This is a genomic window from [Clostridium] scindens (assembly GCF_019597925.1).
Classification (GTDB): Bacteria; Bacillota; Clostridia; order Lachnospirales; family Lachnospiraceae; genus Clostridium_AP.
The window spans coordinates 1277672-1393014 of record NZ_CP080442.1; the positions used below are offsets into that span (position 1 = coordinate 1277672).

Here is a 115343-nt window from a genome sequence, read left to right on the forward strand (position 1 = left end):
TATGGAGAATCTGGAAAAAGAGATGGAAAAACTCTTCTCCTATACGCTGGGACAGACGGAGATTACTGTCCAGGATGTAGATGAGATCTGCACCACGCAGATTACCAATAAGATCTTCGATATGGTGGAAGCAGTAGCCACAAAACAGCAGAAGCGGGCGCTTCATTATTATTATGACCTGCTGGCGCTGAAAGAGCCTCCTATGCGGATTCTGTACCTGCTCTCCCGCCAGTTCAAACTGCTGATGGAAGTGAAGGATCTGTCGGGGCGCGGCTATGAGAAGTCGCAGATCGCGAAGACGGCAGGACTTCACCCGTTTGTTGCAGGCAAGTATATAAAGCAGTGCCACAGCTTCTCCAAAGAAGAACTAAGAAGCATTATGGAAGATGCAGCGAATATGGAAGAAATGGTGAAGACCGGGCGGCTGAACGACAGGATGAGCGTGGAACTTTTCATTGTAAAATATAGTTCCCCGTGATATACTGGACGCATGGCAGCGGGCAGGACAGGCAGGTGCCTTCATAAGTATGTCCGCTGGAACTTTGAGAAATATACAGCTAAGGGGAAGGATATAAGTGGCAGGAATAGATCAAAGCAGAATTCGTAATTTTTGTATTATCGCGCATATCGATCATGGAAAATCTACGCTGGCAGACAGAATCATAGAGAAGACGGGCCTTCTTACCAGCAGGGAGATGCAGTCCCAGGTACTGGATAACATGGAATTGGAACGAGAGCGGGGCATTACCATCAAGGCCCAGGCCGTTCGTACCGTTTATCAGGCCAAGGATGGGGAGGAGTATATCTTCAATCTTATTGATACGCCGGGACATGTAGACTTTAACTATGAAGTATCGAGAAGCCTGGCAGCCTGCGACGGCGCCATTCTCGTGGTGGACGCGGCCCAGGGAGTGGAGGCTCAGACCCTTGCCAACGTCTATCTGGCGCTGGACCACGATCTGGATGTGATGCCGGTGATCAACAAGGTAGATCTGCCAAGCGCAGAACCAGAGCGCGTTATCGAAGAGATCGAAGACGTGATCGGCATTGAGGCGGCGGATGCGCCGCAGATATCGGCAAAGACAGGACTGAATATAGACCAGGTGCTGGAGCAGATCGTGGAGAAGATCCCTGCGCCCCAGGGAGACCCAAAAGCGCCTCTTAAGGCGCTGATATTTGATTCCCTGTATGATTCCTACAAGGGCGTCATTGTCTTCTGCAGGATTAAGGAAGGCAGCGTAAAGAAAGGCACGCCGATTCAGATGATGGCAACGGGTGCAAAGGCGGAAGTCGTGGAAGTAGGCTACTTCGGGGCCGGACAGTTCATTCCTTGCGACGAGCTGAATGCCGGAATGGTTGGCTATATTACTGCAAGCCTTAAAAATGTGAAGGATACGCGGGTAGGCGATACCATCACAGATGCATCCCGGCCATGCGACAAGCCTCTGCCGGGCTATAAAAAGGTCAATCCCATGGTGTACTGCGGCATGTATCCGGCGGACGGGGCGAAGTACCCGGATCTTAGGGACGCGCTGGAGAAACTGCAGCTCAATGATGCATCCCTGCAGTTTGAGCCGGAGACATCCATAGCGCTGGGCTTCGGATTCCGCTGCGGCTTCCTGGGGCTTCTGCATCTGGAGATTATCCAGGAGCGTCTGGAGAGAGAGTATAATCTGGATCTGGTAACCACGGCGCCGGGGGTTATCTATAAAGTATACAAGACCAACGGGGAAGTGATCGAACTGACGAATCCGTCCAATCTTCCTGACCCGTCGGAGATCGAATATATGGAAGAGCCAATGGTAAAGGCAGAGATTATGGTGACTTCCGAGTTCATCGGCGCGATCATGGATCTGTGCCAGGAGCGGCGCGGCATCTATGAAGGAATGGAGTATATCGAAGAAACCCGTGCGGTGCTTCGGTATCATCTGCCCTTGAATGAGATTATCTATGACTTCTTTGATGCACTGAAGTCTCGTTCCAGAGGCTATGCCTCTTTTGATTATGAGATGGACGGCTACGTGCAGTCGAATCTGGTGAAGCTGGATATTCTGATCAACAAGGAGGAGGTAGACGCCCTTTCCTTCATTATTCACGCGGATACGGCTTACGAGCGGGGCCGCAAGATGTGCGAGAAACTGAAGGAAGAGATTCCGAGGCAGCTCTTCGAGATCCCGATCCAGGCGGCGATCGGTAGCAAGATTATAGCAAGAGAGACGGTAAAGGCTATGCGAAAGGACGTGCTTGCCAAGTGCTATGGCGGTGACATCAGCCGGAAGCGAAAACTTCTGGAGAAGCAGAAGGAAGGCAAGAAGCGCATGCGGCAGGTAGGCAACGTGGAGATCCCGCAGAAAGCCTTTATGAGCGTATTAAAGTTGGATGATAAATAATGAGGCCATTAGAATTATATATTCATATTCCATTTTGCATCAGTAAATGTAAATATTGTGATTTCCTGTCCGCGCCCTCGAAAGAGGGGGAGCGGCAGGAGTATGTGAAAAGCCTTTGCAAGCGGATCCGTTCTTACAGGACGCTGGCAGAGGCTTATCATGTTGTAAGCATATTTATAGGAGGAGGGACCCCCTCCCTCCTTGTTCCGGCACAGGTATTCTCCATATTTGATGCGGTACGGGAGACGTTCATGGTGGACAAGGATGCAGAGATCACCATTGAGATGAATCCGGGAACGGTATCCCCGGAGAAGCTGATCGCATATCGCCAGGTGGGAATCAGCCGCCTGAGTATCGGACTGCAGTCCGTCCGAAACGAGGAGTTGAAGGTCCTGGGAAGAATCCATACATTTGAGGATTTTCTTCATACCTACGAGATGGCAAGAAGAGAAGGATTTGGAAATATCAATATTGACCTGATGTCCGGGATACCGTTCCAAACCCTGGACGGATGGAAGGAAAGCCTGGAAAAGGTGGCAGGCCTTGGGCCGGAGCATATATCCGCCTACAGCCTGATCATCGAAGAGGGAACGCCTTTCTATGAGCGCTACCGGGATGCAAGGCATGAGGAAGAACTGCCGGATGAGGAGACAGAACGCCAGATGTATCATTTTACCAGGGAGATACTTGGGGCGTATGGCTATCGTAGGTACGAGATATCCAACTACGCAAAAGAAGGCTTTGAATGCAGGCACAATCTTGGCTACTGGAACCGGACCGAATATCTGGGAATCGGAACCGGCGCGGCTTCCCTGATCGGCAGCAGGAGATGGAGCGAAGGAGAAGAGCCGGAGGAATTAAGCTGGGAAAACCAGATGGAAGAGTATATGTTTCTGGGACTTCGCAAGATGGAAGGCGTTACAAAGTCTGGATTCCTGAAAGAATTTGGCTGTACCATGGAGAGCAAGTATAGCCGCGTGCTTAAGCGGATGTATGCCGAAGGCTTAATGGAGGAAGCAGGGGATTATGTAAGGCTTACCGACCAGGGGATTGATATCAGCAATTATGTGATGAGCGAATTCTTATTCTGATCATGAGTGTTATAAGGAGCCGTAAAGGAACATGCAAGATAAGGAGACGGACGAATGTATTTTGAATATGGCGATACAGAGATTGAATACCTGAAAAGAAAGGATAAGAAATTAGGAGAAGCCATTGATCATATCGGACACATCTACCGGGAGGTGGACGCAGATATCTTCCAGTCAGTGGTGCACCATATCATAGGGCAGCAGATATCCAATGCGGCTTTGGCTACCGTGTGGGGGCGATTCAGGAATTTGGTGGGAGAAGTGACGGCGGACACGGTCTTAAAATATCAGGCGGAGGAACTAAAAGGTCTGGGAATGTCGCTTAGAAAGGCCGAGTATATCCAAAATTTTGCCCAAAAAGTCTGCCTGGGAGAACTGGATCTGGAGGAGTTGTATCGGATGGATGACCAGAAGGTGATCAAGACCCTGTCATCCCTGAGGGGGATTGGCGTATGGACGGCCGAGATGCTTCTCATCTTCTGCATGCAGAGGCCTGACGTGCTAAGTTATGGGGACGGCGCGATCCTGAAAGGAATGCAGATCCTGTACCATCACCGGAAGATGGATAAAAACCTGTTTGAGAAGTACCGGAAGAGATATAGCCCATATGGGACGGTGGCCAGCCTGTATCTTTGGGCCATTGCCGGCCAAGCCCTGGAGAAATGATAGTGGGAGCGCCGTTAAAAATAAGATTAAGAATAAGAGCCTTCCTGGTTTGAAGACCAGGAAGGCTCTTGCCGTTAAGGTTACATTTTCAGTACGATTCCAATGACCGCTCCGGCCAGGATCCATAAAATGGGATGCAGTTTTCCCAGTTTCTTTACCTGAAGAAGCAGGAAGGTTCCGAGGCATATGACGACGCTGGTCACGTTGATATGCAAAGAACCATTCACGGTAGATACCAGGGCGATCTTTAACAGTTCCCATACCGCATAGCCGATCAGGGCTGCCACGGTAGGGCGGATGCCATAGAATACGGCCTTTACCGTAGGATTCTCGCTGAAATTCTCAAGAAACCTTGCGATGATCACGATGATAATCAGAGCAGGCGCCGTCAGCGCCAGGGTTGCCACCAGCGCGCCAGGGATGCCGGCTACGCTGTATCCAGCAAAGGTAGCCATGTTGATGCCCACCGGGCCGGGGGTACTCTCGCTGATCGCCACCATGTTGGCCAGATCGCTGGCAGTGTACCAGTCGTATTTGGTGGTCAGGTCCATAAGGAATGGCAGGGTGGCCATGCCGCCTCCGATGGAGAACAGGCCGATCTTAAAGAATTCAAATGCCAGTGTCAGATAAATCATGATTCTTTCCGCCCTCCAATCTTTTTGATGACGACTCCCGCGATACCCGCCAGGATGACGATGACAGCGGTGGGAACGGGGGTAAAGCATGCCAGCAGGAATGCTGCGACAAATAACAGGGCGCCCAGCCTATCCACAATTCCTTTCTTTGCCATGGTGACTACGGTATTGAGCATCAGCGCGCAGACGACGATCCGAATGCCCGCCAGAGCATGAAGGACGACAGGAAGATGGATGAAGTTCTGCAGGATGGATGCCACCAGGCAGATGATGACAATGGAGGGGGAGATAACGCCCAGGGTTCCGGATACGCCGCCCAGGAATCCGGCCTGCTTGTAGCCCACATAGGTGGCGGTATTGACGGCGATAATGCCGGGCGTGCACTGTCCGATCGCGTACATATCCAGCAGTTCCTCGTCGGTGCACCATTTTCGGTCTTCCACGACCTCCCTCTGGAGCATGGGAAGCATGGCGAGCCCTCCTCCGAACGTAAGGCCGCCAATTTTAAAGAAACTGATATAGAGTTCAGCCATTTTTTTTAATTTCATAGTAATACCTCGCTGCTTGACTTTTAAAGTAGATGAGACATGATTAAGGCATAGACTTCCTGATTCTTTTTCGCCCAGTTGTTGGCGATCGTCTCAGCCTCGGCCTGTGTGGGAACAGACAGCGTCAGGTCGATCAGAGGAGTATCCTGCTCAATGACCTGGCAACGGACAGAATATTCCATGTTGGAATTTCGGTAATAGTCTGACTTGACGGCCACTTCGTTTTTTAATTCGTATTGCTTTTCCTTCAGGAAAGTATCGATATCTTCCTGAATAGCAGGAGAAATATCATTTTTGAAGAAATGTATCGTCTGTGCCCCTTCTTCCGTGAGGTGGTAGAACGTACGGCTGTGGGTCGATTCCTCATGAATGAAGCCGGATCCGATCAGTTCCGATATTGCCTGCTGGAGCTTAAAGTAGGTGGTATATCCCTCATCCAGAATAAATTCCGATATCTGGGAATTGGTCAGGGGGAAGTCTACCTTGTTCAGCATGTAGAGTATGATTAGTTTATATAGTGTAAAAGATTTGGCCATTGTTACAACTCCTTTCCTTGCCAGATGTCCTGCTTTTTAAAGTATGCCTGCATCTGGTTCAATACCTGGCGCTTATTCCCTGTCCATAAGGGGGCTATCAGGAGTGGCTTGGGACCGTCTCCGGTCAGCCGGTGTATGACGATATCCGGGCTAAGGGCGCACAGGCATTGGCCTAGGATTCCAAAATATTCTTCCATGGAAGGAAGGTAGAATGGATGCTTTTCATAATAGCCTGCAAGGTCCGTATTCTTTAGTATGTGCAGCAGCTGGAACTTCATGCCCTGGATGTCCTGGCAGTTCAGGTACCGCACCGTGCGCAGCATCTTTTCCATATCTTCGCCGGGAAGGCACAGGATTGTATGGACAATTACGTCAATGTTCAGCAGACGCAGGCGGGATACGGCCTGCTCAAATACCGGAAGATCATATCCTCTGCGGATGAAGCGGGCTGTATCAGGATGGATCGTCTGGAGGCCTAATTCAATCCAGACAGGCTTGATCTGGTTTAGTTCATCCAGAAGCTTAAGCACATCCTCTCCAAGGCAATCCGGCCTTGTGGCAATGGAGAGGATCTTTACCTCGGGATGCCTGATGGCCTCCAAAAAAACATCGCGTAAATAGGCAACTGGCGCATAAGTGTTGGTGTATGCCTGGAAGTAGGCAATATAGGAGGTGCCTGGATGTTTGGCGGCAACCTGCCTTTTCCCCTGCTCGATCTGTTCCGTAATGGATAACTTGCGGTCAGATGCAAAATCGCCAGAACCGCCGGCGCTGCAGAATATGCAGCCCCGGCGTCCCAGCGTGCCGTCACGGTTCGGGCAGGTCATGCCTCCGTCCAGAGAGATCTTATACAGTTTTTCTCCATAAGTATTCTTCAGGTAATGATCCAGAGAGTAGTATCTCTTATCACCCCAGCGTTTGACCATACTAAATCAGTTCCTTTACTGCCTGGCTGACAACATCTGCAACGCGCGGATCAAAGGCTTCCGGCAGAATGTTGTCTTCGTTCAGCTCGTCTTCTGGAATCAGCCCGGCAATCGCCTTTGCGGTAGCCAGCTTCATCTCTTCCGTGATCCTGGTGGCGCGTCCTTCCAAAGCACCCTTAAAGATTCCGGGGAATGCCACTACATTGTTGACCTGGTTGGGGAAGTCGGAGCGACCCGTTCCCACAACTTTTGCACCGGCTTCTTTGGCAAGATCCGGCATGATCTCCGGAACTGGATTGGCCATGGCAAAGAGGATGGAATCCTTATTCATGGAAGCCACCATCTCCTTGGTGACAATGTTGGGGGCAGAAACGCCCACGAAGATGTCAGCGCCTTTCAAGGCATCGCTAAGAGTTCCCTTCCTGCCTTCCAGATTGGTTACCTCCACCATCTTTTCCTGCATCCAGTTCAGATGCGGGGATTCCTTGCTGAGGATTCCATTGATATCGCACATGGTGATATGCCTGAAGCCGTAAGTAAGAAGCAGCCTGGTGATGGCAACTCCTGCGGAACCGGCGCCATTTACCACGACCTTGGCCTCTTCCTTGTTCTTGCCTGTGACCTTCATGGCATTGATGATGCCCGCAAGAACCACGATGGCCGTGCCGTGCTGGTCATCATGAAAGACGGGAATATCCAGCAGTTCTTTTAGACGCTCTTCAATCTCGAAGCAGCGGGGAGCGCTGATGTCTTCCAGATTGATGCCGCCGAACGCGGGGGCGATGTTGACGACCGTGCGGATGATCTCTTCCGTATCCTGGGTATCCAGGCAGATGGGAAACGCATTGACCCCGCCAAATTCTTTAAACAGTACGGCCTTTCCCTCCATGACCGGCATAGCGGCATGGGCGCCGATGTTGCCAAGTCCGAGCACCGCGCTCCCGTCGGAGACGACGGCTACCGTGTTTGACTTTATGGTATAGGTATAAGCAGCCTCTTTATCTTTGGCAATGGCCTTGCAGGGCTCCGCAACGCCAGGAGTGTAGGCAATAGACAGATCCTCGCGGGAATGCACATGGGATTTTGCGGTCGTCTCGATCTTTCCATGCCATTCCTCATGCATTTTCAGTGCTTTTTCATTTGTTGTCATAGGATTACCACCTCTTTTATTTTCTTCTTATTAATAAGTTTTATAAGTCCGTATTTTTTATAATAGCATTCCTTTAGCCTCAAATCAATATAGTTTCAGGAAAGTTTTGAGGAGGGGCAGGTTAAGAAAAGGGGGGGGCGGCGCAAACAGAAAAATCCGGGATTATGTCGCGATTTTTTATGTTTTGTCATAAAAACTCGGATATAACATGGTTTAAAAGAGGCGAATTATAAAGAAATACTTTTAAAATCAAGATTATTGTAGTATAATACTTTCATATTTCAGATGAGTCAAGTCAGACTGGTGTTCCCGATATAGATAATTTTGGTGAATATGAAAGGAATAAATGATGATGAGAGAAAAGTATGAATCACTGCCTTTAGCTACGTTAAAAGATCTTGCCAAAGCAAGAGGGCTCAAAGGCATATCTACGATGAAGAAGGCAGAGCTTATTGAGCGCATGCTGGAAGAAGATGAAAAGGAAAAGCAGGCTTCCAAGGAGACGGTAAAAGAGATGTCTGCCAATACCGGAGATAAGGAGATCCATGATATTGACAGGCTGGACAGCGGAGTGATCGCTCATGGCATCCTGGAAGTGCTTCCGGACGGATATGGATTCATCAGAAGCGCCAACTATCTGCCGGGAGAGAATGACGTCTATGTATCCCCATCCCAGATACGCAAGTTCAACCTTAAGACGGGAGACATCCTGGAAGGCCATACCAGGATTAAGACGCAGCAGGAGAAGTTCAGCGCCCTGCTCTATCTGACCCGGATCAATGAGATGGACCCGATGAGGGCTATGCGCCGAACCAATTTTGAAGATATGACCCCTATCTTCCCGGATGAAAGGCTGCGGCTGGAGTGTGGAAGGACAAGCACCGCCATGCGGATCGTTGACCTTCTGTCGCCGATCGGAAAGGGACAGAGGGGGATGATCGTATCCCCGCCAAAGGCCGGAAAGACGACGCTTCTGAAGCAGGTAGCCCTGTCTGTCCGTCAGAATAATCCGGAGATTCATCTGCTGATTCTTCTGATTGATGAGCGGCCGGAAGAAGTTACGGATATTAAGGAAGCCATTGAGGGTGAGAATGTGGAAGTCATCTATTCTACGTTCGATGAACTTCCGGAACATCATAAAAGAGTGTCAGAGATGGTGATCGAGCGGGCGAAGCGCCTGGTAGAACACAAAAAAGACGTCATGATTCTTTTAGACAGCATTACCAGGCTTGCAAGGGCTTACAACCTGACGGTACCGCCATCAGGAAGAACCTTGTCCGGAGGTCTTGACCCTGCGGCCCTCCATATGCCGAAGCGGTTCTTTGGAGCGGCAAGAAATATGCGCGAGGGCGGAAGCCTTACCATATTGGCAACTGCGCTGGTTGATACCGGCAGCAAGATGGATGACGTCGTGTATGAAGAGTTTAAAGGAACGGGCAATATGGAACTGGTGCTGGACCGTAAATTATCTGAAAAGAGGGTGTTCCCTGCAATCGATATACCCAAGTCAGGAACCAGAAGAGAGGACCTGCTGCTTAGCAGGGAAGAGCAGGAGGCAGTAGAAACTATGCGCCGGGCGCTGAATGGCATGCGCGCGGATGAAGCCGTGGACAATATCCTGAATATGTTTACCCGGACCCGCAATAATGAGGACCTGATACAATTAGTAAAAAAGACAAAATTTATCTAGACAAGGCCGCGCTTTTATGATACAATAACAACGCTGTTTAGATAACGAACATTTATCGCACATCGTGCATGTGACAAAATAAAGAAGAGGTGAAAATCATGAAAGAAGGAATACATCCAGCATATCATCAGGCAACAGTAACTTGTAACTGTGGCAACACATTCGTAACAGGATCTACAAGCGAAGACATCCACGTAGAAATCTGTTCCAAATGCCATCCGTTCTATACAGGACAGCAGAAAGCTGCTCAGGCTCGTGGCCGTGTTGATAAGTTCAATAAAAAATACGGAATGGACAAATAGTTTCACAAGTATCGGGTTGAGGTTGTATAATCTCAACCCTTTTATGTTGCAGAGGAGTTCTATATGAAGTCATCAAATATTGGCGGACAGGCCGTCTTAGAGGGAATCATGATGAAGCACAAAGATGCCTACTCCGTTGCAGTGCGCAAGCCGGACGGGGAGATTATCGTGCAGAAGGATGAGTACCACAGCATTGTTGGAAAGTGGAAGAAGCTGACTACGATTCCGTTTATCAGGGGAATATTTAATTTTATAGATTCTATGGTGCTTGGCATTAAGACCTTGACTTACTCAGCCAGTTTTTATGAGGAAGAAGAGGAGCAGGAAAAACTTACGGAAGCAGAGGCTTTGAAAAAGGAGAAGCAGGAGAAATGGCTGATGGGCGGAACGGTGGCGTTTTCCGTGGTAGCGGCGGTAGCCATCTTTATGGTGCTGCCTTACGTTCTATCCTCGTTTCTTAAGCCGCTCATTCCATCTTATCACATCCGCACAGTGATCGAAGGCTTTGTGAGAATCGGGATATTCATACTGTATGTGCTTCTGATATCGAGGATGGAAGATATCCAGAGGACATTCATGTACCACGGGGCAGAACATAAGTGCATCAACTGTATCGAGCACGGCCTGCCTCTGACGGTGGAGAATGTAAAGATCAGTTCCAGGCAGCATAAGCGCTGCGGGACCAGTTTCTTGTTCTTTGTCCTTGCGATCAGCATCATTCTCCTGCTGCTTGTACAAGTGGAGTCGCCCCTCATGCGGGTGGCAGTCAGGATTGCCCTTCTTCCGGTGATCGCCGGAATCTCCTATGAGATACTCAAACTCGCCGGGAGCAGCGATAACGCGCTGATCAATCTGTTCAGCAAGCCGGGGCTGGCAATTCAGAAACTGACCACCAAAGAGCCGGATGAGGGCATGATCGAAGTGGCCATCCAGGCCGTGGAGGCAGTATTTGATTGGAGAGCATATGAGGAAGAGAACTTTGACGCTTCAGCAGATTTATAGGGAAGGGACTTCCAAGCTTAAAGAGGCTGGCATCCGGGAGGCAGCGCTGGATGCGTGGTATCTGCTGGAATTTGCGACTGGAATTACCAAAGCTTCCTATTATGGCAACCCGGATAAAGAGATAAAGGAAGAAGAGGCGGCCCGGTATCTTGCGTATATAGAGAGCCGGAAGAAACGAATCCCATTGCAGCATATTACGAAGGAGCAGGCGTTCATGGGCTATCCCTTCTATGTGGATGAGCATGTGCTGATCCCAAGGCAGGATACGGAGACGCTGGCTGAAGAAGCGCTCAAGGTATTAAAGCCCGGCATGCAGGTACTGGATCTGTGCACCGGATCCGGGTGTATCCTGATAAGCCTGATGAAGATGTGCGAGGGGCTTTATGGAACCGGAAGCGATATATCCGAAGAAGCGCTGGAAGTAGCCAGGAAGAATGCCTGCAGGCTGGAAGTCAATGCAACATTCATAAGAAGCAGCCTGTTTGAGCATATCAGCGGCAGATACGACCTGATCGTATCCAATCCCCCTTATATCCGCACATCGGTTATTCAGGAACTTCAGGAGGAAGTAAGGCTTCATGATCCATTCATTGCCCTTGACGGCAAGGAAGACGGGCTGTATTTTTACAGGGAGATCATCAAAGCCGGGGGAGGCTATCTCAAGCCGGGAGGCTATCTGATGTTCGAGATCGGGTATGACCAGGGAACGGAAGTGGCAAGCCTTATGGAGAAGCATGGATATAGGAATATAATGGTAAAAAAGGATTTGGCAGGTCTTGACCGTGTGGTTTCAGGCATGTACAATGGAGAATAGCTGTTAGGAAAATGTTAAGGAGGAAATAGTATGTTTGACAAATTAGAGGATTTGCTCATTCGTTTGGAAGAGGTACTTAGCGAACTACAAGAGCCGAATGTGGCTAATGACCAGAACCGGTTCCGCAAGCTTATGAAAGAACAGAATGAACTGACTCCTATTGTTGAGGCATATAAGGAATATAAGGCCTGCAAGCAGGCGATCGAGGACAGCCTTCAGATGCTGGAGGAAGAGTCCGATGAAGAGATGAGAGAGCTTGCCAAGGAAGAACTGAATGACTCAAAAGCGAGGGTTGAGGAATTAGAGCATGAACTTAAGATTCTGCTTCTGCCCAAGGACCCCAATGATGATAAGAATGTCATAGTCGAGATCCGTGCCGGTGCCGGCGGGGATGAGGCGGCCTTGTTCGCGGCCGAGATCTACCGCATGTATCTCCATTATGCAGAGAGCCAGCGATGGAAAGTAGAACTGGTGGAATGCGAAGAGATCGGTATAGGCGGCATGAAGAATGTGACCTTCATGATCAACGGGAAAGGAGCCTATTCTGTGATGAAATACGAATCCGGGGTACATCGGGTGCAGCGGGTGCCCGAGACAGAGTCCGGCGGACGTATTCATACTTCCACGATTACGGTCGCTGTCATGCCGGAAGCGGAGGATGTAGATATCCAGATAGATGAAAAAGATATCCGTATTGACGTCATGCGGGCATCCGGCAACGGCGGACAGTGCGTCAATACGACGGATTCGGCAGTGCGCCTGACCCATTATCCGACAGGAATCGTAATCTACAGCCAGACGGAGAAATCCCAGCTGCAGAATAAGGAAAAGGCATTCGCCCTTCTCCGGGCGAAACTGTATGATATGGAATGCCAGAAGCGCCATGACGCAGAAGCTGAGGCGAGAAAGAGCCAGATTGGTACCGGAGACCGTTCTGAAAAGATCCGCACCTACAATTTCCCGCAGGGACGCGTGACGGATCATCGTATCGGCTTGACGTTATATAAACTGGATAAGATCATGAACGGCGACATCCAGGAGATTATTGATGCCTGCATCGCAGCAGACCAGGCGGCAAAACTGGCAAATATGAATGAGTAAGGCAAGACAGGAAAAGGCGCAGCGTGATGAAGAGTCACGCCCTGCGCCTTTGCTATATGAGGAAAAGACTATGAGAGAAAAACTGAAAAAATTATTTGCATATTATAACCCATATAAACCGCTATTCTACAGCGATATGTTCTTTGCAATCCTGGGGGCGGCCGTTACGCTGATTCTTCCACTGATCGTCAGGTATATCACCAACGAGGTGGTTTATTTTAACGGAGCAGATGCCAGACGGGCAATCCTGGTGCTTGGAATCATTATGATCGCTCTGGTGCTGCTGGAGATTTTCTGCAACTTTTACATCGCTTATTTTGGACACATTATGGGAGCGAAGATGGAAGCAGACATGCGCGGGGATATCTTCGGCCATTACCAGAAACTGACTTTTGCCTTCTATGATAACCAGAAGGTGGGACATCTTTTATCCAGGATCACCAGCGACCTGTTTGATATCAGCGAGCTGCTGCATCACGGTCCGGAGGACTTGGTAATATCTATCATCAAGATTATAGGATCATTCATCATCCTGCTGATGGTAAATGTGAAGCTGGCTTTGGTGGCATTCGCGTTTATCCCGGTGATGGCACTATTTGCCTTCTACTACAACGGGAAGATGAAAAGCGCTTTTAAGAGGAACCGGGAAAAGATTGCAGATATCAACAGCCAGATAGAAGACAGCCTGGCAGGCATCCGGGTAGTAAAGTCTTTTGCCAACGAAAAGGAAGAGATGAAGAAGTTCCAGGCAGGAAATGACAATTTTGTGGCAGCCAAGAAGGTCAGCTACAAATATATGGGCATCTATAATTCCGGATTGGGAGCCATGAGCACGCTGATCACGGTGGTAGTTCTTTTGGCAGGAGTGGGGATGATGCTGGCAGATACGGTAAAACTGACAGACTTGATCACCTTCCTTCTCTACATCAACAACTTTACAGATCCTGTGAAGAAACTGGTATCCTTCACAGAGCAGTTCCAGAATGGATACTCTGGATTTGAGAGATTCCTTGAAATCCTGTCGATCGCGCCGGATATTGCGGACAGACCGGATGCGGTATCCGTAGATCAGGTAAAAGGAGAGATTGAATTCCGGGATGTATCCTTCCGATATGAGGATAATACGGAAAAGGTGCTGAACCATATTGATCTGAAGGTAAACGCAGGAGACTATATGGCCCTGGTGGGGCCTTCCGGAGTGGGCAAGACCACGCTGTGCAGCCTGATTCCGAGATTCTATGAAGTGACTTCCGGCGCGATCCTGATTGACGGGATGGACATAAGGGATATCAAACTGGCTGATCTGCGTAATAATATCGGAATCGTGCAGCAGGACGTGTATCTGTTTGCGGGGACGATTATGGATAATATTCGATACGGCCGGCCGGACGCGACGGATGAAGAAGTAGTCCGGGCAGCCAAGAATGCCAATGCCCATGAATTCATTATGGCTTTCCCGGATGGCTATGATACGGATATCGGGCAGAGAGGCGTCAAACTGTCCGGCGGACAGAAACAGCGGCTGTCGATCGCAAGAGTATTTCTTAAGAACCCGCCCATACTGATCTTCGATGAAGCGACTTCGGCTCTGGATAATGAGAGCGAGCAGGTAGTGCAAAGATCCCTGGAAGGGCTGGCAAAGGACAGGACTACCTTCGTGATCGCCCACAGGCTGACGACGATCCAGAATGCCCAAAAGATACTGGTACTTACAGAGGATGGGATTGCCGAAGAAGGAACCCATGAGGAACTGCTTAAGAAGAAGGGAATCTATGAGTCGCTGTACCACAGGAATTTCGAGGCCTGACATACTTTTGTCATCATATAAAAATATAGTTTAATATAGTTTAACAGCGTAGCGGTTATAGACTGCTACGCTGTTTTTTTGCCATCAAAGGGCATCCTATGTATTCTGCTATTCTTCCTTCCACTCATCCTTGATCAAGTAATCTTTTAATGCCTGTATATCCTTGACGATCAGGTATCCACTTTCTTTTTCTATCAATCCCTCATTCGTAAGCGACAGAAAGATATTCGAGACCGATACGCGGGAAAGGCCTGTCTGATAGGCCATCTCCTGGTGCGTGAATTTGATATTCAGCTTGTAGCTGCCGTCTCTTAGCCGGACGCCATATAGCTGGATCAGGCTCAGCAGCGAGTGGTAGACCCGGTAATTGGAGTCATTAAAACTCATCTGCTCTAATAGACTTGTGATAAGACGAGTCTTCAGTGACAGCGCCTTTAATAAGGTCATGCAAAAATCTGGATTCTGGCATATCTCTTCAGTGAAACGTTTTTTGGAAATCAGATACAGCGTGGTTTTTGTACAGGTTGTTGCCGTACAGTAATTGCCCAGCTGATCCAGACAGGCAAGCTCGCCAAAGCAGGTGCCCTTGTCCGCGATATAGATGCTTCGCCTCCGGCCATTGATGCCATAGAGATCGAGCACGACCCGGCCTTCCTTGACAAGATAGACGTAAGGAGTGACATCGCCCTGCTGATAGATGACGGTGCTTCTTTCATAGGACTTGACGGAGGAATCCTTAAGAATGGGCTCCCAGTCCTTGTCATCAAGACTCAGCCATGGAGACATGTAGGGTGCAATCAAATCAGATAAATTATTTTTAGTCAATATTAGAACGCTCCTTTTAGTAGTAATAATTACAGAAAATGACCCAATATTCCGACGATTAAAGATTGTTAAATAATAAATCATAAAATTACCGTGGTTTGTAAAGTAGTTTACAGAAAAATTATAGCATGATTACTATAATTGTCAATATGAATCAATTGGCGCAATTGACAGAATATTAAACGAGAAAGGAGATGAGAACATGGCAGAGATTGACCGGTATTCTTTTATCTACGGCATGATTGCGGCCTTTGGAGAATGCGTAGCCCAGGAGGTGAAAAAAGTTGCATTCAGCCCTCCATTTCCCCCTTCTGATTTGAAATTATTGGAGGAAGAGGCCGAGAGGATCATGAGAGAGCAGGGCTTGTCTTACTGTCTGGAAAAAAATCCGGATATTCCGGAGGATGAAAGGGTGTACTGGTGGGTTCTGTACAAATTCCCCGAGGTTCGAAACGAATATGAGAGGCTAAGGCAGAAAGGATTGAATCCGGCATGGGAATTTGAAGCGTTTAAAGAATTATTGAGTTATGGAACAGCCTGGGGGCCCGGGCATGAGAAGGTGGTCCCGAAAATCAGAAAGGAGGCCAGCCCGATGGATCCGGTGACAAGAATCTTGTTTAAGGACGGCGGATGGCCTGTGAAAAGGAAAATATAAAGGAGGATATGGTATGAACTCATTTGGCTTTATTGAGACGAAAGGATTTGTAGGCAGCGTGGAGGCGGCGGACGCAATGGTGAAAGCAGCCAATGTAGAGGTAGCCGGAAAAGTAGAGATTGGCGGCGGATACATAACCGTAGCGATCAAAGGCGACGTAGGAGCGGTCAAGGCGGCTGTTGATGCCGGAGCCGAAGCAGCGCAGAGAGTCGGAGAACTGGTGAGCGCCCATGTGATTCCAAGGCCGAACGAAGGCCTGCTGGATCTGTTTCTCGAAAAAGAGGAGGCGTAGGCTGCGGGATTAGACGGCAGCAGGAAAGGAGTTGTAACGATTGAAGAAATTTTATACAGCAGCAGATGTTAACTTTTATGCTTCCAAGGGCGAGAATGTCATCTATATCAATCCAGGGGATGTAGTGACCTCTGTGGCAAGGGAAGAAGCAGAGAAAAAGGGAATCCGGTTCGCGGCGGGAGAAGCGCAGGCACCGGCAAGGGCACAGCAGCCGGCAGCCCCATATGCGGCGCCAGTGCAGGCACAGACGCCCTCATACCAGAAGCCGGCGGCCGTGGCAGTGCCAGCGGCACCGGCACCATCCTATACCTATCCGCAGGTGAAGGCGCTGCCATATAAGGGGCTTCTAAGCGAGGCGGAGGTTGATAGGTGGAGGGAGGACTTCCCGATTCTTAAGACCGTGGCCCATCTTGGCAACTGCTCCCAGAGCGCGCAGTCAAAACAGGTGCTGGCGGGCATCCAGAGATATCTGGATAACTGGGGCAGCGTCGGCATGGACTGGGATTCCTGGATGGAAGAGATCGAGCTTGCGAAGGCTGAATTCGCCAAGCTGATCGGTGCGCAGCCGGATGAGATCGCCATTGCTTCCTCCGTGTCAGACCTTGTAAGCTCCATTGCCAATTCCCTGGATTATACCGGGAAACGTAAGAAAGTGGTTGTGACCGATATGGAGTTCCCGACGGTGGATTACATCTGGCTCGCAAACCAGAGACACGGCGCGAAGGTGGACTTTGTGTCTGTCAATGAGAACCATGAGATCGACATCAGCGAATATGAACGCTACATAGACGAAGATACGCTTCTGACATCCGTAACCCAGGTGTATTACCTGAATGGGTTCAAGCAGGATGTTAAAGCGATCGCAGATATTGCCCACCGCAAAGGATCGCTCGTACTGGTCGACGCATACCAGTGCCTGGGAACAGAGCCGCTGGACGTGAAAGCCATGAACATCGACATTCTCGTATCAGGCTGCCTGAAATATCTGTTCGGAATCCCGGGCGTGGCATTTATGTACGTGAACAAGCAGATCATACAGGAACTGAAGCCTTCTGTGACCGGATGGTTCGGCCAGACGAATCCATTCCTGTTCCAGACCAGATATCTGGACTGGGCCAACAAGACGAGCCGGTTTGATACGGGAACCCCGCCTGTGCTCAACGCATATGCGGTTCGGGCAGGTCTTGAGATCATCAACGAGGTCACGGTGCCAAAGATCAAAGACAGGATCGACATGCTAAGCGCTCATGCCCTAAACGGCGTTATCGCAAGAGGCCTTAAGACCATCAGTCCCTTTGACGTGAGCAAAAAGGGCGGTACGACGGCCATCGTCTGCGGAGACAAAGTGGACTCCCATACGATGGAAAAACTTTTAAGAGACAGAAATGTGATTGGATCAGGCAGAGGCGAAGTGATCAGGATTGCACCGCATTTCTACACTAAGCCGGAAGAGATCGACTACGCGCTGGATTGCATCAAGGATATCCTGGAAGGAAGGTAGGTGCTTGCTATGTACATCTGCAAAGTACAGGGGAAATGTGTTTCCACGATCAAGGATGAGCACCTGAAAGGCTGCAGCCTCATTACAATGCAGCGGATGAACAAGTCCGGCGGTCCATCGGGCGAGATGCTGGTGGCCGTAGATACCATCGGCTGCAGCGTGGGAGAGACCGTGCTTGTGACGAGAGGCTCGGGGGCCCGGGCGGTACTGGGCGCCGACAGTCCGGCTGACATGGTCGTTGTGGGAATCGTAGACACTTATGATTGTAAATGAGAAATAGGAGGATGGAAGATATGAAGTCAAAAGGATTTATTGAGACAAGAGGACTGGTAGCGGCAATCGAGGCGGCAGACGCGATGGTGAAGGCGGCAAACGTGACGCTGTCGGGCAAGAAGATGATCGGCGGCGGACTTGTGACCGTGGTCATCGAAGGCGACGTAGGAGCCGTAAAGGCAGCCGTGGATGCAGGGGCAGCGGCAGCACAGAAGGTAGGAGAACTGGTGAGCGTCCATGTTATCGCAAGGCCGGATGCTGAGATCGACGCGTTCCTTAATTAAGGAAGGTGCCTTATGGAAGAAGCAAAAAAAGAAAATCTAAATCTGAGGACCTTTGTAATTGTTGACAATATGCAGCCCCAGTACGCGGCTGTAACAGGAACCGTATCCAAAGGAGACATCCCGCTTGCGGGGATGAGCGAACTGTACATAGAACTGGCGCCGGGAAGCGGAGTGTATGATCTGCTGAACGCGGCGCTCAAGTCCTCCAACGCCAAGCCTGCCTTCCAGATCGTGGAACGGGAATACGGAGAGATCGAGCTGCATTCTTATTCTCCGGAAGATGTCAAGCAGGCCGGGGAGGCAGTTCTTGAAGCCTGCGGGCTTACAGTGCAGGACCGTATGAAGCCCAAGATCGTGTCCGAGCAGATCATCTCTAATACAGATGCCTATCAGGCACAGCTGATCAACAGGGATTCCAGGCATGGCTCGATCCTCGTTCCTGGGGAGACGCTGTTCATCATGGAAGTAGAGCCGGCGGCCTATATCTCTATCGCAGTAAATGAGGCGGAGAAGAACGCAGACATTAAAGTGGTGACCTTCGACCCGGTGGGACGGTTTGGGAGAATGTATATCTCCGGCTCCCAGAGCGAGGTCAGAAGCGCAAGGGACGCGGCAATCGCGGCAATTACAGGTGTGGAAGGAAGAACATAGCCTATGGGTAACGACATATTTGCAGATTATATCAAAAACCTAAAACAGAATAACGAATCTGCCCGCCCTGCCGTACCTTACGCCGTAGGCCGGGAGAACGTAAGCGCAGGCGGAGGCAGCGAGACGCTGGACGTCCTCAAAGAGATCAGCCAGAAGCTTACCGCCATGCAGACCGTCCGGGAGCCGCAGACAAAAGATCAGGCGGATCTTGCGGTGGCGGGCGGCATGGTCGTGCTGCCGGGTCACGGCGTCTTTAAGGCCGATGTCTATATCAAAGATGGAAAGATCCAGTCCCTGAGCCAGGGAGGAGAAGTCCGTGCGGCAAAGACCATAGACGCTTCGGGAAAATATGTCTGTCCCGGCCTCATTGACCCCCATGTGCATCTGGGGCTGTTTGCCCCGATGGAGACGGATATGGCCTCGGAGACGAAGGCCGCGGTCATGGGAGGCATCACGACCACCGGCGTATTTTTCGGCGGCCCTGCATCCCACTTTTCTACATTTCCGGAGATCGAGGAGCAGGCTGGCAGATATTCTTACACGGATATCATTCCCCACCTTGTGATCGGCAATGAAGAGCAGATGCGGGAGATACCCGATTACGCCCGGTACTTTGGCGTGACATCCTTCAAGGTGTATATGAACGGGATACCCGGCATGATCCCAAGCGTGGACGACGGATTCATCCTGGATGTCATGGAACAGATGAAGCGTACGGGAAAGCAGTGCATCCTATGCTGCCACACGGAGAATACCCATATCGTAGCCAGGGCGCTTCGGGACGCGAAAGAGAAGTACGGGGAAGGCGCGGACGTAAGAGACTGGATGGAAAGTCATCCGGCGATGGCCGAGGAAGAAGCGGCCATGCGGATCGCTTATCTGGCAGAGAAAAGCCGGACTCCAGTGTACCTTGTACATATCGGCACGAAGGAGGGCATCGAAAAACTGCGGCAGATCAAGCCATTTAACAAATATGTACATATCGAGACGACAAGCCCTTATCTGGCGGTGACCAGCGAGCAGTTTGACGGGCCCCTCTATAAGATGGAGCCGCCGCTTCGAAACCAAGAAGACAAGAACGCGCTCTGGGAGGCGCTGGATGACGGAGTCATCGACACGATCGGAACCGATAATGTATGCGAGAGCAAAGAAGAAAAGCAGCCGGAGCGTTCCATCTGGGACGTGGTTCCGGGATATTCCGTAGTGGAGACGCATCTGGCGTCGGTATTGACGGAAGGCGTGGTAAATAGAGGAATCAACATCGAAAAAATAATCAGCCATATGACAAAATGTCCGGCAGAGACATTTGGCGTATATCCCAAGAAGGGGACGCTGCTGCCGGGAAGCAACGCGGACCTGGTACTCATCGACATGAACGTTACACGGGAAGTACATGCCAAAGACCTGCATTCCCGGTCAGACTTTTCCATCTTTGAGGGAAGGCGGCTTACAGGATGGCCGGTGATGACCGTCAAAGGCGGCAGCATCGTGATGGAGAATGGAATGCTGGTGGCAGACGCGCCGTCAGGACATATGGTGAAGCGATAGGAGGTAACTTAACTTGAAAGAGATCAGAATACATGGCAGAGGCGGCATGGGTGCGGTAAAAGCGGCAGAGGCGCTGGTGTACGCGGCGGTGATGGATGGGAAGTATGGCAACTCAATCCCGTTCTTTGGATTTGAGCGCCAGGGAGCGCCGGTCACAGCCTTTGTCAGAATCAGCGAAGAACCCATCCGGCCAAAAAACAGGGTGTACCATCCGGACATTATCATCGTGCTGGATCCTACGATCATGAACGCGGTCAACGTGTTTGAAGGGGTCAAAGAAGGCGGCATCCTTGTGCTCAACACGACCCATGATCCAAAGGATATGGAGATACCAAAAAACATTGCATCCGTCACCGTGGTGGATGCTACAAAGATCGCCCTTGATATGATTGGCAGGCCCATTACCAATACGGTTATGCTGGGCGCGTTCTGCAAGGCGACAGGACTGGTATCCGTGGACGAGGTGGCCAAAAAAGTAGAAGAACTCTGGGGCGCCAAAAACAAAGAGGCGCTGTACAAAGGGTATGAGGCCGCTGTGACGGCCGAAGCGCGATAAAGGAGGTGCTCTGTAAAAATGGAATTTAAAAGTAAATATATTGTGCCTGTAGGAGCGGATGGAATCCATGTTCTGAATACAGGCGACTGGAGGACGCAGCGCCCGGTGCTTGACCAGGAGGCGTGCATCGCATGCGGCACCTGCCTTCTGTACTGCCCGGTAAACTCGATCAGAAAGTCAGACGGAAAATTCACCATCTGTTATGACTACTGCAAGGGATGCGGCATATGCGCGCATGAATGTCCGAAAAATGCGATTACGATGATACCGGAGGAGGGGAAATAAATGCAGAGATTAGATGTATTAAATGGCAATATGGCTGCAGCGCTGGGAGCAGCCCTCGCAAAACCAGATGTCATCGCGGCTTATCCGATTACGCCGCAGACACCGGTAGTAGAGTATCTCACCCAGTTTGCGGCAGACAAAAAGATCGACGCGGCTATGAGCGAGGTAGAGTCCGAACTGTCAGCCATGAGCGTGGTGACAGGCGCCTCCTTAGCAGGATCGAGAACCTTCACGGCCACGGCGTCCCAGGGACTTTCGCTTATGTATGAGCCTTACTTTCGGGCATCCACCCTTCGTCTGCCCATCGTGATGGCCATCGTCAACCGGGAGATGATCTCCCCCCAGAGCGTGTGGGGAGGGCAGCAGGATTCCATGAGCGTTAGAGATGCGGGATGGCTTCAGATCTATGCGGAAGACAATCAGGAGATCCTGGATCTGGTGGTGCAGGCTTTCAAGATCGCGGAAGATAAGCGGGTACTGCTCCCGATCAATATCTGCTACGATGGATTCTACCTGTCTCATATGACCGAGCGTGTGATGGTGCCGGAGCAGGAGAAAGTAGATGCATTTTTAGGAACTTACCACCCGGAACACATTATCCTGGACCCCGAGCGCCCAATGGCGGTGGATCCGCTCACCAACGGCGCCCTTTTGATGGAATACAGATACAAACATCTGAAAGCCCAGCAGGCAGCGCTTGAGGTGATCGAGGAAGTGGACCGGGAGTACGGGGAATTGTTTGGGCGCTCCTATGGAGGCGCCATCGAAGAATACCGGATGGAAGATGCCGAGTACGCCATCATCACCACCGGCTCCATGTCCGGGGCGGCAAAAGATATGGTGGACGCGAAACGTCAGGAGGGGCTGAAGGCAGGATTAGTCCGAATGCGCATGATTCGTCCGTTCCCGAAAGAAAGGATTCAAAAAGCGCTTGCGAACGTAAAAGCCTTTGGAGTCGTAGATAAAAATGTATCATTCGGCTGCGACACCGGAATCGTATATCAGGAAGTAAAAGCAGCCCTGTACGGAGGAAATGCGGTACCGTCAGTGCCGGTCATCGGCGGACTTGGCGGGGAGGATATCTCGCTTCGGATGATGGGAGACGTCATCGACGCAGTCGTCCGCGCGGCAGAAGAACAAACGGACAGCGAGACCATATGGCTCATGGTAGAAGAAGGGTAGGTGAAGAAGAATGAATATAGTAGACAAATTAGCGTCCAAAGAGGATATGGTCTCTCCAGGCATATCGGCCTGTGTGGGATGCAACGTGGAACTGACGCTTCGAACATGCATGAAGGTGCTGGGACCTAACACCATCTATGCGGTGCCTCCCGGGTGTATGGGAGGAGTAGGCGTTGTAGGATGGGATACCCAGTCCGGCTCAAAGATTCCAGTATTCTTCCCGCTGCTTGACAATGTGGCATCCATGCTGGCAGGCATCAAGATGCACTATGAAAAGCAGGGCAGAGATGTGAACGTAGTTGCCTTCGCGGGCGACGGAGCGTCCACGGATGCCGGCATGCAGTGCCTGTCCGGCGCGGCGGAGCGCGGGGACAAATTGATCTATATCTGCTACGACAACGAAGGATATATGAACACAGGGTATCAGAGAAGCAGCGCCACCACGAAGTATTCATGGACTACCACGACGCCCATAAGCAAAGAAGGGCGGGGCGGCAAAAAGCAGCACAAGAAAGACTTCCCGATGGTGATGGCCATGCATGATATCCCATATATGGCAACCTGTTCCCCTGCCTATATCCCGGACATGGTAAGAAAACTCGAAAAAGCCATGGAGGCGTCAAAGAAAGGCCTGGCTTATCTCCACGTATTCAATCCGTGCCTGACCGGATGGGGCATAAAGCCGGATACGAGTATCGAGGTGTCAAGGCTGGCTGTGGAGACGAACTTTTTCCCGCTCTATGAAGTGGAGAACGGCACATTTACGATCAACAAGACATTCAAGGAGCCAAAGGCGGTGAAAGAATACTTGAGCCGGATGAAGAAATTCAAGCATCTGAACGAAGATGAGATAGCGGAAATCCAGGAACTGGTGGATTACAAATGGAACCGGCTTACGAAGCTTGCCGACCTTTAACAAGAAGAAGGAGGGAATACATGGGACACAATTTAGACGCATTATTCAATCCTGAGAACATTGCGGTGATCGGAGCCAGCAATAATCCATTGAAAGCCGGCTATACGGTCATCTACAACCTGAATCAGATTGGATATCCAAAAAAAGTATTTCCCGTGACAATGTCGGCTGACGAGATCCTCGGACGGAAATGTTATAAGAAGCTTTCCCAGATTGAAGATACGGTGGAACTGGTAGTGCTGGGAACTCCGGCCAAGATGATCTATGACATTATGGATGACCTGGAAGCGCGTATGGAAGAGCGGCAGGATGTGAAGGTGATCGTTTGCATCGCCGCAGACTATGGAGAGACAAAGACAGAAGAAGGCATTAAAAGGCAGGAATGCCTCATCCAGACGGCAAAAAGATACGGCATCCGGGTGGTGGGGCCGAACTGCATCGGCATCATCGACAATATTAACCGCGTGGACACCACATTTGTGGAGACGCTTATTCCAAAAGAAATGAGAGGGCAGAAGGGAGGAATCAGTTTTATCTCCCAGAGCGGAGCGATGGCGGCTTCCATCCTGATGATGGGAGCGTCCGGCCCGGCGCCGATCTCCATGAACAAATTCATCTCCATAGGAAATATGGCGGATGTGGACTGTATCGACCTGCTGGAGTACTTTGAGCAGGATGAGGACACGAAGGTGATCGGCATGTATCTGGAAGGATATCCGGATGGACGAAGACTGATGGATACGCTGTCCAGGATTGCCAGGAAGAAGCCAGTCGTCATCCTAAAGGTGGGGCGGAGCAGCATCGGCGCGAAGGCGGCCAATTCCCATACCGGCTCCCTTGCCGGGGCTGATTCCGTCTATGACGCGGCATTCCGGCAATATGGGATTATAAGGGTGTACACGATTGAGGATATGATGGATACGCTTCAGGCATTCGACGCCATGAAGATACCAGAGGGGCCAAACTGTTTTCTTCTTACACAGGCAGGCGGTCCGGGAATCTATTGCACGGATGCGTTCGTGGATGAAAAGAACCTTGCATTTCCCATGGTATCCGATGTGACGAAGGAAAAGTTGAAGGAGGCGCTGCCGCCTATGGCAAATATCTGCTCCCCGGAGGGGTACGCGGACATCACGGCAGCAGCTACGGTAGCGCATCATGTGGAAAGCCTTCGGATCGTCATGGATGACGAGGCGACGGACAGCGTGATCTTCGTCACGGTGGTGCCTACCTTTCTTCCGAGAAGGGAACTGGCCGAGGGGCTGATCCATCTGCTGGTGGAGGAAGGATACCAGAAGAAAAAGCCAGTCTGTATCTGCATCATGGCGGGAAACTATGTGTGGGAATGCCGGCAGATCCTGGAACGCGCCGGAATTCATACGTTTGACACGCCAGCCCACTGCGTGAAGGCAATGAGCCATATGACGGCCTATGGCCAATTCTTAAAGGAGCAGGAGGAAGAGGCAGATGAGTAGATTTTTAAATGAGCTGGAAGCGAAGAACCTTCTTTCTGAATACGGGGTGCCTATGGCAAAAAGCAGGGTGGCCGCATCGAAAGAGGAGGCTGTGGGGATTGCCAGGGAACTGGAATTTCCCATTGTCATGAAGATATTATCCGCGGACATCCAGCACAAGACAGAAGCAGGCTGCGTCTTTCTCGGCGTGGAAAAAGAAGAGGTGGAAGAGAAGTACGCGCAGATCCTGGAGAATGCCAAAGCCTACAAGGCAGATGCAGCCATAGACGGCGTGCTGATTCAGGAGATGGCCGCAGAAGGCCTGGAGGTCATCGTTGGGATGAAGAAGGATCCCCAGTTCGGACCGGTGATCATGACAGGAAGCGGCGGCATCTACGTAGAAGTGTTCAAGGATATTGCGCTCAGGCTGCTTCCAGTGGATAGGAAGGAAGCAGTGAAAATGATAAAGGAGACAAAACTGTACCAGATCATAACAGGCGCCAGAGGAACGGAATACGATATGGACGCCCTGGCAGACTGTCTCCTGAAGGTATCGGAACTCGTGGGAAATCAGCCGTCTATCGAGGAACTTGATATCAATCCTTTGTTTTTGTATGAAAAAGGCAAAGGGGCGAAAGGGGTAGATGCGCTGATCAAGATTACCGAGGAGAAATAAAATTTGAAGAAAGCAGGAATTCTGCCTTATACGGCAGGTATTGTGATGGCAGTTTTTTTCGGCCTGTCCTTTCTGGTGACGCAGCAGGGGCTGGCCGAGATTCCCCCGATGGTCCTGATGAGTTTCCGATTTGTGCTGGCTGCCGCCTTTATGACAATCTTAAGGGCATTTGGAATCATACATATAGACTATAAGAATAAGCCGGTGAGGGGCGTGATCATACTGTCAGTGTTTTATCCCGGGATCTCATTCTTTTTTGAGACCATCAGCCTGAAGTATGTATCATCTTCCCAGGCAGGGATATTGGTCTCGATTATGCCAATATTCGTGACCTTGTTCGGCATCTTGATATTGAAGGAAAAGCCGATGGGCATACAGGTGTTTTTTATCATTGTATCTGTGACTGGCGTGATGGTTACGGTGGTGTTTGCAAAGAGCAGCGGAAATGAGGGGACGTTTTTCGGCATCTTGCTGATGCTCATATCCGTACTGGGAGGCTCAATTAATAATGTGCTCTCGCGGAAATATTCCACCTATTTCTCATCCGTAGAGATCACATATACGATGCTGTGCCTGGGAGCCGTGATATTCACATGCATCTCGCTCATTCAGGGAATATTCGACCGCCAGGTACTGGAAGCGTATCTCATCCCGTTTCGTTCCGGGAAGATGATGTTCGTCGTACTGGAACTTAGCATCGGGACATCGGCTGTGGCGTTTTTCTGTATGAATTATATGCTCTCTAAGCTGAAGGCAGTGAATGCGGCGGTGTTTATCAATCTTGCAACGGTGATATCCATTGCGGCGGGAGTGCTCATCGTGAAGGAACATCTGTATTGGTATCAGGCTGTAGGAGGAATATTGATCGTGCTGAGCGTGTGGGGGACCAATTATTTTGAAAACCGTGTGAAAAATCTAAAGGAAAAGGAGGGTGCATAGAATGGAAGAAAAGAAAGAAGAACGTTTGGAATTTAGAGGAGGTAGTTTTTTCGCTGTACTGCCGCTTATATTGTTCGTAGTTGTCTGTATCATGCTATTTGTAGTCTTTAAGGTATTTGAGATGGAAGGCCTGTGCATGGGCGGAATACTTGTATTAATTATAGGAAGCCTTTTTGCAAAGAACTGGGGCTGCTACTGGAGGGCAGTTGTCAAAGGAATGACATCGGAGATGATGAACACGCTGGCGCTGATCCTGCTGGTAGTAGGCATCTTTGCTAAGATGATGTCACGCGGCGGCGTTGCCCAGGGCTTCGTCTGGCTTGGAGATTCTATGGGGCTTCACGGCGGCATGTTTGTCGTATTTGCGTTTATTGCCACCAGTATTATATCCATGTCAACCGGAACCTCTATAGGAACGCTATTCTCAGGGTTTCCGATTCTTTATCCATCAGGAATCCTGCTGGGCGCGCATCCTTTATATCTCGCAGGCGCGATCCTGTCCGGAGCCATATTCGGAGACAATGTTGCTCCAATATCTGATACGACGATCGCATCTGCGGCTTCCCAGAGTTACAAAAATAAAAAGGGAACGGCCGATATCGGCGGCGTTGTAGCTACCCGTATGAAGTATGTTCTTGTTGCCATGTTCATCGCATGCGTCCTGTATCTCGTGCTCGGCAACGCAGGCGCAGGAGATCCGGCAGGAAAAGAGATTCTGGAAGCATACAAGGATCCGAAAGGGCTCATCATGCTGATTCCGGTCGTGGTACTTCTTGCCGTAGCCATCATCAAAAGAGATATATTCATTGCAGTCACATGGGGAATTATATCCGGTACAGTCATCGGGCTTGTAGCAGGGATCCTTACGCCTGCAGATATCGTTTCTGTGGAAGACGGCGCTTTGGCAGGATTTGCGATCGACGGCATTAAGAACATGCTGGGAACGGTGGGTTATCTGTATGCGGTAGCCGGCATTATAGGGGTACTTAATGAAAGCGGCATGATGCAGAAGATGATCGATGCCCTGCTAAAGAGCAAGTTGAACAAATCGATCATTGGATCAGAATTCATCATTGGCTTTGGAATCATCCTTACTTCCATCTGCCTTGGATCAGCCAATGGGCCGGCAATCATCATGTATGGGCCGATCGCCGACAAGATCGGGCAGGAGAGCGGACTTCATCCTTACCGGCGTTCCAACCTGCTGGATGGCTTCGCAAGCACGCTGTCCGTGATCATACCATTCACCAGTTCCTTTATCTTTATCGTGATCAGCTGCGTGACCGGGCTGATGGAAGAGTATTCCTTTATTAATGCCATCAATCCGATTGCCCTGGCAGGAGCGACCTTCCACTGTATTGCCTTGTTTGCAGTATTTGTATTCGCGGTACTGACAGGATGGGGAAGAGAGTATGAAGGGCCAAACGGCGAGCGCATAAAAGCGAAGAACAGGTAGAGAGGCCTCTTGGTAAAAAAATAAATATCAGGGAAAGAAAATTACAGTGTATGGAGCTGTTGCGCTAAGGCCATTAGCGCAATGGCTTCTTTTATATGGAAATCATCTGTAAAGTGATATTTGAAGAAATTGTGCTGCAAATATGTAATAAATAGAAGAAAAAATAAAAAAAATGTGGTATACTAGAAAACGTGTAATTAAAATTGGAAAGATTCAAAGAAGGTAAAATATGAAGGAAATACAGTTTAAGCGAGCAGAATTAGAGGATAAGGAAGTTATTTCTCATTATTTTAAGCACCATACCAGCAGAAGCTGTGAGAGGACATTTGCCAATGTGTATTTATGGTCCAGGCAGTATCCTGTCAAGTGGGCAATCGTGGAAGATGCGCTGGTATTCAAAAGCGAGGATGAGAAGCATCTGGCATTTGCATACCCGGCCGGAGAGCCGGAGAATGTGAAAAAGGCGCTGGAAGTGCTTATGGAGTACAGTAAGGAGAGGGGCATTCCCTTCCAGATGTATAATGTAACGCCGGATAATTTTGATATGCTGGAAGAATGGTATCCGGGAAGATTCCAGATCGAGTATAATAGGGATCTGGCGGACTATGTGTATGAGGCAGAGAAGCTGGCAACGCTCTCCGGCAAGAAGCTGCACGGAAAGCGGAACCATATTAATAAATTCAAGACGATGTATGAGGGACGCTGGTCTTATGAGAGCGTGACCAAGGAGAATCTGGAGGACTGCTTCCAGATGGCTCTCAAGTGGCGCAATCAGAACGGGTGCGAGGATGATCCGGAGAAAAGAGGCGAAATCTGCGTAACGCTGAACGCGCTTCGTCTGTTTGAAGAATTGGAACTTGCAGGAGGTATTCTTAAGGTAGATGGAGAGATCATAGCGTTCACGCTTGGGGAGCCGGTCTGTTCCGATACGTTCGTGGTCCATATCGAGAAGGCATTTGCCGATATCCAGGGCGCGTATCCTATGATCAACCAGCAGTTTGTAGAGCATGAGTGCCAGGACTATACGTATGTGAACCGGGAAGAAGATACGGGCGCGGAAGGCCTTAGAAAAGCCAAATTATCCTACCGTCCGGTTTTCATGGTCGAAAAAGGAAGAGTAACTGAGCGTGCATAGAGAATAAAGAAAAGGAGAAAAGATTATGATAGCAGAGAAAATGAAGAACATGGTAGCAAATAGTTCCGCAATCCGGGCAATGTTCGAAGAAGGCAATCGCCTTGCGGAAATCTATGGAGCGGAAAATGTATATGACTTCAGCCTGGGCAATCCGAATGTGGCTGCGCCGGAAGCGGTGAAAAATGCCATTATCGAATTGCTGGATGAAGATGATCCGGTCGTGCTTCATGGCTATACGAACAGCAATGCCGGCTATGCAGACGTGAGGGAGACTGTGGCGGAGTCGCTGAACGCGCGCTTTGGCACTAGTTTTGAAGGCAAGAATATCGTGATGACGGTTGGCGCCGCAGGAGGCCTGAATGTCATACTTAAGACCTTGCTGAATCCGGGGGATGAAGTAATCGCATTTGCTCCATATTTTGGAGAATACCGTTCTTATACCAATAACTATGACGGGGTGATCGTAGAGATCTCACCGAATACGACGGATTTTCAGCCGAAGCTGGACGAGTTCGAATTAAAGATCACGCCAAAGACCAAGGCTGTCATCGTGAATACGCCAAACAATCCTACCGGCGTAGTTTATTCCGAAGAGACCATTAAGAAGATGGCTGCTATCATGGAGGCAAAGCAGAAAGAACACGGCACGGATATCTATCTCATCGCAGATGAGCCTTACCGCGAGCTGGTCTATGACGGGGCAGAGGTTCCTTACCTTACGAAGTATTATGACAATACGATCGTAGGCTATTCTTACAGCAAGTCCCTGTCGCTTCCGGGAGAGCGTATCGGATATCTGGTCATTCCGGACGAAGTGGAAGACAGTGAGACGATACTGGCCGCGGCAGGCGTTGCGACCCGCATCCTTGGCTTTGTAAACGCGCCGACCTTGCAGCAGAAGGTGGTGGCGAAGTGCATCAATGAGAAGACGGACATCTCTTACTATGACAGGAACAGGGAGACTCTCTACAATGGCCTGAAGGAATGCGGATTCGAGTGCATCAAGCCACAGGGGGCATTCTATCTGTTCGTAAAGTCTCCGGTTTCGGATGAAAAGGAATTCTGCGCGGCTGCCAAGAAGTATAATATTCTGATCGTGCCGGGAAGTTCCTTTGCGTGTCCTGGATATGTGAGAATTGCGTACTGCGTATCCTACGACACGATCGTAAACGCCCTTCCAAAGTTTAAGGAACTGGCAAAAGAGTATTTCTAGAGGGATGAGTCATGAAGGCATTTGAAAAGAACATACGAAAAGTTGAGCCTTACGTTCCCGGGGAGCAGCCCCAGCGCAAGGTGATTAAGCTGAACACCAACGAAAATCCATATCCCCCGGCACCCGGGGTTGCGAAAGCCTTAAAAGGGATGGAGACGGACCGGCTCCGCCTGTATCCGGATCCGGCAGCGACGCCTCTGGTGGAGGAACTCGCCAGATTCTACCAGGTGCAGCCTGATCAGGTATTTGTAGGAGTGGGATCAGATGACGTGCTGTCCATGTGCTTCCTGACATTTTTTAATTCCGAGAAGCCGCTGCTGTTTCCTGACGTCACCTATTCCTTTTACAAGGTGTGGGCAGAATTATACCGGATTCCGTATGAATGCCAGGAACTGGATGAGGACTTCCGTATAGTGAAAGAGGATTATTACAAGGAGAACGGTGGAGTCATCTTCCCGAATCCCAACGCCCCAACCGCCATCTATGAAGAACTGGATGTGGTGGAGGATATCATCGCCCACAACCAAGATGTCATCGTCATTGTGGATGAGGCATACATCGACTTTGCGGGACGGTCCGCACTGGAATTGATTGATAAGTACGAGAATCTTCTGGTCGTGCAGACATTTTCAAAAGCCCGCTCCATGGCTGGGATGCGGATCGGATATGCCATTGGCAATCCGGTACTGATCCAATATCTCAATGATGCGAAATATTCCTTTAATTCTTACACGATGAACCAGACGTCGCTGGCCTGCGGAGTCGAGGCAGTCAAGGATGTCCGGTATTTTGAGGAAGGAATCCAAAAGATCATTAAGACCAGGGAATGGGCAAAGGAAGAACTGGAGAAACTTGGTTTTAAGTGCCTGGAATCTCAGGCAAACTTCATATTTGCCATGCATCCGGAATATGATGCAAAGGAAATGTTTGAAGCATTAAAAGCGAACGATATCTATGTCCGCTATTGGGGAAGCAAACGGATCGAGCAGTATATGCGGATTACGATAGGAACCAGGGAAGAGATGGAAGCCTTGTTTGCTTTTCTTAGAAAATATATGAACAAATAAAGGAGAATTCTATGACTGAAACTTTAGTGCAAAGCATTATCGATGCCCTTAGCGGAAGTGTTGGAAAGGAAGCGATCGTATTTATCATATCCATGATACCGATCCTGGAACTTCGAGGCGCCCTGCTTGTGGCAGGCCCATTGCTTGGCGTGCCGGTAGCGACGGCAATTCCTCTATGTATTATCGGCAACATTATTCCAGTGCCGTTTATCCTGCTCTTGATCACTCCGATCTTTAAATGGATGAAGGGGACGAAGACCTTCAAGCCGATGGTGGATAAACTGGAGGCAAAGGCCATGAGCAAAAGCGATAAGATAGAGAAATACGAGTTCTGGGGACTGGTGCTGTTTGTTGGAATCCCACTGCCCGGGACAGGAGCCTGGACAGGATCCCTGATCGCAGCCCTCCTTGGCGTAAAGTTTAAGAAGGCATTCCCGGCAGTTATTTTGGGTATCTGCATAGCGACTGTCATTATGTGGTTCATATCCTATGTAATCCTTGGAGGAGTCCAGGTGATCGCATAGAAACTGGAAATATAAAAGAGAAGCGTTGGCTTCTCTTTTGCTATTTGGCGAATAAGCCAGGAACTTAGCAACGCGTCTACGGGCACTTTAAAAATTATTCATAGTGTGGTAAAATGTTTAAAAATGTTTGGATAAGGAGTATTGGGTATGGAAAAATTATATGATGTAACTGCAATGGGCGAGATGTTGATTGACTTTACATTGAATGGACAAAGCGAGCAGGGGAATAATCTGTTTGAGGCTTGTCCGGGAGGCGCGCCATGCAATGTACTGGCGATGCTCAATAAATTAGGACGTAAGACTGCCTTTATCGGAAAGGTGGGAGAGGATCAGTTCGGACGCCTTTTAAAAGGAACGATTGATGAACTGGGAATAGAGACGAAGGGTCTGATTCTGGACAAGGAGATCCATACGACGCTGGCATTTGTACATACTTTCCCGGATGGGGACAGGGAGTTTTCTTTCTACCGCAAGCCAGGGGCAGATATGATGCTGACAGAAGACGAGGTGGATTATGACTTGATCCGCCAGTCCAGGATCTTCCATTTTGGAACCCTTTCTATGACAGACGAGCCTGTCAGATCCGCGACAAAGAAAGCGCTGGAGGTAGCTAAAGAAGCAGGCTGCCTGATCACCTTTGATCCGAACTTGCGCCCTCCGCTCTGGAATTCCCTGGACGAGGCCAAGAAGCAGATGGAGTATGGATTCCAATACTGTGATATGCTGAAGATCTCCGATAATGAGATCCAGTTCGTATCAGGCAAGGAAGATTACGATGAAGGAATCCGCTATCTCCAGGACAAATACAACATTCCCCTGATCTTCCTGACCATGGGAAAGGATGGAAGCCGTGCGTATTACAAGGATATGCGGGTGGAGAGAAAGGGATTCCAGGTAAAGGCTATTGAGACTACAGGCGCCGGGGATACGTTCTGCGGCTGCTCTATCCACGGGCTTCTGACCCATGGGCTGGAAGGGCTCACAGAAGAGAACTTAGGGGATATGCTGACTTACGCGAACGCAGGAGCGGCGCTGATCACCATGAAGAAAGGCGCGATCCGCTCTATGCCGGAGCCGGAAAATATTACGAAATTAATTGAGGAAAAATAAAAATATGAGACTACGCAGAATGCTGGCCATTTGGGCAGCCAAGATTACCGAGAAAATCAGCGTCCATGTATTCCATCGCCAGGGCGTGACATGGGCGGGAAAGATCGCTTTAAAGATATGTCCAACCATACTGAAAGAACTGGCAGGGCAGGTAAAGAAGGATATCTTTATCGTTTGCGGCACCAACGGAAAGACGACCACCAACAATATGCTTTGCGCGGCCTTAGAGGCTGAGGGATACCGTGTCATCTGCAACCACACAGGCTCCAACATGCTGAACGGCGTGGTGGCGGCTTTCGTGCTGGGAGCCGGGAACGGAGGAAGCCTTCATGCGGACTATGCCTGCATCGAGGTGGACGAGGCATCCACAAGAAGGGTTTTTCCCCACTTTAAGCCGGATTATATGGTGCTGACCAATCTATTCAGAGACCAGCTGGACCGGTATGGGGAGATTGATATTACTATGAATATCCTGAAAGGCGTCATGCAGGATGCTCCGGATATGAAGGTGATCGTCAATGGAGACGACGCCCTGTCCGCATATCTGGCGATAGACAGCGGCAATCCTTATGTCACTTATGGCATCAGCGAGAAGGTGGTTGAGGATGAGGATTCCAGAGAGATCCGGGAAGGGCGTTTCTGCAAGCGCTGCGGCGCGCCGCTTCAGTATCGTTTCTACCATTACAGCCAGCTGGGCGATTATGCCTGCACCGGGTGTGATTTCAAGCGTCCGCAGATAGACTTTGACGCTTTGGAAGTAGAAGTTGGCAGCAGGTTGGCGTTTACGGTGGAAGGACAAAGGATCGAGGCGAATTACAAGGGATTCTACAATGTCTATAACATACTGGCAGCCTATGCGGCAGCCAGGACATGCGGCCTTGCGCTGGAACACTTCAATGAGATGCTGTTAAGATTCAATCCAGAGAACGGACGCATGGAGCAGTTCCAGGTAAAAGAAACGAAGATCCTGCTGAATCTTGCCAAGAATCCGGCAGGCTTTAACCAGAACATATCCGCCGTGATGCAGGATGATGCTCCCAAGGATATTATTATCGTAATCAATGATAACGCGCAGGACGGAACCGATATATCCTGGCTGTGGGATGTGGACTTTGACCGGTTTAAGAATGACAGCATAAGTTCTATCACAGTCAGCGGAATCCGGTGCCAGGACATGCGGCTGCGCATGAAATACGTCGACATCCCGACTGTGCTTGAGGCAGACGTAGAAAAGGCTGTCCGCGGGCGCATAGAAGATGGATGCGGCAACCTGTATGTTCTTGTGAACTATACCGCGTTATTTAGCACCCGGAATGTATTAAAGAGATTGGAGGGGGAGAAGTGATGGATATGGCAGACATGAAGATAACGATCGGGCATCTCTATCCTGACCTTCTGAACCTGTATGGGGATAGAGGCAATATCGCCTGCATGATGAAGCGCTGCCAGTGGCGGGGGATAGAGGCAGAGACGATCGAATTCAACACAGGCGACGAGATTGATTTTTCCAGACTGGACATCGTGCTGCTTGGCGGCGGCTCAGACAGGGAGCAGGCGATCGTATGCCAGAATCTCCTGAGGATTCGGGATCAATTTCAGGAGTACGTAGAAGATGACGGCGTGGTTATTGCCGTCTGCGGCGGATACCAGCTGCTGGGAAGATACTATAAGACGGATGACGGCATGATTGAAGGCCTGAATCTGGTGGATATCTATACGGAGCAGGAAGAAGGAAGACTGATTGACAATATCGTGCTCCAGAGCGAGTTAGCGGATATGCCGGTCGTTGGTTTTGAGAATCATGGCGGACGAACCTACATTAATGATAATAAGCCGTTTGGAAAAGTATTATATGGTTCCGGCAATGATGGGAAAAGCGGATATGAAGGAGTGGTATATAAGAATGTGATAGGTACTTACCTGCACGGCCCATTGCTTCCAAAAAATCCCCAGATCTGTGATTACCTGATTCAGAAAGCATTGGAGAGAAAGTATGGGCCGATGACGCTTTTACCATTGGATGACAGCCAGGAGCAGGAGGCTAACGAGTATATATACCGCAGATTTGTGAAAGAATAGATGAGATATTAGGTGGCTTCTTGTTCCCGGTCACGTAATTCTAGAAGATGAATATATTCCAGCAGATCTTTCTGGGAACGGGAAGAAAGCATCTTATACTTATACAGGAGGTTCTGTTCCATGGGAGGCAGATTTTCATTCTGCGCCAAAGCCATGTGGATGACCTCGTCATCTTCCAGGAGATAGTCGATTGTTACGTGGAAGAGGTTGGCAAGGGCTGCCAGTTTCTCATGCGATGGCTGTCGGTTCTTCGTCTCATACCCGGCTATCGTTGAACGCGCGACGTTCAAGCGGCTAGCAACATAGTCTTGCGTCATTTCATTTTCTAGACGTAACATTTTTAACTTTTTGGAAAAAGACATGGCCGGCACCTCCTTAGTTTTTTGTGTTAATTTTATCAATTGTTGCAGTAAAGAACATAAAAAGTGCCGAATATCAACAAAGTGTTACGTTAGGTTGCAAAGTGGAACAATGTTGAGCAAAAGTAAAGAAATAGAAAGGAATAGGCAATAAATGAGGCAGGAAAGGTTCAAAATGGAGAGAGAAGGCTTGGTTGAAGAAGGACAGGAAGTAGAAATCAGCGAGCGGAGTGCCGTTACAGGACAGTATACCTATCTAGTGGAGCCTTCAATTGCCATGTCCGGAATATACCGGACCAGCCAGAGAATCAAATCCCGCAAAGGAAGGATCAGCCGGATTGAGAAGACAGAGAAAGGATTCTACCTGCTGGTAGACATAGATGAGTAATGGGAAGTACCCCGTTGACACCAGGGGGCAAAGAACATATAATTTAAAGTGAAGCAAATAATGTAAGACTCGAAAGGAACTGGATAGATGATAATAGCGAAGAATGATGAAGCGAAAAGAAGTAAGATCTGGAGGATTGTCACACTTGTCTCATCTGTCCTGATTATAGTTATAGCGATTTTTCTTCTGACAAAGCTCTTCACAGCTAATCCGCTGGAAGGAACATGGGTGGACGAAGACAGAAGCCTCAGGCTGTCAATAAAGAGCAATGGAACGATCGACGTGAATGTTCCGGAGGTGGCTGAAGATATCAGCGTGGGCGTGAAGCTGAATTATACGATGGACAAAGAAGAAAAGACCATTACAATTAAGGCGGATGAGTCGGAATTTGAGAAGCTTGCAAAAAAGTCTGACGGCAAGTATACGCAGGAAGACTTGAAGAATGCCCTGGATTCCGTGACTACGACATTTGACTACAGTGTGGATCAGGAGCAATTGACACTGACAGAACGCGAATATGGAGAACAGATGACCTTTATAAAGGAATAGCAATGATATGCCCCTCTATTTGAGACACCGATCAGACAAGGTGACCGATAGAGGGGTTCCTGCTGTTCGCAGGATACTGTATTATAGAAAGGATAAAGCAATGTTTAGAGACAAGACGAAAAAGGTTTGGATAGGAGAAGTGTGTATAGGCGGAGGAAGCCCGGTTGCCATCCAGTCTATGACGAATACCAGCACAGAGGATGTGGAGGCGACGGTGGCCCAGATTCTGGAACTGGAACGGGCAGGATGCCAGATTATTCGCTGTGCGGTTCCGACGATGGAGGCAGCGCAGGCGCTTGCAAAGATCAAGGAGAAGATTCATATCCCACTGGTGGCGGATATTCATTTTGACTATCGCCTGGCAATTGCGGCAATTGAGAATGGCGCAGACAAGATCAGGATCAACCCTGGAAATATCGGGGCCAGAGAACGCGTGCAGGCAGTGGTGGATAAGGCAAAGGAATACCATGTGCCTATCCGCGTCGGCGTAAACAGCGGCTCTCTTGAGAAGCATCTGGTGGAAAAGTATAAAGGGGTGACGGCGGAAGGCCTGGTTGAGAGCGCCATGGACAAAGTGCACATGATAGAAGAGATGGGATATGACAATCTGGTGGTAAGCATCAAGTCTTCCGATGTCATGATGTGCGTCAAAGCCCATGAACTAATTGCAGACAGGTGCCAGTATCCGCTGCATGTAGGAATCACAGAGTCAGGGACCCTGCTGGCAGGCAACATCAAGTCTTCCATAGGCCTGGGGCTGATACTGAACCAGGGAATCGGAGATACCATCCGGGTATCCTTAACCGGAGCTCCGGTTGAGGAGATCAAGTCCGCCAAACTGATACTGAAGACGCTGGGTCTTAGAAAAGGCGGCATCGAAGTAGTATCCTGCCCAACTTGCGGCAGGACTAAGATCGACCTGATTGGACTGGCAAATCAGGTCGAGCAGCTGGTGGCGGATATTCCGCTGGATATCAAAGTAGCGGTAATGGGCTGCGTTGTCAACGGGCCAGGAGAAGCCAAGGAGGCGGATATCGGTATAGCCGGCGGCATAGGAGAGGGCCTGCTGATCAAAAAGGGACAGGTTGTAAAGAAAGTAAAAGAGGACCAATTGTTAGAAACGTTGAGACAGGAGTTGTTGCACTGGAATGAGTAAGCCGTTCTTTGAAGTATTCCCAACATTAAAAGTAAATGAAGATATCCGTATGTTGTTTGAGGGCGTGGAGGTAACGAAAGTTGCCACCAATTCCGACCGGGATTTTATCAAGGTGCATCTCTACAGCCGTCATCTGATCCAGAAAAGGCGTATCTACGAAGTAGAGAAGCTGATGAAGGATCAGCTGTTCGGACGCAGCCGCATCCAGATCGAAGTGAAGGAAAGGTATGAACTGTCAGAGCAGTATACGCCGGAAAACCTGATGAATGAATATTTTGACAGTCTTCTGCTGGAACTGAATGAAAAAAGCGTGGTGGAGCGCAGCATGCTCCAAGGCTCAAGGTATCAGTTTGAAGAGGGGAATATTCTTTGCCTGACGCTTACGGACACCATAGTAGCCCAAGGGAAGAAAGAATCATTGTCCGGCTATCTGGCAGAAGTATTTCAGGAAAGGTTCCAGCGGCCCATTGAAGTACGGGTCGCATACGAGAAGCCCAAGGATAGCAAGTTAAGATATAATGATGTCAAGCTTAAGCAGGAAGTAGACGCCATACTGGAACACGCGGAAGCGGTTCAGGAGGAGAAGGAACTTAAGAAGAAGGCCCAGGAAGAAAAGGAAGGCGTTTCTTCAAAGTCCACGAAGAGCCAGAATGGGAATGGCGCGGGCAAGAAGGAAAAGAAGGCGTTTTTCGGGAATGGCAGAAGAGAAGGATTCTCTTATAAGAAGAATTCCGATGATCCGAACCTGATCTTTGGACGGGACTTTGATGATGAGACGATAGAACTAAAACAGGTAGTTGGCGAGATGGGCGAGATCACCATCCGCGGCAAGGTCATCAGTTTTGATACCCGGGAGATCCGTAACGAGAAGACGATCATCATGTATGCGGTGACAGACTTTACAGATACGATCATGGTCAAGATGTTTGTGCGAAACGAGCAGCTTCCGGATATTCTGGCAGACGTAAAGAAGGGCGCATTCCTTAAGATCAAGGGAGTCACCACCATTGATAAATTTGACGGCGAGCTTACCATTGGGTCGATCACAGGAATTCGAAAGATTAATGATTTTACGGAGTCCAGGAAGGATACGGCTCCGGAAAAGCGGGTAGAGCTTCATTGCCATACGAAGATGAGCGATATGGATGGAGTATCGGAAGTAAAGGATCTTGTAAAACGCGCCCATGACTGGGGACACAAGGCGATTGCCATCACTGACCACGGAGTAGTCCAGGCATTCCCGGACGCCAACCATTACATAGAGACCCTGGATAAAGACGATCCTTTTAAGGTGATCTACGGAGTAGAAGGCTATCTGGTCGATGACCTTACGGATGTGGCCGTGGGCGAAAAGGGGCAGACGCTGGACGATGTCTATGTAGTATTCGATCTGGAGACGACGGGCTTTAGCCCGATTAAGGATAAGATTATAGAGATAGGCGCGGTGAAGGTAGAGAACGGGAAGATAACAGAGCGGTTCAGCACATTCGTAAATCCCAAGATCCCAATCCCGTTTCGCATCACCCAGCTGACCAGCATTACGGATCAGATGGTCATGGATGCGCCGGATATCGAGACGGTGCTCCCGCAATTTCTGGAATTCATTGGGGATGCGGTCCTGGTAGCGCATAATGCGTCTTTCGACGTGGGATTTATCGAACAGAATTGTAGATACCAGGATATTGTGCCGAATTTTACTTCTGTGGATACGGTGGCCATGGCCAGAATCCTTCTTCCTACCTTGTCGAAGTTTAAACTCAATGTAGTAGCCAACGCACTCCATATATCCCTGGAGAACCATCACCGGGCAGTGGACGACGCAGGCGCTACCGCGGAGATCTTCGTGAAGTTCGTGGAGATGCTGAAGGAACGCAATATCAATGATCTGGCGAAGTTAAACCGGTTTGGCAGCAATAATGCGGATGCGATCAAGAAGCTTCCCACATACCATGTGATCATACTGGCTTTGAATGAGGTGGGCCGGGTGAATCTATATACCCTGATATCCAAGTCCCATCTGGATTACTATGCCAGGCGGCCCAGAATCCCCAAAAGCGAGCTGTCCAAATACAGGGAAGGCCTGATGGTAGGCAGCGCCTGCGAGGCGGGGGAACTGTATCAGGCTATTCTGAATGAGAAGTCGGAAGAACGGATCGCGAGGATCGTCAATTTCTACGATTATCTGGAGATACAGCCATTGGGAAACAACCGGTTCATGATTGCCAGCGACCGTATTGAGAATGTACAGAGTGAAGAAGATCTTAAGAAGATCAACAAGAAGATCGTGGATCTGGGAGACCGATTCAACAAGCCGGTTGTTGGCACCTGCGATGTGCATTTTATGGATCCGGAAGATGAAGTCTACCGGCGTATCATCATGGCAGGAAAAGGATTCGGAGATGCGGATGAGCAGGCGCCTCTTTATCTGCGCACCACCGACGAGATGTTAGAAGAGTTTGAATATCTGGGTTCGGCAAAAGCAAAGGAGATCGTGATAGACAATCCCTGCAAGATTGCGGATATGGCAGAAAAGATTACGCCGGTCAGGCCGGACAAGTGCCCGCCTGTCATTCCTGATTCCGATAAGACGCTGAGGGAGATCTGCTACAATAAGGCTCACTCCATGTATGGGGAAGAACTGCCGCCGATTGTAACGGAGCGTCTGGAGAGGGAACTGAATTCCATCATCTCCAACGGCTTCGCGGTGATGTACATTATAGCGCAGAAACTGGTGTGGAAGTCCAATGAGGATGGCTATCTGGTTGGATCCCGTGGCTCCGTAGGCTCTTCCTTCGTGGCGACGATGGCGGGAATTACCGAGGTAAATCCCCTGAGCCCTCATTACTACTGCAAGCATTGCCATTACAGCGACTTCGAGTCTGAAGAAGTGCGGGCATTTGCCGGCGGCTGCGGATGGGATATGCCGGATAAGAACTGCCCGGTCTGCGGGGAGAAGCTGGTTAAGGACGGATTCGATATTCCGTTCGAGACGTTCCTTGGATTCAAGGGGAACAAGGAGCCGGATATTGACCTTAACTTCTCTGGCGACTATCAAAGTAACGCCCACAAGTATACGGAGGTCATCTTCGGCGCTGGCCAGACCTACCGTGCGGGCACGGTAGGAACCTTGGCAGATAAGACGGCGTTCGGCTATGTGAAGAATTACTATGAGGAGCGGGGACAGCGGAAGAGAAACTGCGAGATTGACCGGATTGTCCAGGGGTGTACTGGAATCCGAAGGAGTACCGGACAGCATCCGGGAGGCATCATCGTGCTTCCTCTGGGGGAAGAGATTAATTCATTTACCCCAGTACAGCATCCGGCCAATGATATGACGACAGACATCGTCACCACGCACTTTGACTACCATTCCATTGACCACAACCTGCTGAAGCTTGACATCCTGGGCCATGATGATCCGACCATGATCAAGACGCTGGAAGAGTACATTAGTTCTCCAGCGCTGGAAAATGAATACAATGAGACGGACAACCGATTCGTGGCAACCAAGATTCCCCTGGACGACAAGGGGGTAATGTCCTTGTTTCACGATACGTCAGCCCTGGGAATCAAGCCGGACGATATTGGCGGCTGCCCGGTGGGATGCCTGGGCATCCCGGAATTCGGAACAGACTTTGTCGTACAGATGGTGGTTGACACCCAGCCAAAGACTTTGTCTGACTTGATCCGTATCTCCGGCCTGTCCCATGGAACGGACGTGTGGCTTAACAACGCCCAGGAATTGATCAAGAGCGGAAAGGCTACCATATCAACGGCAATCTGTACCCGTGACGATATCATGACCTACCTGATCAATAAAGGGATGGACAGTGAATTATCCTTTACCATTATGGAAAAAGTAAGAAAAGGCAAAGGGCTTACAGACGACTTCGAGAAATCCATGAAGGAGGCAGGAGTCCCTGACTGGTATATCTGGTCCTGCAAGCAGATCAAATATATGTTCCCGAAAGCCCATGCGGCGGCCTACGTTATGATGGCGTACCGGATCGCTTACTGCAAGATCAATTATCCGCTGGCTTATTATGGGGCGTATTTTGGAATCCGCGCGGATGCATTCTCCTATGAGATCATGTGCCGGGGCAAGGATGTGCTGCAGCATTATATCGATGAATATAACAGCCGGTCCGCGACTCTGAGCAAGAAAGAACAGGACACGATGAAGGATATGAAGATTGTTCAGGAGATGTATGCCAGAGGGTATGAATTTATGCCCATGGACATCTACAAGGCTCAGGCGACCAAGTTCCTGATCATTGACGGGAAACTGATGCCGCCCCTTTCAAGCATTGACGGAATGGGAGAGAAGGCGGCAGAAGCGGTGGCGGAAGCATCCAAGGACGGGCCATATCTGTCAAGGGACGACTTCCGGCAGCGTACCAAAGCCAGCAAGTCGGTCATCGACTATATGGTGGAACTGGGCATACTGTCCGACCTGCCGGAATCCAATCAGCTGTCGCTGTTTGACTTCTAGCGTGCCGGAACTGGAAGTGCCTGTGACGGCATGATGGAAGAAAAAATAAGAAATGAGAGGAAAACCAGATGTGGCTACTATATGCTGTTGGGTCTTCGTTTTTTGCAGGGATTACTGCGATCCTTGTGAAAATCGGAGTGGAAGATACAGACTCCCACCTGCTGACTGCGCTTAGGACGATCGTAGTATTAATATTTTCCTGGATCATGGTATTTGTCGTTGGATCCCAGGGAACCATTTCAGAAGTATCGCCAAAGACGCTGCTATTCTTGTGCGCGTCCGGAATTACCACCGGGGCATCCTGGATCTGCTATTTCCACGCATTGCAGATCGGAGATGTCAATAAGGTGGTGCCCATCGACAAGTCCAGCGTAGTTCTGACGATTCTTCTGGGCGTCCTGTTCCTGGGAGAGCCGATGAGCGTGTCAAAGGGAATCTGCGTTATATTGATCGCCGCAGGGACCTACCTGATGATCGAGAAGAAGCAGGGGACGGAAGAAGGAAAGAAAAAGAGCAAAAGCGCCATTCTATATGCCCTGCTGTCGGCTGTCTTTGCGTCGCTAACAGCGCTGCTTAGCAAAATTGGCATTGTCGGGATCGAATCCAATCTTGGCACGGCCATCCGTACCATTATCGTTCTGATCATGGCGTGGCTGATCGTGCTGGCGGGAGGAAAGCAGAAGCAGATCCGGGATGTGAGCAGGAAAAGCTGGACCTTTATCATCCTATCCGGAATCGCTACCGGCCTGTCGTGGCTGTGCTATTACCGGGCGCTGCAGGATGGGCCGATCAGCGTAGTGCTGCCGATTGACAAGTTAAGCATCCTGATATCCATCGCTTTTGCATATATTATATTTAAGGAACGGCTTACGAGGAGATCAGGCCTGGGACTTGCCATGATCGTAGCCGGGACGCTGGGGATGGTGGTGCTATGAGTGGCAGCAGGCGTTATAAAGGAATCTTGTACATTGTCCTGTCCGCGTTCTGCTTCGCGCTTATGAACCTATTCGTTCGGCTGGCAGGCGATTTGCCTTCGATCCAGAAAAGTTTCTTCCGTAACTTTGTTGCGGCAATCTTCGCATGCGTGATCCTTTTAAAAGATGGCGTGCCGTTTCGGTGCAGGAAGGAGAATCTAAAGTTTATGCTTCTGCGTTCCGTCTTTGGGACGCTTGGAATTCTTTGCAATTTCTATGCAGTGGATCATTTGGTGCTTGCAGATGCGTCCATGCTAAATAAGATGTCTCCTTTTTTTGCAGTGCTATTTAGTTTCCTGATTTTAAATGAGAAGGTGAAGGTTCCCCAGGCATTGATGGTGGCAGGCGCATTTGCAGGAAGCATGTTCGTTGTAAAGCCGACGCTTACGAATATGGATCTTGTCCCATCCATGATCGGGCTTCTCGGCGGAATTGGCGCGGGCGCGGCTTATACGATGGTCAGAAAACTGGGAGAGAATGGGGAAAAAGGCCCATTTATCGTGTTCTTCTTCTCGACATTCTCATGCTTATTCACCTTGCCTTGGCTGATCTTTGACTATCATCCTATGTCCCTGTCCCAGACCGCTATCCTCCTAATGGCTGGCATTGCGGCGGCGGGAGGGCAGTTCGCCATAACCGCGGCCTATTGCCACGCGCCGGCAAGGGAGATATCTGTCTATGATTATTCGCAGATTATCTTCTCGGCTGGATTGGGATTTGTCATATTCGGACAGGTTCCGGATGCCTTTAGCTGGCTTGGCTATGGAATTATATGTACGATGGCAGTACTGATGTTTTTATATAACAGAAGAAACCAATAGCCTCTTTTCTGTATACACTATAAGTGAGAACAGAAATAGAGGCTATTATTATGAGATTAAGATGCTGCAATAAGAATCAGGAATGCATCGACTTTTTTGCACAATATGGAACAAGTTCCAATCCGACAAGTGGAAGCTTTATCCCACTTAACGCCATATTCCGCAGGGGGGACGAGATTCATCTGGAAGAGGAGACGCAGATCGTACTGGCGCCTGGATATCTCTACCTGATTGATTATGTATTCCTCGCAACGCCGGAGGCAGATGGCTTTATGGAGATCATACCATATATCAATGGAACGCCAAGGCTTCTCTATTCCTTCTTCGCGCCAACGGGGGCGGAGAGGAATACGTCCGCTTCCGCAGGATTTACGACGAATGAGGCGGCCACAAGCGAGGCACGGCTATCCTTCCGCCTGGATTATCCAGTTACGACAAGGAATATTGATATATCAGGGACAGTTTCTGTCACGCCGCTGATGAAGATTGGCGATGAGCGAGGCACGTTTTAGGCAAGGACGAAGTGACGGATGATGCAAAAGTCCGCGGGATATAATCAGAGCCGCCAGAATCAGAATGCATCCAAGAATAATCTTCATCGTTACCGTCTCTTTGAAAATAAGCACAGAAAAGAGAAAGCCGAAGACAGACTCCAGTGACAGAATCAATGCTGTGTGGCTGTCTTTGGCATACTTCTGGGCAGCATTCTGCAGGCAGATGGCAAGGGCGGTATTAATAAAGACAAGATATGTTACGCCGTAGAGAGAGCCCCGGTCCGTGCATACGATCTTTGTGCCAGAGAAGATGACGCAGATTATGGATAGAAGCCCGGAAAAGGAGAACTGATAAAAGGTCAGGGCAATCGGATCCAAGGGCTTGGCATATCTGCCGGTTAAGACAATCTGAATAGAAAACACCAGGGCAAATAAAAGCGTGACAGGATCGCCCATCTGAATGCCAAGATCTCCGTTCAGGCTGATAAGCGCGATACCGAGGATAGCGATAAATGCAGCCAGGCCATCCTTTTTCAGTGGCCTGGCTTTTGTGATGGCCCATGCCGCAAGCGGCGTAAAGATGACATAGGTGGCTGCAAGAAATGACTGCTTGGCAGGAGTCGTGTACTGAAGGCCAAACAGCTGGATCAGAAGACCCAGAAATTGGAGGACGCCAAGCAAAAGGCCATATTTTATGATTCCTCTTTCAGCCAGGCGGATCCTCCTGTTAAATATCAGGCCCATGATGATCGCTGCTCCACAGAAGCGGTACATAAGAATTGCAAGAGGGCCAAGCCCCTTTAGCGCGTATTTTCCGGCAACAAATCCGCCTCCCCAGATTGCGGCAACGATAAAAAGCGTCATATCAGCAAGTAAGAGCGTCGTTTTATTTGATAGAGTCTTCATAGAATATTCCTCCTTTGGAAATTGAGTTGAATATATCATAAACAAATGCTAAAATCAATATAACTAATGAATTTAAATATATCTAAATAGTGTTTGCTTTTTCTATGAATATTGATAGGAAAATCGAAGATGACGAAAAAGGAGAACAGCAGATGGAAAAAACTTATCAAATTGGCTCCAGGCTGTCAGGCTACCGGAAGGCGCATGGGCTGACAATAAAGGAATTGGCTGTAAAAACGGGGCTTAGCACTGCGCTTTTAAGCGAACTTGAGCGCGGGATTGGGAACCCCACGCTCTCGGTACTGGAGAATCTGGCTGGTACGATGGGGATATCGGTATCCGCGCTGCTGGAGCAGGAAGTTAAGAATGCGTCCCTGGTAAGAAGAAGGTGCGAGCGGAGCCAGACAGGAGGACCAGACGCAAGATGTCTCTATGATGTTCTGGCAGTCAGTCCGGTAAAGTCCAGGATGGAACTGCTTCTTCTGGAACTTGAGCCGGGGATGTACTCCAATGATCGGCTTAGCGTACATCCTTATTGGGAGGAGATCGCTTATGTAGTCTCCGGTACGGTAGAGATCTTATTCGAAGAAGAGGAGATTGAGCTTAAGGAAGGAGATACCATCCGTATACTTCCCGGGAGAGGCCATCGTTTGATGAATCAGACAGATGAAAGGGCGATGGTACTATTCGCACAGGAAAGCCGGTAGAATTCATTTGCTAATATGAGCGGAAGTACTTGACACTTAACTATCTTGTGATACAATATAGTTAGGAACATTGCAATGCAAGGTAGTGAAAGGCGGGATGACGATGGATAGATCACAGCTAATGAAAGGCATATTGGAAGGCTGTATATTGAAGATCATCAGCCAGTCAGAGACCTACGGCTATGAGATTGTAGACCGGCTGCAGGAGAATGGATTCCGGGAGGTAAAGGAAGGAACGCTGTATCCGCTTCTCTTACGCCTGGAGAAGAAAAAGCTGATTCAGGCAACCTACAAGCCAAGTCCCTTAGGCCCAAGCCGCAAGTACTATTCCCTGACTGAAGAAGGAGAAGAATACGTGGCGGCATTCTACGGAAACTGGAAGGAAATCTGCGAATCGGTAAAGAAGATATTTGAGGAGGGGTTGATATGAAGATCATGGAAAACAAGCTGAAACAGCTGGAGAAGGAGAACGAAGATGATTTCTTCCGTATCCGGTCAGAAGAAAGACGAAAAGAAGTATCCCGGATGATCAAGTATATCTCATCCTCCTCGCTGCCTCTCTACCAGATTCAGATTATCCGAAAGGATCTGCTGGGGATGGCGCAGGAGGCGGAGCGCCAGGAACTGCCGCTAAAGGATATGCTGGGCGTAGAGCCCCGGGAATTCTGCGATGAGATAATCGAGAATGCCGCAACGCCAGCCAGGAAGGAGCGGGCCTTTCAGGTGGTGATAGATGTCCTGCAGCCTTTTGCGATCTATTTCACTTTTATGTGGACTTGCGGCGGGATGCCTTCCAGATTCGGGATTACGCTGACGGATATCATTGCATTCCTGGGATTGTGCGGTATCTGCAGAGGCTTGATGCGCTATATGGGCAATCGGCTGGCGATCAAAGGCAGTCCTATCCTGAATCTGCTGCCCTATCTGTTTTTTGCCTGTATGGTAGCAGCGATCGCCATCGGAGGGCGTTCAGTTTTAGGCTCTGTGGGAGGAATGTATGTGATATCAGGCCCAGGCCTTTTCATGGTCATCCTGGTGGATGTGATTGCCATAGGAGCGACGCTTTTATGGAACCGGTATTGGAATAAATTCCCTAAGTAGACAGCATATTCCACAATTTTGCAATTCTAAATAAAAACACGACACAATGCTGTCGTGTTTTTATGTTATAGTAGTAGCAGATAAGTAACGGGGAGGAAGACGATGAAGATTGACAGACTGATCGGGATATTATCAATATTGCTGCAGCAGGAGCGGGTGACGGCTCCTTATCTTGCAGAGCGGTTCGAGGTCTCCAGGCGTACGATCAACAGAGATATCGAAGACTTGTGCAAGGCCGGGATTCCGCTGGTGACCGCGCAGGGCGCAAATGGCGGCATATCAATCATGGAAGGATACAGGCTGAATCGGACCCTTCTTACTTCTTCGGATATGCAGGCGATCCTTGCCGGGCTTCGCAGCCTGGACAGCGTATCCGGTACCAGCAGGTATCAGCAGCTGATGGATAAGCTGGAGGTGAATCATACGACGCTTGCTTCCAACAGCCATATTCTGATCGACCTGTCCTCCTACTACAAGTCCTCCCTGGCGCCGAAGATCGAATTGATCCAGGATGCCATTGAGGGAAGACATTATATCCAGTTTGACTATTATGCGCCAGGCGGGGAGGGCGGTCGGTTGATCGAGCCTTATCTTTTGGTCTTCCAGTGGGCCTCCTGGTATGTGTGGGGATGGTGCACGAAGCGGGAAGATTACCGGCTGTTTAAGCTAAACCGAATGCTGGAATTAAAGGTCGCAGGAGAACAGTTTGAAAAACGCGACCTTCCCAAGTACGAGCCAAGGGTGGAGGCGGCATATCCTTTTGAAATCTCGGTGACGGCCGTGTTCGAGCCGGAGATGAAGTGGAGGCTGATCGAAGAATATGGCGTGGACAGTTTCAGAATCAGGGAGGATGGGAAACTGCAGTTCCAATTCTATTTTCATGACAAGGAGAATCTGTTTAGCTGGCTGCTTACATTCGGCGATAAGGTGGAATTATTAGAGCCGGAAGGCCTTCGGGAGGAAATCCGGCTGCTGGCAGAAAATATCGGCAAAAAGTATAAGAAGAATTAGAAACATGACACATAGGTGTCGTGTTAGGCGTGATATGCTTGTCATAAATAAAGAAAGCAAGAGGAAAACAGCATGGATTATGATATAGTGGAATTGAAAGAAAAGACGGTAGCAGGGCTTGCAGCCAGAACCAACAATCTGTCTCCTGATATGGGAGCAGTGATTGGAGGGCTTTGGAAACGGTTTTATGGAGAAGGAATCTATGGACAGTTAAAGCACAAGGTCAATGGCAAGGCAATGGGAATCTACTCCGACTATGCCGGGGATGAGACCGGGGATTATACGATTACGGTCGCATGCGAGGTAGAAGATGCAGACGGGCTGCCCGAAGGCGTGACGTCGATGACGATCCCGGGAGGCAGATATGCCCGATTCGTTGTCTATGGAGATATGCAGGCGGCTGTGGCAAGATTCTGGCAGGAACTTTGGGAGATGGATCTTGACCGGGCCTTTACCTATGATTTTGAAGAATACCAGGATGACAGTATGGAGGAGACTTGTATCCATATGTATATCGCGCTGAATTAGAGGAGGTAGCGAAGTATGGCTTCCAGCAAAGAGTTTGTTCATTATGTAGAAGAGCAGTTAACAGATGCAGGAGAGATTACGTGCCGGAAGATGTTCGGGGAATATGGAATCTACTGCAATGGCAAGATTATAGGAGTGATCTGTGACGATCAATTGTTCCTCAAGATTACGGAAGCAGGAAGGCGCATCTGTCCGGATGGAGAGGAAGCGCCCCCATATGAAGGCGCTAAGCCATATCTGCTGATCGATGATATTGATGACCGTGGGTTTATGACGAGGCTGGTGCAGGCAGTCTATGAAGAATTGCCGGAGCCGAAGCCGAAAAAGACCAAGAGAAAAGAGGGACAAGAAAATGGAAAAAATGGATTATAAGAAGGCATATAAGGATCTGTATATGCCCAAGAAGAAGCCTTCCGCCATTCAAGTGCCAAAGATGACGTTTATCATGGTGGATGGCCGAGGGAATCCGAATACATCAAAGGATTATAAGGACGCCATGGAAATTCTCTATGGCCTGTCTTTTACTATTAAGATGAGTAAGATGAGCGGCCGGCAGCCGGAAGGATACTTCGAGTATGTGGTTCCGCCGCTGGAAGGCCTGTGGCGGGCGGATGACTGTGCCTTTGACGGCAGGAATATTACAGATAAGGACAAGTTTAAATGGACTTCTATGATCCGGCAGCCGGAGTTTGTAACGACGGAAGTATTTGAGTGGGCCAAGGCAGAACTTAAGAAGAAAAAGCCGGAGATTGATTTCGCAAGGACCCGGCTTGAGACTTGGGAAGAGGGGCTGTGCTGCCAGATCATGCATGTAGGTCCATATGATAATGAGCCGGCAACGATAGCGGTTTTGGAAGAGTATATCCAGGCATCCGGGTATATTACGGATATTTCAGATCAGAGATGGCACCATGAGATCTATCTGGGAGACCCCAGAAGGACGAAGCCGGAGAATCTCAAGACGGTGATACGCCACCCCGTCAGACAGGAGGCATAGAATGGAATTTATCAGGGTTACAGAGGAAAATCTGGAAAAGGAGCACATCTGCTGTGCGATTTCCAGTAATAAAGACTGCCAGGTAGTTTCAAAAAAGCGGTGGCTGTCAAAACGATTCCAGGAAGGACTGGTATTTTTAAAAGCAAATGTGCGGGGAAAATGCTTTATTGAATATCTGCCGGCGGAATATGCTTTTGCGCCTGTGAAGGCCGATGGGTATATGTATATCAACTGTCTCTGGGTTGCGGGACAGTACAAAGGCCAGGGATATTCCAGCCAGCTTCTTGAGGCATGCATCGATGACAGCCGGAAAAAGGGTTGCAAAGGGCTGGCAATCCTGTCAGCGGACAAGAAGAGGCCCTACCTGGCTGATCCTAAGTACCTGCGTTACAAAGGATTTCAGACGGCGGATACTGCGGGGCCACATTTTGAACTTATGTATCTTCCCTTTGCGGAAGGCGCGGATGTGCCACGATTCAGGGAACAGGTGAAAAATCCACAGATAGACAAAAAGGGATTTGTACTTTACTATACAGAGCAATGCCCATTTACCGCCAAATATGTACCGCTGATTGAGAAAATGGCCGCAGACAAGGCAATTCCTTTTGAGACGATACTCCTTGAGACGGCAGAGCAGGCTCAGGCAGCGCCGGCCGCCGTCACATCCTACTGCCTGTTTTATGACGGGAAATTCCTGACCAATGAGATTCTATCGGAAAAGAAGTTTGAAAAGATTGCCTCAGAAGTATATGATAAAATGGTATGATGAAAGGATGGATAGATCGGAATTGTCCGCTAGGATAGATGGATGAAAGATATAAGGAAGGCCTATAGGAATTTATATGGAGGAATCAACGAATATGAAAATATATATTGCGTTTCTGCGTGGCATCAATATAAGTGGTAAAAATAAGGTTCCAATGGCTGAATTAAAGAAAGCCTTTGAAGAACTTAGGTTTGGAGCGGTTAAGACATATCTGAACAGTGGAAATGTGATTTTTTCAAGCGATGAAGATAATATAGGGAGTCTTACAAGCCGGATTGAAGCAATGATAAAAGAACGGTTTAGTCTGGATATACCGGTTTTCGTCATATCAAAAGAAGATCTTGAAGATATTTTGCAGCATGCACCTGACTGGTGGGGGAACGAGAATAAAGAAATCTATGATAATTTAATTTTTATTATGCCTCCTGCTACATTTGCCGAATTATGGGGGGAGATCGGAGAGCCCAAGGAGGGCCTGGAAAAGATTAAGGATTATAAGGAAACGGTATTCTGGTCTTTCAGCCGGAAGGATTATCAAAAAACAAACTGGTGGCCAAAGACCGCAGGCATGAACATTAGCCAAAAACTGACAATCAGAACGGCAAACACCGTCAGAAAGCTAGTTGGAATGTAATTGCCTTACAGATTCCGGGGGAGCAGGGAATACCTTATGAAACTATGGTCCCTTTCAGCGAGGCGATCCAGTTCTCAATGGCTTTTGCTAAAATAAATTGCTGCTGCAGAACAGCCATGCCGGTTTCCGGAATATCCGGGTTATTCTCCTTTTGACGCAGGTTCTCTTCCAGGTGGCCTTTTAGGATCTTTATGTTTTGCTCAATCTCTGTGATACATGATTGCTGGAGGTTTGTCGGAAGGTTGTCCAGATTCACGATGACAGCATTAAAATCTAAAAACATACTGATTGGCTTTGCGGATATTTCCAGCATGAGCCTTTCAAATTCTTGCTCCCCGGCTTCGGTCAGGGAGTAAACGACCTTCTCTGGCATTTTTCCCTCTTTGACAAGATCTCCTTTAATGAATCCCTTTTCCTCTAATTGGATGGCTTTTTTATAAATGGATGGCGTGCTGATCTTCACCCATTTTGAAATATTGCGGTATTCCACTAATTTTTGGATATCATAGGCGCCCATAGGCGCCTTTTTTAATATGCCTAATACGATTAAATCTATGGTTGCCATAACGTTCCTCCTTATTGGGAAAATGCTATATATTACAGTAGTATAAAATTTGTAATTGTTGTAACGTATATTAACCTATTATATATGCCTTGTCAAGATTGACACTATGTTTTCTTGACAACTACTATAAATTATAGTAGAATAAAGCCGTAGTTAATACTATAAAATATAGTACTATAAAGTACAACAAAAGGAGAATTTCTAATGAGTGGAACAAACAAAAAAATGGAACTATTAGGGAGCGCGCCAATCCCAAATGCTCTTATGGCTCTGGGTATTCCTATTATGATCGGTATGCTGATCAATGCCCTTTACAATCTGGTGGACGCATATTTCGTGGGCGGGCTGGGGGAGACCCAGATGGGAGCGATCTCTATCGTATTTCCGCTGGGCCAGGTCGTTGTAGGTCTGGGACTGATGTTCGGAAACGGCGCAGCATCTTACCTGTCCAGACTATTAGGCCGTGGCGATAAGGGCACTGCGAATAAAGTGGCTAGCACCGCCCTGTATAGCAGCGTTTTTATTGGGGCAGTCATCATTATCCTGGCGGCAATTTTTCTGAAGCCGATTCTTGCCATGCTGGGTGCCACAGATACGATTATGCCTTATGCGCTGGCATATGCGAGGATTTATGTGATATCCTCGATCTTCAATGTATTCAACGTAACCATGAATAACATAGTGACGAGTGAGGGAGCCGCAAAAACAACCATGTGCGCCCTGCTTTTGGGAGCGGTACTGAATATCGGCCTGGATCCGGTTTTCATCTATACGCTTGACATGGGCGTGGCAGGGGCTGCAATTGCTACGGCGATTTCACAGTTTGTTTCTACCCTTGTATATCTGTCCTATATGCTGGGAAAAAAGAGTGCCTTTACTTTTCGGGTAAGGGAGTTTGCCTTGAACGGGCAGATGATGGCAGAGATCTTGAAGATTGGCGTTCCTACGCTGACGTTTCAGCTGCTTGCCAGCCTTTCTATCGCATTGGTCAATCGGGCAGCAATGGATTATGGAGACGCAGTGATTGCCGGTATGGGAGCGGTTACGAGGATTACATCTATGGGAACGCTGGTGGTATTCGGATTTCTCAAAGGATTTCAGCCTATTGCAGGATTCAGCTATGGGGCGAAGAAGTTTGACCGTCTGCGGGAAGCGACCAAAACATCGATCCGGTGGTCAACAATTTTCTGCGTGGCTGTAGGCTCTTTGATGGCTTTGCTGTCCACGCAGATTATTTCACAGTTTACAGATGGAAACGCAGAAATGATTTCCGTCGGTTCAAAATCCTTGATGGCAAATGGCCTTTCCTTCTTCCTATTCGGGTTTTATACGGTGTATTCTTCCCTATTCCTTGCTCTTGGCAAAGGCACGGCAGGATTTATCCTCGGAGCCTGCAGACAGGGGATTTGCTTTGTCCCTGCCATTTTGATCCTTCCGATGGCATGCGGTATCAACGGGATACTCTACGCCCAGCCCGCCGCGGATGTGCTTTCAGCGATCATCACCGTATTTATGGCGGCCCATCTTCACAGGGAACTGCGGACGGCAGAGAGAGTTCCTCAAAATTAAAAAAAGCAGCGTAACATACTTTTGTACATTACGCTGCTTATTACATAACGAACGAAGTTTCCCGCTGGCCTGGCACTGTTATAAAACTAGAGAGGGCGCGGAATATACCCTTGCAGCCAGTTCGGAATCCAGCATATAAAGGCTTCTGGAGTCATGGCCAAAGAGGTTGAACTTGGTGATCAGATCATCCGCATTCTTCTCTTCCTCACCCTGTTCCTTTACAAACCAGTCCAGGAACTGCATGGTTCGGAAATCCTTCTGCGCATAGGCAGCGTCATAGATGGCGTGAATCAGGCTGGTGACATACTGCTCATGTTCAAGGCCCGCTTTTAGAGGATCTTCAAATCCGGCCAGAACAGCCTCAGGCTTATCGATAGATTCCAGTGTTACCTTCTCCCCGTTATTCTGTAAATATTGAATGAAAAGCATGGCATGGTCGCGTTCTTCCTGTGCCTGGATATTATACCAGTTCGCGAATCCATCCAGCCCTTGGTCTTTATAGTAATTGGCGAAATCCAGATATAGGTAGGCGGAATAGAATTCCTTATTAACCTGCGTGTTTAATAATTCAGCTACTTTTGGATCTAACATATTCATTTCCTCCTTTTTGTTTAAGGTCTGCAGAATTTCTGCAAATTTATTATAACATTTTGACGGGATGGTGGCAATGGGAAGTGCCGGAAGGAGTGGAAGTGGATTTTCGGATTCTGATGTGATACGATGGATCCAGAAAAAGGAAGGAGGAAGAATCATTGAGACCATCGCAGATAACGGACTGGTGCCACGCGATTATCCGATCCCAGGCTGCTTACGGGGGATTCTATATTGATGCCACGATGGGAAATGGAAAGGATACGCTGATGCTTTGCACGCTGGCCAAAGAGACTGGAAGCGTGCTGGCTTTTGACATCCAGGATGCAGCGCTTGAAGCCACGCAGAGGCTCCTGGAAGAACAGGGATGCCTTGGGCGTGCCAAACTTATAAGGGACGGACACGAACATATGGACTTGTATGCAGGGGAGGGCACCGCAGATGTCATCTGCTTTAATTTCGGGTATCTTCCAGGCGGGAGCCATCACATAGCCACCCGGGCCTCAACCAGCGTGGAGGCGATCCAAAAAGGATTAAAGATTCTGAAAAAAGGAGGCATGATGAGCCTGTGCATCTACAGCGGAGGGGACACGGGATTTGAAGAAAAGGAGAGGATCCTGGACTGCCTCAGAGAACTTTCGGCGCGGGAGTATACGGTAATCGTAAATGCGTACTACAACCGGGCAAACAACCCTCCAATCCCTGCGTTTATCTTTAAGAATTAACGCTATAAGCCGGAAGATTTACGGGAAGGGGTTTGACATTTCTGGAAGATTGAAGTATGCTTAAAAGGTCCAAAGAATCATAGATGAATATATCCAGGAAAGGAAGGCGAGATTATGGACGGTAATTCGGCGCGAAGTTGTAGCTTTACAATGACAATCGGATACGGGAACACCATAAGTATGCCTTCTTTTAGGATTTACTGTAGGGAGAGGAGGACTCTCCTTCGATAAATGCCTTTTCAACTGAAGGTTTGATTTTGCGTGCTGCCATATCCGGTTGGAGATGGCAGTATTTTTATGCCCGAATGCGCGAAAATAACATTTCAGACAGGAGGCAGAGACAATGGCAAAGAGTATTTTATTAGAATTATTGGAGGCGAGGAACTACAAAGAATTAAAGAGACTGATGGGAGAGTATAATCCGGTGGATCTGGCAGATCTTTTGATGGAATTAAACGACCGGGATCTGGCAATCGTATTCCGGATGATTGAGAAGGATAAGGCAGCAGAAGTATTTTCTTATATGGATGATGACCAGAGGCAGACGCTTCTTGACTGCTTTACCAGCCAGGAAATCAAGCACATCCTGGATTCCATGTATACGGACGACGCGGTGGATCTGCTGGAAGATATGCCGGCCAATGTAGTCAATAAGCTGCTGGATCAGGTGAGCAAGGATACGCGTGCGGATATCAACCGGCTTTTGAATTACCCGGAGGATAGCGCGGGAAGCATTATGACGGTAGAGTATGTGGATCTGTCCCCGGACATGACGGTACGGCAGGCCCTGCATAAGATCCGTACCATCGGAATCCACAGCGAGACGGTGTATACTTGCTATGTGATCGTGCAGAGGAAGCTGGTTGGCATTATTACGGCACAGGCACTGATGACCAATGATGAGGATGTACAGGTGAAAGATCTGATGGAAGAGAATTTTATCTTTATCCGGACCACCGACGACAGGGAAGATGCAGCCAAACTCTTCCGCAGATATGGACTGATCGCAATACCGGTACTGGATAAGGAAGGATTTATCGTAGGGATCGTAACCTTTGATGACGCCATCGGGGTTCTGACGGAAGAGACTACCGAGGATATCCACAAAATGGCGGCCATCGCTTCCAGCGAAGAGTCTTATCTTAAGACATCCGTATTCCAGCATGCGAAGAACCGGATTCCGTGGCTGCTGATCCTGATGTTCTCGGCGACAATCACAGGAGCGATCATCACGAAGTATGAGAATGCATTCCAGGTGGTTCCAATCCTGGTGTCCTTTATTCCCATGCTGATGGATACAGGCGGAAATTGCGGCTCCCAGAGTTCAACGCTGGTGATCCGGGGGCTGGCGGTGGATGAACTGCATTTTTCAGATTTCTTCTCCATCGTGTGGAAGGAATTCCGCGTATCCCTGATCGTAGGAATTGTGCTGGCAGCGGCCAACGGCGTAAGGATCTATCTGGTGCATGGCGGCGATGTGCAGATGGCGATGGTGGTTGCCGCTTCGCTGATAGGAACGATCGTGGTGGCCAAGATGGTAGGCTGCATGCTGCCGATTTTTGCAAAGCAGCTGCATCTTGATCCGGCAATCATGGCGTCGCCCTTGATTACGACGATCGTAGATACCTGCTCCATCATGATATATTTCCGCATAGCGACCCTTGTATTCCGGCTATAGGCGGCGCTAGAAATTTAAGAGATAAAAAAGGGACAAGGATCCCTCACAAGAAAGCAGTAGCATTTTGCTGCTGCTTTTTTGTGTATAAAAATAATTCCGCATAAGAACATGCTGAAGGCATGCGGCAAAGGTCCAATGATAGCAAATAACAACAAAGCACAACAAACGGCGTCTGCAGCCAAAAAACAACAAATTTGCTGTATTCTAAGATAGAAAGCAGACATGATTTTGAGAAAGGAGAGGGTGGCTGATGCAGAAGACAACAGGAAAATCAAAGAAGGAGGTTTCTGTTGTACCGAAAAGAACGGATACAAAAGGCAGCACTGAAAATGAACGGATTTTGTTGGAGAGTATAGCGGGGATACGAAAAGAACTGCATATTACGCAGAAGGAACTGGCACATCTATCAAATAATACACAGCAAGAGATATCCAGGCTGGAACAGAAAAAACACAGCCCTTCCGTCAGAACTTTATGCAGGATACTGGATAGCATTGATTATGAACTGTTACTATCCAAAAAAGATAAGAAGAATACAAAAAAAGAAATGGAGAAAGAGTATGAGAAGAAAAATAGCAGCCATTATCAGCCTTATACTGACAATGACCATGTTGCTGGGGACAATTGCATATGCCAAGGGGACGGATACGGACAAGAAAATCACTGACAATGTAATCTTGGATTTTATAGGATTTGATATGTCTGGCTATAAAGCATATCAGTCTATAGAAATTCCAAAGGGAACACCGGAGAGTGATCTGAGCCTTCCGGATGTTCTGACGGTAAGGATAGAAGGGCAGGAAGAGAATGTAGATATGCCTGTTACCTGGGAGTGCACAGATGATGGGTTTGGAGGGGGTTCTTATCAGGCAGGGCATGAAAATGAAGATGCGGTTTTCACATTTATGCCAAGATGGGAAGAAAACTTTGCGCTGTCTGGTGAATTACAGCAAAAGGCAGATAATGGCGAGATAAAGCTTCCGTGGATAGAAGTAAAGTATCAAAAGGGGGAGACCAAAGAAGATTCGGAAAAAGAAATGGCAAGCGGCGAAGAAAAGCAGGCAAAGAATCTGGAACCGGATTCGTCTTATCCTCAAACTGCCACAAATACTACGGGAACATTAAAGTTTCTTACAGGTTCTTCTGCTATTAGCAGTGAGAAAGCCTTCGATATCAGAGGCCTCAAAGACGGAAGCGAAGTAAAAACCACTTACAGCAATTATGGATATGAATTATATCTGACGGTAGGGGATGTTTCAGTGGATAGAGGAAATATGGAGCTGATATCAAGTTTAAATAACGGCCAGGTAAAGACGGTAAACGGTATGCAGGTACAGCCATTGATTACCTTTACATCCGATCAGGCTTATGTAAAGGTGACCTACAAGGTTTACAATCCGGCTGATACCGCAAAAGTGATAGGACTGTGCGGCGGAGCCGATATTATGATAGGGGGAGATGACAAGGCAGCCATCAATAGCACGTCAACGGGTATTACCATGGTGGAAGGCAGCAAAAATGGAAGCCAGTTCAGCCTCTATTCCAAAAATACATTTGGCGTGACAGCGTTGGATACCTTATGGTTTGGAGAGTATAATCAAAGGCAGTATAATTACTGGAACAGCCGGGAAGGGGGAGATCTGCCCCAGGGAACGGACAGTGGAATTGCATTTTCCTGGCAGAACCGTGCATTGGCGCCTCATGCCTCCACAGAATTTACGCTTCTCTTTGGAGTGGGAGAGCCGGCAGCCCCGCCGGAGATTGATATAGCTGCGGATATAGAATTGGCTTATAGCGCGGCGGACATCGGGGTAAAAGCGAAAGTAAAGGATGCGGATACCAGGACCTATAACGTGTATTATTCGCTGGATGATGGGCAGGAAACCATATTAGATGCAACATTAAAAACACTGGTGGACGATAACTTTACCGAAGACCCGGGAACCCATAAAGGGACTGACCCTATTGCTGCAGATGGCAAGCGCCAGGGAGTGGCCGGTGAGATACCAGTTCCAGAAGAATGGGCAGAGAATTCCGTCCACAAACTACAGATATGGGTGAAAAATGATAAGTACGCCATGTCAGATGTTAAGACCGTTTACATAATGAAAAAGGCAGCAGAAGGCGGAGGAGAAATCGTTGAAGCGAACGAGTATAGCCTGGCTTTTGACGCAAATGGAGGAAGCGGAACTCCGCCTGCATCAATGAAGGCATATGAGGGGACAGATGTGGTCCTGCCGGTGACAGCCCTTCAAAATGATGGCTATCTTTTCGGCGGATGGACGCCGGACGATGGGACAACGATTTACCAGCCTGGCGAATCCTATACGATGCCTTCACAGGATACCACCTTGAAGGCATTCTGGTATCAGACGCTTACGCCGGGGGAAGTCGCTCCTGTCACCGCTGAATATGGGACGGAGATAGCACCGGTAGCCTTAAGCGCGACAGGCGGCAGGGGCAATCTGACCTATGCTGTTGCTCCCGGGACGCCGCTTCCGGCAGGATTAGTTCTGACTGAGGAGGGAATTCTTAGTGGAACGCCCACCGATATCACCAATGGGCAGGTACTTGTAAAAGTAATCATTAGCGACGCAATGGGGGAGACTGCGGAGGCTGAAATACCGATTACAATTGATAAAAGACAGGTGACTGTGAGCGGGGCACAGACAACAGAAAAAGAATATGACGCAGATACATCGATGGATGTAGGCGCTCTTGCTCTGGATAATGTTCTATCAGCGGATTCTATTTCTGCAGCAGCGACAGCAGAATTTACGACTATAGATGCGGCAGAAAATAAAGATATTACCTTATCAGGCATTACATTAAGCGGTACGAATGCAGAGAAATACAGTTGCGAGGAGACTGTAGTAATCAAAGGTAAAATTATTCCCCGTACGATTACGGTGAAAGTAAAAGACGACAGCAAGAAGGCAGGAACGCAGAAACCAGAACCGGAACTTATGGAAGTCTACGACGGGACAAGCGCATTGCAGGGGACGGATACATTGGAAATGCTGGGAACTCCCCGCTACGCCTACCCCGACTTTAAGGATGAGACTGGTTCTTATAGGGTGGTAGTTTCCTTCGACAATGCAAATCGCAATTATAATATTATCTGCCAGGAGGGAACATTATCGGTAGGCCAGGATGCTCCAGTTGAGACTACGAATTATCAGGTATCCGGAATACCAGGCAATGGGGGATGGTATACGAGCCCGATTATCATTAAGCCTCTTGGGGACACATATGACATGTTTGCAGACGGGACTGCTTCGATTGAAGTGAATAACAAAAAGGAAACCATCCAGATCCAGTTAAAAGACAGCCGCACAGGCCAGCTTACTTCCCCAAAGACGGTGGAATTTAAAAGTGATACAGAAGAACCAAGGCTTGGAACCGTTTCCGTCCAAGAGAAGAATAGAGGCATTTTAAGCAGAATTGGACGGACGCTGACATTTGGAAACTTTTTCAAGGAAACCGTACAGGTCACGCTTCCTGTCACCGACAATTTAAGCGGTGTAGAAAAACTGGAATACAGACTACCGGGAGAGGATGGGTACACAGTTGTAACATTAGATCAAACCGTATCCGATGAGGCGGTTTTTGACATTCCTCTTGGAACAAACGGAATAATCAATGTACGGGCAACGGATATGGCAGGAAATATAAATCAGGTATCCAATCTTGAGAAAGATGGAGCAGATGTCTGGATTGTTGAAAATACAGCCCCTGTTATTTCAGAATTTACGGCGGAAGAAGTTTCTAAAAACGGATGGTACCGGACGGATGTGACATTAACAGCGTCTGTAACAGATGAAGAAAGCGGGCTCAATCAGGTGTCATGGACTTTAAATGATGGAGACAGCAATGTACTTCTTGGCAATCCGGAAGAAATGATACAGGAATATCAGTTTAACCAGACCCTGACAAATAACGGGAAGCAGACTGTTAAGGTAAGCGCAGAGGACAATGCGACAAACCAAAGCGCAGACAGAAGCATCACGGTTCAGATTGATAAAGAAATCCCTACCTTAAGCAGTGTAGAAGGAAATCCGGAAAACTGGCAGGAGAAAGAAGCAGAGATTTCATTTAAAATCAAGGATGAGATCAGCGGACTGGACAAAACAGAAGATGTCCAGGTATTGAAAGATGGAAACACGCCAATAGCTGTCATAGCATCCGGGGACACCTATACTTTCACAACAAAAGGAAATGGGAAATATACGGTAAAGGCAATGGATAAGGCAGGCAATGAGATCGCGGAAAGCGACTGCATTATCGTAAGCCGCATAAAGGATCCAGAACCAAAGCCTCCGATAAATGATGAAAGTCTAAAAGGACAGAAAGGCACGGCAGTAAAAACGGGAGATGCATTATCAGCAGGAAAGATACTTTTTTATCTTATCCTTGCCATAGCTGCACTTGGATGCATAGCGATGTGTATGATCGTGAAACAAAAATCAGCACAGGCAAAAAGAAGGCATAGAAGAAATCGCAGATAAGCAGAAGGGGATGTAATGAATTTTACATCCCCATTCATGTTGCAGCTATTAAAATGTCATCAATCCGGCATCCTATTTTCCGGAAAAGTAATATGAAAGGAAGTATATTCTCCGGGCACAGAATCGGCAGCAATGGTTCCGCCGTACTCTTCCATGCAGTTTTTCGTGAAATAGAGCCCGAGACCGCAGAGACCGTTCTGCTTTTTGGTACTGAAGCGGTAGCTGAAAATCTGGCCCAGATGTTCCGGAAGAATTCCTTCCCCGCTGTCCTTGAAAGTAATATGTGCCAGATGGTCTTTATAAAGGGCGCTTAATGTAATCGCTCCCTCGAAGGGCGTATGTTCCGTAGCGTTGATTACAAGATTTTCAAATGCACGGAAGAGGCTTTCTTTGTGCCCCAGCACATAAAAGGAAGTATCCGGGAGAAGAAGCTGATAATGAATTCCTGCGGCATCCGCATAAGGACAGGTTTCTTCATAAACAATGTGAAGAAATGCATTTAAGTCAAATACTTCAGGCGCTGTATTATGGGTAGTTTCCGTATGAAAAAGCTGCAGGCTCTGAACATTATTCTGAATCTGCATGGATTTGCGGTCAATGACATCCAGATAATGCTGGAGTTCCCTGTCTGAGCGCATAGGGGAATTGCGTATATAGTCAATATAAGTATTGATTGCTGCCACGGGAGCCTTTAGGTCATGAGCCACAGCGGACAGGAATTCTTTCCTTTCATCCATCATGCGTGTAAGCCATGCAGTTTTACGTTCTACTTCTTCCTTAAGATGTTCTGTCAGATATTCCCGTTCCAGCAGGATGCGGCGGCTGTAACGTAAAATCAAAACAGTAAATAGAAACACCATAATAAACCCGCAGTATTCTGTCTGCCATCCAAAGTGTAGCGGCTCATATCTGCCGGCAGTCAGATAATCGATCAGAATGCCAAAGCCAAATACTGCATTTGCGCTCAGCATCCAGATATCATCCTGGTTCTGATAAGAAATTATACAGGCAGCCACAATGAGGTAAAAACTTAGAAAGATTTTAAATATGGCCATGACATCCCCGTAAATAGAGACAAAGGATGGCAGGAACGGGAAAAGTACATAGTGTGAAAGCGGGACAAATAGGAGCATGCCAATGCAAAATGCATAGGCAGCCAAGTGGATAATGCGAGGAAATGCGTGGCTGCACAAACGGTACGTCAGAACAGTCATACAAGTTAAAATCACGAAAAAGGATCCGTCTTCCATCACATATGGAAGAACGCCCATATTGATTCCCAGCCAATGGATGAGCGGATAGGAAATATGGACTGCATAGCTGATGCAGAGAATTCCATAAGCAATATATAAAGCCCCGGCCTTCCTGCGAAACCAGATGCTGATTGAAATAACAGCACATCCAAGCGTGAAGAAACATAAGAAGGCATAAAAAATAAGGCGGCAGTTTACCAGATGGAGAATATCGGAGGATGTTCCCAGAACCGGCGGGTAAATCATGCCGCTATAATAATGAGAATAATTTGCCGTATCGATGAGAAGTTCTACATAGCCGGACGGAAGGGAAAACAGGGCATTTCTGATATGAATCTCATAGTCTTTTCTGGAGAGGTTTCCATAAGAATGAATCAATTCTCCATTGACATAGACCTTGCATGCAGAAAAAATCTCAGGAAGTTCTAAGAGCCATCCGTCTGCATTTGCTTCCAAATGCAGCTGCTTTCGATACAGTCCGCGGCCAAAGGGAGACTTGTCTTTATGAAAAGAAGAAAAATTACCCGATTCGCCAATCGTTATATTAGCCGGATTGGAGGTGGGATTTCCGCTTTCGTAATCTGAATAGGAAGTATCAGGATAGAATTCCCAGTCATCTGCCAGGACATAGAAGGATTCATCGTTATCCAGATATTTATTATCCTTCATATAAGTTAGATAAAAAATCAGTCCGATTCCGGCCAGGGAGAGAATTAGAATCAGAGCCGGCCGAAAAAGGCTGTACAATTGTTTTTTTCGCTCCATCATGATTCTGTATACACATACCCCTTTCCCCACTGTGTGCGGATGAATTCTTTATCTGGCGCGGCGGCCTGGATTTTTTTGCGGATTCGTAAAATAAGGACCTGTATGCTGTGGGTATTGTAGTTTTCACCCCACAATGCCTGATATATTTCTTCCTGTCTGTAAGGGATTCCCTTGTGCTGGCTTAAAAAATATAGAATCTGGAATTCATTTGCCGTAAGTTTAAGAGACTGGGTGCCAATATAAGCCTGCTGTTCTTCCGGATACAGAGAAAGAACAGGGGGAGCAGGATGTTTTTGTTCATATGAGGAGGGAATATGCGGGCTGATTCTTGCACGGATCCGCATTTCAAGTTCCTGTAAGCGGTAGGGCTTTTCTACATAGTCATCCGCGCCGCTGTTGAATCCTTTTACAAGAGACTCGCTGTCAGTAAGAACTGTAAGGAAAATGACAGGCGTATTGGTAGTTTTACGCAGGTTATTGCATAATTCGAAACCATCCTGCGCTTCCATTTTAATATCTAGAACCAGACAGTCATAAGACCTGTCTTTTAACAGTTCCATCGCTTCTTCCGCGCTGGAAGCTGTATCTACATCATATCCGTGTTCTGTAAAATAGGACCGGTTTAAAGAAAGTATTTCTATATCATCATCTACAAATAGAAGTCGCTCCATAAGGCACCTGCTTTCATTAGTATCATTCTGGATTATATTCTATATGGAATACAGGCGCTTTGTAAATAGATTTCAATAGAAAGAGAAACTGTTGTTAATCATTGTGAATTCATGATAAGATAAAGCAAATTACAAATTGAGGATAAAAATATGGAAAAAAGATACAAATTTCAGATTATACCTGTTTGTATAATCCTCTTTTTTCTCCTGCCGTTTACAGTGAAGGCGTGGGGACCTCCAGCCTTGGAGAAAGAGGAAGATTTTTTAAAGTGGTATGAAGAAAATAAAGATAAAAACGGCGCAGTATATTCTTTGTCGGGGGATTTAAAACTGGAAAGCGGAGACAAAGAACATCCGATTCGACTTGATGGAACCGGGAATGTCGTGATCGATGCCGGAAGATATGGAATCTTAGTGGATTGCGACGTTTGGATTGATAATCCGAACCTCTGCATCCGGGGAAATAATTTTTTCTGCATCATGGTTCGAAATCATGCAGACCTGGCCCTGAACCAGGGGAAGCTTATTTATACAGGAGAAGATGGCGTGGCGGTTCATGTCGCAGAAGGCACCATGACATCTCCAGGCGTGCCTGATAGGTTTGCAATTCAGGCACAGGGCAGGAATGTAATTGGAATCCAATATGATGGGAGCCATGAAAAAAGCGTATCGAATCTGCATATGGAGCTGGATGGAAGCCAGTCATCCAAAGGAATTGCAACCATGTCAAATGGATACATACCCATTATCCACTGCAATATTCAGGTCACAAGCCAGCAGTCGGCATATGGCGTATATGGAGAGGGGGCCGCAGATTTTCTGATTCAGGAATCTTTTATTTCTGCCAGATGGACGGATCCCGGATGGAATCCCGTGGGGGAATTGTGCAGCGTATACTCTGCGCAAGGAACGGTTGTAAATGATAATTCAAAGTTAGAACCCAAACTGGATAACACAAAGAACTATACCATGATGGAAATAAAGGATCCAAGGCCAGTATATGTAGAGACAGGATCATCCCCGGATCAGTGGGGATTTCCGGAAAGCCTGGAAGTATATGTATGGGAGATGGGACTAGAAACCGAAAGAAAGGTGTCCATACCAGTCACATGGAATGTGAATGAGAACGCATTTGGGAAGCCAGGTTTTGTGAAAGTGCAGGGGAATTTTGAAACGAATGATACAGAGAATGAATATAAGAATCCAAATAATCTCGTGCCCGAAATTACCGTATTATGCCTGCCGCCGGAAAAAATGTTTCTGGTTGGATATAGCATTTTTGAAGATGCTAAGGAAGGAGCACAGCTTGTACTTCCATATCCATATGACGCACAGCGGATGGAAGTGATGTACAGCATGGATGGGAAAGACTTTTCTTATTATCTGTTTGACGGGCAGACCAATGTCTTAGAAGGTATGGAAGAGAGCAAGGATGGAATGTTTTCTTTTTATCTTAATCTTCCGGTGAAAGGGAAAGTGATTTATTTAAAGACATTGGTGTATGGAGAAAGTGTTTTTAAAGGCGAGAGTGCTGTGTGGATGATTGATGGGAGAGTAAAACAGGAACTTCCGGACGGGACAGATAGTTCGAATGGCGGCGACAGAGGCGGACAGACATTGGAGACATCCATCCCTGCCGGAGAAGATGGAGAAGAAGATTTATCTAAGAGGAATGCAGACGGAGGACAGATCACAGTCATAACAAAGGCCGGGGCAGGCCAGGAGACGCCAGAGAATGAAGCGGCAGAAGCAGGAAAAAATAAAGATAGAGAATCAAAGAAAATTGGTAAGGACGTAGAAAAAAAGACAGGGGCAGATTCCCAAAGCGTGTCTAATGGAAACGGGGAAGCTGCTTTTGCAGGTGCTAAAGTTGTAATCACATTGATTGCTGCAATAGGCTTGGCGGCAGCCGGAATAGGAGTCGGGAGAAAAATCTTTAAGAAAAGATAAGGAAAAACAAGCATAACCCGCAGAAAATCGTGTTCTAAAAAGCACGATTTTCTGCGGGTTATGCTTTGCAGGATGCCTTTTGTGGAGACGATTAAATTCCCTGTGCCAGCCGATAGATTTCTGCTATCTGCTCCCGGTTAAGTTCCCGTACTTTTCCGATCGTACGGGTATTGCCAAAACTGCATTTGTCGGCGAGTTCCAGAATCTGCTCTTCGCTTGGGGCAATTCCAAGTTCGTGGAGGCTGGTGGGCATTCCAATGCTTCGAAAATAGTCTTCCATAGCCTGAATGCCCAGAAGGGCCGTCTGCTCCAAGTCTTCACTGTGCGGAACGAAAAGGACATTCTCGGCAAACTTGGCAAACCGGTCCAGGCGGTCCTTGCATACATAGCGGGCCCAGGTACCCCATACGGCAGCAAGGCCTGCGCCGTGAGCGACGTCGAACATGCCGCCAAGTTCATGTTCCAACTGGTGGGAAGCCCAGTCCCCGCCATCGGTACCGCATCCAGTAAGGCCATTATGAGAGAGGCTGGAAGCCCACATGACTTCTGCACGGGCGTCATAATTTTGAGGATCCTTTTTCAGAATCAGAGAATTCTTCATGACAGTGCGAAGCAGTGCCTCGCTGATTCCGTCCGTCATCTCCATATTCGTGCTCTGGTTGAAGTATCGTTCCATCGTATGCACCAGAATATCCACGCATCCGCTCTGCGTCTGGTAATCTGGAAGCGTATATGTAAGTTCCGGATTCAGGATGGCAAACCTGCAGCGGCAATATTCGCTTTTATAGCCACGCTTCTTTAAGCCGTCTTCGTTCGTAATGACGGAGGAGTTGCTCATCTCGCTTCCGGCAGCCGCGATGGTAAGGATGGCGCCAATGGGCAGGCAGGCGGAAGCGGTACGCTTCCTCGCATAAAAGTCCCAGACATCTCCCTCATTGGCAACGCCATAGCCGATTGCCTTGGAGGAATCGATAACGCTTCCGCCGCCTACTGCCAGGATAAAGTCGACTCCTTCCCGCCGGCACAGTGCGATTCCCTCGCGTACTTTGGAGAGACGGGGGTTTGGAACCACGCCTCCCAAAGAAACATAGGGGATGCCTTCGGCATCGAGGGAAGCATATACGCGGTCGAGAAGGCCGCTTCTTACGACGCTGCCGCTTCCGTAATGAACCAGGACCTTCCTGCATCCCTGCTCTTTGATGAGGCTTCCGGTTTTGGACTCGGCCGCTTTGCCAAAGACGACTTTGGTAGGCGTATGATATTCAAAATTTAACATATTAGACACTCCTTCTCACTCATTTTTTCATGACCATTCTATCATATTTAGCAATAACAGGGTATGGTATAATAATATATCATAAAAATTGTCAATACCAGTCGGGTACTTCCTGTTTTTTGCTCCGGGCGCTTGAGGGATTCGTTATGCCCAGCCGTTAGAAAAAAGGGGATTGACCAAATCGAAATTAGACGGTATACTGGTACCATCAAAGACAAGGACGTCGTATCGTGGATACGGCGTCCTTTTTGATTTTAACAGGCGTTTATTGGTCTAGTTTGAGTTCCAGGGCATAGACGATCCCAGATAATGTATCCATGCCGGAAGAATGTCCGATCTCAGAAAAAGATTTTAAAATATCTCCGGACGGTGGCAGCAAGGTCAGCGAGATCACGGCGCGGCTGAAATGGGATGCTAAGGCACAATCAAGGAAGGCCCTGCTGATCTCGTTTGTATTGGCAAGCCGTGCGCGTATCTGGCATCCAAGTTCCAGAGTGAAAGGATGCGAGCCCTGATTTCGGAGGAGGAGGCCAGCCAATACGCCGCACAGGAAATCATCGCCGCTGGGGGTAAGGCCGATCCCAAGTCCGAGAAGTCCGGCTAATGTGCTGGCAGCCTTCTCATACTGTCCCTCCTTAAGAAGGAGCATGCAGGACGACATCCGCTTCCTGGCAGTTTCAAGGATGAGATCAAAAGGTTCTGCCGAACCCTTATAGGAGTCGGACAGCAGGCAAAAGCCTCCGACGTCCGAGGAGGACAGGACGCTATGCAGCCTCTCGCAAAGTCGCGCGTGGGAAAAGCCTGGGGGCAAAGAGGCCAGTCGCGATTCGTAGATCTCTTCCGGCTGATATAGAAAGGAAGACGAACATCCGGCAGACGCAGAGTCAGGCATAACGATCTCTATCCGATCGCCCAGGACATTCACAGGCTGGCCGGAGCGGATAGGAAGCTGATCCATGGATCGCCCCTCCATATCCGTGATCAGGCTGATGGGAGACAGAGGGGACGCGGCTGACTGCAGTGCCAGCAGATGCTGTCCTAATTGAATGTTGATTGTTTTCTTATAAACAGAGTGGACGGTTCCAGATATGCACAGGCCTAATATATGGCTGGCATAAGCGGCTGTCGCAGTAATTACATGGTACATGGTATAAATACTCCTTTGTCTACAGATTCTAACAGATAATAGAATAAATTACAAAAAAAATGAAAAACTAATTTTTTTTATACATAACAGACAAAAATGACGTATTTTTTTCGCTTTCATGTAATTGTTTTTCAATATTGTATCTAATAAAATACACTTATGTATTATGAATGGTTAACCAAAGAATGACAAAAAAAAGACAAGGCGCCTTTTGTAAGGAGGAAAACAATGTATGATTTAGTAGTAAAAAATGGTAAGCTCGTAACTCCCGACCGCGTTTATGAAGCCGATATTGCAGTAAAAGACGGAGTCTATTCTGCATTTTTGGCAAAAAGGTCAGAGGCTGCAGCAAAAGAAGTAATTGATGCAAAAGGATGCTATGTATTTCCGGGCATTATTGACTGCCATGCACATTTGAATGAGCCAGGATTTGAATACCGGGAAGACTTTGAGACAGGATCCAGAGCGGCAGTTGTGGCGGGCTGTACTTGCCTGATCGATATGCCATTGAACAATGACCCATCCTTAATGAATAAGGAGATCTTCGATCTGAAGATGGGACGCATTAGCAAGCATTCGGCTGTTGACTTTGCTTTATGGGGCGGTATTGTCGGAGATTATGACAGTCAGCCGGGATCGGTAAAGAATAATATGGATGATCTTGTGGACCTGCATCACTGCGGCGTAGCGGCATTCAAAGGATTTACCTGCCCGAACGGCGATCTGTTCCCCACTGTCAACATGGGAAATGTAAGAAAGGCATTGGAGATACTCAAGCCATATAATGCGCTTTGCGGCTTCCACTGTGAGGAATTCGGACAGGTGCTGGAGCGGGAGAAAGAGGCAAAGGCAAAAGAAGGAAGAACCAGCGACGAGAAGATCAGAGACTTTCTGGATTCTCATGATGTATGGACGGAGTATGTGGCAACCAAAAATGTCATTGACATGGCAAGGGCCACAGGCGGAAGGGTCCATATCTGCCATGTAAGCCATCCGATGGTGGCCCAGGTAGTGAAAGACGCCATCCATGAAGGACTTAAGATTACCGCGGAGACCTGTCCGCACTATCTTGGATTTACAGAGGATTTTGTATTTGAGAAGGGCGCTCCGGCCAAATGTACGCCGCCAATGCGGACAAAAGAAGACATGGAGAAATTATGGGATTATGTGCTGGATGGAACCTTATCCTGCGTTGGAAGCGATCATTCTCCGGCAGCAGATGAAGAGAAGGATAATGCCACAAAAGACATCTGGCATGCGTGGGGCGGACTGAATTCTATCCAGTTCTTCCTCCCAATGATGTTTGACATGGTAGTGAACAAGAAGGGATTAAGCCCTACGCTGATTGCAAAAGTTATGGACTATAATCCTGCCAAAGTATTCGGGCTGTATGGTCAAAAAGGCGCGTTTGAACTTGGATTTGACGGGGATATCGTAATTGTTGACCCCGAAAAGGAATGGGAATGCAGGCAGGAGGAGCTGCTGACCAAAGGTCATGTGTCCTGCTTCGACGGACTGCAAGGAAAGGGAACGCCAATATGCACCATTATCCGAGGCAAGGTGGTTGCTGCTGATGGGGCTTATAAGGAGGATGCGATCGGCTACGGTAAATATGTGACGCCTGTGAAAGCAGACTAATCAGCATAGGAATTAAGGAGAGAGAATATGAGTGATGTGAATAATGAAGTAAAACAGGGAGCCGATTCTTTAGCGCCAATTAAGGATAAAGACCGGATTATGGGGTGGGGCTCTTACTTGATGCTCTGGCTTGGTGGATGTATTTCAATCGGAACGCTGACCATGGGCTCAGCCCAGCTGGATAAGGGATTGAATCTGATGCAGGTGTTCCTCGCCGTGCTGATTGGTTCCACGATCTTGGTTATCGGCATCTGCGCCAATGACCGATTCAGTTATAAGTCAGGGGCTCCGTACGCGATTCAATTAAAAAGCGCGTATGGGACGAAAGGAAATGTCGTACCGGTTATGATCAGGGGGCTGCCTGCCATTGTTTGGTATGGTTTTCAGACATGGCTTGGAGGTTCTGCGATTAACCAGATATCGATTGCTATATTTGGGTATGATAATGTTGTATTATTCTTCATTCTGTTCCAGGTGCTTCAGATCATCCTTTCCGTGAAAGGATTCCAGGGCATCAAATGGGTGGAAAATGTAGGCGGCGTGGTAATCGTCTGCGCGATGCTGTATATGCTCTTTGTATGCGTCACCCAGTATGGGGATGTTATCGGGGATAAGCTGATCAGTAAGGAAGGAACATGGGGAATGCCTTTTATTGCGGCAATCATAGCCTTCTTTGGAAATAGTACGACGGTCATGCTGAATGCCGGCGACTATTCCCGGGAATTAAAATCTGGATTTTCCGTTGGGAAGCGTGGTGTTGCATACTTTATCGCTATGGTGCCTACAACTGTACTGCTGGGGCTGATTGGAGCCATGGCTTCTACTGCGACAGGCATTGCCAACCCAATCAATGCGTTTTCCCAGATGGTACATAATAAGGTTCTGCTGATCGCAACGCTTGGATTCATTCTTTTTGCCCAGATGACCACGAACCTTGCGAGTAATGTGGTGCCGCCGGCATACGCATTTATGGACGCTTTCAAGATGAAGCACAGGACGGCAGTAATCCTGGTAGGGATCCTGGCAGTATGCACCTGTCCATGGATTCTGACGAATGACAGTTCTGCCGCTGGGCTGGATATGTTTGTAAAGATCTATACGGCCTTCTTCGGACCGATCTTTGCGGTATTGATCACCGATTACTATATCCTGCATAGAGGAAAGGTGGAAGGCGAGAAACTCGACGACCTATACGATGATAAAGGAAATCATGCAGGCATTAACTGGGCGGCCATTATCGCAACCGTGATTGGCGCTGTCATCGGACTGATTAATGTAGACATTTCCTTCTTCACAGCAACAATCCCGACAGGGCTGGTATACTATTTCTGCATGAAAAAGATGCCGTCCTGCGAAAGATTCAGGAAAGGGACTTCTTTAGAGAAGTAACAGGAGGCACGACTTATGTATGATGTTTTAGTAAAAAATGGGAAAATCGTAACGGCAGATGCCGTATTTGATGGAAATATAGCAGTAAAAAATGGAAAGATCGCCGCCCTTATGTCAGCAGGCGAAGAGCCGGAAGCAGCGAAGGTCATCGATGCAAAGGGGAACTATGTGTTCCCCGGAGCGATCGATACGCATGCGCATCTGAATGATCCGGGGTATGAGTGGAGAGAAGATTACGAACATGGAACAGCGGCTGCCGCTCTGGGCGGATATACGACCGTGATCGACATGCCGCTTCAGAATGAGCCTGCCATGACCAATGCGGATTTATTTGACAAGAAAGTCGAGAAAGTAGACAGCAACGCTTATGCGGACTACTGTTTCTGGGGCGGGCTGATACCGGATAATTTTGAGGACTTAAAGGGGATGCATGACAAAGGATGCGTGGCGTTCAAATCATTTATCGGACCAGTATCTCCGGACTATAGTTCTCTTAACTACGGGCAGGCATATGAAGCAATGCAGCGCATCAAAGAATTCGGCGGACGCGCAGGGTTCCACTGCGAGGACTTCTCTATGATCAAGTGGCAGGAAGCCCGCATGAAAAAAGAAGGCCGCCTGGACTGGCAGGGATTTCTGGATTCCAGGCCGGTGATCGCAGAAATGGTTGCTACCGTGGATATGATCGAGATTGCCAAGGCTACTGGATGCAAAGTCCATATCTGCCATGTCAGCAGCCCGGATGTGGCTCAGAAGATTAAAGAGGCCCAGCAGGAAGGCTATGATATAACGGCAGAGACTTGTTCCCATTACTTAAGCCTGACGGATAAAGATGTAATTGCAAATGGCCCGATGTTCAAGTGCGCGCCGCCGCTTCGCTCTCAGGAAGAAGTGGACCGCCTCTGGTCTTATGTGGAGGACGGAACTTTCAGTGGAATCGCAAGCGACCACTCCCCTTGTTCTTATGATGAGAAATTCAAGGAAATTCTTGGAAGCAAGATTGAGAACGTGTTCGACGTATGGGGTGGAATCAGCGGAATCCAGAGCGGCTTCCAAGTTGCCTTCAACGAAGGCTGTACAAAGCGCGGCGTGAATCCAAGCGTACTCGCGAACGCAATGGCAGTACAGCCGGCAAAGGCATTTGGCATCTATGGGAGGAAAGGCGATATTAAGCCTGGATTTGATGCGGATCTCGTGATTGTTGATCCGCAGAAAGAGTGGGAGATCACCAGCGAATCGCTTCTATATGTGAATAAGATTTCCGCATTCGTGGGAATGAAAGGGAAAGGACTTCCTGTGTGCACCATCATCCGCGGAAATGTAGTAGCAGAAGACGGCAAGATTACGGCAGAAAAAGGCGTAGGAACCCTGATCAGAAGATTGGGCTAGCCTACCGGCAGATCGAAAGGAGAGAGAATGAGCAATATTATAGAAAATATGGATTTGAATCCGGAACTGGTTCAGAATGTAGACCCGGACCTTCAGCCCACAAAAAAGAGGATCATGGGATCATTGTCCTATACGGCAAGTTTTATGGGAGGGTGCGTATCGATCGGTACATTCTCTATGGGCGCGGGCCTGATCGGGGTATTGACGGTAGGCCAGGCGATTCTTGCCATGGTGATCGGATGTCTTGTGATTGCTATAGCGCTGGTAGTGATCGGAAACTGCGGGCATAAGTATGGAATTCCTTATACCATACAGCTTAGGAGCAGTTTTGGTACGGCAGGCGTCAAGGTTCCAGGACTCTTAAGAGGCGTGCCGGCAATTATCTGGTTCGGTTTCCAGAGCTGGGTTGGCGCGGGAGCCATCAACAGTTGCTTTAAGATATTATTCGGATTTGATAACCTTCCGGTTATCTACGCATTATTTACCATCCTGCAGGTTGCCCTCGCGATCAAAGGATTTGAAGGCATTAAGTGGCTGGAGAACATCTCCTGTATCTTCATCATCGCGATTCTGGCCTATATGCTGTATGTAGTCAAGACACAATTTGCGACAGAGATCGATGATGTGTTTTCAGGAATCAAAGGAACATGGGGAATGCCTTTCTGGGCAGCGACTACATCCTTCCTGGGGATCTATTCAACCATGATCATCAACGCATCCGATTATTCCCGGAACGTTAAGGAAAAAATCGGACCTGTCTTTACAGGCAGCATATACACCGTTGCGATTCTGCCTGTGACATTATTCATGGGGCTGATCGGACTTCTGGTTACGGCAGCGACAGGAAACAGCGATCCGGTAGTCGTATTCTCCACAACCATGGGAAGCAAGTTCCTTACAGTCGTAACGCTTTTGTTCATCGCATTTGCACAGGTAACGACGAACGTGCTGAACAATATCGTTCCCCCGTCCTATGTACTTATGGAATCTTTCCACATGAAATGGTCCCATGCGACCATCGTGGTAGGCATCCTCTCCGCATGCTGCATGCCCTGGAAACTGGTTACAGACCAGTCCGCAGCCGGACTGAACTTATTCACCCAGTTCTATTCCGCTTTCCTTGGCCCAATCTTCGCGGTTATGGCGGTAGATTACTATATCCTGCGCAAGAAGAAACTGGATATCAACAACATGTATAATAAGCAGGGCGTATTCAAGGGCGTCAACTGGGCGGCGATCATCGCCATCATCGTCGGCTCCCTGTGCTCGCTAATCATCGTACAGCTGTCATGGTACGTAAGCCTGATCCCGACGGGACTGGTGTACTACTTCTTGATGAAGACAATGAAAAGCGCCAAGCCATTCAGGACCGGGACAATATTTGACACCAATATTTGACACGTAACATTTTTCAGATGGACACGTAACACTTTTCAAAAATGTTACGTGTCCATCTTACATAACTGGTGGAAAAAAATTGAAAAATGTCCGTGCTAAATTTACAAAACTGGTGCGGAAAATTAAAATCATTATAAAAAGCAGAGTTTACGGAGGGAACATTACTGAAAAGTCCTGATAAACTCTGCTTTTTATAAAAGGTATAACGGAACTATCAATTTGGTAACGGATAAATTTTAATTTGACACACCAGTTGTGTAGGAGTAACACGTGACACTTTTCAAAAATGTTACGTGTCCATCTGAAAAATGTTACGTGTTAAGTTGAAGAAACTCCAGGGACTCCAAAAGTAGTTTTTTTGTAAAGGGGTTCTCTTCGTCCCGGTCAAAGTCGTGGACATTCCCGGGGGCAATGAACTGGCGGGGCTGGTAGCGGCTTGACAGTTCCAGGAATTCCGCGTAAGGCACGTCCGGGTCATTGGTGCTGTGGGCGCAGAACAACGGGCAGGGCAGAGATGGGCAGGCGCGAAGCGTATAGTCCAAGTAGAAGTATTTTTCCCGTCCCTCATAGAGCAGGGAGCGCCAGGAGCCGGTCTGCCTTGCATAGACATAGACGCTGTAGTGCGTATCCAAAGCGCCTTGCGCGTGCAGGTCCGTGCCCGCGTGATCCAGGCAGGAAGCATCGACCGCGGGTAGCGAGCGATAGTAGTCGCTTGGCGTCTGAAACCAGTTGTCGCACAAGAATCCATATCCATAATAAGAAAGGATTCCTCTAGGCGCGGTGGGAAGATCTCCCTGGGCGGCCGCCAGGAGGCAGAGATACGCGCCGGCAGAGCGCCCCCACAGGAAGAAAGGCAGGTCTAAGCCGCAGTAAGCCTCCGGGTGCTCCACATAGTGGGCGATGGAAGAGCAGACGTCGTCCAGTATCACATCCAGCTTTGCGGCAGGCGCAAGCGGATAGTCATACGAGATAATGACATAGCCCGCCTTGGTCAGCAGGTCCGTATGTAAGGCGGGAAGATCGTCCCGCCTTCCGTAGAGAAGCCCGCCTCCATGGAAATAAAGAATACAGGCTTTAGGCGTCACGCCACTGTCTGAATAGATGGTGGCGTATTTTAGATAAGCAGTGCTTGGAAGTTCGAATTCCCTTGTCTCCTTCATAATATAAGTCTCCTTTGAAAATAGAATAAATTATGGAAAAATACATAGAATCTTTTTTAATAATCCGAATGACTGGATGATGGGAAAATCATCCGCCAACTAAAGATATTATAGCATAGAACTGTAAAAAGCGTACATGTTAAAAAAATGACAATAGGGTATAAAGTAGATAAAAACAAATTCTGGTTTTGTCTAAAAATATAATTGAAAAACGGAGGGCATATTGGCATAATTAGGGTATAAAAACTGGTTGACCACAAAAAGAATGAAAGAGAGGATTTTAAAATGAGTTATTTGAATAATCAGGTAGGATATCGAGAGGATTTATTGACAACACGTTCCGTAATCAAGAAGGACAATTATGTTATCCTTGAGCCAGACGGACTGGTAAAGAATGCAATTCCAGGCTATGAGAACTGCGATGTAACGATCCTTGGCTCTCCAGCTATGGGAGCATCTTTTGCAGATTATCTGGTAACGGCAAGAGACGGCGGAAAAAATGATGGAATTGGCGGAGAAGGGCTTGAGACATTCTTATATGTGATCTCTGGAGAAGTGACGGTAAAGAATGCGGACAAGGAAGAAGTTCTTACAGAGGGCGGATACATCTTCTCTCCTGAGAGCAACAAGGTTTCTTTCGCAAACAACAGCGGAAAAGAAGCAAAACTGTATGTTTACAAGCGCAGATATGAGAGAATCGAAGGATACAGCGCATATACGGTAGTAGGAAACGCCAATGACCTTCCATGGGTAGAGTACGAAGGAATGGAAAACTGCCACATTAAGGATTTCCTTCCGGCAGCAGGAGACTTTGGATTTGATATGAACATGCACATCCTGAAGTTCAAATTAGGCGCATCTCATGGCTACATCGAGACGCACGTTCAGGAGCACGGCATGTATTTCCTGTCTGGAAAAGGAATGTACCGCGTTGATGACGAGTGGATTCCGGTAAAGGCTGGAGACTACATGTTCCTGGATGCATATTGCCCGCAGGCATGCTATGCAGTAGGCCGCGAAGAAGATTTCGCATACATTTACTCCAAAGACTGCAACAGAGACGTGCAGCTGTAAAATGGAATACAAGAAAAAGGAATAATTGATATAAAAGATATAGAAGAAAAGATATAGAAGAGGTGTTAGAATGAAACTTTCCCGCGATGAATTAAAGGGATTAATGAAAAATAAATTGATGAAGGCCGGACTTAGCGCAGAACATGCGGACATGACCGCGGAGATTCTTACATGGTCAGATGAAAGAGGTTACCACTCCCATGGGGCAGTGCGCGTGGAATATTACAGCGAAAGAATTGCCAAGGGCGGAATCACGGTAGATCCGAAGTTCGAGTGGAAAGAGACGGGCCCATGCTCTGCAATCTTCGAGGGAGACAATGGCTGCGGATATGTAGCCGCAACTCTGGCTATGGAAAAGGCAATCGAGATGGCAAAGAAGACGGGAATCGCTGTGGTAGGCATGCGTAATATCTCTCACAGCGGCTCTATCGGATATTATACAGAGATGGCTGCCAAGCAGGATCTCGTAGCAATCTCTTTCTGCCAGTCTGACCCGATGGCAGTGCCCTATGGCGGAACCGAGCCTTACTATGGAACCAACCCGATCTCATTTGCGGCCCCGACTGCGGATGACAGGACGGTGGTATTCGATATGGCTACCACAGTCCAGGCATGGGGCAAGATTCTGGATAAACGGTCCAGGCATGAATCCATTCCGGATTCCTGGGCTGTAGATGAAAAAGGGCAGCCAGTAACAGACCCAAGCCTGGTAAACGCCCTGGTTCCGATTGCAGGAGCAAAGGGATACGGCCTTATGATGATGGTGGACATCTTCGCAGGCATTCTGCTGGGAGTTCCATTTGGCAAGCATGTAAGTTCTATGTATCATGACTTGTCTGAAGGCAGAAATCTCGGACAGATGCATATTGTAATGGATCCTTCCAGATTTGTCGGACTGGATGCATTTAAGAAATCCATGTCCCAATCTCTGGATGAATTGGGAGAAATGCCCGCAGCAGAAGGATTTGGCAAGGTAAGCTATCCGGGCGAGCGCGCGGTGATGAGACGCGACAAGGCCTATGCGACAGGCGGCGTAGAGATTGTGGATGAAATCTACGACTATCTGGTAAGCGATACGATTCATTTTGACAGATATGACCATAAGAACAGATTTGCCGAATAGAGGAAGGAGAACGTATGTTAAAGACGATTGTGAAAAAAGGAAGCTATCATGACTCTGTCGTCCTCATGCTTTTGACGAATCAGATTTCCACGATTGAAGGCGTGAAGAAGGTTTCAATCATGATGGCTACCCCTGCCAATAAAGATATATACAGACAGAGCGGATTAAGCACCGAGGAACTTGAAGGCGCGTCTGCCAACGACATGGTCGTTGTGGCAGATGTGGATGACGAGGGCATTCTGGATGTGATCATGCAGGAAGTGGAAGAATTCTTCAAGAAGCAGTCCACATCCGAATCTGAAAAGAAGGGCGCGGAATCCGTAAAGTCTTGGGATAAGGCGCTTAAAAAACTGCCGGATGCGAATCTTGCAGTCATCTCTATCCCGGGCGCGTATGCGGCGTTAGAAGCAGACCGCGCGCTGGACGAGGGCATGAATGTATTCATGTTCAGCGACAATGTAACTTTGGAAGACGAGATCAAGATCAAGCAGAAAGCGCATGAAAAGGGACTGGCAGTCATGGGACCAGACTGCGGAACTGGAATTATCCAGGGAGTGCCGATCGCATTTACCAATAACGTGACTCCCGGCTCCATTGGAATTATCGGGGCATCGGGAACCGGAATCCAGGAATTGACCACCATCATTGACCGTCTTGGGGAAGGCGTTAAGAATGCCATCGGAACCGGCGGACGCGACCTGTCTACAGAGGTAGGCGGAATCACGATGATGGATATGATCGAGGCCATGGAAAGCGATGACAGCGTGAAAGTGCTGATTATCATATCCAAGCCGCCGGCAAAAGAGGTAAGAGACAGAATCTCCGACCGCTTAAGCAACTTTAAGAAGCCGGTAGTCACCCTGTTCTTAGGTGAGAAGCCAGAATACCATGAGGAGAACTTCTACCATGCCTATACGCTGGATGAGGCAGCGCGCCTTGCAGTAGGACTGGTAAGAGGCGAGGAGATCAAAGAAGGAACTGTAGATGTAGACGCATCTAAGTTTTTCGGGGCAGAGGAAAAGAAGACGATCAAGGCATACTACTCCGGCGGAACGCTGGCAGGAGAAGCGGCGATGCTGATTAAAGACGCCCTGAATCTGAAGGTGCCTCCGCAGAAGGCAGAAGGATTCATGCTCAAGACGGATGGCCATATCGTGGTTGACCTTGGAGACGACGTATATACGCAGGGAAAGCCGCACCCAATGATCGATCCTGCAAAACGTATTGAATGCATGCAGGATGCCATCGACGATGAATCTACAGGCGTGATCCTATTGGATATCATGCTGGGCTATGGCTCCCACGCAGATATGGCAGGAGCGCTGCTTCCTTCCATCATCGAACTGAGAGACAAGGCACAGGCAGAAGGAAGAAAGTTATTCTTCGTCGCTACCGTATGCGGTACGAGAAGAGATTTCCAGAACTATGACGAGGCGGTTGGCAAGCTGAAAGAAGCAGGCGTCATCGTCTGCGAGAATAATAAATTGGCAGTCCACACGGCAATCCGCGCCATCGGCCTTGATTTTGAAGAGCCGGCAAAGGACATCCGTCCAAAGACGGTTGCAAAAATTGAGAAGACAGAAGCGTCTGAGAAGCTGATCGCGCTTCTTTCCGAGAAGCCAAAGGTGATCAACATCGGCCTTAAGAGCTTTGCGGAAGTAGTCGAGTCCTTCGGATGCGAGGTCGTACAGTATGACTGGATGCCTCCGGCAGGCGGAAACGTGGAACTGATCAAGACATTGAATTTCCTTAGAAATTATGAAGGATTCGATATTGACGAGGCGAACCGTTCCGTAATCGCCAAGGTTGTGGCAAGCCAGCCGGTTATCAAGGATGTGGTTCCGGCAAAATCCGTAATTAAGGAACTGAACGAAGGGAAAGTGATCCTTCATGCAGGTCCTCCGATCCAGTATGCGAATATGCCGGATCCGGTACAGGGCTCCTGCGTGGGCGCGGCGCTGTTCGAGGGCTGGGCTTCTACGGAAGAAGAGGCAAGAAAGATTCTTGCATCAGGAGAAGTGACGTTTATCCCATGCCATCATGTGAAGGCCGTTGGGCCGATGGGCGGAATTACATCCGCCAATATGCCGGTATTCGTAGTAGAAAATACGACGGATGGAAATGAAGCATACTGCACCATGAACGAAGGCATCGGCAAGGTGCTAAGATTCGGCGCTTACTCCAAAGAAGTCGTAGACCGGCTTCTGTGGATGAAGAACGTATTAGGCCCGACGCTTGGAAAGGCAATCCGCACGCTTGGCGGCCTGAATGTAAATCCACTCGTTGCAAAGGCTATTGCCATGGGCGACGAGTTCCATCAGAGGAATATTGCGGCTTCCCTGGCATTCTTAAAAGAGGTAAGCCCAGTGATCACCAAGATGGAGATGGACGATAAAGATAGATATGACGTGATCAAGTTCCTGGCTGATACAGACCAGTTCTTCCTGAATATCATGATGGCTACCGGCAAGGCAGTCATGGACGGCGCAAGACAGATCACCGACGGAACCGTCGTGACCGCGATGTGCAGGAACGGCGTGGAATTCGGCATCCGCATCAGCGGAATGGGAGACGAGTGGTTCACTGCCCCAGTAAATACGCCGCAGGGCCTGTACTTTACCGGATATGACGGGGAAGACGCCTGCCCGGATATGGGAGACAGCGCGATCACGGAAACGCTTGGAGTCGGCGGAATGGCTATGATTGCAGCGCCTGCAGTAACGAGATTCGTAGGCGCCGGCGGATATGAAGATGCCCTTCGTACCAGCACGGAGATGACAGAGATTACAATCGACAGGAATCCAAACTTCATTATCCCGAACTGGAACTTCCAGGGAACCTGCCTTGGAATCGATGCCAGGCTGGTAGTGGAAAAAGGAATCACGCCGGTGATCAATACAGGAATCGCGCATAAGATTGCAGGATATGGACAGATTGGAGCCGGAACGGTACATCCGCCGATCGAGTGCTTCGAGAAAGCCATTGTGGCATATGCGAAGAAACTAGGATTTTCATTCGAATAAGCCCGGGAGGACAGTGCTATGGAAAAGAAAAGAGTCGTAATCGCGCTGGGCGGCAATGCCCTCGGCAAGGATATCGAGGAGCAGAAGGAGGCAGTCGCCAAGACGGCGAAAGTCATCGTAGATCTGGTGCAGCAGGGAATGGAACTTGTCATCACACATGGAAATGGCCCGCAGGTGGGGATGATCCAGAGCGCGATGGACCAGCTCTCCTGCGACTACAAGCATTACAAGCAGACGCCGCTGCCGACCTGCGTGGCTATGAGCCAGGGCTATATCGGCATCGACCTTCAAAATGCGATCAAGTATGAACTATATAGCCGCGGCATGGACGTCAAGGTATCTACAATCCTGTCCCAGGTAGAAGTGGATCAGGAAGATGAAGCGTTTAAGAATCCGACGAAGCCGATCGGCAGATTTCTGACCGAAGAAGAGGCCAGAAAGAACGAGGAAAATGGAATTCCATGCATGGAAGATGCAGGAAGAGGCTACCGCATCGTGGTGGCCTCCCCGATGCCAAAGAAGATCCGCGAGCTTAAGACCATCGAGACGCTGGTGAACGCGGGGCATATCGTAATCACCTGCGGCGGCGGAGGCATCCCGGTAGTCAATGACAACGGGAAACTCTCAGGAGTCAATGCGGTTATTGACAAGGATAACGCAAGCAGCCTGCTGGCGGCGGAACTGGGAGCAGATTATCTGATCATCCTGACGGCAGTAGAAAAGGTGGCGATCAATTTTGGGAAAGAAAATCAGGAATGGTTAAGCGACCTTACGGTAGAACAGGCCAGGGAGTATATTGCCCAGGAGCAGTTTGCCAAAGGATCCATGCTTCCGAAGATCGAAGCAGCCATCCGATTTGCCGAATCAAAAGAAGGCCGCCATACTCTGATTACGTTGCTTGACAAGGCCGCAGAGGGTATCGCGGGAAAGACGGGAACGGTAATACATAAGTAATTTAGGAGATAAAATATGAACGTACCAACAAATCTGTTTATGTGGATAATGGCGTGCCTGCCAATTATTGTCCTGCTCGTATTAATGATCAAGTTTCAGTGGGGAGTTACGGAAGCAGCTCCCGCGGGGCTTGTCATCACAATCGTCACAGGCATTGTGTTTTATAAGGCGGATATCCGGCTGCTGGCTGCGGAGAGCGCGAAAGGAATCTGGAACGCGCTGATCATCGTATTGATCGTATGGACTGCGATCCTCATGTACCAGGTGGCCGACGAGGCCAAGGCATTTCTCGTGATCCGAAACGGAATGCGCAAGCTCCTGCCCAATGAATTGCTGGTCGTTCTGGCGCTGGGATGGATTCTGGAGAGTTTTCTCCAGGGAATCACTGGATTTGGCGTGCCGGTAGCGGTAGGGGCGCCGCTTCTCATCGGGATTGGCGTCCTGCCAGTATGGGCGGTCATTATCCCGCTGCTCGGCCAATCCTGGGGCAATACCTTTGGGACGCTGGCGGCAGCCTGGGATGCGCTTTCCATGACGGCCGCTCTTGAGCCTGGGACGCCGGACTATCTGGCTGCGGCCTTCTGGGCAGGCCTGTTCATCTGGCTGTGGAATATCGTCATTGGTCTGGCAATCTGCTGGTTCTATGGGAAAGGAAAAGCAGTAAAGAAAGGCCTTCCGGCCGTGCTGATCATTTCCTTGATCCAAGGAGGAGGAGAACTGCTGCTAACCCAGGTAAATACGACGATCGCCTGCTTTATTCCGGCATGCATCTCATTAATAGCCCTGTTCTTTATCGGGAAGCTTAAGATCTACAGGGAAGAATGGAGCCTTGAGGATAGCCGGATCATGAACCGGACATTCACGGCTGAGGCAGCAGAAGAAGTTCCGGCAGACATGTCGCTTCTGCAAGCCTTCGTGCCTTACATTCTTTTGACGGCCATCACGATGGCCGTGCTAGTAGTGACGCCTGTGAATACATTCCTTAAGCAGGTCACCATCGGCTTCTCCTTCCCGGAGACCCAGACAGGCCATGGATTCGTAAACCAGGCAGAGGCATGCTACTCGCCGCTTGCGCCATTTACCCATGCCAGCATGTTTCTATTCCTTTCTGCGATTGCCGGGCTTTTGTACTTCCGGAAGCATGGATGGATCAAGCAGGGCGGGGCAAAAAGGATATTCGCAAAATCAGTTGCAATGGCTATTCCATCCGGAATTGCTGTTACAGGCTTGATCATCATGTCAAAGATTATGGGAGGAACCGGGCAGACTGCCGTTCTGGCAGATGGAATTGCGAGGATTCTTGGCAAAGCATATGTGATCCTTGCTCCGGTAGTGGGAATGATTGGATCATTTATGACAGGAAGCAATATGTCCTCCAACATTCTCTTCGGGGAATTCCAGGTGACGACAGCCGGGCTTCTTCATCTTGACAAAGCGGCATTCCTGGGGGCGCAGACAGTGGGAGGCTCCATCGGAAGCTCGATCAGCCCCAGCAATATCATCCTTGGGACTACTACGGCAGGCATTCTGGGCAGCGAAGGACAGGTCCTGAAGAAGAATATACCAATTACGCTGACGGTTACTCTGATCATAGGAATTATCGTGTTCCTGTCAGTCGTTCTATAAATGCAGGAGCAAAGTCAATATGGAAAAGAAAAGTTTTTTTAAAACCAAACAAGGCGGACTGACTATCGCATTCATCGTTATCATCCTAGCATTCATCCTGATACTGTGGGGATTAAGGATGCGGCAGGATGCAGCGTGCATGGCGGGCTTTATCTTAATGGTGGCTGCAATGCTGTACGCTCCGGTGAAGGTATTTGTAATAGACCGTAATAAGAAAAAGAGTTGAAAAGAAAGGGTATGCATATGGGTATTGAGGAGATCACAGGCAGAATCGCGAGAGATTTGGAGCACTTAAAGCAATATACGGCTACGCCGGGAAATGGCTGCACAAGACTTCCGTTTACGGAGGAGGCCAGGCATGCTGTGGAATATTTAAAGGAACTTATGGTGGAAAGCGGGCTCGAAGTAACCATCGATGCCGCTGGCAACGTAATCGGCGTCCTGAAAGGCGAAGATGAGGACGCGCCTTGCGTTATGATGGGTTCTCACTATGATTCTGTCTATAATGGAGGAGATTATGACGGAATTGCCGGAGTTATCTGCGCCATCGAAGTGGCAAGGCTTTTAAAAGAAGAAGGAATCAAGCCAAAACGCAGTTTTGTAGCGGTAGGATTCTGTGATGAAGAAGGCACAAGATTCGGAACGGGTTATTTCGGATCAGGGGCAATGCTTGGAAATCGTGATGTGGAGTATACCAAGAAGTTCTGCGACAAAGATGGCATCTCTATCTACGAGGCGATGAAGGAATATGGCCTTGAGCCTGAGAAAGTCAGCGAGGCGGCATGGGAAAATGGAAAGATCGGAGCGTTTCTGGAAGCGCATATCGAACAGGGGCCGGTTCTGGATGCAGAGAATATCGAAATCGGGCTGGTAGACTGTATCGTAGGAATCCAGAGATATATGGTGACGGTGAATGGCCGCGCGGACCATGCGGGGACGACGCCAATGGATATGCGTATGGACGCCGTGGATGCCGCTACAAAGGTTATATCAAAGATTGCGGACTGGGCAAGAGAAAAGGCCGATGGAACCGTAGCGACAGTCGGGTATATCAATACGGTGCCCGGAGGCATGAACATCGTTGCGGAGAAGGTAGAGTTTACTGTTGATATCCGTTCCAGAAATAATGATAATATCAATGATATTGCATCCCGTATCAGAAAAGCGCTGGAAAGGGAAGTAAAGGAATTTGGCGGCACCTTCGAGATCGAGAACAAACTTACGATCACGCCGGTGGAACTTTCCGAAGACATGCTGGACATTATGGAAGAGGAGTGCAAGGAGCGCGGATATACCTATAAGAGAATGTTAAGCGGCGCCGGCCATGATGCGCTGGAAATCGGCCAGGTACTGCCGACGGTGATGCTGTTCGTGCCAAGCAAAGAAGGCAGAAGCCACTGTCCTGTAGAATTCACGAAATACAGTGATTTTGCAAAGGCGGCAGTCATTATGCAGAAACTGGCAAAAGAACTTCTTGACAAATAAGGCTTCGGATTGGAGCGATGAGCCCTATGACCGACCAGATGTTAAATTCAAAGTATAAAACTGAAAATCTTCGTTTCCTGAGGACCCATCTTGGAATGACCCAGAAAGAATTCATAGAACGGTTCCTGATCAGGGAAGATGGAACGCCTGCCATGAGCGTCGCCACTTTCTCTAATCTGGAATCGAAGGGCGGGATCCGGCTTGCCGAGGTCTTGCTGAAGGCTTCAGAGGCCTTGCAGATAGATTCCATGCTATTTTCCATGGACCCGGATACCTTTGCCCGGAAAATCAGCATCCTTCTTTCTGACAGCGCAGATACAGAAACCATTGGCAGAAGCGTGGCCAGGTCAGGAAAGATTGACCAGCTTCTCTATAAGCTTACGATGTATTTTGCAGAGAAACTGATGGATAAAGAACTGAAAAAGGGCGATAAGATAGAGTCAGACAGAGAATTGGCCAAAAAGATGAATGTGGGACGCTCTGCGATAAGGGAAGCGCTGAAAGTACTGGACGTACTTGGCATGCTGGACATCCGTCCGGGGCAGGGAACCTATATCAGCAGCGAAGAAGCAAATTTTTTCATTATCCCCTTATCCTGGTCCTTATTCCTCAATGGAAGCCAGTTGAAGGATATCCTGGAAGTGAGGAATCTTCTGGAAGTGAAGGCAGCGCAGCTGGCGGCAGAACATGCGGATGATGCTGGAAGGAGAAGGCTTTCCCTCCTGGCAGAAAAGATAAGCAAAGCCTATGAGGAGCAGGAAGAGAAAGAGTTTCTGGATTATGAGATGGAATTTCATAGATGCGTTGCACAATGTTCCGGGAATCAAGTCATCTATAGCATGCTTGAGACCATCAGCAATCTTATGCGGCGTCTGAGCGCCACTGGGATGACGGGCGTGCATCAGCAGGAGGAAATCTACCAGGAAAATCAAAGAATCTATAGCCTGATTCTTGCCGGCGATAAGGAAGGATCGGCTGAGGCTATGCGAGAGCATATGAAACGGTCAACACAAAGATATCATTACATATAATCAGGAAAAAGCCGCAGGCGCGATAATTTTGTTATGCGTCCGCGGCTTTTTATGCTATACTATATCATATGAAACTGTACACAAATCGTTGATGGCGGTGAGGAGAAAGATGGGATTTAGCGTAAATGACCTGCTTTTGGCAGAAGAGTTAAAAGATGCGAAGATACTTGGCGGAAAAGAAGGACTGGACAGACAGATCAAGGGCGTGACGATTATCGAAGCTCCGGATATCGTCAAATTTATTAATGGAGGAGAAGTCCTCCTTACGGGCCTGTATGCATTCCGGTCCTGCTCGGTGGAGGAATTCCAGAAGTATATTAACGAATTGACGAAGAAGAGCGTCAGTGCTCTGATCATGAAAAGAGGCAGGAAAGTAGAAAACGCCGATATCAAGATAGAGCTACTGCTGGAATTTGCGAATACGCATGGGATTCCGGTTCTGGAAGTGCCATTCGAGATCTCCTTTCGTGACATCATGAGCCGCATCATGGAACGCCTTTTTAATGAAGAAGTGACGAGGCTAAAGTATTTTAAGACGACCCATGATAACTTTGCGGCGTTGGCGCTGTCTCCAGACTCCGGCAACAGAGGGGCAGATAACATCCTGGATGTGCTTGCCAAGCTGATACATAACCCGGTTGCGGTATTTAACCAGAACTTATCCTGCCTGGCAGCTACGGAGGATGCAGCGAGAGTACTTACGATCAGCGAGGATGCCCGGACGTTCGAGCCTGGCATCTATTCCAGCTATACCTACCTCAGGCAGGAAGGAGAAGAGCCCCAGTGCCTGATACAGGTAAAGATGAGTTTTCGGGAAAAAATATACCTTGTGGTGACGGAACGGAACCAGGCGTTGGATGTCATGGACTTTATCGCGGCCGAGAGCGCCATCACTGCACTTCGCTTTGAGTTTTCCAGACAGTATGCGGTGACGGAATTGGAGAAAAAGTTCCAGAATGATATCATGCACAACATATTGAATGGAAAGATACACTCGATCGGAGAACTTCAGAAGAATACGACCCTGCTTGGAGTGGACATCAATGGAAGTTACCGGGTGATCGTATTCGGCATGGCCAATGAGAGCATGACAAAAGGAGATTTTAAGGCAAAGGTTAAGGATACGAACGTTTTAAGCCAGGCAATCGTCCACTATATCAAGGATGCAAAGATACAGAACGACCTGGATAAGATCGTCGTCATCCAGGCGGTGGATAAAGAGCAGACGCAGGAGGAATACCGCAGGGAGATCAAGAAGATCGTGGAGAGCGTGCAGGAAGATGTGTCCATGCATAACAAGCATCTGAAAGTGAAGGCAGGCGTAGGCAAGGTGGTGGATGGAATCATCCATCTGCCGGAGAGTTTCAAGGAAGCCAATGAAGCGTTTATGTTCGTAGATGTGGCCGGGGAACTTTCGGAGGAAGGAAGCCCCCAGGCAATGCTCTTTTCTGACCTGGGAATATTCAAGCTTCTGTGCCAGCTGGAGGATCCCTCCATGCTTCTGGAATATGTGCCGGAAGGCCTGCAGAAACTTTATAATTATAAGAAGCCCCAGAGAGATGACCTGATCGTCACGCTTAAGACCTACCTGGATCGGAACCAGAATCTTTCCAAGACGGCGCAGGAACTCTATGTACACTATAAGACGGCCGCATACCGGATTGAGAAGATCACGAAGATCACCGGAATCGACTTTGACAACGCCAATGAAGTGCTGGCAGTCAGAATCGGCCTGGTCGTCTATAAGATGATTGAGAATTATAATAAGGATTTTATATAGAACGTCATGAAAAAAGATAAGAAAGATAATTTATCCAGTCTGGATAAGCTATCTTTCTTTTTTTATCCTTTTGCTCCGATGCAATCTGTTAAAAAAATATCTATAATGTGCAATATAGATAAGAAGTTTAAATTCATAAAAAAGCAAGTGTACAAATTTGCCAAAGAAATAAGGCAAAATGGAGGGATTTTATGGAAATCAAGCTGGAAAGAATCCTTTCCCGTCTGGAGGAATTGTACCAATGCGGAGCAGCAGCGGATGGAACCTATACCAGGATGGCCTACTCGCCGGAAGATGTAAAAGGCCGGGAGACATTCATGGGATATTTTCGGAAACTGGGGCTTGAGCCAAGGATGGATGCGGCAGGAAACCTGATTGTCAGACTGGAAGGGGAAGACCCTAGCCTTCCGGCAATCATGACTGGCTCTCATCTGGACACGGTGCCGGACGGCGGGAAGTACGACGGAGTCGTAGGATGCGTGGCAGGCCTTGAGGTATGCGAGACGCTCCTTGAAAATGGAAGAAGGCTTAAGCATCCGCTGGAGGTGATCGTGTTCACCGACGAAGAAGGATTCCGGTTCGGAAGCGGCCTGCTGGGAAGCAGCGCGATCTGCGGAGAACAGCTGCATGTAAGCGGGACAGACCTGGATCTGAACGGACAGGCCCGAAGCGAGGTGATGAAAGCGTATGGAATAGACGTATCAGGCGTTTCTAAGGCGCAAAGGCCGAAGGATTCCATACACTGCTTTCTGGAACTGCATGTAGAGCAGGGCGCATCCCTTGATAAGAAAGGGATTCCGGTTGGGGTTGTATCATCCATAGCTGGCGTAAGCCGCTATGAGATCACCATCAAAGGCGAGGCAAACCACGCAGGAAGCACGGTGATGAATGACAGGAAGGATGCGCTGGTGGCAGCCGCAAGATTCATCGACAAGGTTCCTGAGATTGTGGAAGAGTATGGAAACCCATATACGGTGGCTACCGTGGGAACGATGAAGGTGGTTCCCAATTCGGTGAATGTTATTCCGGGAGAGTGCATCTTCAATCTGGAGATCCGGGATCAGGACGCAGGGATCATCGACCTGATCGAAGGCAAGTTAAAAGAACATCTTGATCAGGTATGCAAGGAGCGGGAGGAAGAATATCGGTTTGAGCGTTTTTCCTATCATGAGCCTGCACCGATGGCAGATTGGGTAAAAGAAGCGATCGAGGCATCCGTAAAGAATTTGGGAATCGAATATGCGATCATCCCAAGCGGAGCATTCCACGATTCACTGGTGATGACAAACGTATTCCCCACCGGCATGATCTTCGTGCCAAGCGTAGGCGGAATCAGCCACTCAAGATATGAATATACGGCAGATGAGGACATCCGGCAGGGCTGCCAGGTGCTCCTTGAGACGATTCTCAAAGTAGATAACATGAACCCATCATGTTAAAAAATAGTAAAACAAAGGCAAACCAAAAAAGAAAGGAAGGCAATGCTATGGAAAAGAAAAAAATTGGTATTATTGGCGGAGGAATTTCAGGAACATGTCTCGGATATCATCTGAGCCTTTATGATAATGCGGAGGTAGTCGTATTCGAGAAAGACACCATCGGCGGAGCATCCACTGCAAAATCAGCAGGAACCGTATGCCTCTTCGATGACTCATTAAGAAACAGATACTGGGATGTAAGATTATACGGATTCGAGTCTTATCTTAAGATGGAAGCAGAAGAAAAAGGATCCGCAGGCTTTGACAAGACCGGTACCCTGGTAGTGGCAACCGATGAAAAGGTAGAGGCTACCATCAAGACAGGAATCGCATTGGCTAAGGCGGCTGGCTATACAGGAGAATATATTACCGACAAGGACAGAATCAAAGAGATCCTTCCGGACATTTCCACAGAGAACATCCTGGGAGCAGGTTACACGCAGGATGATGGATATTTTGACGGAACCATGATCTCCAATACATATGCAAAGAAAATGCAGAAAAACGGCGGCGTTATCAAAACCGGCGTAAAAGTTACGGAAGTCAAGGTAGAGAATAACAAGATCAAAGGCCTTAAGACCAGCGAGGGAGAAGACTATGAATTTGACTATGTCGTTGACTGTACAGGACCTTGGAGCAAATTTACCGGAGAAATGGTAGGCATGGATGTACCGATCTGGCATACCAAGGCAGAAGCATTCTTCCTCTGCCCTCCAGGAAAGAAATTAGGATACACCTTCCCAGTACTGAAATATCCTGCATTCTATGCGTTAAGGGCAGGCGACAACATCTTTATCTGCAAGTCCCACCTTTCTATGGATCTGAACAATCCGATGCATGCAGGACAGTGGGATCCGGACAAACTTCCGGCAACAGGCGGAACAGACGACTACTTCATCGACTTCCTGCTTGACCAGCTGGAATGCAGAGTGCCTGGAATCGTAGACAGCGGACTGGTATCTTCATGGCTGTCCTACCGCGCGGAGCCAAAAGACTTCCTCCCAATCTTAGGAGAGACTCCAGTAGAAGGATATGTTCTTGCGACAGGATACGGCGGAAACGGAGTCATTGAAGCACCGGCAGCCAGCAGAGACCTTGCAAAATTCATTATGCGCGGAGAGAAGACTCCATTGTTAGAAGACTGGGCATTTGAACGTCTGTTAAAATAAACACGTGTAACAGAGAGGAGAAAATATGAATATAGCAGTTCTTATAAAACAGGTTCCTGTTTCCAATGACGTTTCTGTTGATCCGGAAACTCACGCTCTGGTGCGTGCAAGCTCGGAAGGAATGATCAATCCAGCGGACTTGAACGCCATCGAGGCGGCAATGGCCTTAAAAGAGCAGACAGAAGGAAAAGTCGTAGTATTTACGATGGGACCTCCGGATGCAGAGAAGGCTTTAAGAGATGCTATGGCAATGGGCTGTGATGAGAGTTGTCTCATCACAGACAGGTGCCTGGCAGGAGGAGATACCATTGCCACTGCAAAGGTACTTGCCAGAAGCATTGAGAAATATGGAAAATTTGACTTGATATTAAGCGGCGCCTTATCCGCGGATGGAGCCACCGGACAGGTGGGAGCCATGGTAGCGGAATATATGGGGATTCCTCACGTATCTGAGATACAGGGAATTACATACGATGAGAATATGGCGGACAGTATGATCGCCATCAAGAAGGCCCAGGGAATGGAATGGAAGATCAAGGCTTCCCTGCCGGCGCTAATGAGCGTATGCTTCGGATGTAACGAGCCGCGCCTGGCTACCCTTCGTACCAAGCGGGCAGCCAAGAGCAAGCCGATGGAGGTGTACACCAACGCGGAACTTCAGATGGATGCAAGCGAGATCGGGCTTGCAGGATCGCCGACGGTAGTCACCGACTCTTTTGCGCCGGAGAGTACCAGAAGAGCCGAGATGCTTACCGGAACTCCGGAAGAACTGGCACGCAAGCTGCATGAGTTAATCGAGATTGAGAAAGGAAAAGAATAAATGGCTAGTGGAATTTGTGTTTTCGCAGAAAATTATAATGGTAATATAGAATCTGTCGTGGCAGAACTGGTTCGCGCAGCACATTTCATTAAAGAGACAACCGGCGAGAAGATACAGGCTGTTGTCGTTGCCAAGGACTGTGATCATCTCATAAAACAATTGGAACAGCTTGGCATAGATGAAGTATATGCTGTCAAGGCAGACAGAGAATGTGCATTCCAGGATGACGCGCTAAGCCAGGTGATTGCTGAGATGATTCAAAGAATCGACCCGTCAAGCGTGCTGATTCCGGCAACCCCTACGGGGCGCTCCATCTTCTCAAGAGTTGCTGCACGCCTAGGCTGCGGGCTTACGGCGGACTGCACAGAGTTATTAGTAGATACACGGGAGGACAACACCTTTTATATCAAACAGAATAAACCTTCCTTCGGAGAAAATGTTTTCGTCACGATTGTGACAAAAGAAGGATTCTACCCCCAGATGATGACGGTAAGGCCGGGCGTATATATGCCGTATGAGGCCGCCGAAGATAGAAAGGCTAAAGTCAGATATTTTGACGATATTGTCCTTCCGGAATCTAAAATAGAGGTAATCGAGTCTGTTCCGGCATCCAATGAGACTGACAGCATCCTCTCGGCAGAAGTCGTGGTTGTAGGAGGCCGGGGAGCAGAAAGCGAGGAAAACTTCGCGCTGTTAAAGGCATTTGCCGATAAGCTTGGTGCGGCAATCGGGGGCACCAGGCCGCTGGCAGATACAGGATTCATTCCGTTCGAGCATCAGATCGGACAGACCGGATTCACCATCCGTCCGAAGATCTGCATCTCCCTTGGAGTATCCGGAGCCATACAGCATACAGAAGGAATCAAAGACACAAAATTATTTGTGGCGATCAACCTGGATGAAGGCGCTCCAATTTTCAATGTATCCGACTATGGCATCATTGGGGATATGAAAGAGGTGCTGGAATCCTACTTGAAATTGTAATCAACCCCCCAATCGATATAGCAGATAGAATCAGAAAAAGATATCTTGACACGGATATCTTTTTCTGATGTAACTATAAGTAGAAAGCAAGGAAAGGATGATATTTATGGATTTATTAGAAATTATGAGAAAGAGACGCAGCATCAGAAGTTATACGCAGGAGCAGATTCCGGAAGAGAGCCTGATGAAGATCCTTCAGGCAGGCCTTCTGTCCGAATCAGGGAAGGCAAAGCGCCCCTGGGAGTTCATTGTTGTCCGTGATAAGGAAACACTTGCATACCTGTCCGGCTGCAGGGCTGGCGGCGTGAAGATGCTTAAAGAGGCGCAGTGCGCCATCGTGGTGATCGGAGACGCGAAAGAGCAGGATGTCTGGGTAGAGGATTGCTCCGTGGCAATGGCCCACATGCATCTGATGGCATCCAGCCTGGAGATCGGCAGCTGCTGGATCCAGGGAAGGCTCAGAGAGTCCGATGAAAAGACGACGGAAGAATACGTCAGAGAAAAACTGGGATTCCCAGAGAATTATAAGTTAGAAGCCATCCTGTCCCTTGGCATGCCGGCAGTTAAAATGCCAGCCTATCAGCTGGAAGAACTTCCTATGGAGAAAGTGAAGTGGGAGAAGTTTTAGGGGGAATGGTTTTGGATGCGGACGGCATTATGAGGGGGCCGGGAGGATTTCCCTTCCGACTCCCTTCGCCGGGAAAGTATAAGCAGAAAGGCCCTGAAATGTAAGCAACCGGCATTTCAGGGCCTTTCTGCTAACACTTTCCAACGACTTGCTCGACAGAAAGGAAATCCTCCCGCCTCCTCATAATACCTGCTCGTACCCAAAAGCCTTAAGGGGATGTGTGCCAAGGCTGATCTTACAAGCGTCCCATCAGGGGTTAAAAAGAATCATGTGCAATATTGCGGTTTCATTACCAATATTTTTGTATGAATGAATGGTGTCGGCCCTGAATCGTATGCTTTCGCCTTTTTCAACTATAAAATTTTGCCCATCGGCAAGAATCTCGATCTTGCCTGTGAATATTGTAATAAATTCAGTGGTTCCCCTTAAATGCGGTTCGGATTCAAAATAACTTCCCTCCTCTAATTCCAGATAATAGACTGCAAATCTACGGTTCTCGTTATCCGGGAAAAGAGAGTAGTTTCTTACTTTTCCACCATCTTCAAGCAAAGGCTGAATTTCAGCCGTTTTCACAATCTCATAAGGACTTTTCGGACGAACGGTTAATGCGTCAAACGGCACTTTCAATCCATTTGAAATTTTCCATAGCGTGGAGATTGTCGGATTGCCGTCGCCGCGTTCGATTTGTGCCAGCATGCTTTTACTGACGCCACTCAATTTTACAAGCTCGTCCATGCTAAGTTTATTTTCTTCACGCAGCCGTTTAATATTTTTAGCGACTATCATACTCATTGAATCCAAATAAATCGCTCCTCCCTATTGACAATATAATGCACAAAATGTATTATTATATCGTACTAGTGCGGTATAGTAACCATTTTGTATCATTATATTATTTCGGCTTAGATTTGTAAAGAGGAAAGGAGTTCTATTTATTTATGTTTCATTTATATGATTTTTTAATTTATTGCTTTATTACGGCTTATACGCCGGGTGCAAACAATCTGCTTTCCATGAGCAATGCCATACGGCTGGGACTGCGTCGGAGCGTTCGCTTTAATCTCGGGATACTGGCCGGATTTGTAATCGTTATGTCTGTTTGTACCGCATTTAGCGCAACACTCTATTCGTTTCTTCCTAAAGTAAAGATTGTCATGCAGATATTAGGCGCCGCTTATATGCTTTATCTTGCATGGAAAGTCTGGAAAAGTTCTTCTGAATTAAGTACAGATGGCGGTAAGGAGGCCAGCTTTCTTTCAGGCATGGTACTGCAATTTGCCAATCCCAAAATTTATATTTACGCAATCACGGCAATGTCGCTTTATATCTTGCCGGTTTATCATTCAGGAGCAGCACTAACCGGGTTTACTGTCATACTATCTCTGATTGGCGCTTCAGGTTCTTTTGTTTGGGCGCTGTTTGGAGCGGCATTTTGTAAACTCTTTTCCAAACACACGAAACTGGTAAACGCTATCATGGCCCTTTTGCTTATTTACTGCGCGATTGCTCTATTCCTTTAATTGTCAGTCTGCATTAGAAACCTAATGATTCATTATCTGCCGCAGTCCCAGGAGCGTCGTAACAACCCCTCTCCCCCATCCTCCTGCGTCCTTCATCCACCAAAGAAAATACCAAAGAAGATGCCAAAAAACTAAATTGAGAAATGGACATGTGGACGGGAATGGATTAAAATAGATATTACTGGTGCAGTACTGCATCTAGAAGAGGAAGAGGAGGAGACGGGTATGCGAAGGAAAGACCGGGAAGTGACGGATATTGAAAAGATAAAGGAGATACTGGATGCCTGCAAGGTGAGCAGGATCGGGCTTATGGATCAGGGAAAGGTATATATCGTGCCGATGAACCATGGCTACAGCCTGGAGGATGGCCGGCTGGTATTGTATTACCATGGAGCCCGTGAAGGGAAGAAGCTGGAACTAGTGAAGGAGAATCCGCAGGTGGGATTCGAGATGGATTGCGGCCATGAACTGGTGGAGGGAAGGCTGGCCTGCCAGCACAGCTATCATTACGCCAGCATCATAGGAAATGGCGAGGCCAGAGTTATTACGGAACCGGAAGAGAAGCTGAAGGCGCTGGCGGTGATCATGAAGCATCAGACGGGAAAGGAGTTTCAAGAATTTGAGACGAATCCAAGACTTGAAAAGGCCGTATCAATCATAAAAGTAGAGGTGGGTGAATATACCTGTAAATGTTATGGCAAAGGATAGAAAAGGATTTTTTTATACGGCAAAAAAGATTATGAAACTAGCCCGGTCCGAAGAGTTTCAGAAGTTTCAGCAGGAGCAAAAGGCTTACGAAGAGACGTTTGAGGAACAGAACGAGTACCAGAGGGAGATGTTTCTGGCAAAAGAAGGCAGGCACTACAGGAATGATTGGAGCAGCTGGTGCTTTCTGTGCTGCCAGCTGACGATTCCGTTCTGGATTCTGGGGATTCTGGAATGCATCATGTTCCCGAAGCATGCCATGCTGGATGCGGCAGTGGCATGGACCATGTTTTTTCTTCCTATTGCAGTGGCATGCAGGCTGCTGAACCTGTTTATAGGCCAGGTTCTGGCCGTATTTGATGGGAAGGGTTTTTGGGCACTTTCTGAAGTAGAACAAGGTGTCTATAATATAGAGAATAGGGTAAAACTGGTCTATATTCCCTACCAGGATGTTGTGGGGATCGAGTATAAGGCCACGAGAACCAGGAATGCGGTTCGCAAGTCGGACTTTTCCAGTGTCATAGTCAGCTGCAGGCATGACGATAATGGGACTGGAACTAAGAGAGAAGCCGCATATTTGCTTCGGTGCGGCAGAACCACCAGCGCTGCAAGAAAGTTTGCCCGAGCCGTTGCAAAGCGGACGGAAGGAATTGCAGTGGTGAAGGATGGCATGGATCAGAAGGTTTTTGTTATTATCGCTTTGTTTTGTTATGCAATCGTGATTATGATTCTCGCTTTTTCTGATTTCCGTTAAGAAAAAAGCGGTTTTCGCAAATTAATGCTTTAACTTGCGAAAGCAATGTGCTATACTTAACAGGTAACAGGCGTAGTTTACATTTTGCGCCTGCTTTTCAATAGAGTAAGGGGAATGTTCCCTTTGGGATGAAGGAGGAAATAACATGATTTGGGCGAAGGAAGAAACCCTGCCAAGAGTTGAGATTGAGAGTATCCAGCTTAAGCGGCTGAAGGAGGCGGTACATTATATCTACGACAGAGTAGAGCCTTATCGCAGGAAAATGGATGAAGCAGGCATAAAACCCGATGATATCCAGAGTCTGGATGATTTAAAGAAGATGCCATTTACATATAAAGCAGACTTTAGAGACAATTATCCAATGGGATTATTTGCAGTAGATAAGAAGGAACTGGTGCGGTTCCACGCCAGTTCGGGGACAACCGGAAAGCCGACGGTGGTAGGATATACCAGGAAGGATCTGGATGTCTGGCTGAATAATGTAGCCAGAATCGCGTGCATGGGCGGAGCAACGCCGCATGACGTGGCGCAGATCGCATTCGGCTATGGAACCTTTACAGGGGCGCTGGGACTGCATGGCGGCTTGGAGAAACTGGGGGCATCCGTAATCCCAATGTCATCCGGCAATACCAAGAAGCAGATCATGTTCATGCAGGATATAGGCACGACGCTTCTGGTCGCAACCCCTTCCTATGCGCTGCATCTGGGAGAGGAGATACGGGCCAGGGGCCTGGACCCGTCAAAAGATCTGAAGGTGCATATTGGACTGTTCGGCGGTGAAGGCATGACGGAACCTATGCGGGACGAGATGCACAAGGTCTGGGGAGAACAGTTCCTCTGTACCCAGAATTATGGCATGAGCGAATTATGCGGCCCCGGAGTCGCAGGAGAATGCGAAGAATTATGCGGCATGCATATCAATGAAGACTGGTTTATCCCGGAAGTGATCAATCCCGAGACAGGCGAGGTACTTCCGCCGGGAGAGCGGGGAGAACTGGTCGTGACCTGTCTGGGAAAGGAAGCGATTCCTTTGATCCGCTACCGGACCGGAGATTTGACCCGCCTGTTCTATGAGCCTTGCAAATGCGGCAGGACGACCGCGCGTATGGAGAACCTCTCAGGCCGGGCGGACGACATGCTGGTGATCAGAGGCGTCAACGTATTCCCGACACAGATTGAAGAAGTGCTTCTGCAGATTCAGGAGATCGGGCCTCATTATGAGATTCTCGTGGAGCGGAAGAATCGCCTGGATGTCATGACGATCACAGTAGAACTGGTAGATGACAGACTGCTTGACAGTTATATGCAGTTAAGCGAGCTGGAGCAGAAGATTAAGAAGGGACTGAAAGCACAGCTTGGCCTTGCAACCCAGATTAAGCTGGTTGCGCCATATTCCCTGCAGAGATTTGAAGGGAAAGCAAAGAGAGTGACAGATTTACGAAAGGATGGATTATAAGATGTCAGAGAATAAGAAAGTAGTTATGCTGGGCAACGAAGCGATTGCCAGAGGGGCATACGAGGCGGGCGTGAAAGTATCCGCTGCCTATCCAGGAACGCCCAGCACGGAGATCAGCGAATATCTGGTACAGTACAAGGATGATTTATACTGCGAATGGTCGCCGAATGAGAAGGTCGCCACAGAAGTGGCGATTGGAGCGTCCGTAGTAGGCGTACGCTCTATGGCCTGTATGAAGCATGTGGGATTTAATGTGGCTGCCGACCCGGCTTACACGGTGTCCTATATGGGCGTGAATGGAGGCCTTGTCATCGTCGTTGCGGATGATCCGGGACTCTACAGTTCCCAGAATGAGCAGGATACCAGAATGGTGGCAAGAGCGGCACAACTGCCGGTACTGGAGCCGTCCGACAGCGCGGAGGCAAAGGATTACATCAAAGTGGCTTATGAGTTGAGCGAGAAATATGACCGTCCATTCGTATTCCGCATCACTACGAGGCTGGCACATTCCCAGGGACTGGTAGAACTTAAGGATCGTGTGACGGTAGAAGATAAGGAATATGTAAAAGATGTCAAGAAGACGGTTATGATGCCAGGCAATGCAAAACTGCGCCATGTAGAGATTGAGAAGCGGAACCTGGAACTTGCGGAGGCTGCGGAGACGCTTTCTATCAATACAGTCGAGATGAAAGATACGAAGATCGGAGTCATTACGAGCGGTATTCCTTATCAGTATGTAAAGGAAGCGCTGCCGGATGCCTCTGTACTGAAGCTTGGAATGGTGAACCCGCTTCCGAGAAAGATGATCGAAGATTTTGCATCTAAGGTTGATACGCTCTATATTGTAGAAGAACTGGATCCGGTTATAGAAGAACAGGTGAAATCCTGGGGGATCAAGGCAATCGGAAAAGAGATCTTTACCGTGCAGGGCGAATACAGTGCGAATATGATCCGCAGGGCGATTCTGAAAGAAGAACTGCACATCGACCAGCCAGCACAGATTCCTGGCAGACCACCGATCCTGTGTCCGGGATGTCCGCACAGAAGCGTATATTACGTGCTGAAGAAACTGAACATGCATGCAGCGGGAGACATCGGATGCTATACCTTAGGGGCAGTTCCACCGCTTAGCACCGTAGATACGACGATCTGCATGGGAGCCAGCATTTCCAGCCTGCATGGTATGGAAAAGGCAAAAGGCAAAGAGTATATCAAGAACTGGGTAGCGGTAATCGGCGATTCCACGTTCTTACATACAGGCGTGAACTCTCTGATGAACATGATGTATAACAACGCGACCGGAACGGTCATGATCCTGGATAATTCTACCACCGGAATGACCGGACATCAGGATCACGCGGCAACCGGCAAGACCTTGCAGGGAGACGCCACCTACGCGATTGACATTCCGGCGCTCTGCCATGCGATAGGCGTGAAGAATGTAACGGAAGTCAATGCATTTGATATAGAGCAGCTTGAAAAAGTCATAAAAGAAGAAGTGGCGAAGGATGAAGTCTCCGTCATCATCACGAAGTCACCTTGCGTATTGCTTAGCAAGGCGAAGAAGCCGGTATATATCGCCCATGAGGATAAGTGCAGGAAGTGCGGCATGTGCATGAAGCCGGGATGCCCGGCAATGACCAGGAAGCCGGATGGAACGATCCACATTGACGATACGATGTGTACAGGATGCGGGCTTTGCGAGAGCCTGTGCAAGTTTGACGCGATTGAATTAGTAAAGGCAGGTGACAGATAATGGCTACAAAGAATATTATGATTGTTGGAGTCGGAGGACAGGGAACGCTGCTTACCAGCAGAATTTTAGGCGGCCTTGCCATTGCCAGAGGGCTGGATGTAAAACTTTCAGAAGTACACGGCATGGCACAGCGAGGAGGAAGCGTAGTTACATTCGTACGCTATGGCGAGAATGTGGCGGAGCCAATCGTAGAAGAAGGGCAGGCAGATGTCATCATTGCCTTCGAAAGGCTGGAGGCTATGAGATATGCGCACTACCTCAAAAAGGGAGGGGTGCTGATCGTCAATGACTGGAGAATCGATCCTATGCCGGTTGTCATCGGAGCAGCCGAGTATCCGGCGAATATTATAGATACATTAAAAGAGAACTACAAGGTCTATACCGTAAATGCCACGGAGGAGGCTAAGAAACTGGGCAATTCAAGAGTATTTAACTTGATCGTGCTTGGAATCGCGGCGCAGCACATGGAATTTTCCCTGGATGAATGGTATGACGTTATTGAGAAGACCGTGCCACCAAAAACGATTGACATAAACAGGCAAGCGTTTGATGTTGGATATCAATTATAGGGAGGTGTCATATGATCAGGCAACTATCAGTATTCGTGGAGAACAAGCCGGGCAGCCTTATGGATGTTACGTCAAAGCTTACCGAAGCGCACGTCAATATCCGGGCTGTAGCGACTTTTGATACGCCGGAATTTGGGATCCTTCGTCTCGTAGTAGATAAGCCAGCAGAGGCGAAGGGTTACTTGACTGAGCGGGGATTTGTCGTAAGAGTCCATGAGGTTATGGGCGTGGAATTAGAAGATAAGAAAGGCAATCTCAATCAGATGTTGGCAATACTTGCCGATGGCAAGATCAATATTAACTACATCTATTCATTTGTGATCCGCGAAGGGAAAGCGCCGGTTATGGTATTTAACACGGACGATTTTGAGAAAGCAGCTCAGATTCTTAAGGAAGCAAATGTGAAGATTGTAGAAGAATCAGATTTATAAAATTAAGAATAGGAGTAGGAAGAACATGGCAGGAGTAGCATTAAAAGACTGGAAAGAACAGATCAGAGATCCAAAAATTGAATGTATGAGCAGGGATGAGATGTCCGCGCTTCAGAGCGAGCGTCTCGTAAAGCAAGTAAAGAACGTCTATGAAAATGTAGAGTTCTACCGCAAGAAGATGGATGATCTGGGCGTGGAGCCTGGAGATATAAAGGGAATAGAAGACATTAACAAACTTCCATTTACGACGAAGGAAGACTTAAGGGACAATTATCCATTTGGGCTTCTGGCAGTTCCCCAGGAGAAGATTGTAAGAGTACAGGGGACATCCGGAACCACCGGAAAACTTACCCTGGCTTCCTATACCCAGAAAGACGTGGACGTATGGGGCGAGTGCGTGGCCAGAGGGCTTACTATGGCAGGCCTTGACGCAACGGACCGCATCCATGTGTGCTATGGATACGGACTCTTCACAGGAGGCATGGGACTGGACTTTGGAGCAAAGGCTCTGGGGGCTATGGCAATTCCGATGTCAGCCGGCAATACGAAGCGTCAGCTGATGTGCATGGAAGACTTTGGGGCAACCGCATTTGCCTGCACGCCTTCTTATGCGCTGTATCTGGCTGAGGCAGCAGAGGAAGCAGGCGTCGTAGACCGTCTTCAGTTAAAAGCCAGCATTAACGGCGCAGAGCCGTGGACGGACGAGATGCGTAAGAAGATTGAGGGAATCCTCCACATCAACAGTTTTGATATCTATGGACTGTGCGAGATTACCGGACCTGGCGTTGCCATGGACTGCATCCACCATAAAGGACTGCATGTATATGAAGATTATTTCTATCCGGAGATCCTGAATCCGGCTGACCATACCGCATGCGCGGACGGTGAGACAGGAGAGCTTGTCTTCACCACTCTTGCCAAAGAAGGCATGCCGCTGATCCGCTACAGGACCAAAGATCTGACAAGCATTGAGTACAGCACCTGCGAGTGTGGAAGAACGCTTCCAAGAATCCAGAAGTTTACCGGACGGACGGATGATATGAAGGTGATCCGCGGAGTCAACGTATTCCCGACACAGGTTGAGACAGCGCTTCTTTCTATGGGCGGCGGCGTAGCGCCTCACTATATGCTGATTGTAGACCGTGAGAATAACCTGGACGTACTTACGGTAATGGTAGAGGTTGATGAGAAGTACTTCTCAGATGAGATCCGTAAGCTGGATGAACTTAAGAATAGAGTGGGAGCCGTATTAAAGCAGGCATTGGGCCTGGCAGTAAAAGTAAAACTCGTAGAGCCTAAGACGATCCAGAGAAGCGAAGGCAAGGCAAAACGTGTAATTGACAACAGAGATCTGTAAAAGGAGGGGAATAAAAGATGGGTATGAGCAATACGATTCAGCAGTTATCAGTATTTATGGAAAATAGAGAAGGACGTCTGGATGAGATACTGAAGATCCTTTCAGAGGCAGGCGTCAATATCGTGGCACTTAGCCTGGCAGATACCTCAGAGTACGGCATGCTCCGCATGATCGTATCAGATCCGCACAAGGGACGCGCGGCGCTGAAAGATGAGGGAATCACCGCCATGCTGACGGACGTGGTGGCGCTTCGGGTTCCACATGCCACAGGCTCCCTAAGTAAAGCAATGCACCAGATTGTAGAGGGAGAAGTAAATATCGAGTATATGTATGCATTTGCCAACGGAAGCGATGCTGCAGCAGTGCTTAAGAGCGATGATCCTGCGAGAGTGATCGACATCCTAAAAGGCAGCGGGTTCGACGTATACAGTGCGGACGAGGCATACAGGGCTAATATGTAAGAGAAAATCGCAGGAAAGTTTTCTGGGATTTATAGTCGGTGGTCAGAAATGGCCACCGATAATTTTTTTATTTAAAAATAGACCAGTATATCAGATTTTAGCAGATCCATTAAGAGTTGCCGGGCATCTTCATAAAGTTTCTTAAGAGGGACGTTTTCGGAATGCCCTTCATTGATGAAGCCCACCATGCCGTAGCAGAGGAAGCCGGCGATTCTCTGAGTGGAATATTTTAACTTTATGACCCGGCTTTCTTTGGCGGTATGCATTTCTACCGTCTGAAGCACATAGTTGTAGAAACTGAAGGCCAGATGGGGATTCTCGTCAGGAGCCGTGTGGCGGAAGAAATCCAGATTGTCGTAGAACAGGATCAGGATGCTGTCCAGCACGTTGCAGTAGCTGACCACAGGATCCATCTGCGGGTTGTTTTCTATCTGCATATCTTCGTAAATCTTCGTTCCAGCCTCGATCATGTCCATGAAAATATCGTCTACCAGGGCATATTTATCACTGTAATGGGTGTAGAATGTGATGCGGCTCGTGTCTGCACGGGTGCACAGTTCCGTGACGGAGATACGTTCAAAAGGCATATCCTGAAGCATGTCTATCAAGGTGCGTTTGAGATTTTTCTTTGTCTTCTTTACCCGGCGATCTTCCATAAATTTACACTTCCTTAAATTTGTATAAATAACTGACAGATCCCGGAATTTGTCAATTGTTAAGAAACCGGGCGCTGTGCTATAATTTTAACACGTGTAATAATAACGGTCAATGTGTAAAGGAAACAGAAAAGGTTATCAGGAGGTTAAGATGTCTGATATTGCGGTAATGACAGACAGTAATTGTGGATTACTGCCGGAAGAAGGCAGGAGATATGGAATCAGCATTTTGCCTATGCCGGTATTGATAGACGGAAATACATATTATGAAGGAGTAGACATTACGTCAGAGATGTTTTATGAGAAGCAGAAGGCAGGCGCCTTGATCACTTCGTCCCAGCCTTCGCCCGGAGACGTGATGGGGATGTGGGACCGGCTTCTTAAGGAGCATGACGAAGTGGTATATATTCCGATGTCCAGCGGGCTTAGCCAGTCCTGTGCAAGCAGCATGTCGTTCGCCAGGGAAGAAAAGTACAAAGGCCGCGTATTCGTGGTGGATAATCATAGAATATCTGTAACGCTTACCCACGCCGTTCTGGATGCCCTGCATCTGGCCGGGGAGGGGAAGAGCGGTGCGAAGATCAAAGAGATTCTCGAGCAGGAGGCCATGGATTCCACCATCTATATTGCCGTGGATACGCTGGAATACCTGAAAAAAGGCGGAAGGGTGACTGCGGCTGGCGCGGCTATCGGAACGGCTCTTAACATTAAGCCGGTGCTTACGATACAAGGAGACAAGCTGGATGCATTTGCAAAGGTAAGAGGAATGAAGTCGGCATTTCGCACGATGTGCAAGGCGCTTCATAATGATATTGAGACCAGATTTTCGCATCTGCATGAACATGGAATGCTTCAATTGGGGATTGCAAATACTTGGATGGACACAGAGACGATCGAGAAGTGGAAACAGGCGCTGACCTTGGAATTTCCGGGAATGGAACTGACCCATATACCGCTGACGCTCAGCATTGGCTGCCATACAGGCCCTGGAGCGCTGGGAATCGGAGCAGTCAGAAAGCATACTCTATAAAAGGAACTTCAGCCTAGGAGAGAAAAGGCTGGAGTTTTTACTTTTCTTACCGCAATATTCATGTTATCCTAGAAAGAAATAGTAAGAACTATGCCTGGAAAGGGCGTCTGGAAAGGGGGCAACCGCAGGTTGACAAATTACCAGGTGCTGTTTTCTTGTGGATTGGACGGACATCTACTATTCTATATGCATCAAAAGGAAAAGGCAGGGAAACGATATGGAATTTTCAGAGAAATTAATACAGCTTAGAAGGAAACAGGGGATGTCCCAGGAGCAGCTAGCAGACCGTCTGGGGATCACGCGCCAGTCTGTCAGCAAATGGGAATCCGGCGCGGCGCTTCCGGAATTAGCCAAATTGATCACGCTGTCAGAGATGTTCCAAGTAAGCATAGACTACCTGGTAAAAGATGCCGAAGAGCCAAAAGAGGCAGAGAGAGAAGAAAGCAGGCGCCTGGAAGAAAAGGTGGACAACATCGTCCGGTATATGAGAGGATATCATTACACAAGCAAGACCACGATAAAAGGCGTGCCTCTTGTATGCGTCCGGCTGTCCAGGCGGCTCGGCAAGGAAGGGGTGGCGAAAGGAATCATTGCCGTCGGAAACGTGGCCATTGGCGTGCTGTCATTTGGCTGCGTCTCCGTGGGCGTTATCAGCATTGGCTGCCTGGGCATTGGAATTCTGGCGTTAGGCTGCATCGCCGTTGGCCTGATGGCCTTGGGAGCAATGGCAGCCGGAATCGTAGCGATCGGTTCCCTGGCGGTCGGGATCTATGCGGCCGGCGCGGCGGCGTTTGGAAAAGAAGTCGCGATCGGAGCCGCTGCACATGGCAATACGGTGATTGGAGAGTCCGTGAAGGGAGCGCATTGCCTCAGATGGTACAGCGGACTTAGCGCAGAGGAGGCCAGGCGGTTTATTCTGGAAAGCCATCCCCGCCTGTGGAGTCCTCTGCTTAAGTTTCTCGCCGCAATAGCCGGCAGCATGGGAAGATAAGGGATAAGGCTATGGAAAGAGAGGAGATAAGGATGAATTTTTTAGAAGAACGTATATTGAAGGATGGAATTGTAAAGGATGGAAATGTGCTCAAGGTGGACAGTTTCCTGAACCATCAGATGGATATCGCGCTGTTTAATGAGATTGGAAAGGAATTCAAGAAACGATTCGAAGGAAAGAAGATTAATAAGATCCTTACCATCGAAGCGTCCGGGATCGGAATCGCCTGTATCGTGGCACAGCATTTCGACGTGCCGGTGGTGTTTGCCAAAAAGGCTAAGAGTATCAACTTAGAGGGAGAGATGTATGTGGCGGAGGTAGAGTCATTTACCCACAACTGCAAGAATCAGGTGATCGTAGCCCAGAAGTTCCTCAGTGAAAAAGACCATGTCCTGATCATTGATGATTTCCTGGCAAATGGCTGCGCGCTTCAGGGCCTGATCCAGATTGTGCAGTCCGCCGAAGCGACGGTGGAGGGGATCGGAATTGTCGTGGAAAAAGGATTCCAGCCAGGGGGAAGGATCATCCGAAATCTGGGAATCCAGCTGGAATCGCTGGCTATCGTGGAACGTATGGATTCTTCGACCGGCGAGATTGCATTCAGAGCGCAAGAAGGTTAGAAAGAAGATGGAAAAGACAATCTTAGTAGTAGAGGATGACCGGGGACTTAACCAGGGCGTGGCTATGGCCCTTAAGAATCCGATGTATCGTTTCCTGTCGGCCTATACATTGAAAGAAGCCATTGAATACTGGAAAGATAATCAGATTGACATGGTCATCCTGGACATTAATCTGCCGGATGGAAGCGGCTATGGATTCTTAGAATCCGTACGGAAGGAATCGCAGATTCCTGTGATCATGCTGACAGCCAATGACATGGAGATCGACGAAGTGCGAGGCATCGAGATGGGAGCGGATGATTACATTACGAAGCCTTTTAGCCTGATGGTCCTTCGGGCCAGAGTAGAGCGCCTGTTTGCCAGGGCAGGCAGACAGGAAGGCAAGGAGTTTCAGGAGGAAGGATATCGATTTTCCTTTGACCGTCAGGAATTCGCGGTGGAAGGAAAACCCGTTGTACTAAGCAAGACGGAACAGAAACTTCTGCGAATGCTGGTTACGCGTCCGGGACAGACGCTTACCAGAGAGATTCTCAATGAGGGGATCTGGCAGGAAGGCTCGGATTATATCGATGAGAATGCCTTGTCGGTCACTGTGGCAAGGCTTAGGAAGAAATTAAAACTTTCAGGAGAAGAATGTCCGATACGTACGGTTTATGGAATTGGATACGTGTGGGAGAGAGGGAAGGAAAGATGAGCATATTGAGGACCGGAAGGACGCTTAAGCGCTTGGATGAGATGCTGACGGATGCGATCGAGGGAAGGTTTGAAGAGGGAAAATACGATGAGACAGAACTTTCCAGGCTGGAATCCCGGTGGAAGCAGTATCTGACCACATCCAAACTGTCGGTAGAAGCAGCCAGAAGGGAGAGGACGGATATCAAGTCGATCCTGTCTGACATCTCTCATCAGACGAAGACGCCGCTTTCGAACATCATTCTATACAGCGAACTGCTAAAGGAGCAGCCGCTTACCCCGGAGGGGCTGGAGATCGCGGACCAGCTTGGCGGTCAGGCAAAAAAATTGGAATTCCTGATCCAGGCGCTGGTCAAGATGTCCCGGCTGGAGAGCGATATTCTGGAAGTAAAGCCTAAAAAGCAGCCTCTGGCACCGCTGGTGGAGCGGGCTTTAAGGGATGTATCATCCAAAGCCAGGAAGAAATCCATTACGATTAAGCAGGAACCATTTGGCAGGATTCAGGCCGTGTATGATTTGAAATGGACCCAGGAGGCGCTGTTTAATATCCTTGACAACGGCGTGAAATATTCTCCGCCCGGGAGCGCCATCACGGTAAGCGTGAAAGTTTATGAGATGCATGTATGCATCCAGGTGGAAGACGAGGGCCCGGGGATACCGGAAGAAGAGCGGACCAAGATCTTTCAGAGGTTTTACCGCGGGGAGGTTAACCAGCAGGAAGAAGGCGTGGGCATCGGCCTGTACCTGGCCCGGGAGATTCTCAGAAGGGAAGACGGCTATATCAAGGTAGGCCCGGGGCACGGAAAAGGAACGGTTTTCGGGATATATCTGGGAATCGATGAATTCTTTCAGAACTGTTAGAATCCGGACAGAATGTGGTAAGACTTATCCTGTAATATTATAGATAGCAAAGGAGATTGTACTTCCGTGCAGTCTCTTTTTCTTAAAAAAAGAAGCAGGAGGCATTAGGTAATGGCAATATTGAAGACAGAAAACCTGAAGAAATATTATGGGAAAGATACGACACTGGTGAAGGCCCTAAACGGGGTGGATCTGGAAGTGGGAAAAGGAGAGTTCCTGTCCATTGTAGGGACCAGCGGCTCGGGAAAGTCTACGCTCCTTCATATGCTGGGAGGCCTGGACCGCCCTACCAGCGGCAAGGTATATGTAGATGGCAAGGACATCTTCAAACTAAAGGATGAAGAACTCACCATCTTCCGCAGAAGAAAGATTGGCTTCGTGTTCCAGAACTACAATCTGGTCCCAATATTAAATGTATATGAGAACATCGTGCTGCCTATGGAACTGGACGGAACCCGGGTGGATAAAAAATATGTAAAAGAAGTTATAAAGACCCTGGGACTGCAGGAAAAGATCTACAGCCTTCCATCCCAGCTCTCCGGTGGCCAGCAGCAGAGGGTTGCCATCGCCCGGGCGCTGGCGGCAAAGCCTGCTATCATCCTGGCGGATGAGCCGACGGGAAATCTGGACTCCGTGACCAGCCAGGATGTATTAAGCCTGATGAAGATTACCAGCCAGCGTTACGGGCAGACCATGGTGATGATTACCCACAATGAAGAGATTGCCCAGATGTCAGACCGGATCATCCGTATCGAGGACGGCAAGATTACCGGCAAAGGCGGTGAGGCAAATGCGTAAGGTAGCAAATAAAGAAGCCGTGCGCCGCCTTTCCGACCGGGGCTTTCAGACGAATAAGCTGAGAAACAGCATAGCAGCGATCGCGATCGCGCTTACGGCAATGCTGTTTACCGCCCTTTTCACCATAGGGATTGGCGCTCTTAGCACGTTTCAGATGCAGACGGCAAGGCAGGCTGGAGGGGATACCCACGGCGTGATCAAGAATCTGACAAAAGAAGAATATGAGACGCTAAAGGAGCATCCGCTGATCAAGGAGAGCATGCCCTGCAAGCTGGTGGCGGATTATGTGCGTAATCCGGAATTCTTAAAGCGGCATGTGGAGGCATGGTATTATCCAAAGAATGCTTATCCCCACTGTTTTATAGAGATTCTTAAAGGGAAGGCTCCCAAGAAGGCAGATGAGATTCTGCTAGACGAGACTTCCATGGAATTGCTGGGATTAAAAAAGGAGCCGGGGCAGAAGGTTACGCTTCAGCTGCAGATTCGCCAGTATGATGAGGCGATTACGAAGCGGACATTTACGGTCACAGGAATCACAAGATCCGATCCGGCCCTGAACGTAGGATTTGCCATCGTATCGGAGGCGTACGTTGAGGCGCATGCCGACGAGCTTGTCTACAATGGGATTGACCACAGGGAGTCTCAGACAGGTTCGATCCGTATGGATGTCATGTTCTCCAACAGTTTCAATATCCAGAAGAAACTGGATCAGGTGATCACGGAAAGCGGATATTCTATCAAGGAGACGGATGAAAACTATATCGCAAGCAACGGGAACTGGGCCTATGTATCCGACGAGGCAGATGCAGACCCGATGACCATGGGGGCTGTTGCAGGAGGGCTGCTTCTGATCCTGCTGACCGGGTATTTGATCATATACAATATCTTCCGGATCTCGATCATGAAGGATATCCGTTATTATGGCCTGCTTAAGACCATTGGGACTACCGGGAGGCAGATCAAGCGGATCATCAGACGGCAGGCGCTGAAACTGTCCCTGATTGGAATTCCAGTCGGGCTGCTGGCGGGATTCTTTGTAGGAAAAGGCCTGGTGCCAGTGATCATGAAATCATTGGGAGATATAGTGGAATACAGCACGGTGCCGGCAAATCCGCTGATCTTTATCGGAGCGGCCGTCTTTACCCTGGTAACGGTATTCATTTCCACGGGGCATCCGGCCAGAATGGCAGCCCGGGTATCTCCGATCGAAGCGCTGAGGTATACAGAGGGAAGCAAGGCGCGCAAAAAAGGAAAGCACTCTTTAAGCGGAGGCAGGATATGGCGGATGGCTATGTCGAACCTGGGAAGGAGCAAGGGAAAGACGACGATTATCATTGCGTCGCTGTCTCTGGCGATCATCCTTCTAAACAGCGTATTTACGATAACCCATTCGTTTGATATGGATAAGTACCTGCAAAGTTTTATAAAGCCGGATTTCCTCATTGCAAACGCAAAATATTTCGGCATGGACAATTATAGAGGAAGGAACTTAGAAACCATTGATGAGGAAAATCTGACGGAGTCGTACATCGAATACTGCCAGGGATTAAAAGGCTATGAAGATGGCGGAAGGCTCTACGGGGCAGGTTCCTTCGTGGGCGTAAAACAGAAAGGCATCACCATTCCTCCCGGAATAGAACAAGATTCAAACGGAATGCCCGGGGAATACTATGGGAAAGAATTCATTCCAATTGACACCAATGAGCAGGGTGATTTTGAAGTGTATCTCTATGGGGCAGAAGACTATGTCGTAAATGAGATGCAGGTCTGGGAAGGAGAAAGCGATCTTAACGTCATTAAGGACAAATTAAAAACAGGCGATTATATTGTGTATGCAGCGCCGGTTACCGATAAAGGGGCAATCCGAAAAGACCGGGTCCTGAACCATCCGGGTGACAAGGTAACCCTTACCTACAAGGATCAAAATGGGGAGCCAAAGGAAAAGGAAGTGACGGTATTGTCCGTTATCAAGGAGGACTATTGGAACTTGACCACCCGCATGTCCGCCTATTTTCCATATTATATAGGGGCGGAGCCATTTAAGGAGATCGTTTCGCAGAAGTTCCTGATGTCATACTCTTTTGATGTCAAAGATGGATATGCAAGAGAGACGGACGCAGCATTAAAGGGCTATACGTCAAGCACTGAGCCATTGATGGATTATAGTTCAAAACTACAATATGAGAAAAGTTTCTATACGCTGACGAATATGTTCCTGCTTATCGGCGGCGCCCTGGCTTTTGTCATAGGAGTGATCGGGATCTTGAACTTTGTCAATTCCATACTAACAGGAATCATTACCAGGCAGAGAGAATTTGCCATGATGGAGGCCATCGGAATGACGAAGAGGCAGCTGACAAAAATGGTGATGGCAGAAGGACTTTATTACGCCGCACTGACCATAGTATTCTCGTTTGTGGCGGGCAGCCTGTTCTCATTGACCGCAGTAAGGACATTGTCCGGGGGCATGTGGTTCATGCAGTATAAGTTCATGATCACGCCGATGCTGGTGGTATTCCCAATCCTGCTGATAATGGGAGGGCTGGTGCCTTACCTGGCATTCCGGTTCGGAAGAAAGGGAACCGTGGTAGAAGAATTGCAAAAAGAATAAGCAGACTATTAAGAAGTGCAGGGCCGCCTGGTTTTAAGGGCGGTCCTTCGTTGTTTTTCCAATCCCTTGAAAGGTCACGCTTTGCCTCGCAGCGATGCGTCGACGCATGAATTGACTCTAATTTTGAAAGAAGAAAAGATTTTTGTTGACACTTGTGAAAACAATGCTATGATAACATCATGTGACATTCCAGGATAGGGGGAAAAGGCAATGGATTACCAAAGAATCGTGCAGGGAATTTTGGATATTGGAGAAGCGATGCTAATCTGCGGAGCGGAAAATTTCAGGCTGGATGACAGTCTTTATAGAATGTGCAGAAGCTACGGCTTTAAACGTTATGATGTGTTCGCGATACCCAGTAATATACAGATAACGGTAGAAACTCCAGAAGGCGAGATTATAACTCAGGTCCGGCATATTGAATCTACAGATATAGATTATGACCGATTGGATTATCTAAATAATCTGTCCAGATATGTATGCCAGAATAAGCCGGATGAACAGACGCTTCGCGAGAAATACGAAGAGGTCATGAACAGGCAGTCCCAGAAGCCGTATACGAAGTATTTTGCGGCTGTAATGGGGGGAACCGGGTTCGCAGTATTCTTCGGGTGCAACTTTGCGGATGCGGTCGTTGCAGTTATTGTCTCGCTTATGATTGTTATAGTAGGAGGATGGCTCAGCAGAAGAGAAGAGAATCTGCTGGCCTATAATATGATCCTATCTTTTTTGTCAGAAGTTATTATTATCTTGGCGGTACGGATGGGGCTTGGCAGTCATCCTGAGCGAATTATGATAGGAATTGTAATGCTGCTGATCAGCGGTCTTAGTACCACCAATGGAATCCGTGAAGTGCTGCAAAGAGACTTTATATCCGGGACGCTGAACATCATGAATTCTATGCTTGGGGCGGCTGGCATTGCATGTGGAACTGCGCTTGCGATGCTGCTGCTTAATGGAGTGTCTGCGGAAGGGTATGTACTAAACCATAATGTTCAGATTCAGCTGATATCCTGTACAGTGGCCTGTATTGGATTTGCCTTTTGGTTTAAAATCCGTGGGAGGCAGGTGGCTTATTCAGGGATAGGGGCTTTTTTTACATGGGGAATCTATGTCGTGATCTATCATTTCTGGCCTAGCAATTTTTTGGCCACGCTGGTTGCGGCAGTGTTTGTGGCTTTTTATGCATTTATCATGTCCAGAATCAATAAGGCGCCATCCACGATCTTTTTGACGGCATCCGTATTCCCGCTGATTCCTGGACCGAATTTGTATTATATGATGTATGGCTGCGTGAGCCGTGATTATGGAATGGCTCTTGGCGAGACGATCGTATTGCTGGCTACCTGCCTTGCAATTGCTTTTGGCTTTAATATTGTGGATATTATATCAAGGACAATCATGAGAGTCATGAAAAGAGAGTATCATATTGGGAAAAATCCACAGGGCCGGGAATAAAGCGACCCATGTGGTATCATTATGAATCATTCCTCCCGGGAATGATTCATAATGATAAAAAGACATTTGCAGGCAGAGAAGATATGTTCTAAAATGAAGGGAGCAGCGGCTGATCGTATGGAAAATAAAATCTGGCCGCAGGGGGTATGAAATGAACGAGATTGTAAATAGAACCTTATATTTGGAATGCTATTCCGGCATCAGCGGCGATATGATGGCTGCAGCGCTTCTGGACCTTGGAGCGGATCAGCAGGCGTTAAAGGATGCGCTTGAGAGCCTGCCGGTGGAAGGCTTCCAGATCGAAATCGGCAGGGTAAAGAAATCCGGGCTTGATGCCTGCGACTTTGCGGTGATCCTGGACAGCGCTCATGAAAACCATGATCATGATATGGAGTATCTGCATGGACATGGAGCGGTACATAGCCACAGTCATAAAGGGAGCCATGAGCACCGTGGGATGAAGGAAATCCTGCATATCATAGAGAATGGCGCAATGACGCAGGGAGCAAAAGCAATCGCAAAGCGTATCTTTGGTATATTGGCCCAGGCAGAAGCCAAAGCCCACGGCGTTCCTTTGGAAGAAGTTCATTTCCATGAAGTGGGCGCAGTGGATTCTATCGTGGATATTATCAGCGTCGCCGTATGTCTGGATAATCTGGGGATTACAGAATGCATCGTCCCTGTCCTGTATGAAGGGTGCGGCACCATCCGGTGCCAGCATGGCATTCTTCCGGTGCCGGTGCCGGCGGTTGCGAATATCGTGTCCGAACACAATCTGGATCTTAACATCACTGAATCCAAGGGCGAATTCGTGACGCCTACCGGAGCGGCGATCGTAGCGGCGATCAGAACCTCGAAGGTGCTGCCGGAAGTATTTTCCGTAAGGAAAATAGGCATGGGAGCCGGGAAAAGAGAGTACGACAGGCCCGGAATCCTAAGAGCCATGCTGATTGAAGGGCAGGCATCTTATGGCAGAGACTGCATCTGGAAGCTGGAAACCAATATGGATGACTGCACGGGAGAGGCGCTGGGGTATGTAATGGACCGCCTCTTTGAGGCCGGAGCCAGAGATGTAAGCTATACGCCTGTCTATATGAAGAAGAACCGTCCGGCTTATCAGCTGAACGTCATCTGTACGGACGAAAATGTAAGACAGATGGAGGAGATCATATTTAAAGAGACGACAACCATCGGCATCCGCAGGCAGCAGATGGAGAGGAGCGTCCTCGCGCGCAGCATGGAGACGGTTCGCACAAGCCTCGGGGATGCGCAGGTAAAAGTATGCGCTCTGGGCCCGCAGAAAAGGAAATATCCGGAATACCAGAGTGTTGTCAGACTTTGCAAGGAGCATGATAGATCATTCCAGGAGGTTTATCAGCTGGTCCTTTCGGAGTGTATGAAGGAGGAAGAGAGTCATGAAATATAGAGAACTGGGACGAACGGGACTTAAGGTCAGCGAGATCGGCATGGGGTGCGAAGGGTTTGTAGACAAGTCCTATGAGCAGGTAAAAGAATTCGTAGATGTCATGGAAGAGGGAGGCGTTAATTGTATTGATCTGTACGCGCCCAACCCGGATATGCGGTCCAATCTGGGACGCGCGCTTCGGGGACGGAGGGAGCGATTCGTCCTTCAGGCTCATCTGTGCACAGTCTGGGATGACGGACAATATAAACGTACGCGCAATATCGAACAGGTGAAGGCATCCTTCGAAGACCAGCTGAAGCGTCTGGAAACGGATCATGTAGAGATCGGCATGATTCATTATGTAGACTCGCTTGCAGATTGGGAGCAGGTGAAAGACGGCCCGGTTATGAAATATGCGCAGGAATTGAAAGCCTCCGGCGCCATCGGCTGCATTGGCCTGTCAAGCCATAACCCGCAGGCAGCGCAAAAAGCGGTGGAAAGTTCTCTGATTGACGTGCTGATGTTCAGTATTAATCCGTGCTATGATCTTCAGCCGGCCAGCGAGGATATAGAAACGCTGTGGGATGAGAAAAGTTATGAGAAGCCGCTGGTGAACATGGACAAGGAGAGACAGGAACTGTATGAAACCTGCCAGAGGCTGGGAGTGGGGATTACAGTAATGAAAGCATTCGGCGGCGGGGACCTTTTGAGCAGCGAACTGTCCCCGGCTGGAAAGGAACTGACGCCTTATCAGTGCCTTCACTATGCATTAACCCGCCCGGGGGTGGCGACAGTTATGTCAGGAGCCCGGACGGTCGAAGATTTGAAGATCAGCATCTCTTATGAGGATGCCTCGGAGGAAGAGAAGGATTACGCGGCAGCATTTGCAGCACTTCCCAAGATCAGCTGGAAGGGGCATTGCATGTACTGCGGGCACTGCGCTCCCTGCCCCAAGGGAATCGATGTGGCTTCTGTCACCAAGTTCCTGAATCTGGCAATCGCCCAGGGAGAGGTGCCGGAGACGGTACGGGAGCACTATGCCATTCTGCCCCGTACCGCAGAAGAATGCGTCGCGTGCGGGGCGTGCGAGAAGCGCTGCCCGTTTGAAGTTCCGGTAATAGAGAATATGAACAAGGCAAAAGAAATCTTTGGAAAGTAGAACACTGCTAAATTTCTAATACATAATGCAAGGTATCTGCACAATGGATGGCCAGGGAATCGATAAAAGGAACGGGTCCTGTGATTGTGCCTGCTAGCATAGGAAGCTCGGTACATCCTAGTATCACGCCGTCAAGAGAATAGCGGGCGCTATATTTTTCGACTATGGATAAAAAACGTTCCTGCGAGCTGGCCTTTATATTATTTCGGGCAAGTTCATCGAAGATAATATGATTTATGATATCCTGGTCTCCATCGGATGGGGAGATGACTTCTATCCCTTGACTTTTTAACTCGTCGCGGTAAAAGGATCCCTGCATTGTGTATTTTATGCCGGTAAGAAGCAGCTTTTTCATTTTGTTTTTCCGGGCGTACTTGCCGACGGAATCCACAATGCTTAACATTGGTGCCGACGTTTCTTTTTCTATAGCATGGAATACGGAATGTGGAGAATTTGCTGACATTATGATTATGTCTGAGCCGGCGGATTCCAGATTGCGTATTCCTTTCATGATATATTTCTTATATCCGTCCATGTCGTTTCGATTCTCGAAATCAGTGAAGTATTGGAAGTTGAGGCTCTCAATACAAATTTCCGGATAGTAATAATCCTTTTTTATCTCGTAATATAAGTCGAGTATTTTATTGTAATATTGTACGGTTGACGCGGCGCTGATTCCGCCCAGAATTCCTATTTTTTTCATCTTATTCTTCCTTTCGTCGCAAATGGCCTGTGCTGATGTCTGCCTCTGTGAACATTGTACAGGAGAAAAAAGAAAAAGGCAATAAAGCGATCTGGAAGAATGCGTCTTAAATAGGGGAATTCGATGCTCAATATAGAATTTCTATATTGGATTCCCGGCCCCTGTATATTTATAATTAGAACTGAACTTGATCGGGGGAAATATCTGCTGCATGCGTATATAGATATAGGCGGTCATAGCACAAAAAGGAGGACGATGCCGGCTGGGCGTCAGTTGGGATTATGCATGGTTTTGACTTTGAACTATCGACAAACATACATTTTGGAAAAGGCAAGATTCAGGGATTGCCGGAAGAGATCTTAAAGTTTGGCTGCCGGATACTGCTCGTGTATGATGTGGCAGCAGGCAGAAAGAGCGGCGCATATGAAGAGGTGCGTGCTCTTTGTAAAGAACATCATATCCATGTGACCGAGTTCACGGGAATTGAACAGAATCCGAAACATACTGCTGTCAATGAAGGCGTGCGTCTGCTGAAGGAATGTGGCGCTGAGTGCATTGTGGCGCTGGGAGGCGGGAGCACCATCGATACGGCAAAAGCCATAGGATTTTCTGTGTTCCACAATGGAAGCTGCTGGGACTTCTATGAGAAAAAAGCGGTGGTGACGAAGACGGTTCCGGTCATCTCTGTCCCAACGATTGCAGCCAGCGGCTCGGAAGTATCGAATATGTCGATCATCAGCAATGTAAAAGAAAAGCGGAAACTGGATTGCCAGAGCGATATGGAGCGGCCGGTGGCTGCATTTATTGATCCCTCCTATACCTATTCGGTCCCGCCTTTTGAAACCGCCTGCGGGATTATCAGTATTATGAGCAATGCCTACGAAGGATATTTCAGCCGGGCTGCCGGAGAGATTCAGGATGGCATCTCGGAGGCGATCCAGAGATCCTGCATTCTGCATGGAAGGCGGGTCATGGCCTGCCCTTGCTCTTATGAGTCCAGGGCTCAGCTGCTGTGGTCGGCATCGCTTGCCATCACCCATCTGTCAGACTGCGGACGGGAATATGCTGGATGCGTGCATTCGATCGAACATGCCCTGAGCGCGTTTCTTGACATATCCCATGGGGGCAGTCTCGCAATTGCCTCGCTTGCATGGTTCAAATATGCATTGTGCGATGAAACAGCGCCAAGATTTGCCCGGTGGGGAAGGAACGTATGGGGGATTAATGCCGGCAAAGACGACTTTGCCATAGGGGTGGAAGCAGTCAAGCGGTTTGAAGCGTTTATAAGGGAACTGAATCTGCCTGCCAGACTATCAGAAATAGGGATAAAAATTCCA

At 48.5% G+C, this 115343-nt stretch carries 110 protein-coding genes (2 of these 110 running past the window's edge); 92 read left to right on the forward strand and 18 right to left on the reverse strand.

Features of this window, described 5'->3' with window-relative positions; genetic code table 11:
• The 4 genes from holA to K0036_RS06135 form a co-directional block, all read left to right on the forward strand.
• Positions 1 to 478 carry the 3' portion of a DNA polymerase III subunit delta gene (holA, locus tag K0036_RS06120; RefSeq protein WP_025644391.1) on the forward strand. It extends 503 nt beyond the left edge of the window, so only the last 478 of its 981 coding nucleotides appear in the window; its start codon lies off the left edge, out of view; the stop codon is at positions 476 to 478.
• 97 nt (positions 479 to 575) lie between these two features.
• Positions 576 to 2390 (forward strand): translation elongation factor 4, encoded by a 1815-nt coding sequence (gene lepA, locus K0036_RS06125; protein ID WP_025644389.1) that lies wholly within the window; start codon positions 576 to 578, stop codon positions 2388 to 2390.
• A complete protein-coding gene (hemW, locus tag K0036_RS06130) occupies positions 2390 to 3481 on the forward strand; it encodes a radical SAM family heme chaperone HemW (protein ID WP_220430960.1) in 1092 nt (363 codons plus the stop codon). Before lepA ends, hemW begins: the two co-directional genes overlap by 1 nt.
• Positions 3482 to 3535: 54 nt before the next feature.
• Complete coding sequence (locus K0036_RS06135; RefSeq protein ID WP_025644384.1) at positions 3536 to 4147, forward strand: DNA-3-methyladenine glycosylase family protein; 612 nt, start codon at positions 3536 to 3538, stop codon at positions 4145 to 4147.
• Positions 4148 to 4227: 80 nt separating this feature from the next.
• Here the strand turns inward: K0036_RS06135 and K0036_RS06140 are convergent, their stop codons facing one another.
• From K0036_RS06140 to K0036_RS06160, 5 genes are read right to left on the reverse strand one after another with little or no spacing between them, the layout of a single operon-like run.
• Entirely contained in the window at positions 4228 to 4782 is a 555-nt protein-coding gene (locus K0036_RS06140) for a chromate transporter (RefSeq protein ID WP_173692942.1), read from the reverse strand.
• Positions 4779 to 5330 (reverse strand): chromate transporter, encoded by a 552-nt coding sequence (locus K0036_RS06145; RefSeq protein WP_025644382.1) that lies wholly within the window; start codon positions 5328 to 5330, stop codon positions 4779 to 4781. Before K0036_RS06145 ends, K0036_RS06140 begins: the two co-directional genes overlap by 4 nt.
• 23 nt (positions 5331 to 5353) lie before the next feature.
• Complete coding sequence (locus K0036_RS06150) at positions 5354 to 5866, reverse strand: DUF4364 family protein (RefSeq protein ID WP_025644380.1); 513 nt, start codon at positions 5864 to 5866, stop codon at positions 5354 to 5356.
• 2 nt (positions 5867 to 5868) lie between these two features.
• On the reverse strand, positions 5869 to 6792 hold the full coding sequence (locus tag K0036_RS06155; protein ID WP_220430961.1) for a TIGR01212 family radical SAM protein: 924 nt from the start codon (positions 6790 to 6792) through the stop codon (positions 5869 to 5871).
• A 1-nt stretch (position 6793) separates the two neighbouring features.
• Positions 6794 to 7942: an NAD(P)-dependent malic enzyme gene (locus K0036_RS06160; protein ID WP_173692944.1), complete on the reverse strand. Its 1149-nt coding sequence runs from the start codon at positions 7940 to 7942 to the stop codon at positions 6794 to 6796.
• Positions 7943 to 8294: 352 nt separating this feature from the next.
• Here K0036_RS06160 and rho point away from each other — a divergent pair, with 352 nt between their 5' ends.
• The 6 genes from rho to K0036_RS06190 all read left to right on the forward strand — a co-directional run bounded on the left by rho (position 8295) and on the right by K0036_RS06190 (position 14658).
• Positions 8295 to 9632: a transcription termination factor Rho gene (gene rho / locus K0036_RS06165; RefSeq protein ID WP_025644374.1), complete on the forward strand. Its 1338-nt coding sequence runs from the start codon at positions 8295 to 8297 to the stop codon at positions 9630 to 9632.
• A 98-nt stretch (positions 9633 to 9730) separates the two neighbouring features.
• Entirely contained in the window at positions 9731 to 9934 is a 204-nt protein-coding gene (rpmE, locus tag K0036_RS06170; protein WP_004606984.1) for a 50S ribosomal protein L31, read from the forward strand.
• A gap of 63 nt (positions 9935 to 9997) precedes the next feature.
• Positions 9998 to 10936, forward strand: coding sequence for a DUF1385 domain-containing protein (locus K0036_RS06175; RefSeq protein WP_025644372.1), 939 nt, complete (start codon positions 9998 to 10000; stop codon positions 10934 to 10936).
• Positions 10899 to 11750, forward strand: a complete 852-nt coding sequence (gene prmC / locus K0036_RS06180) for a peptide chain release factor N(5)-glutamine methyltransferase (RefSeq protein WP_220430962.1) — start codon at positions 10899 to 10901, stop codon at positions 11748 to 11750. The genes K0036_RS06175 and prmC overlap by 38 nt, the downstream gene beginning before the upstream one ends.
• A 30-nt stretch (positions 11751 to 11780) precedes the next feature.
• Complete coding sequence (gene prfA / locus K0036_RS06185; protein ID WP_009248090.1) at positions 11781 to 12851, forward strand: peptide chain release factor 1; 1071 nt, start codon at positions 11781 to 11783, stop codon at positions 12849 to 12851.
• A 70-nt stretch (positions 12852 to 12921) separates the two neighbouring features.
• Complete coding sequence (locus K0036_RS06190; RefSeq protein WP_220430963.1) at positions 12922 to 14658, forward strand: ABC transporter ATP-binding protein; 1737 nt, start codon at positions 12922 to 12924, stop codon at positions 14656 to 14658.
• 108 nt (positions 14659 to 14766) lie between these two features.
• Here K0036_RS06190 and K0036_RS06195 read toward each other — a convergent pair whose 3' ends face one another.
• Positions 14767 to 15483, reverse strand: a complete 717-nt coding sequence (locus tag K0036_RS06195; RefSeq protein WP_220430964.1) for a Crp/Fnr family transcriptional regulator — start codon at positions 15481 to 15483, stop codon at positions 14767 to 14769.
• A 202-nt stretch (positions 15484 to 15685) separates the two neighbouring features.
• Here K0036_RS06195 and K0036_RS06200 point away from each other — a divergent pair, with 202 nt between their 5' ends.
• The 22 genes from K0036_RS06200 (at position 15686) to K0036_RS06305 (ending at position 35279) form a co-directional block, all read left to right on the forward strand.
• Positions 15686 to 16138, forward strand: coding sequence for a hypothetical protein (locus K0036_RS06200; RefSeq protein ID WP_220430965.1), 453 nt, complete (start codon positions 15686 to 15688; stop codon positions 16136 to 16138).
• Between the two features lie 13 nt (positions 16139 to 16151).
• Entirely contained in the window at positions 16152 to 16430 is a 279-nt protein-coding gene (locus K0036_RS06205; protein WP_025644361.1) for a BMC domain-containing protein, read from the forward strand.
• Between the two features lie 40 nt (positions 16431 to 16470).
• Positions 16471 to 17931, forward strand: coding sequence for an aminotransferase class V-fold PLP-dependent enzyme (locus K0036_RS06210; protein ID WP_220430966.1), 1461 nt, complete (start codon positions 16471 to 16473; stop codon positions 17929 to 17931).
• Between the two features lie 9 nt (positions 17932 to 17940).
• A complete protein-coding gene (locus tag K0036_RS06215) occupies positions 17941 to 18204 on the forward strand; it encodes a EutN/CcmL family microcompartment protein (protein ID WP_025644359.1) in 264 nt (87 codons plus the stop codon).
• Positions 18205 to 18224: 20 nt separating this feature from the next.
• On the forward strand, positions 18225 to 18488 hold the full coding sequence (locus K0036_RS06220; RefSeq protein WP_220430967.1) for a BMC domain-containing protein: 264 nt from the start codon (positions 18225 to 18227) through the stop codon (positions 18486 to 18488).
• A gap of 12 nt (positions 18489 to 18500) precedes the next feature.
• Positions 18501 to 19139: a BMC domain-containing protein gene (locus tag K0036_RS06225; protein WP_025644355.1), complete on the forward strand. Its 639-nt coding sequence runs from the start codon at positions 18501 to 18503 to the stop codon at positions 19137 to 19139.
• Between the two features lie 3 nt (positions 19140 to 19142).
• Entirely contained in the window at positions 19143 to 20687 is a 1545-nt protein-coding gene (locus K0036_RS06230) for a dihydroorotase (RefSeq protein WP_220430968.1), read from the forward strand.
• 13 nt (positions 20688 to 20700) lie between these two features.
• Positions 20701 to 21243: a 2-oxoacid:acceptor oxidoreductase family protein gene (locus tag K0036_RS06235; protein ID WP_025644351.1), complete on the forward strand. Its 543-nt coding sequence runs from the start codon at positions 20701 to 20703 to the stop codon at positions 21241 to 21243.
• Positions 21244 to 21261: 18 nt separating this feature from the next.
• Positions 21262 to 21528, forward strand: a complete 267-nt coding sequence (locus K0036_RS06240) for a 4Fe-4S binding protein (RefSeq protein ID WP_025644349.1) — start codon at positions 21262 to 21264, stop codon at positions 21526 to 21528.
• Positions 21529 to 22710 (forward strand): transketolase C-terminal domain-containing protein, encoded by a 1182-nt coding sequence (locus tag K0036_RS06245; protein WP_173692950.1) that lies wholly within the window; start codon positions 21529 to 21531, stop codon positions 22708 to 22710. It abuts the gene before it with no gap.
• 10 nt (positions 22711 to 22720) lie between these two features.
• Positions 22721 to 23626 (forward strand): thiamine pyrophosphate-dependent enzyme, encoded by a 906-nt coding sequence (locus K0036_RS06250; RefSeq protein WP_025644345.1) that lies wholly within the window; start codon positions 22721 to 22723, stop codon positions 23624 to 23626.
• A gap of 20 nt (positions 23627 to 23646) precedes the next feature.
• On the forward strand, positions 23647 to 25101 hold the full coding sequence (locus K0036_RS06255) for an acetate--CoA ligase family protein (protein WP_025644343.1): 1455 nt from the start codon (positions 23647 to 23649) through the stop codon (positions 25099 to 25101).
• The gene (locus K0036_RS06260) at positions 25094 to 25756 is read left to right on the forward strand and encodes an acetate--CoA ligase family protein (RefSeq protein ID WP_220430969.1); all 663 of its coding nucleotides are present in this window, start codon (positions 25094 to 25096) and stop codon (positions 25754 to 25756) included. The genes K0036_RS06255 and K0036_RS06260 overlap by 8 nt, the downstream gene beginning before the upstream one ends.
• Before the next feature lie 3 nt (positions 25757 to 25759).
• On the forward strand, positions 25760 to 26695 hold the full coding sequence (locus K0036_RS06265; RefSeq protein WP_220430970.1) for a DMT family transporter: 936 nt from the start codon (positions 25760 to 25762) through the stop codon (positions 26693 to 26695).
• Position 26696: 1 nt separating this feature from the next.
• Positions 26697 to 28151 carry a Na+/H+ antiporter NhaC family protein gene (locus K0036_RS06270; RefSeq protein WP_220430971.1) on the forward strand — a complete coding sequence of 485 codons (1455 nt, stop codon included), beginning with the start codon at positions 26697 to 26699 and terminating at the stop codon, positions 28149 to 28151.
• A 229-nt stretch (positions 28152 to 28380) separates the two neighbouring features.
• The gene (locus K0036_RS06275; protein WP_025644337.1) at positions 28381 to 29286 is read left to right on the forward strand and encodes a DUF2156 domain-containing protein; all 906 of its coding nucleotides are present in this window, start codon (positions 28381 to 28383) and stop codon (positions 29284 to 29286) included.
• Between the two features lie 25 nt (positions 29287 to 29311).
• A complete protein-coding gene (locus K0036_RS06280; RefSeq protein ID WP_220430972.1) occupies positions 29312 to 30499 on the forward strand; it encodes a pyridoxal phosphate-dependent aminotransferase in 1188 nt (395 codons plus the stop codon).
• Between the two features lie 11 nt (positions 30500 to 30510).
• On the forward strand, positions 30511 to 31566 hold the full coding sequence (gene hisC / locus K0036_RS06285; protein ID WP_025644333.1) for a histidinol-phosphate transaminase: 1056 nt from the start codon (positions 30511 to 30513) through the stop codon (positions 31564 to 31566).
• Between the two features lie 11 nt (positions 31567 to 31577).
• The gene (locus K0036_RS06290; RefSeq protein WP_025644331.1) at positions 31578 to 32090 is read left to right on the forward strand and encodes a COG2426 family protein; all 513 of its coding nucleotides are present in this window, start codon (positions 31578 to 31580) and stop codon (positions 32088 to 32090) included.
• A gap of 147 nt (positions 32091 to 32237) precedes the next feature.
• Positions 32238 to 33200: a carbohydrate kinase family protein gene (locus K0036_RS06295; protein WP_025644329.1), complete on the forward strand. Its 963-nt coding sequence runs from the start codon at positions 32238 to 32240 to the stop codon at positions 33198 to 33200.
• A 4-nt stretch (positions 33201 to 33204) separates the two neighbouring features.
• The gene (locus K0036_RS06300; RefSeq protein ID WP_025644327.1) at positions 33205 to 34545 is read left to right on the forward strand and encodes a MurT ligase domain-containing protein; all 1341 of its coding nucleotides are present in this window, start codon (positions 33205 to 33207) and stop codon (positions 34543 to 34545) included.
• A gap of 14 nt (positions 34546 to 34559) precedes the next feature.
• Entirely contained in the window at positions 34560 to 35279 is a 720-nt protein-coding gene (locus tag K0036_RS06305) for a type 1 glutamine amidotransferase (RefSeq protein ID WP_025644325.1), read from the forward strand.
• Positions 35280 to 35287: 8 nt separating this feature from the next.
• Here the strand turns inward: K0036_RS06305 and K0036_RS06310 are convergent, their stop codons facing one another.
• Complete coding sequence (locus tag K0036_RS06310; protein WP_025644323.1) at positions 35288 to 35641, reverse strand: helix-turn-helix domain-containing protein; 354 nt, start codon at positions 35639 to 35641, stop codon at positions 35288 to 35290.
• Between the two features lie 151 nt (positions 35642 to 35792).
• On the opposite strand from K0036_RS06310, the gene K0036_RS06315 reads away from it, so the two are divergent.
• The 7 genes from K0036_RS06315 (at position 35793) to K0036_RS06345 (ending at position 44530) form a co-directional block, all read left to right on the forward strand.
• Positions 35793 to 36026, forward strand: a complete 234-nt coding sequence (locus K0036_RS06315; RefSeq protein WP_025644321.1) for a hypothetical protein — start codon at positions 35793 to 35795, stop codon at positions 36024 to 36026.
• An 87-nt stretch (positions 36027 to 36113) separates the two neighbouring features.
• Complete coding sequence (locus K0036_RS06320; RefSeq protein ID WP_025644320.1) at positions 36114 to 36575, forward strand: hypothetical protein; 462 nt, start codon at positions 36114 to 36116, stop codon at positions 36573 to 36575.
• Between the two features lie 100 nt (positions 36576 to 36675).
• Positions 36676 to 37731 carry a flavodoxin-dependent (E)-4-hydroxy-3-methylbut-2-enyl-diphosphate synthase gene (ispG, locus tag K0036_RS06325; protein ID WP_220430973.1) on the forward strand — a complete coding sequence of 352 codons (1056 nt, stop codon included), beginning with the start codon at positions 36676 to 36678 and terminating at the stop codon, positions 37729 to 37731.
• The gene (locus K0036_RS06330) at positions 37724 to 42223 is read left to right on the forward strand and encodes a PolC-type DNA polymerase III (RefSeq protein WP_220430974.1); all 4500 of its coding nucleotides are present in this window, start codon (positions 37724 to 37726) and stop codon (positions 42221 to 42223) included. The genes ispG and K0036_RS06330 overlap by 8 nt, the downstream gene beginning before the upstream one ends.
• Before the next feature lie 68 nt (positions 42224 to 42291).
• Positions 42292 to 43158, forward strand: a complete 867-nt coding sequence (locus tag K0036_RS06335; protein WP_220430975.1) for an EamA family transporter — start codon at positions 42292 to 42294, stop codon at positions 43156 to 43158.
• Complete coding sequence (locus K0036_RS06340) at positions 43155 to 44018, forward strand: DMT family transporter (protein ID WP_173692961.1); 864 nt, start codon at positions 43155 to 43157, stop codon at positions 44016 to 44018. The genes K0036_RS06335 and K0036_RS06340 overlap by 4 nt, the downstream gene beginning before the upstream one ends.
• 50 nt (positions 44019 to 44068) lie before the next feature.
• The gene (locus tag K0036_RS06345; RefSeq protein WP_220430976.1) at positions 44069 to 44530 is read left to right on the forward strand and encodes a hypothetical protein; all 462 of its coding nucleotides are present in this window, start codon (positions 44069 to 44071) and stop codon (positions 44528 to 44530) included.
• Here the strand turns inward: K0036_RS06345 and K0036_RS06350 are convergent.
• Entirely contained in the window at positions 44471 to 45418 is a 948-nt protein-coding gene (locus K0036_RS06350) for a DMT family transporter (protein WP_220430977.1), read from the reverse strand. The two genes, K0036_RS06345 and K0036_RS06350, sit on opposite strands and share 60 nt — an antisense overlap.
• A 152-nt stretch (positions 45419 to 45570) precedes the next feature.
• Between K0036_RS06350 and K0036_RS06355 the strand changes: the two genes are divergently transcribed.
• The 9 genes from K0036_RS06355 (at position 45571) to K0036_RS06395 (ending at position 51162) form a co-directional block, all read left to right on the forward strand.
• Entirely contained in the window at positions 45571 to 46125 is a 555-nt protein-coding gene (locus tag K0036_RS06355; protein WP_220430978.1) for a cupin domain-containing protein, read from the forward strand.
• Positions 46126 to 46228: 103 nt separating this feature from the next.
• The gene (locus K0036_RS06360; protein ID WP_025644313.1) at positions 46229 to 46555 is read left to right on the forward strand and encodes a PadR family transcriptional regulator; all 327 of its coding nucleotides are present in this window, start codon (positions 46229 to 46231) and stop codon (positions 46553 to 46555) included.
• Positions 46552 to 47226, forward strand: a complete 675-nt coding sequence (locus K0036_RS06365) for a hypothetical protein (protein WP_025644312.1) — start codon at positions 46552 to 46554, stop codon at positions 47224 to 47226. The genes K0036_RS06360 and K0036_RS06365 overlap by 4 nt, the downstream gene beginning before the upstream one ends.
• A 102-nt stretch (positions 47227 to 47328) precedes the next feature.
• Entirely contained in the window at positions 47329 to 48237 is a 909-nt protein-coding gene (locus K0036_RS06370; protein ID WP_173692966.1) for a helix-turn-helix transcriptional regulator, read from the forward strand.
• 72 nt (positions 48238 to 48309) lie between these two features.
• Positions 48310 to 48765, forward strand: a complete 456-nt coding sequence (locus tag K0036_RS06375; protein ID WP_025644303.1) for a GyrI-like domain-containing protein — start codon at positions 48310 to 48312, stop codon at positions 48763 to 48765.
• A gap of 15 nt (positions 48766 to 48780) precedes the next feature.
• The gene (locus tag K0036_RS06380; RefSeq protein WP_025644295.1) at positions 48781 to 49137 is read left to right on the forward strand and encodes a TfoX/Sxy family protein; all 357 of its coding nucleotides are present in this window, start codon (positions 48781 to 48783) and stop codon (positions 49135 to 49137) included.
• Entirely contained in the window at positions 49118 to 49762 is a 645-nt protein-coding gene (locus K0036_RS06385) for a GyrI-like domain-containing protein (RefSeq protein WP_220430979.1), read from the forward strand. Before K0036_RS06380 ends, K0036_RS06385 begins: the two co-directional genes overlap by 20 nt.
• Before the next feature lies 1 nt (position 49763).
• Positions 49764 to 50528 carry a GNAT family N-acetyltransferase gene (locus K0036_RS06390; protein ID WP_025644293.1) on the forward strand — a complete coding sequence of 255 codons (765 nt, stop codon included), beginning with the start codon at positions 49764 to 49766 and terminating at the stop codon, positions 50526 to 50528.
• Positions 50529 to 50622: 94 nt separating this feature from the next.
• Positions 50623 to 51162: a DUF1697 domain-containing protein gene (locus tag K0036_RS06395; protein ID WP_220430980.1), complete on the forward strand. Its 540-nt coding sequence runs from the start codon at positions 50623 to 50625 to the stop codon at positions 51160 to 51162.
• Positions 51163 to 51196: 34 nt separating this feature from the next.
• Here the strand turns inward: K0036_RS06395 and K0036_RS06400 are convergent, their stop codons facing one another.
• Positions 51197 to 51727 (reverse strand): PadR family transcriptional regulator, encoded by a 531-nt coding sequence (locus tag K0036_RS06400; protein ID WP_025644289.1) that lies wholly within the window; start codon positions 51725 to 51727, stop codon positions 51197 to 51199.
• 204 nt (positions 51728 to 51931) lie between these two features.
• Here K0036_RS06400 and K0036_RS06405 point away from each other — a divergent pair, with 204 nt between their 5' ends.
• The gene (locus tag K0036_RS06405) at positions 51932 to 53296 is read left to right on the forward strand and encodes an MATE family efflux transporter (RefSeq protein ID WP_220430981.1); all 1365 of its coding nucleotides are present in this window, start codon (positions 51932 to 51934) and stop codon (positions 53294 to 53296) included.
• Between the two features lie 78 nt (positions 53297 to 53374).
• On the opposite strand, the gene K0036_RS06410 is transcribed toward K0036_RS06405, so the two are convergent.
• Positions 53375 to 53887, reverse strand: a complete 513-nt coding sequence (locus K0036_RS06410) for a ferritin (protein ID WP_025644285.1) — start codon at positions 53885 to 53887, stop codon at positions 53375 to 53377.
• A gap of 161 nt (positions 53888 to 54048) precedes the next feature.
• Between K0036_RS06410 and K0036_RS06415 the strand changes: the two genes are divergently transcribed.
• The 4 genes from K0036_RS06415 (at position 54049) to K0036_RS06430 (ending at position 60798) form a co-directional block, all read left to right on the forward strand.
• Entirely contained in the window at positions 54049 to 54612 is a 564-nt protein-coding gene (locus K0036_RS06415; protein ID WP_220430982.1) for a tRNA (mnm(5)s(2)U34)-methyltransferase, read from the forward strand.
• A 343-nt stretch (positions 54613 to 54955) separates the two neighbouring features.
• Positions 54956 to 56290: a magnesium transporter gene (gene mgtE, locus K0036_RS06420; RefSeq protein ID WP_025644281.1), complete on the forward strand. Its 1335-nt coding sequence runs from the start codon at positions 54956 to 54958 to the stop codon at positions 56288 to 56290.
• A gap of 250 nt (positions 56291 to 56540) precedes the next feature.
• Complete coding sequence (locus K0036_RS06425; RefSeq protein ID WP_220430983.1) at positions 56541 to 56957, forward strand: helix-turn-helix domain-containing protein; 417 nt, start codon at positions 56541 to 56543, stop codon at positions 56955 to 56957.
• Positions 56851 to 60798, forward strand: a complete 3948-nt coding sequence (locus K0036_RS06430; RefSeq protein ID WP_220430984.1) for a YDG domain-containing protein — start codon at positions 56851 to 56853, stop codon at positions 60796 to 60798. The genes K0036_RS06425 and K0036_RS06430 overlap by 107 nt, the downstream gene beginning before the upstream one ends.
• Before the next feature lie 59 nt (positions 60799 to 60857).
• Here K0036_RS06430 and K0036_RS06435 read toward each other — a convergent pair whose 3' ends face one another.
• Positions 60858 to 62819 carry a sensor histidine kinase gene (locus K0036_RS06435; RefSeq protein ID WP_220430985.1) on the reverse strand — a complete coding sequence of 654 codons (1962 nt, stop codon included), beginning with the start codon at positions 62817 to 62819 and terminating at the stop codon, positions 60858 to 60860.
• Positions 62816 to 63490 carry a response regulator transcription factor gene (locus K0036_RS06440; RefSeq protein ID WP_220430986.1) on the reverse strand — a complete coding sequence of 225 codons (675 nt, stop codon included), beginning with the start codon at positions 63488 to 63490 and terminating at the stop codon, positions 62816 to 62818. Before K0036_RS06440 ends, K0036_RS06435 begins: the two co-directional genes overlap by 4 nt.
• A gap of 243 nt (positions 63491 to 63733) precedes the next feature.
• Between K0036_RS06440 and K0036_RS06445 the strand changes: the two genes are divergently transcribed.
• Positions 63734 to 65440, forward strand: a complete 1707-nt coding sequence (locus K0036_RS06445; RefSeq protein WP_220430987.1) for a hypothetical protein — start codon at positions 63734 to 63736, stop codon at positions 65438 to 65440.
• A gap of 91 nt (positions 65441 to 65531) precedes the next feature.
• Here K0036_RS06445 and K0036_RS06450 read toward each other — a convergent pair whose 3' ends face one another.
• Together K0036_RS06450 and K0036_RS06455 are read right to left on the reverse strand one after the other, a co-directional pair.
• The gene (locus K0036_RS06450) at positions 65532 to 66716 is read right to left on the reverse strand and encodes an iron-containing alcohol dehydrogenase (protein ID WP_220430988.1); all 1185 of its coding nucleotides are present in this window, start codon (positions 66714 to 66716) and stop codon (positions 65532 to 65534) included.
• Between the two features lie 265 nt (positions 66717 to 66981).
• Positions 66982 to 67863 (reverse strand): DUF2877 domain-containing protein, encoded by an 882-nt coding sequence (locus tag K0036_RS06455; protein WP_220430989.1) that lies wholly within the window; start codon positions 67861 to 67863, stop codon positions 66982 to 66984.
• 228 nt (positions 67864 to 68091) lie between these two features.
• Between K0036_RS06455 and allB (K0036_RS06460) the strand changes: the two genes are divergently transcribed.
• Genes allB (K0036_RS06460) through K0036_RS06475 form a run of 4 tightly spaced genes read left to right on the forward strand, consistent with a single transcriptional unit; the run spans position 68092 to position 73677 of the window.
• On the forward strand, positions 68092 to 69501 hold the full coding sequence (allB, locus tag K0036_RS06460; RefSeq protein ID WP_220430990.1) for an allantoinase AllB: 1410 nt from the start codon (positions 68092 to 68094) through the stop codon (positions 69499 to 69501).
• Positions 69502 to 69528: 27 nt separating this feature from the next.
• Positions 69529 to 70890 carry an NCS1 family transporter gene (locus K0036_RS06465; RefSeq protein WP_025644258.1) on the forward strand — a complete coding sequence of 454 codons (1362 nt, stop codon included), beginning with the start codon at positions 69529 to 69531 and terminating at the stop codon, positions 70888 to 70890.
• Positions 70891 to 70905: 15 nt separating this feature from the next.
• Entirely contained in the window at positions 70906 to 72279 is a 1374-nt protein-coding gene (gene allB / locus K0036_RS06470) for an allantoinase AllB (RefSeq protein ID WP_025644256.1), read from the forward strand.
• A gap of 27 nt (positions 72280 to 72306) precedes the next feature.
• The gene (locus K0036_RS06475; protein ID WP_220430991.1) at positions 72307 to 73677 is read left to right on the forward strand and encodes an NCS1 family transporter; all 1371 of its coding nucleotides are present in this window, start codon (positions 72307 to 72309) and stop codon (positions 73675 to 73677) included.
• A gap of 311 nt (positions 73678 to 73988) precedes the next feature.
• Here K0036_RS06475 and K0036_RS06480 read toward each other — a convergent pair whose 3' ends face one another.
• Positions 73989 to 74837 (reverse strand): alpha/beta hydrolase, encoded by an 849-nt coding sequence (locus K0036_RS06480; RefSeq protein ID WP_025644252.1) that lies wholly within the window; start codon positions 74835 to 74837, stop codon positions 73989 to 73991.
• A 285-nt stretch (positions 74838 to 75122) separates the two neighbouring features.
• Here K0036_RS06480 and allE point away from each other — a divergent pair, with 285 nt between their 5' ends.
• From allE to K0036_RS06550, 14 genes are all read left to right on the forward strand, one after another.
• Complete coding sequence (gene allE, locus K0036_RS06485) at positions 75123 to 75911, forward strand: (S)-ureidoglycine aminohydrolase (RefSeq protein WP_025644250.1); 789 nt, start codon at positions 75123 to 75125, stop codon at positions 75909 to 75911.
• A 70-nt stretch (positions 75912 to 75981) separates the two neighbouring features.
• A complete protein-coding gene (allD, locus tag K0036_RS06490) occupies positions 75982 to 77034 on the forward strand; it encodes an ureidoglycolate dehydrogenase (protein WP_025644248.1) in 1053 nt (350 codons plus the stop codon).
• 14 nt (positions 77035 to 77048) lie between these two features.
• On the forward strand, positions 77049 to 80057 hold the full coding sequence (fdrA, locus tag K0036_RS06495; RefSeq protein ID WP_220430992.1) for a DUF1116 domain-containing protein: 3009 nt from the start codon (positions 77049 to 77051) through the stop codon (positions 80055 to 80057).
• 18 nt (positions 80058 to 80075) lie between these two features.
• Positions 80076 to 81011 (forward strand): carbamate kinase, encoded by a 936-nt coding sequence (arcC, locus tag K0036_RS06500; RefSeq protein ID WP_025644246.1) that lies wholly within the window; start codon positions 80076 to 80078, stop codon positions 81009 to 81011.
• A 15-nt stretch (positions 81012 to 81026) separates the two neighbouring features.
• A complete protein-coding gene (locus tag K0036_RS06505; protein ID WP_220430993.1) occupies positions 81027 to 82637 on the forward strand; it encodes an L-lactate permease in 1611 nt (536 codons plus the stop codon).
• A gap of 19 nt (positions 82638 to 82656) precedes the next feature.
• On the forward strand, positions 82657 to 82863 hold the full coding sequence (locus K0036_RS06510; protein WP_025644243.1) for a hypothetical protein: 207 nt from the start codon (positions 82657 to 82659) through the stop codon (positions 82861 to 82863).
• Between the two features lie 17 nt (positions 82864 to 82880).
• Positions 82881 to 84122: a M20 family metallo-hydrolase gene (locus tag K0036_RS06515; RefSeq protein WP_025644239.1), complete on the forward strand. Its 1242-nt coding sequence runs from the start codon at positions 82881 to 82883 to the stop codon at positions 84120 to 84122.
• A gap of 95 nt (positions 84123 to 84217) precedes the next feature.
• Entirely contained in the window at positions 84218 to 85153 is a 936-nt protein-coding gene (locus K0036_RS06520; protein ID WP_252998586.1) for a FadR/GntR family transcriptional regulator, read from the forward strand.
• Between the two features lie 91 nt (positions 85154 to 85244).
• Positions 85245 to 86933: a PucR family transcriptional regulator gene (locus K0036_RS06525; RefSeq protein ID WP_173692979.1), complete on the forward strand. Its 1689-nt coding sequence runs from the start codon at positions 85245 to 85247 to the stop codon at positions 86931 to 86933.
• A 191-nt stretch (positions 86934 to 87124) separates the two neighbouring features.
• Positions 87125 to 88372 (forward strand): Zn-dependent hydrolase, encoded by a 1248-nt coding sequence (locus K0036_RS06530; protein WP_025644234.1) that lies wholly within the window; start codon positions 87125 to 87127, stop codon positions 88370 to 88372.
• Between the two features lie 47 nt (positions 88373 to 88419).
• The gene (locus K0036_RS06535; RefSeq protein WP_025644232.1) at positions 88420 to 89580 is read left to right on the forward strand and encodes an NAD(P)/FAD-dependent oxidoreductase; all 1161 of its coding nucleotides are present in this window, start codon (positions 88420 to 88422) and stop codon (positions 89578 to 89580) included.
• Positions 89581 to 89605: 25 nt separating this feature from the next.
• Positions 89606 to 90400: an electron transfer flavoprotein subunit beta/FixA family protein gene (locus K0036_RS06540; protein ID WP_025644230.1), complete on the forward strand. Its 795-nt coding sequence runs from the start codon at positions 89606 to 89608 to the stop codon at positions 90398 to 90400.
• Positions 90401 to 91384, forward strand: coding sequence for an electron transfer flavoprotein subunit alpha/FixB family protein (locus K0036_RS06545; RefSeq protein ID WP_220430995.1), 984 nt, complete (start codon positions 90401 to 90403; stop codon positions 91382 to 91384).
• Positions 91385 to 91490: 106 nt separating this feature from the next.
• Entirely contained in the window at positions 91491 to 92012 is a 522-nt protein-coding gene (locus K0036_RS06550; protein ID WP_025644226.1) for a nitroreductase family protein, read from the forward strand.
• 249 nt (positions 92013 to 92261) lie between these two features.
• Here the strand turns inward: K0036_RS06550 and K0036_RS06555 are convergent, their stop codons facing one another.
• Positions 92262 to 92813, reverse strand: coding sequence for a helix-turn-helix domain-containing protein (locus tag K0036_RS06555; protein ID WP_220430996.1), 552 nt, complete (start codon positions 92811 to 92813; stop codon positions 92262 to 92264).
• A 137-nt stretch (positions 92814 to 92950) separates the two neighbouring features.
• Here K0036_RS06555 and K0036_RS06560 point away from each other — a divergent pair, with 137 nt between their 5' ends.
• The 9 genes from K0036_RS06560 to K0036_RS06600 all read left to right on the forward strand — a co-directional run bounded on the left by K0036_RS06560 (position 92951) and on the right by K0036_RS06600 (position 101021).
• On the forward strand, positions 92951 to 93532 hold the full coding sequence (locus K0036_RS06560) for a LysE family transporter (RefSeq protein ID WP_220430997.1): 582 nt from the start codon (positions 92951 to 92953) through the stop codon (positions 93530 to 93532).
• Between the two features lie 225 nt (positions 93533 to 93757).
• Positions 93758 to 94240, forward strand: coding sequence for a pyridoxamine 5'-phosphate oxidase family protein (locus K0036_RS06565; RefSeq protein ID WP_025644220.1), 483 nt, complete (start codon positions 93758 to 93760; stop codon positions 94238 to 94240).
• Entirely contained in the window at positions 94206 to 94991 is a 786-nt protein-coding gene (locus K0036_RS06570; RefSeq protein ID WP_220430998.1) for a hypothetical protein, read from the forward strand. Before K0036_RS06565 ends, K0036_RS06570 begins: the two co-directional genes overlap by 35 nt.
• A 145-nt stretch (positions 94992 to 95136) precedes the next feature.
• Positions 95137 to 96447 (forward strand): phenylacetate--CoA ligase family protein, encoded by a 1311-nt coding sequence (locus K0036_RS06575; RefSeq protein ID WP_025644215.1) that lies wholly within the window; start codon positions 95137 to 95139, stop codon positions 96445 to 96447.
• Position 96448: 1 nt separating this feature from the next.
• A complete protein-coding gene (iorA, locus tag K0036_RS06580) occupies positions 96449 to 98203 on the forward strand; it encodes an indolepyruvate ferredoxin oxidoreductase subunit alpha (RefSeq protein WP_220430999.1) in 1755 nt (584 codons plus the stop codon).
• Entirely contained in the window at positions 98203 to 98772 is a 570-nt protein-coding gene (locus K0036_RS06585) for an indolepyruvate oxidoreductase subunit beta (RefSeq protein WP_025644211.1), read from the forward strand. Before iorA ends, K0036_RS06585 begins: the two co-directional genes overlap by 1 nt.
• A gap of 11 nt (positions 98773 to 98783) precedes the next feature.
• Positions 98784 to 99203 (forward strand): ACT domain-containing protein, encoded by a 420-nt coding sequence (locus tag K0036_RS06590; protein WP_004606940.1) that lies wholly within the window; start codon positions 98784 to 98786, stop codon positions 99201 to 99203.
• A gap of 25 nt (positions 99204 to 99228) precedes the next feature.
• Positions 99229 to 100560 carry a phenylacetate--CoA ligase family protein gene (locus K0036_RS06595; RefSeq protein ID WP_025644208.1) on the forward strand — a complete coding sequence of 444 codons (1332 nt, stop codon included), beginning with the start codon at positions 99229 to 99231 and terminating at the stop codon, positions 100558 to 100560.
• Positions 100561 to 100577: 17 nt separating this feature from the next.
• On the forward strand, positions 100578 to 101021 hold the full coding sequence (locus tag K0036_RS06600) for an ACT domain-containing protein (protein ID WP_044955542.1): 444 nt from the start codon (positions 100578 to 100580) through the stop codon (positions 101019 to 101021).
• Between the two features lie 71 nt (positions 101022 to 101092).
• Here K0036_RS06600 and K0036_RS06605 read toward each other — a convergent pair whose 3' ends face one another.
• Complete coding sequence (locus tag K0036_RS06605; RefSeq protein ID WP_220431000.1) at positions 101093 to 101677, reverse strand: TetR/AcrR family transcriptional regulator; 585 nt, start codon at positions 101675 to 101677, stop codon at positions 101093 to 101095.
• Between the two features lie 151 nt (positions 101678 to 101828).
• On the opposite strand from K0036_RS06605, the gene K0036_RS06610 reads away from it, so the two are divergent.
• The 10 genes from K0036_RS06610 to K0036_RS06655 all read left to right on the forward strand — a co-directional run bounded on the left by K0036_RS06610 (position 101829) and on the right by K0036_RS06655 (position 113303).
• Positions 101829 to 102707, forward strand: coding sequence for a DegV family protein (locus K0036_RS06610; RefSeq protein ID WP_220431001.1), 879 nt, complete (start codon positions 101829 to 101831; stop codon positions 102705 to 102707).
• A 217-nt stretch (positions 102708 to 102924) separates the two neighbouring features.
• Positions 102925 to 103698 carry a helix-turn-helix domain-containing protein gene (locus K0036_RS06615; RefSeq protein ID WP_025644199.1) on the forward strand — a complete coding sequence of 258 codons (774 nt, stop codon included), beginning with the start codon at positions 102925 to 102927 and terminating at the stop codon, positions 103696 to 103698.
• A gap of 32 nt (positions 103699 to 103730) precedes the next feature.
• The gene (locus tag K0036_RS06620; RefSeq protein ID WP_025644198.1) at positions 103731 to 104318 is read left to right on the forward strand and encodes a xanthine phosphoribosyltransferase; all 588 of its coding nucleotides are present in this window, start codon (positions 103731 to 103733) and stop codon (positions 104316 to 104318) included.
• A gap of 7 nt (positions 104319 to 104325) precedes the next feature.
• Entirely contained in the window at positions 104326 to 105012 is a 687-nt protein-coding gene (locus K0036_RS06625) for a response regulator transcription factor (RefSeq protein ID WP_220431002.1), read from the forward strand.
• Positions 105009 to 105872: a sensor histidine kinase gene (locus tag K0036_RS06630; RefSeq protein ID WP_220431003.1), complete on the forward strand. Its 864-nt coding sequence runs from the start codon at positions 105009 to 105011 to the stop codon at positions 105870 to 105872. Before K0036_RS06625 ends, K0036_RS06630 begins: the two co-directional genes overlap by 4 nt.
• Before the next feature lie 111 nt (positions 105873 to 105983).
• Entirely contained in the window at positions 105984 to 106670 is a 687-nt protein-coding gene (locus tag K0036_RS06635) for an ABC transporter ATP-binding protein (protein ID WP_025644192.1), read from the forward strand.
• The gene (locus K0036_RS06640; protein ID WP_220431004.1) at positions 106663 to 109281 is read left to right on the forward strand and encodes an ABC transporter permease; all 2619 of its coding nucleotides are present in this window, start codon (positions 106663 to 106665) and stop codon (positions 109279 to 109281) included. The genes K0036_RS06635 and K0036_RS06640 overlap by 8 nt, the downstream gene beginning before the upstream one ends.
• A gap of 210 nt (positions 109282 to 109491) precedes the next feature.
• Complete coding sequence (locus K0036_RS06645) at positions 109492 to 110739, forward strand: threonine/serine ThrE exporter family protein (protein WP_025644188.1); 1248 nt, start codon at positions 109492 to 109494, stop codon at positions 110737 to 110739.
• A 151-nt stretch (positions 110740 to 110890) separates the two neighbouring features.
• The gene (larC, locus tag K0036_RS06650; RefSeq protein WP_220431005.1) at positions 110891 to 112165 is read left to right on the forward strand and encodes a nickel pincer cofactor biosynthesis protein LarC; all 1275 of its coding nucleotides are present in this window, start codon (positions 110891 to 110893) and stop codon (positions 112163 to 112165) included.
• A complete protein-coding gene (locus K0036_RS06655) occupies positions 112155 to 113303 on the forward strand; it encodes an aldo/keto reductase (protein WP_220431006.1) in 1149 nt (382 codons plus the stop codon). Before larC ends, K0036_RS06655 begins: the two co-directional genes overlap by 11 nt.
• Before the next feature lie 7 nt (positions 113304 to 113310).
• Here the strand turns inward: K0036_RS06655 and K0036_RS06660 are convergent, their stop codons facing one another.
• Positions 113311 to 114006, reverse strand: a complete 696-nt coding sequence (locus K0036_RS06660) for an aspartate/glutamate racemase family protein (RefSeq protein ID WP_220431007.1) — start codon at positions 114004 to 114006, stop codon at positions 113311 to 113313.
• 281 nt (positions 114007 to 114287) lie between these two features.
• Between K0036_RS06660 and K0036_RS06665 the strand changes: the two genes are divergently transcribed.
• On the forward strand, positions 114288 to 115343 hold the 5' portion of the coding sequence (locus K0036_RS06665; protein ID WP_220431008.1) for an iron-containing alcohol dehydrogenase. 117 nt of this gene lie beyond the right edge of the window; the window shows 1056 of its 1173 coding nt (coding positions 1-1056); the start codon lies at positions 114288 to 114290; its stop codon lies off the right edge, out of view.

Excerpts from the sequence above, each read along its gene's own strand:
- K0036_RS06640 (WP_220431004.1), top strand. The coding sequence starts at position 106,663 with ATGCGTAAGGTAGCAAATAAAGAAGCCGTGCGCCGCCTTTCCGACCGG.
- K0036_RS06510 (WP_025644243.1), top strand. The coding sequence starts at position 82,657 with ATGGAAAAGAAAAGTTTTTTTAAAACCAAACAAGGCGGACTGACTATC.
- K0036_RS06545 (WP_220430995.1), top strand. The coding sequence starts at position 90,401 with ATGGCTAGTGGAATTTGTGTTTTCGCAGAAAATTATAATGGTAATATA.
- K0036_RS06380 (WP_025644295.1), top strand. The coding sequence starts at position 48,781 with ATGGCTTCCAGCAAAGAGTTTGTTCATTATGTAGAAGAGCAGTTAACA.
- K0036_RS06275 (WP_025644337.1), top strand. The coding sequence starts at position 28,381 with ATGAAGGAAATACAGTTTAAGCGAGCAGAATTAGAGGATAAGGAAGTT.
- K0036_RS06390 (WP_025644293.1), top strand. The coding sequence starts at position 49,764 with ATGGAATTTATCAGGGTTACAGAGGAAAATCTGGAAAAGGAGCACATC.
- K0036_RS06515 (WP_025644239.1), top strand. The coding sequence starts at position 82,881 with ATGGGTATTGAGGAGATCACAGGCAGAATCGCGAGAGATTTGGAGCAC.
- K0036_RS06540 (WP_025644230.1), top strand. The coding sequence starts at position 89,606 with ATGAATATAGCAGTTCTTATAAAACAGGTTCCTGTTTCCAATGACGTT.
- prmC (WP_220430962.1), top strand. The coding sequence starts at position 10,899 with ATGAGGAAGAGAACTTTGACGCTTCAGCAGATTTATAGGGAAGGGACT.
- K0036_RS06530 (WP_025644234.1), top strand. The coding sequence starts at position 87,125 with ATGGAAATCAAGCTGGAAAGAATCCTTTCCCGTCTGGAGGAATTGTAC.
- K0036_RS06405 (WP_220430981.1), top strand. The coding sequence starts at position 51,932 with ATGAGTGGAACAAACAAAAAAATGGAACTATTAGGGAGCGCGCCAATC.
- K0036_RS06430 (WP_220430984.1), top strand. The coding sequence starts at position 56,851 with ATGAGAAGAAAAATAGCAGCCATTATCAGCCTTATACTGACAATGACC.
- K0036_RS06410 (WP_025644285.1), bottom strand. The coding sequence starts at position 53,887 with ATGTTAGATCCAAAAGTAGCTGAATTATTAAACACGCAGGTTAATAAG.
- K0036_RS06310 (WP_025644323.1), bottom strand. The coding sequence starts at position 35,641 with ATGTCTTTTTCCAAAAAGTTAAAAATGTTACGTCTAGAAAATGAAATG.
- hisC (WP_025644333.1), top strand. The coding sequence starts at position 30,511 with ATGAAGGCATTTGAAAAGAACATACGAAAAGTTGAGCCTTACGTTCCC.
- K0036_RS06465 (WP_025644258.1), top strand. The coding sequence starts at position 69,529 with ATGAGTGATGTGAATAATGAAGTAAAACAGGGAGCCGATTCTTTAGCG.
- K0036_RS06475 (WP_220430991.1), top strand. The coding sequence starts at position 72,307 with ATGAGCAATATTATAGAAAATATGGATTTGAATCCGGAACTGGTTCAG.
- K0036_RS06300 (WP_025644327.1), top strand. The coding sequence starts at position 33,205 with ATGAGACTACGCAGAATGCTGGCCATTTGGGCAGCCAAGATTACCGAG.
- K0036_RS06400 (WP_025644289.1), bottom strand. The coding sequence starts at position 51,727 with ATGGCAACCATAGATTTAATCGTATTAGGCATATTAAAAAAGGCGCCT.
- K0036_RS06450 (WP_220430988.1), bottom strand. The coding sequence starts at position 66,716 with ATGTTAAATTTTGAATATCATACGCCTACCAAAGTCGTCTTTGGCAAA.
- K0036_RS06525 (WP_173692979.1), top strand. The coding sequence starts at position 85,245 with ATGGCGGTGAGGAGAAAGATGGGATTTAGCGTAAATGACCTGCTTTTG.
- K0036_RS06560 (WP_220430997.1), top strand. The coding sequence starts at position 92,951 with ATGTTTCATTTATATGATTTTTTAATTTATTGCTTTATTACGGCTTAT.
- K0036_RS06595 (WP_025644208.1), top strand. The coding sequence starts at position 99,229 with ATGGCAGGAGTAGCATTAAAAGACTGGAAAGAACAGATCAGAGATCCA.
- mgtE (WP_025644281.1), top strand. The coding sequence starts at position 54,956 with ATGGCAAAGAGTATTTTATTAGAATTATTGGAGGCGAGGAACTACAAA.
- K0036_RS06145 (WP_025644382.1), bottom strand. The coding sequence starts at position 5,330 with ATGAAATTAAAAAAAATGGCTGAACTCTATATCAGTTTCTTTAAAATT.
- K0036_RS06150 (WP_025644380.1), bottom strand. The coding sequence starts at position 5,866 with ATGGCCAAATCTTTTACACTATATAAACTAATCATACTCTACATGCTG.
- K0036_RS06610 (WP_220431001.1), top strand. The coding sequence starts at position 101,829 with ATGTCTGATATTGCGGTAATGACAGACAGTAATTGTGGATTACTGCCG.
- K0036_RS06245 (WP_173692950.1), top strand. The coding sequence starts at position 21,529 with ATGCAGAGATTAGATGTATTAAATGGCAATATGGCTGCAGCGCTGGGA.
- K0036_RS06590 (WP_004606940.1), top strand. The coding sequence starts at position 98,784 with ATGATCAGGCAACTATCAGTATTCGTGGAGAACAAGCCGGGCAGCCTT.
- K0036_RS06320 (WP_025644320.1), top strand. The coding sequence starts at position 36,114 with ATGATAATAGCGAAGAATGATGAAGCGAAAAGAAGTAAGATCTGGAGG.
- K0036_RS06175 (WP_025644372.1), top strand. The coding sequence starts at position 9,998 with ATGAAGTCATCAAATATTGGCGGACAGGCCGTCTTAGAGGGAATCATG.
- K0036_RS06365 (WP_025644312.1), top strand. The coding sequence starts at position 46,552 with ATGAAGATCATGGAAAACAAGCTGAAACAGCTGGAGAAGGAGAACGAA.
- K0036_RS06215 (WP_025644359.1), top strand. The coding sequence starts at position 17,941 with ATGTACATCTGCAAAGTACAGGGGAAATGTGTTTCCACGATCAAGGAT.
- K0036_RS06270 (WP_220430971.1), top strand. The coding sequence starts at position 26,697 with ATGGAAGAAAAGAAAGAAGAACGTTTGGAATTTAGAGGAGGTAGTTTT.
- K0036_RS06645 (WP_025644188.1), top strand. The coding sequence starts at position 109,492 with ATGGATTACCAAAGAATCGTGCAGGGAATTTTGGATATTGGAGAAGCG.
- K0036_RS06635 (WP_025644192.1), top strand. The coding sequence starts at position 105,984 with ATGGCAATATTGAAGACAGAAAACCTGAAGAAATATTATGGGAAAGAT.
- arcC (WP_025644246.1), top strand. The coding sequence starts at position 80,076 with ATGGAAAAGAAAAGAGTCGTAATCGCGCTGGGCGGCAATGCCCTCGGC.
- K0036_RS06135 (WP_025644384.1), top strand. The coding sequence starts at position 3,536 with ATGTATTTTGAATATGGCGATACAGAGATTGAATACCTGAAAAGAAAG.
- K0036_RS06190 (WP_220430963.1), top strand. The coding sequence starts at position 12,922 with ATGAGAGAAAAACTGAAAAAATTATTTGCATATTATAACCCATATAAA.
- K0036_RS06220 (WP_220430967.1), top strand. The coding sequence starts at position 18,225 with ATGAAGTCAAAAGGATTTATTGAGACAAGAGGACTGGTAGCGGCAATC.
- K0036_RS06440 (WP_220430986.1), bottom strand. The coding sequence starts at position 63,490 with ATGGAGCGACTTCTATTTGTAGATGATGATATAGAAATACTTTCTTTA.
- K0036_RS06585 (WP_025644211.1), top strand. The coding sequence starts at position 98,203 with ATGGCTACAAAGAATATTATGATTGTTGGAGTCGGAGGACAGGGAACG.
- fdrA (WP_220430992.1), top strand. The coding sequence starts at position 77,049 with ATGTTAAAGACGATTGTGAAAAAAGGAAGCTATCATGACTCTGTCGTC.
- K0036_RS06335 (WP_220430975.1), top strand. The coding sequence starts at position 42,292 with ATGTGGCTACTATATGCTGTTGGGTCTTCGTTTTTTGCAGGGATTACT.
- K0036_RS06455 (WP_220430989.1), bottom strand. The coding sequence starts at position 67,863 with ATGTACCATGTAATTACTGCGACAGCCGCTTATGCCAGCCATATATTA.
- K0036_RS06505 (WP_220430993.1), top strand. The coding sequence starts at position 81,027 with ATGAACGTACCAACAAATCTGTTTATGTGGATAATGGCGTGCCTGCCA.
- K0036_RS06305 (WP_025644325.1), top strand. The coding sequence starts at position 34,560 with ATGAAGATAACGATCGGGCATCTCTATCCTGACCTTCTGAACCTGTAT.
- allB (WP_025644256.1), top strand. The coding sequence starts at position 70,906 with ATGTATGATGTTTTAGTAAAAAATGGGAAAATCGTAACGGCAGATGCC.
- K0036_RS06345 (WP_220430976.1), top strand. The coding sequence starts at position 44,069 with ATGAGATTAAGATGCTGCAATAAGAATCAGGAATGCATCGACTTTTTT.
- K0036_RS06280 (WP_220430972.1), top strand. The coding sequence starts at position 29,312 with ATGATAGCAGAGAAAATGAAGAACATGGTAGCAAATAGTTCCGCAATC.
- K0036_RS06395 (WP_220430980.1), top strand. The coding sequence starts at position 50,623 with ATGAAAATATATATTGCGTTTCTGCGTGGCATCAATATAAGTGGTAAA.
- K0036_RS06330 (WP_220430974.1), top strand. The coding sequence starts at position 37,724 with ATGAGTAAGCCGTTCTTTGAAGTATTCCCAACATTAAAAGTAAATGAA.
- K0036_RS06140 (WP_173692942.1), bottom strand. The coding sequence starts at position 4,782 with ATGATTTATCTGACACTGGCATTTGAATTCTTTAAGATCGGCCTGTTC.
- K0036_RS06660 (WP_220431007.1), bottom strand. The coding sequence starts at position 114,006 with ATGAAAAAAATAGGAATTCTGGGCGGAATCAGCGCCGCGTCAACCGTA.
- K0036_RS06520 (WP_252998586.1), top strand. The coding sequence starts at position 84,218 with ATGACCCAGAAAGAATTCATAGAACGGTTCCTGATCAGGGAAGATGGA.
- K0036_RS06625 (WP_220431002.1), top strand. The coding sequence starts at position 104,326 with ATGGAAAAGACAATCTTAGTAGTAGAGGATGACCGGGGACTTAACCAG.
- rpmE (WP_004606984.1), top strand. The coding sequence starts at position 9,731 with ATGAAAGAAGGAATACATCCAGCATATCATCAGGCAACAGTAACTTGT.
- K0036_RS06565 (WP_025644220.1), top strand. The coding sequence starts at position 93,758 with ATGCGAAGGAAAGACCGGGAAGTGACGGATATTGAAAAGATAAAGGAG.
- K0036_RS06250 (WP_025644345.1), top strand. The coding sequence starts at position 22,721 with ATGAATATAGTAGACAAATTAGCGTCCAAAGAGGATATGGTCTCTCCA.
- K0036_RS06360 (WP_025644313.1), top strand. The coding sequence starts at position 46,229 with ATGGATAGATCACAGCTAATGAAAGGCATATTGGAAGGCTGTATATTG.
- allE (WP_025644250.1), top strand. The coding sequence starts at position 75,123 with ATGAGTTATTTGAATAATCAGGTAGGATATCGAGAGGATTTATTGACA.
- K0036_RS06480 (WP_025644252.1), bottom strand. The coding sequence starts at position 74,837 with ATGAAGGAGACAAGGGAATTCGAACTTCCAAGCACTGCTTATCTAAAA.
- K0036_RS06620 (WP_025644198.1), top strand. The coding sequence starts at position 103,731 with ATGAATTTTTTAGAAGAACGTATATTGAAGGATGGAATTGTAAAGGAT.
- K0036_RS06225 (WP_025644355.1), top strand. The coding sequence starts at position 18,501 with ATGGAAGAAGCAAAAAAAGAAAATCTAAATCTGAGGACCTTTGTAATT.
- K0036_RS06290 (WP_025644331.1), top strand. The coding sequence starts at position 31,578 with ATGACTGAAACTTTAGTGCAAAGCATTATCGATGCCCTTAGCGGAAGT.
- K0036_RS06535 (WP_025644232.1), top strand. The coding sequence starts at position 88,420 with ATGGAAAAGAAAAAAATTGGTATTATTGGCGGAGGAATTTCAGGAACA.
- larC (WP_220431005.1), top strand. The coding sequence starts at position 110,891 with ATGAACGAGATTGTAAATAGAACCTTATATTTGGAATGCTATTCCGGC.
- K0036_RS06575 (WP_025644215.1), top strand. The coding sequence starts at position 95,137 with ATGATTTGGGCGAAGGAAGAAACCCTGCCAAGAGTTGAGATTGAGAGT.
- K0036_RS06385 (WP_220430979.1), top strand. The coding sequence starts at position 49,118 with ATGGAAAAAATGGATTATAAGAAGGCATATAAGGATCTGTATATGCCC.
- K0036_RS06655 (WP_220431006.1), top strand. The coding sequence starts at position 112,155 with ATGAAATATAGAGAACTGGGACGAACGGGACTTAAGGTCAGCGAGATC.
- K0036_RS06255 (WP_025644343.1), top strand. The coding sequence starts at position 23,647 with ATGGGACACAATTTAGACGCATTATTCAATCCTGAGAACATTGCGGTG.
- allD (WP_025644248.1), top strand. The coding sequence starts at position 75,982 with ATGAAACTTTCCCGCGATGAATTAAAGGGATTAATGAAAAATAAATTG.
- K0036_RS06240 (WP_025644349.1), top strand. The coding sequence starts at position 21,262 with ATGGAATTTAAAAGTAAATATATTGTGCCTGTAGGAGCGGATGGAATC.
- K0036_RS06350 (WP_220430977.1), bottom strand. The coding sequence starts at position 45,418 with ATGAAGACTCTATCAAATAAAACGACGCTCTTACTTGCTGATATGACG.
- K0036_RS06375 (WP_025644303.1), top strand. The coding sequence starts at position 48,310 with ATGGATTATGATATAGTGGAATTGAAAGAAAAGACGGTAGCAGGGCTT.
- allB (WP_220430990.1), top strand. The coding sequence starts at position 68,092 with ATGTATGATTTAGTAGTAAAAAATGGTAAGCTCGTAACTCCCGACCGC.
- K0036_RS06160 (WP_173692944.1), bottom strand. The coding sequence starts at position 7,942 with ATGACAACAAATGAAAAAGCACTGAAAATGCATGAGGAATGGCATGGA.
- K0036_RS06605 (WP_220431000.1), bottom strand. The coding sequence starts at position 101,677 with ATGGAAGATCGCCGGGTAAAGAAGACAAAGAAAAATCTCAAACGCACC.
- prfA (WP_009248090.1), top strand. The coding sequence starts at position 11,781 with ATGTTTGACAAATTAGAGGATTTGCTCATTCGTTTGGAAGAGGTACTT.
- hemW (WP_220430960.1), top strand. The coding sequence starts at position 2,390 with ATGAGGCCATTAGAATTATATATTCATATTCCATTTTGCATCAGTAAA.
- iorA (WP_220430999.1), top strand. The coding sequence starts at position 96,449 with ATGTCAGAGAATAAGAAAGTAGTTATGCTGGGCAACGAAGCGATTGCC.
- K0036_RS06205 (WP_025644361.1), top strand. The coding sequence starts at position 16,152 with ATGAACTCATTTGGCTTTATTGAGACGAAAGGATTTGTAGGCAGCGTG.
- K0036_RS06600 (WP_044955542.1), top strand. The coding sequence starts at position 100,578 with ATGGGTATGAGCAATACGATTCAGCAGTTATCAGTATTTATGGAAAAT.
- K0036_RS06200 (WP_220430965.1), top strand. The coding sequence starts at position 15,686 with ATGGCAGAGATTGACCGGTATTCTTTTATCTACGGCATGATTGCGGCC.
- K0036_RS06630 (WP_220431003.1), top strand. The coding sequence starts at position 105,009 with ATGAGCATATTGAGGACCGGAAGGACGCTTAAGCGCTTGGATGAGATG.
- K0036_RS06155 (WP_220430961.1), bottom strand. The coding sequence starts at position 6,792 with ATGGTCAAACGCTGGGGTGATAAGAGATACTACTCTCTGGATCATTAC.
- K0036_RS06615 (WP_025644199.1), top strand. The coding sequence starts at position 102,925 with ATGGAATTTTCAGAGAAATTAATACAGCTTAGAAGGAAACAGGGGATG.
- K0036_RS06315 (WP_025644321.1), top strand. The coding sequence starts at position 35,793 with ATGAGGCAGGAAAGGTTCAAAATGGAGAGAGAAGGCTTGGTTGAAGAA.
- K0036_RS06260 (WP_220430969.1), top strand. The coding sequence starts at position 25,094 with ATGAGTAGATTTTTAAATGAGCTGGAAGCGAAGAACCTTCTTTCTGAA.
- K0036_RS06355 (WP_220430978.1), top strand. The coding sequence starts at position 45,571 with ATGGAAAAAACTTATCAAATTGGCTCCAGGCTGTCAGGCTACCGGAAG.
- K0036_RS06435 (WP_220430985.1), bottom strand. The coding sequence starts at position 62,819 with ATGATGGAGCGAAAAAAACAATTGTACAGCCTTTTTCGGCCGGCTCTG.
- K0036_RS06370 (WP_173692966.1), top strand. The coding sequence starts at position 47,329 with ATGAAGATTGACAGACTGATCGGGATATTATCAATATTGCTGCAGCAG.
- K0036_RS06230 (WP_220430968.1), top strand. The coding sequence starts at position 19,143 with ATGGGTAACGACATATTTGCAGATTATATCAAAAACCTAAAACAGAAT.
- K0036_RS06425 (WP_220430983.1), top strand. The coding sequence starts at position 56,541 with ATGCAGAAGACAACAGGAAAATCAAAGAAGGAGGTTTCTGTTGTACCG.
- K0036_RS06295 (WP_025644329.1), top strand. The coding sequence starts at position 32,238 with ATGGAAAAATTATATGATGTAACTGCAATGGGCGAGATGTTGATTGAC.
- rho (WP_025644374.1), top strand. The coding sequence starts at position 8,295 with ATGAGAGAAAAGTATGAATCACTGCCTTTAGCTACGTTAAAAGATCTT.
- K0036_RS06550 (WP_025644226.1), top strand. The coding sequence starts at position 91,491 with ATGGATTTATTAGAAATTATGAGAAAGAGACGCAGCATCAGAAGTTAT.
- K0036_RS06340 (WP_173692961.1), top strand. The coding sequence starts at position 43,155 with ATGAGTGGCAGCAGGCGTTATAAAGGAATCTTGTACATTGTCCTGTCC.
- ispG (WP_220430973.1), top strand. The coding sequence starts at position 36,676 with ATGTTTAGAGACAAGACGAAAAAGGTTTGGATAGGAGAAGTGTGTATA.